The organism is Spirosoma fluviale, assembly GCF_900230225.1.
Lineage (GTDB): Bacteria > Bacteroidota > Bacteroidia > Cytophagales > Spirosomataceae > Spirosoma > Spirosoma fluviale.
In genome coordinates this window covers 922744-1038086 of sequence record NZ_OCNH01000001.1, presented here as the reverse complement: position 1 = coordinate 1038086, position 115343 = coordinate 922744, and the positions used below count along the sequence as shown (strand labels likewise).

At 50.2% G+C, this 115343-nt stretch carries 98 protein-coding genes and 1 tRNA gene (1 of these 99 running past the window's edge); 46 read left to right on the top strand and 53 right to left on the bottom strand.

Going from position 1 to position 115343, the window contains the following annotated elements:
• The 8 genes from mtgA to CRO74_RS04310 form a co-directional block, all read right to left on the bottom strand.
• Nucleotides 1-3, bottom strand: partial view of a monofunctional biosynthetic peptidoglycan transglycosylase gene (mtgA, locus tag CRO74_RS04345; RefSeq protein ID WP_097124775.1) — the 5' end (the start) only. Its footprint begins 864 nt before the window's first position; 3 of the gene's 867 nt are visible here — the first part of the coding sequence; the start codon lies at nucleotides 1-3; its stop codon lies off the left edge, out of view.
• A 91-nt stretch (nucleotides 4-94) separates the two neighbouring features.
• Nucleotides 95-1219 carry a radical SAM family heme chaperone HemW gene (hemW, locus tag CRO74_RS04340; RefSeq protein WP_097124774.1) on the bottom strand — a complete coding sequence of 375 codons (1125 nt, stop codon included), beginning with the start codon at nucleotides 1217-1219 and terminating at the stop codon, nucleotides 95-97.
• A 38-nt stretch (nucleotides 1220-1257) separates the two neighbouring features.
• On the bottom strand, nucleotides 1258-1710 hold the full coding sequence (locus tag CRO74_RS04335) for a GNAT family N-acetyltransferase (RefSeq protein ID WP_097124773.1): 453 nt from the start codon (nucleotides 1708-1710) through the stop codon (nucleotides 1258-1260).
• 377 nt (nucleotides 1711-2087) lie between these two features.
• Entirely contained in the window at nucleotides 2088-2909 is an 822-nt protein-coding gene (locus CRO74_RS04330; RefSeq protein WP_097124772.1) for a PhzF family protein, read from the bottom strand.
• Between the two features lie 46 nt (nucleotides 2910-2955).
• Nucleotides 2956-3636: a hexitol phosphatase HxpB gene (gene hxpB / locus CRO74_RS04325; RefSeq protein WP_097124771.1), complete on the bottom strand. Its 681-nt coding sequence runs from the start codon at nucleotides 3634-3636 to the stop codon at nucleotides 2956-2958.
• Nucleotides 3637-3895: 259 nt separating this feature from the next.
• On the bottom strand, nucleotides 3896-4183 hold the full coding sequence (locus CRO74_RS04320; protein WP_097124770.1) for a YciI family protein: 288 nt from the start codon (nucleotides 4181-4183) through the stop codon (nucleotides 3896-3898).
• Nucleotides 4184-4238: 55 nt separating this feature from the next.
• The gene (locus CRO74_RS04315; RefSeq protein WP_245877754.1) at nucleotides 4239-4601 is read right to left on the bottom strand and encodes a HEPN domain-containing protein; all 363 of its coding nucleotides are present in this window, start codon (nucleotides 4599-4601) and stop codon (nucleotides 4239-4241) included.
• A 27-nt stretch (nucleotides 4602-4628) separates the two neighbouring features.
• The gene (locus CRO74_RS04310; protein ID WP_097124769.1) at nucleotides 4629-4964 is read right to left on the bottom strand and encodes a nucleotidyltransferase domain-containing protein; all 336 of its coding nucleotides are present in this window, start codon (nucleotides 4962-4964) and stop codon (nucleotides 4629-4631) included.
• A gap of 72 nt (nucleotides 4965-5036) precedes the next feature.
• Here CRO74_RS04310 and CRO74_RS04305 point away from each other — a divergent pair, with 72 nt between their 5' ends.
• Nucleotides 5037-7448: a prolyl oligopeptidase family serine peptidase gene (locus CRO74_RS04305; protein ID WP_097124768.1), complete on the top strand. Its 2412-nt coding sequence runs from the start codon at nucleotides 5037-5039 to the stop codon at nucleotides 7446-7448.
• A 106-nt stretch (nucleotides 7449-7554) separates the two neighbouring features.
• Here the strand turns inward: CRO74_RS04305 and CRO74_RS04300 are convergent, their stop codons facing one another.
• Both CRO74_RS04300 and CRO74_RS04295 read right to left on the bottom strand, forming a co-directional pair.
• Nucleotides 7555-9834 carry a T9SS type A sorting domain-containing protein gene (locus CRO74_RS04300; RefSeq protein ID WP_097124767.1) on the bottom strand — a complete coding sequence of 760 codons (2280 nt, stop codon included), beginning with the start codon at nucleotides 9832-9834 and terminating at the stop codon, nucleotides 7555-7557.
• Nucleotides 9835-9990: 156 nt separating this feature from the next.
• Entirely contained in the window at nucleotides 9991-10485 is a 495-nt protein-coding gene (locus CRO74_RS04295; protein ID WP_097124765.1) for a hypothetical protein, read from the bottom strand.
• Between the two features lie 420 nt (nucleotides 10486-10905).
• Here CRO74_RS04295 and CRO74_RS04290 point away from each other — a divergent pair, with 420 nt between their 5' ends.
• From CRO74_RS04290 to glmM, 3 genes are all read left to right on the top strand, one after another.
• Nucleotides 10906-11646, top strand: coding sequence for a proteasome-type protease (locus CRO74_RS04290; RefSeq protein WP_097124764.1), 741 nt, complete (start codon nucleotides 10906-10908; stop codon nucleotides 11644-11646).
• Between the two features lie 113 nt (nucleotides 11647-11759).
• On the top strand, nucleotides 11760-12590 hold the full coding sequence (locus CRO74_RS04285; RefSeq protein ID WP_097124763.1) for a transglutaminase family protein: 831 nt from the start codon (nucleotides 11760-11762) through the stop codon (nucleotides 12588-12590).
• Nucleotides 12591-12701: 111 nt separating this feature from the next.
• Nucleotides 12702-14108: a phosphoglucosamine mutase gene (glmM, locus tag CRO74_RS04280; protein ID WP_097124761.1), complete on the top strand. Its 1407-nt coding sequence runs from the start codon at nucleotides 12702-12704 to the stop codon at nucleotides 14106-14108.
• Between the two features lie 70 nt (nucleotides 14109-14178).
• Here glmM and CRO74_RS04275 read toward each other — a convergent pair whose 3' ends face one another.
• Together CRO74_RS04275 and CRO74_RS04270 are read right to left on the bottom strand one after the other, a co-directional pair.
• The gene (locus CRO74_RS04275; RefSeq protein ID WP_097124759.1) at nucleotides 14179-15135 is read right to left on the bottom strand and encodes a YsnF/AvaK domain-containing protein; all 957 of its coding nucleotides are present in this window, start codon (nucleotides 15133-15135) and stop codon (nucleotides 14179-14181) included.
• Between the two features lie 65 nt (nucleotides 15136-15200).
• Nucleotides 15201-15662 carry a YsnF/AvaK domain-containing protein gene (locus CRO74_RS04270; RefSeq protein WP_097124757.1) on the bottom strand — a complete coding sequence of 154 codons (462 nt, stop codon included), beginning with the start codon at nucleotides 15660-15662 and terminating at the stop codon, nucleotides 15201-15203.
• A gap of 369 nt (nucleotides 15663-16031) precedes the next feature.
• On the opposite strand from CRO74_RS04270, the gene CRO74_RS04265 reads away from it, so the two are divergent.
• The gene (locus tag CRO74_RS04265; RefSeq protein WP_097124756.1) at nucleotides 16032-16388 is read left to right on the top strand and encodes a YtxH domain-containing protein; all 357 of its coding nucleotides are present in this window, start codon (nucleotides 16032-16034) and stop codon (nucleotides 16386-16388) included.
• Between the two features lie 73 nt (nucleotides 16389-16461).
• Here CRO74_RS04265 and CRO74_RS04260 read toward each other — a convergent pair whose 3' ends face one another.
• The 3 genes from CRO74_RS04260 to CRO74_RS04250 all read right to left on the bottom strand — a co-directional run bounded on the left by CRO74_RS04260 (nucleotide 16462) and on the right by CRO74_RS04250 (nucleotide 20859).
• Nucleotides 16462-16995: a DUF2911 domain-containing protein gene (locus tag CRO74_RS04260; RefSeq protein WP_179830116.1), complete on the bottom strand. Its 534-nt coding sequence runs from the start codon at nucleotides 16993-16995 to the stop codon at nucleotides 16462-16464.
• A 247-nt stretch (nucleotides 16996-17242) separates the two neighbouring features.
• Nucleotides 17243-18775, bottom strand: a complete 1533-nt coding sequence (gene guaA / locus CRO74_RS04255; RefSeq protein ID WP_097124754.1) for a glutamine-hydrolyzing GMP synthase — start codon at nucleotides 18773-18775, stop codon at nucleotides 17243-17245.
• A gap of 71 nt (nucleotides 18776-18846) precedes the next feature.
• Nucleotides 18847-20859 (bottom strand): sialate O-acetylesterase, encoded by a 2013-nt coding sequence (locus CRO74_RS04250; protein ID WP_097124753.1) that lies wholly within the window; start codon nucleotides 20857-20859, stop codon nucleotides 18847-18849.
• A gap of 335 nt (nucleotides 20860-21194) precedes the next feature.
• Here CRO74_RS04250 and CRO74_RS04245 point away from each other — a divergent pair, with 335 nt between their 5' ends.
• Nucleotides 21195-22421: an ABC transporter permease gene (locus CRO74_RS04245; protein WP_097124751.1), complete on the top strand. Its 1227-nt coding sequence runs from the start codon at nucleotides 21195-21197 to the stop codon at nucleotides 22419-22421.
• A gap of 125 nt (nucleotides 22422-22546) precedes the next feature.
• On the opposite strand, the gene CRO74_RS04240 is transcribed toward CRO74_RS04245, so the two are convergent.
• Nucleotides 22547-23380, bottom strand: coding sequence for an SdiA-regulated domain-containing protein (locus CRO74_RS04240; protein ID WP_097124750.1), 834 nt, complete (start codon nucleotides 23378-23380; stop codon nucleotides 22547-22549).
• Between the two features lie 191 nt (nucleotides 23381-23571).
• Here CRO74_RS04240 and CRO74_RS04235 point away from each other — a divergent pair, with 191 nt between their 5' ends.
• The 3 genes from CRO74_RS04235 to CRO74_RS04225 all read left to right on the top strand — a co-directional run bounded on the left by CRO74_RS04235 (nucleotide 23572) and on the right by CRO74_RS04225 (nucleotide 26675).
• Nucleotides 23572-24771 (top strand): sensor histidine kinase, encoded by a 1200-nt coding sequence (locus CRO74_RS04235; protein WP_097124749.1) that lies wholly within the window; start codon nucleotides 23572-23574, stop codon nucleotides 24769-24771.
• A 57-nt stretch (nucleotides 24772-24828) separates the two neighbouring features.
• Nucleotides 24829-25608, top strand: coding sequence for a LytR/AlgR family response regulator transcription factor (locus tag CRO74_RS04230; RefSeq protein ID WP_097124747.1), 780 nt, complete (start codon nucleotides 24829-24831; stop codon nucleotides 25606-25608).
• Between the two features lie 140 nt (nucleotides 25609-25748).
• A complete protein-coding gene (locus CRO74_RS04225; RefSeq protein ID WP_097124746.1) occupies nucleotides 25749-26675 on the top strand; it encodes an RluA family pseudouridine synthase in 927 nt (308 codons plus the stop codon).
• Nucleotides 26676-26743: 68 nt separating this feature from the next.
• Here the strand turns inward: CRO74_RS04225 and CRO74_RS04220 are convergent, their stop codons facing one another.
• Nucleotides 26744-27427, bottom strand: a complete 684-nt coding sequence (locus CRO74_RS04220; RefSeq protein WP_097124744.1) for a glycosyltransferase family 2 protein — start codon at nucleotides 27425-27427, stop codon at nucleotides 26744-26746.
• Nucleotides 27428-27466: 39 nt separating this feature from the next.
• Complete coding sequence (locus CRO74_RS04215) at nucleotides 27467-28930, bottom strand: glycosyltransferase family 39 protein (RefSeq protein ID WP_097124743.1); 1464 nt, start codon at nucleotides 28928-28930, stop codon at nucleotides 27467-27469.
• Between the two features lie 270 nt (nucleotides 28931-29200).
• Here CRO74_RS04215 and CRO74_RS04210 point away from each other — a divergent pair, with 270 nt between their 5' ends.
• The 4 genes from CRO74_RS04210 (at nucleotide 29201) to CRO74_RS04195 (ending at nucleotide 36139) form a co-directional block, all read left to right on the top strand.
• Complete coding sequence (locus CRO74_RS04210) at nucleotides 29201-32008, top strand: TonB-dependent receptor (protein ID WP_097124741.1); 2808 nt, start codon at nucleotides 29201-29203, stop codon at nucleotides 32006-32008.
• A gap of 152 nt (nucleotides 32009-32160) precedes the next feature.
• A complete protein-coding gene (locus CRO74_RS04205) occupies nucleotides 32161-32877 on the top strand; it encodes a DUF4405 domain-containing protein (protein ID WP_097124740.1) in 717 nt (238 codons plus the stop codon).
• Between the two features lie 81 nt (nucleotides 32878-32958).
• On the top strand, nucleotides 32959-33375 hold the full coding sequence (locus CRO74_RS04200) for a DUF3024 domain-containing protein (RefSeq protein ID WP_245877753.1): 417 nt from the start codon (nucleotides 32959-32961) through the stop codon (nucleotides 33373-33375).
• Between the two features lie 232 nt (nucleotides 33376-33607).
• Complete coding sequence (locus CRO74_RS04195) at nucleotides 33608-36139, top strand: DUF5686 family protein (protein ID WP_097124738.1); 2532 nt, start codon at nucleotides 33608-33610, stop codon at nucleotides 36137-36139.
• A 14-nt stretch (nucleotides 36140-36153) separates the two neighbouring features.
• Here the strand turns inward: CRO74_RS04195 and CRO74_RS04190 are convergent, their stop codons facing one another.
• The 9 genes from CRO74_RS04190 to CRO74_RS04150 all read right to left on the bottom strand — a co-directional run bounded on the left by CRO74_RS04190 (nucleotide 36154) and on the right by CRO74_RS04150 (nucleotide 46524).
• On the bottom strand, nucleotides 36154-36792 hold the full coding sequence (locus CRO74_RS04190; protein ID WP_097124737.1) for a carbonic anhydrase: 639 nt from the start codon (nucleotides 36790-36792) through the stop codon (nucleotides 36154-36156).
• Nucleotides 36779-38371 carry a SulP family inorganic anion transporter gene (locus tag CRO74_RS04185; protein WP_097124736.1) on the bottom strand — a complete coding sequence of 531 codons (1593 nt, stop codon included), beginning with the start codon at nucleotides 38369-38371 and terminating at the stop codon, nucleotides 36779-36781. The genes CRO74_RS04190 and CRO74_RS04185 overlap by 14 nt, the downstream gene beginning before the upstream one ends.
• An 89-nt stretch (nucleotides 38372-38460) precedes the next feature.
• The gene (gene pgmB, locus CRO74_RS04180) at nucleotides 38461-39117 is read right to left on the bottom strand and encodes a beta-phosphoglucomutase (protein WP_097124735.1); all 657 of its coding nucleotides are present in this window, start codon (nucleotides 39115-39117) and stop codon (nucleotides 38461-38463) included.
• A 42-nt stretch (nucleotides 39118-39159) separates the two neighbouring features.
• Complete coding sequence (locus CRO74_RS04175; RefSeq protein WP_097124734.1) at nucleotides 39160-39891, bottom strand: DUF4386 domain-containing protein; 732 nt, start codon at nucleotides 39889-39891, stop codon at nucleotides 39160-39162.
• A 27-nt stretch (nucleotides 39892-39918) separates the two neighbouring features.
• Nucleotides 39919-40368: a hypothetical protein gene (locus CRO74_RS04170; RefSeq protein WP_097124732.1), complete on the bottom strand. Its 450-nt coding sequence runs from the start codon at nucleotides 40366-40368 to the stop codon at nucleotides 39919-39921.
• 100 nt (nucleotides 40369-40468) lie between these two features.
• Nucleotides 40469-42085, bottom strand: a complete 1617-nt coding sequence (locus CRO74_RS04165; protein ID WP_097124731.1) for a glycoside hydrolase — start codon at nucleotides 42083-42085, stop codon at nucleotides 40469-40471.
• Between the two features lie 146 nt (nucleotides 42086-42231).
• Nucleotides 42232-42795, bottom strand: a complete 564-nt coding sequence (locus CRO74_RS04160) for a Crp/Fnr family transcriptional regulator (protein ID WP_097124730.1) — start codon at nucleotides 42793-42795, stop codon at nucleotides 42232-42234.
• A 73-nt stretch (nucleotides 42796-42868) separates the two neighbouring features.
• Entirely contained in the window at nucleotides 42869-44482 is a 1614-nt protein-coding gene (locus CRO74_RS04155; protein ID WP_245877752.1) for a sensor histidine kinase, read from the bottom strand.
• A 149-nt stretch (nucleotides 44483-44631) separates the two neighbouring features.
• On the bottom strand, nucleotides 44632-46524 hold the full coding sequence (locus CRO74_RS04150; protein ID WP_097124728.1) for a glycoside hydrolase family 13 protein: 1893 nt from the start codon (nucleotides 46522-46524) through the stop codon (nucleotides 44632-44634).
• Between the two features lie 136 nt (nucleotides 46525-46660).
• Here CRO74_RS04150 and CRO74_RS04145 point away from each other — a divergent pair, with 136 nt between their 5' ends.
• From CRO74_RS04145 to CRO74_RS04135, 3 genes are all read left to right on the top strand, one after another.
• A complete protein-coding gene (locus CRO74_RS04145; protein ID WP_179830115.1) occupies nucleotides 46661-48385 on the top strand; it encodes an alpha-amylase family glycosyl hydrolase in 1725 nt (574 codons plus the stop codon).
• A gap of 63 nt (nucleotides 48386-48448) precedes the next feature.
• The gene (locus CRO74_RS04140) at nucleotides 48449-49321 is read left to right on the top strand and encodes an N-acetylmuramoyl-L-alanine amidase-like domain-containing protein (protein WP_097124726.1); all 873 of its coding nucleotides are present in this window, start codon (nucleotides 48449-48451) and stop codon (nucleotides 49319-49321) included.
• A 44-nt stretch (nucleotides 49322-49365) separates the two neighbouring features.
• On the top strand, nucleotides 49366-50346 hold the full coding sequence (locus CRO74_RS04135; RefSeq protein ID WP_097124724.1) for a hypothetical protein: 981 nt from the start codon (nucleotides 49366-49368) through the stop codon (nucleotides 50344-50346).
• A gap of 940 nt (nucleotides 50347-51286) precedes the next feature.
• Here CRO74_RS04135 and CRO74_RS04125 read toward each other — a convergent pair.
• The 3 genes from CRO74_RS04125 to CRO74_RS04115 all read right to left on the bottom strand — a co-directional run bounded on the left by CRO74_RS04125 (nucleotide 51287) and on the right by CRO74_RS04115 (nucleotide 54538).
• The gene (locus tag CRO74_RS04125) at nucleotides 51287-51940 is read right to left on the bottom strand and encodes a hypothetical protein (protein ID WP_097124721.1); all 654 of its coding nucleotides are present in this window, start codon (nucleotides 51938-51940) and stop codon (nucleotides 51287-51289) included.
• Nucleotides 51941-51992: 52 nt separating this feature from the next.
• Nucleotides 51993-52076, bottom strand: a tRNA-Thr gene (locus tag CRO74_RS04120).
• Between the two features lie 188 nt (nucleotides 52077-52264).
• Nucleotides 52265-54538 (bottom strand): DUF349 domain-containing protein, encoded by a 2274-nt coding sequence (locus CRO74_RS04115; protein ID WP_097124720.1) that lies wholly within the window; start codon nucleotides 54536-54538, stop codon nucleotides 52265-52267.
• Between the two features lie 94 nt (nucleotides 54539-54632).
• On the opposite strand from CRO74_RS04115, the gene pdxH reads away from it, so the two are divergent.
• From pdxH to CRO74_RS04100, 3 genes are all read left to right on the top strand, one after another.
• Nucleotides 54633-55274, top strand: a complete 642-nt coding sequence (gene pdxH / locus CRO74_RS04110) for a pyridoxamine 5'-phosphate oxidase (protein ID WP_097124718.1) — start codon at nucleotides 54633-54635, stop codon at nucleotides 55272-55274.
• Nucleotides 55275-55458: 184 nt separating this feature from the next.
• Nucleotides 55459-57354, top strand: coding sequence for an acetate--CoA ligase (gene acs / locus CRO74_RS04105; RefSeq protein ID WP_097124717.1), 1896 nt, complete (start codon nucleotides 55459-55461; stop codon nucleotides 57352-57354).
• Nucleotides 57355-57523: 169 nt separating this feature from the next.
• Nucleotides 57524-58924 carry a PQQ-dependent sugar dehydrogenase gene (locus tag CRO74_RS04100; RefSeq protein ID WP_097124716.1) on the top strand — a complete coding sequence of 467 codons (1401 nt, stop codon included), beginning with the start codon at nucleotides 57524-57526 and terminating at the stop codon, nucleotides 58922-58924.
• An 85-nt stretch (nucleotides 58925-59009) separates the two neighbouring features.
• Here the strand turns inward: CRO74_RS04100 and CRO74_RS04095 are convergent, their stop codons facing one another.
• From CRO74_RS04095 to CRO74_RS04080, 4 genes are all read right to left on the bottom strand, one after another.
• Nucleotides 59010-59591 (bottom strand): Uma2 family endonuclease, encoded by a 582-nt coding sequence (locus tag CRO74_RS04095; protein WP_097124715.1) that lies wholly within the window; start codon nucleotides 59589-59591, stop codon nucleotides 59010-59012.
• A gap of 73 nt (nucleotides 59592-59664) precedes the next feature.
• The gene (locus CRO74_RS04090; RefSeq protein WP_097124714.1) at nucleotides 59665-60837 is read right to left on the bottom strand and encodes an acetyltransferase domain-containing protein; all 1173 of its coding nucleotides are present in this window, start codon (nucleotides 60835-60837) and stop codon (nucleotides 59665-59667) included.
• Entirely contained in the window at nucleotides 60834-61733 is a 900-nt protein-coding gene (locus CRO74_RS04085) for a 3-keto-disaccharide hydrolase (RefSeq protein WP_097124712.1), read from the bottom strand. Before CRO74_RS04085 ends, CRO74_RS04090 begins: the two co-directional genes overlap by 4 nt.
• Nucleotides 61734-61854: 121 nt before the next feature.
• Nucleotides 61855-62820, bottom strand: coding sequence for a Kelch repeat-containing protein (locus CRO74_RS04080; RefSeq protein WP_097124711.1), 966 nt, complete (start codon nucleotides 62818-62820; stop codon nucleotides 61855-61857).
• Between the two features lie 139 nt (nucleotides 62821-62959).
• Here CRO74_RS04080 and CRO74_RS04075 point away from each other — a divergent pair, with 139 nt between their 5' ends.
• Nucleotides 62960-64633, top strand: coding sequence for a catalase (locus CRO74_RS04075; protein ID WP_097124709.1), 1674 nt, complete (start codon nucleotides 62960-62962; stop codon nucleotides 64631-64633).
• Between the two features lie 278 nt (nucleotides 64634-64911).
• Here the strand turns inward: CRO74_RS04075 and CRO74_RS04070 are convergent, their stop codons facing one another.
• The gene (locus tag CRO74_RS04070) at nucleotides 64912-65376 is read right to left on the bottom strand and encodes an Lrp/AsnC family transcriptional regulator (protein WP_097124708.1); all 465 of its coding nucleotides are present in this window, start codon (nucleotides 65374-65376) and stop codon (nucleotides 64912-64914) included.
• Between the two features lie 176 nt (nucleotides 65377-65552).
• Here CRO74_RS04070 and ald point away from each other — a divergent pair, with 176 nt between their 5' ends.
• Entirely contained in the window at nucleotides 65553-66683 is a 1131-nt protein-coding gene (gene ald, locus CRO74_RS04065; protein ID WP_097124707.1) for an alanine dehydrogenase, read from the top strand.
• A gap of 94 nt (nucleotides 66684-66777) precedes the next feature.
• Complete coding sequence (locus CRO74_RS04060) at nucleotides 66778-67263, top strand: group II truncated hemoglobin (protein WP_097124706.1); 486 nt, start codon at nucleotides 66778-66780, stop codon at nucleotides 67261-67263.
• Here CRO74_RS04060 and CRO74_RS04055 read toward each other — a convergent pair.
• From CRO74_RS04055 to CRO74_RS04035, 5 genes are all read right to left on the bottom strand, one after another.
• Nucleotides 67260-67556, bottom strand: coding sequence for a hypothetical protein (locus CRO74_RS04055; protein ID WP_097124705.1), 297 nt, complete (start codon nucleotides 67554-67556; stop codon nucleotides 67260-67262). The genes CRO74_RS04060 and CRO74_RS04055 overlap by 4 nt on opposite strands.
• An 11-nt stretch (nucleotides 67557-67567) precedes the next feature.
• Entirely contained in the window at nucleotides 67568-68365 is a 798-nt protein-coding gene (locus tag CRO74_RS04050; RefSeq protein ID WP_097124704.1) for an RsiV family protein, read from the bottom strand.
• A gap of 68 nt (nucleotides 68366-68433) precedes the next feature.
• Nucleotides 68434-69171 (bottom strand): LytR/AlgR family response regulator transcription factor, encoded by a 738-nt coding sequence (locus tag CRO74_RS04045; RefSeq protein WP_097124703.1) that lies wholly within the window; start codon nucleotides 69169-69171, stop codon nucleotides 68434-68436.
• A gap of 65 nt (nucleotides 69172-69236) precedes the next feature.
• The gene (locus CRO74_RS04040) at nucleotides 69237-70325 is read right to left on the bottom strand and encodes a sensor histidine kinase (protein ID WP_097124702.1); all 1089 of its coding nucleotides are present in this window, start codon (nucleotides 70323-70325) and stop codon (nucleotides 69237-69239) included.
• 165 nt (nucleotides 70326-70490) lie between these two features.
• On the bottom strand, nucleotides 70491-71126 hold the full coding sequence (locus tag CRO74_RS04035; RefSeq protein WP_097126005.1) for a histidine phosphatase family protein: 636 nt from the start codon (nucleotides 71124-71126) through the stop codon (nucleotides 70491-70493).
• A 68-nt stretch (nucleotides 71127-71194) separates the two neighbouring features.
• On the opposite strand from CRO74_RS04035, the gene CRO74_RS04030 reads away from it, so the two are divergent.
• The 8 genes from CRO74_RS04030 to CRO74_RS03995 all read left to right on the top strand — a co-directional run bounded on the left by CRO74_RS04030 (nucleotide 71195) and on the right by CRO74_RS03995 (nucleotide 80224).
• Entirely contained in the window at nucleotides 71195-71611 is a 417-nt protein-coding gene (locus CRO74_RS04030) for a hotdog fold thioesterase (protein WP_097124701.1), read from the top strand.
• Nucleotides 71612-71637: 26 nt separating this feature from the next.
• Nucleotides 71638-72666: a hypothetical protein gene (locus tag CRO74_RS04025; protein ID WP_097124700.1), complete on the top strand. Its 1029-nt coding sequence runs from the start codon at nucleotides 71638-71640 to the stop codon at nucleotides 72664-72666.
• Between the two features lie 73 nt (nucleotides 72667-72739).
• Entirely contained in the window at nucleotides 72740-75007 is a 2268-nt protein-coding gene (locus tag CRO74_RS04020; protein WP_097124699.1) for an NADP-dependent malic enzyme, read from the top strand.
• A gap of 171 nt (nucleotides 75008-75178) precedes the next feature.
• On the top strand, nucleotides 75179-76156 hold the full coding sequence (gene trpS / locus CRO74_RS04015) for a tryptophan--tRNA ligase (protein WP_097124698.1): 978 nt from the start codon (nucleotides 75179-75181) through the stop codon (nucleotides 76154-76156).
• Between the two features lie 114 nt (nucleotides 76157-76270).
• Entirely contained in the window at nucleotides 76271-76504 is a 234-nt protein-coding gene (locus CRO74_RS04010; protein WP_097124697.1) for a response regulator transcription factor, read from the top strand.
• 289 nt (nucleotides 76505-76793) lie between these two features.
• Nucleotides 76794-78482 (top strand): TonB-dependent receptor, encoded by a 1689-nt coding sequence (locus CRO74_RS04005; protein ID WP_097124695.1) that lies wholly within the window; start codon nucleotides 76794-76796, stop codon nucleotides 78480-78482.
• Nucleotides 78483-79196: a TonB-dependent receptor gene (locus CRO74_RS04000; protein ID WP_097124694.1), complete on the top strand. Its 714-nt coding sequence runs from the start codon at nucleotides 78483-78485 to the stop codon at nucleotides 79194-79196.
• A complete protein-coding gene (locus tag CRO74_RS03995) occupies nucleotides 79193-80224 on the top strand; it encodes a DUF4249 domain-containing protein (protein WP_097124693.1) in 1032 nt (343 codons plus the stop codon). The genes CRO74_RS04000 and CRO74_RS03995 overlap by 4 nt, the downstream gene beginning before the upstream one ends.
• A gap of 40 nt (nucleotides 80225-80264) precedes the next feature.
• Here the strand turns inward: CRO74_RS03995 and CRO74_RS03990 are convergent, their stop codons facing one another.
• The gene (locus tag CRO74_RS03990; RefSeq protein WP_097124691.1) at nucleotides 80265-81311 is read right to left on the bottom strand and encodes a hypothetical protein; all 1047 of its coding nucleotides are present in this window, start codon (nucleotides 81309-81311) and stop codon (nucleotides 80265-80267) included.
• Between the two features lie 198 nt (nucleotides 81312-81509).
• Between CRO74_RS03990 and CRO74_RS03985 the strand changes: the two genes are divergently transcribed.
• From CRO74_RS03985 to CRO74_RS03975, 3 genes are all read left to right on the top strand, one after another.
• Nucleotides 81510-82424 carry a sugar phosphate isomerase/epimerase family protein gene (locus CRO74_RS03985; protein WP_097124690.1) on the top strand — a complete coding sequence of 305 codons (915 nt, stop codon included), beginning with the start codon at nucleotides 81510-81512 and terminating at the stop codon, nucleotides 82422-82424.
• A 3-nt stretch (nucleotides 82425-82427) separates the two neighbouring features.
• A complete protein-coding gene (locus CRO74_RS03980; protein ID WP_097124689.1) occupies nucleotides 82428-83003 on the top strand; it encodes a phosphatase PAP2 family protein in 576 nt (191 codons plus the stop codon).
• 112 nt (nucleotides 83004-83115) lie between these two features.
• Nucleotides 83116-84270, top strand: coding sequence for a glycosyltransferase family 2 protein (locus CRO74_RS03975; protein WP_097124688.1), 1155 nt, complete (start codon nucleotides 83116-83118; stop codon nucleotides 84268-84270).
• A 111-nt stretch (nucleotides 84271-84381) separates the two neighbouring features.
• On the opposite strand, the gene CRO74_RS03970 is transcribed toward CRO74_RS03975, so the two are convergent.
• From CRO74_RS03970 to CRO74_RS03960, 3 genes are read right to left on the bottom strand one after another with little or no spacing between them, the layout of a single operon-like run.
• A complete protein-coding gene (locus tag CRO74_RS03970; protein ID WP_097124687.1) occupies nucleotides 84382-84969 on the bottom strand; it encodes a class I SAM-dependent DNA methyltransferase in 588 nt (195 codons plus the stop codon).
• Nucleotides 84866-85726 (bottom strand): PIG-L deacetylase family protein, encoded by an 861-nt coding sequence (locus tag CRO74_RS03965; RefSeq protein WP_097124685.1) that lies wholly within the window; start codon nucleotides 85724-85726, stop codon nucleotides 84866-84868. Before CRO74_RS03965 ends, CRO74_RS03970 begins: the two co-directional genes overlap by 104 nt.
• Nucleotides 85710-86885, bottom strand: coding sequence for an acyl-CoA dehydrogenase family protein (locus CRO74_RS03960; RefSeq protein WP_097124683.1), 1176 nt, complete (start codon nucleotides 86883-86885; stop codon nucleotides 85710-85712). Before CRO74_RS03960 ends, CRO74_RS03965 begins: the two co-directional genes overlap by 17 nt.
• 181 nt (nucleotides 86886-87066) lie before the next feature.
• On the opposite strand from CRO74_RS03960, the gene CRO74_RS03955 reads away from it, so the two are divergent.
• Both CRO74_RS03955 and CRO74_RS03950 read left to right on the top strand, forming a co-directional pair.
• Entirely contained in the window at nucleotides 87067-88008 is a 942-nt protein-coding gene (locus CRO74_RS03955; protein ID WP_097126004.1) for a ribose-phosphate pyrophosphokinase, read from the top strand.
• A gap of 84 nt (nucleotides 88009-88092) precedes the next feature.
• On the top strand, nucleotides 88093-88659 hold the full coding sequence (locus CRO74_RS03950) for a 50S ribosomal protein L25/general stress protein Ctc (protein WP_097124682.1): 567 nt from the start codon (nucleotides 88093-88095) through the stop codon (nucleotides 88657-88659).
• 119 nt (nucleotides 88660-88778) lie between these two features.
• Here the strand turns inward: CRO74_RS03950 and CRO74_RS03945 are convergent, their stop codons facing one another.
• The 3 genes from CRO74_RS03945 to CRO74_RS03935 form a co-directional block, all read right to left on the bottom strand.
• The gene (locus CRO74_RS03945) at nucleotides 88779-91082 is read right to left on the bottom strand and encodes a heavy metal translocating P-type ATPase (RefSeq protein WP_097124681.1); all 2304 of its coding nucleotides are present in this window, start codon (nucleotides 91080-91082) and stop codon (nucleotides 88779-88781) included.
• 6 nt (nucleotides 91083-91088) lie between these two features.
• Nucleotides 91089-91295, bottom strand: a complete 207-nt coding sequence (locus CRO74_RS03940; RefSeq protein ID WP_097124680.1) for a heavy-metal-associated domain-containing protein — start codon at nucleotides 91293-91295, stop codon at nucleotides 91089-91091.
• A gap of 124 nt (nucleotides 91296-91419) precedes the next feature.
• The gene (locus tag CRO74_RS03935) at nucleotides 91420-93279 is read right to left on the bottom strand and encodes a glycoside hydrolase family 2 protein (protein ID WP_097124678.1); all 1860 of its coding nucleotides are present in this window, start codon (nucleotides 93277-93279) and stop codon (nucleotides 91420-91422) included.
• 358 nt (nucleotides 93280-93637) lie between these two features.
• Here CRO74_RS03935 and CRO74_RS03930 point away from each other — a divergent pair, with 358 nt between their 5' ends.
• The 3 genes from CRO74_RS03930 to CRO74_RS03920 all read left to right on the top strand — a co-directional run bounded on the left by CRO74_RS03930 (nucleotide 93638) and on the right by CRO74_RS03920 (nucleotide 99389).
• A complete protein-coding gene (locus CRO74_RS03930; protein ID WP_097124677.1) occupies nucleotides 93638-96736 on the top strand; it encodes an efflux RND transporter permease subunit in 3099 nt (1032 codons plus the stop codon).
• 474 nt (nucleotides 96737-97210) lie between these two features.
• Nucleotides 97211-97888 (top strand): response regulator, encoded by a 678-nt coding sequence (locus CRO74_RS03925; protein WP_179830170.1) that lies wholly within the window; start codon nucleotides 97211-97213, stop codon nucleotides 97886-97888.
• Nucleotides 97889-97991: 103 nt separating this feature from the next.
• The gene (locus CRO74_RS03920) at nucleotides 97992-99389 is read left to right on the top strand and encodes a sensor histidine kinase (protein ID WP_097124675.1); all 1398 of its coding nucleotides are present in this window, start codon (nucleotides 97992-97994) and stop codon (nucleotides 99387-99389) included.
• Between the two features lie 73 nt (nucleotides 99390-99462).
• Here the strand turns inward: CRO74_RS03920 and CRO74_RS03915 are convergent, their stop codons facing one another.
• Nucleotides 99463-100743 (bottom strand): 3-phosphoshikimate 1-carboxyvinyltransferase, encoded by a 1281-nt coding sequence (locus CRO74_RS03915; RefSeq protein ID WP_394341878.1) that lies wholly within the window; start codon nucleotides 100741-100743, stop codon nucleotides 99463-99465.
• A 107-nt stretch (nucleotides 100744-100850) separates the two neighbouring features.
• On the opposite strand from CRO74_RS03915, the gene nagA reads away from it, so the two are divergent.
• Nucleotides 100851-102023 carry an N-acetylglucosamine-6-phosphate deacetylase gene (gene nagA, locus CRO74_RS03910; protein WP_097124674.1) on the top strand — a complete coding sequence of 391 codons (1173 nt, stop codon included), beginning with the start codon at nucleotides 100851-100853 and terminating at the stop codon, nucleotides 102021-102023.
• Nucleotides 102024-102034: 11 nt separating this feature from the next.
• Here nagA and CRO74_RS03905 read toward each other — a convergent pair whose 3' ends face one another.
• Nucleotides 102035-103462: a tetratricopeptide repeat protein gene (locus CRO74_RS03905; RefSeq protein ID WP_097124673.1), complete on the bottom strand. Its 1428-nt coding sequence runs from the start codon at nucleotides 103460-103462 to the stop codon at nucleotides 102035-102037.
• Between the two features lie 610 nt (nucleotides 103463-104072).
• On the opposite strand from CRO74_RS03905, the gene CRO74_RS03900 reads away from it, so the two are divergent.
• Both CRO74_RS03900 and CRO74_RS03895 read left to right on the top strand, forming a co-directional pair.
• Nucleotides 104073-107027, top strand: coding sequence for a TonB-dependent receptor (locus CRO74_RS03900; protein WP_245877751.1), 2955 nt, complete (start codon nucleotides 104073-104075; stop codon nucleotides 107025-107027).
• A gap of 14 nt (nucleotides 107028-107041) precedes the next feature.
• On the top strand, nucleotides 107042-107551 hold the full coding sequence (locus tag CRO74_RS03895; RefSeq protein WP_097124671.1) for a hypothetical protein: 510 nt from the start codon (nucleotides 107042-107044) through the stop codon (nucleotides 107549-107551).
• Nucleotides 107552-107703: 152 nt separating this feature from the next.
• Here the strand turns inward: CRO74_RS03895 and ribD are convergent, their stop codons facing one another.
• Nucleotides 107704-108747, bottom strand: a complete 1044-nt coding sequence (gene ribD / locus CRO74_RS03890; protein WP_097126002.1) for a bifunctional diaminohydroxyphosphoribosylaminopyrimidine deaminase/5-amino-6-(5-phosphoribosylamino)uracil reductase RibD — start codon at nucleotides 108745-108747, stop codon at nucleotides 107704-107706.
• Nucleotides 108748-108827: 80 nt separating this feature from the next.
• Here ribD and prmC point away from each other — a divergent pair, with 80 nt between their 5' ends.
• The 3 genes from prmC (at nucleotide 108828) to msrB (ending at nucleotide 111261) form a co-directional block, all read left to right on the top strand.
• Complete coding sequence (prmC, locus tag CRO74_RS03885; RefSeq protein WP_097124670.1) at nucleotides 108828-109676, top strand: peptide chain release factor N(5)-glutamine methyltransferase; 849 nt, start codon at nucleotides 108828-108830, stop codon at nucleotides 109674-109676.
• Between the two features lie 32 nt (nucleotides 109677-109708).
• Nucleotides 109709-110686 (top strand): AAA family ATPase, encoded by a 978-nt coding sequence (locus CRO74_RS03880; protein WP_097124669.1) that lies wholly within the window; start codon nucleotides 109709-109711, stop codon nucleotides 110684-110686.
• 62 nt (nucleotides 110687-110748) lie between these two features.
• Nucleotides 110749-111261, top strand: a complete 513-nt coding sequence (gene msrB / locus CRO74_RS03875; protein ID WP_097124668.1) for a peptide-methionine (R)-S-oxide reductase MsrB — start codon at nucleotides 110749-110751, stop codon at nucleotides 111259-111261.
• Between the two features lie 20 nt (nucleotides 111262-111281).
• Here msrB and CRO74_RS03870 read toward each other — a convergent pair whose 3' ends face one another.
• The 3 genes from CRO74_RS03870 to CRO74_RS03860 form a co-directional block, all read right to left on the bottom strand.
• The gene (locus CRO74_RS03870; RefSeq protein WP_097124667.1) at nucleotides 111282-111548 is read right to left on the bottom strand and encodes a hypothetical protein; all 267 of its coding nucleotides are present in this window, start codon (nucleotides 111546-111548) and stop codon (nucleotides 111282-111284) included.
• Nucleotides 111549-111766: 218 nt separating this feature from the next.
• Nucleotides 111767-112396, bottom strand: a complete 630-nt coding sequence (locus tag CRO74_RS03865) for an MCP four helix bundle domain-containing protein (protein ID WP_097124666.1) — start codon at nucleotides 112394-112396, stop codon at nucleotides 111767-111769.
• Between the two features lie 17 nt (nucleotides 112397-112413).
• On the bottom strand, nucleotides 112414-112806 hold the full coding sequence (locus tag CRO74_RS03860) for a hypothetical protein (protein ID WP_097124665.1): 393 nt from the start codon (nucleotides 112804-112806) through the stop codon (nucleotides 112414-112416).
• 210 nt (nucleotides 112807-113016) lie between these two features.
• Here CRO74_RS03860 and CRO74_RS03855 point away from each other — a divergent pair, with 210 nt between their 5' ends.
• Together CRO74_RS03855 and CRO74_RS03850 are read left to right on the top strand one after the other, a co-directional pair.
• Complete coding sequence (locus tag CRO74_RS03855; RefSeq protein ID WP_097124664.1) at nucleotides 113017-113688, top strand: response regulator transcription factor; 672 nt, start codon at nucleotides 113017-113019, stop codon at nucleotides 113686-113688.
• A gap of 85 nt (nucleotides 113689-113773) precedes the next feature.
• Complete coding sequence (locus CRO74_RS03850) at nucleotides 113774-115129, top strand: sensor histidine kinase (RefSeq protein ID WP_097124663.1); 1356 nt, start codon at nucleotides 113774-113776, stop codon at nucleotides 115127-115129.
• Nucleotides 115130-115343 lie beyond the last annotated feature (214 nt).

Here is a 115343-nt window from a genome sequence, read left to right as displayed (position 1 = left end):
CATACGTGTGAGGGCATACCGCGAAAATAATAGTAAGGCGGCTGTAATCCCGCGCTTTCCGGAGAATAAACGTCAATTTTGACGAAAAAGCGATTTACGCGTCCACGAATAGGGAAGCGGCTACCCGGTCGGCAAAGAGTTTACCGGCCGGAGTCAGCAACAGTGTATCATTTTGACGAACAAGCCAACCAGTTTTGTACATGGCGTCCAGATCACGGGCCTGAATAGCAGAGAAATCACCCGACAGCAAGGTATCAAGTTCTGTTATAGAGCACCCCCACTGCGTTCTCAAACCGGTAAGCAGGTACTCATTGACCTGATCCGCTACGGTCAGTTCCTCCAGAGTTGCAGCTAACTCTCCTTGTTTTATGGCAGCTATGTAACGGGCGTTATTAGCCAGATTGTACTGCCGCGAAGGGCCATTGTAAGAATGAGCACTCGGCCCGATGCCCAGATAAGGCCGCCGTTGCCAGTAAGCCGTGTTATGCCGGGCGTAGTGACCATCCCGCGCAAAGTTCGAGATTTCATAATGTGCGTAGCCCGCCGTTGTCAGGGCACTTGTTAGCTCTTCAAACTGCCCGGCGGCAATTTCCTCATCGGCAGGTGGCAGTTTCCCTTTTTTCTGCCAGCGTCCAAAAGCGGTATCGGGTTCAATGGTCAGGGCATAGGCTGAGAGGTGAGGGACGTTGAGAGCCAGCATCTTTTGCAGATCAAGCCGCCATGCCTGGTCATCTCTGTTTGGAATTCCGTAAATCAGGTCAACACTCATGTTCTCAAACCCCGCTTGCCGGGCCAGTCCAACGCAGGTTTCCGCTTCCGTTGCGGTATGCGCACGATTCATCCAGCGGAGCGTGGTTTCGTCGAACGTTTGAATGCCGATACTGAGCCGGTTGACGTATCGGCGCAGCATCTGAAGCTTCGCCAACGTAAGATCATCGGGGTTCGCTTCGAGGGTAATTTCGGCGGTTGGCGAAACCGGAAAATGAGTATGAATGGCCGAAAAAATCTGCGCTAACTCAGCTTCTGTTAATAAAGAAGGCGTACCTCCACCAAAATAAATCGTTTCCAACGGCTGATTAGGCAGGTAGCTTTTTTGCAGGGCAATTTCCGTACAAAGTGCATCGACCAGGGCTGACTTCTGCCCCAGACTGGTACTAAAATGAAAGTCGCAGTAATGGCAGGCCTGTTTGCAGAACGGTATGTGAAGATAAAGATGCATCTGGCCTTATGACAACAAAGCCGGGGCTTGGGTTCCGCTTACAGCCGCTTCTCCAGAACAATAGTAAGACCATGTTTACCCTGCAAGGTACCGGTAATATCGAAGCCGTGCCGGAGGTTAAGGATGAGCATCGATCGCCACTGGTTATAGGTTTGCGTGCGTATGGTTTGGTAACCCTGTTGCTGGCACCAGCCGTGTTGCCAACGCATCAGTTCGGTGGCGATGCCGTGGCTCCGGAAGTCGGGATGAACACCGCCGAGCCAACTGTAGTTGTGGCCGGGCTTACGTTCATAACCTAATTTGCAACCAATCACCTGACCATCAGCCAAGGCGAGTATGGCTTGCAAACCGGTTCGGGAATATTGGTAAGTTAATTCTGACTGTACTTCACTAGAAGATTGATAGGAAAACAGACCGGCGAGCAACGCAAGTAATGACGTCAGATGGGGTTCTGACGGTAACTCCTGATAATGTACATAACTCAGTTCCATCCGACGAGGATGGCGAAAAAGGGTTGCCAGAGCAAAAAGTAAATCCCTATCAATCCGGGCACTTCTTACAGCGTTTGCCTTTTTTATATTTCTTGCAACATTTCTTCAGGACACACTCCTGACCCAGAAACGGATTCGTCTGAATGAGCGTCTTTGCGTTGGCAGACAATTCAGTATACTCAGCTAAATTTAATTCGGCAGTCATTCGTACACGTTGATTAACTCAACAAAAGTACGCTTGTTTAGATTTATTACAAATTAAAATAGTGTATAAATTTCAATTTGACTGGAACACGGATTGAACGGATACTGCGGATTAGAACGGATCTTATCGTTATCAATCCGTTGTATCCGTTCAATTCGTGTTCCAGTCAAATTTACAGATGAATTTCCCCGGTCAGATACAGTTGAACCTGCCCGGCAATGTCCACTCGGGCTGGTGTTTCGCCGTTGTCATTCAGTTTGCAGCGCAGATAGCCGCCCCGTTTGGAAAGCTGCCGGGCGGTGAGTTCGGTTTTGCCGAGTCTTTCGGCCCAATAAGGCACCAGCGTTGTGTGGGCTGAACCAGTTACCGGATCTTCATCGATACCAGATTGCGGCCCGAAGAACCGGGATACAAAATCAACGGCATCGCCTTCCGCATTACCCGGAGCCGTCACGATGACTCCCCGTGCAGGGACACTGCTCATTTCCCGAAAATCGGGCGTCAAGGCTTCAATCTGCGCCTGAGTCTCGTAAACAAGCATGTAATCGGTTTTACCCTTGAAGATAGCCACCGGTTTCTCGCCCATGCTAGTAATTAAAGCGGGAGGTTGCACATTCGCTTTTTGCACCACATCGGCCGGGAAATCGAGCGTTAGCCAGGCATTTTCACCCCGACAGACTTTCAGCTGACCACTCCGGGAATTAAAATAGATCTGGTCTGTTTCCAGCCCTTTATTTTCCAGAAAAAACACAACATAGCCGGTGGCCAGCGTCGCATGGCCGCACAAGTCAACTTCCACAGTGGGCGTAAACCACCGGATATGATAGGTATCTTCCTGATCTGTTTTCACATAAAAAGCCGTCTCGGCAAGGTTATTCTCGGCGGCAATGTGTTGCATTTGTTCATCGGATAGCCATTCATTAAGCGGAACGACAGCCGCCGGATTACCGGCAAACAGCCTATCGGTAAAGGCATCGAGTTGATAAATTTTCATACAGTTTATAGGGTGCATCAAGCACGGTTTAGGAAACTTGGAAAGCTTATTCGTTGACCAGGAATGTCTCAAACAGATCGGCAGAAAACGCCGTCAGGGAAGGTATGATCCGGTCGGCAATGGCAAATTTCGGATCATCGTACTCGAATGCTGCGGGTACGGCCACGGTACGCATACCGGCCGCATAGGCTGACTTCAGGCCGTTTCCGGAATCTTCAAACGTAATACAAGTAGCAGGCAACACATCCAACTTTCGGGCGGTGCCCAGGTATACGTCTGGTGCTGGCTTGTTCCGGGCCTCCAGCGTAGCCGAGTGCCATAACGTCAATAAATGTCGAATTCCCAGCCGATTAACCACAACTTCAATCAAACTCATAGGCGACGCGGAGGCAATGGCGGTTGGGATTCCCCGATCGGCAAAAAACTGGAGTGCTTCAATAGCGCCGGGCATGGGTTCGGCCAGGGTGGCAATTCGTTCGTGAACACCATCGGTAATGGCGTCGGCCAGATCCTGGTGCGTCCGTCCGGCTGCGGCCTCTTCGGTCCAGGGGGCACGGGCGAACCAGTAGTGTATAACGTCCGGAATGGGCAGACCCGTCGTTTGTTTGCATTCGTCGTCGGTCAGATATAAGCCCACTGTGGCAAAAACGACCCGTTCCATAGCACGCCAGTGGGGCTCAGAGTCCACCAGCAGCCCATCCATATCAAATATTGCTGCGTTTATCAAAATTCGTACTGTATTATCTAAGGTTTCCTCTTATTATAATCAACGGGCACGCTCTGTTTGTTTTGAACGAGCCGTATCATTGACTTCGAGGGTATCATCATCAACAATGGTTGTATCGACGGGAACCGTCGCTGTATTAGTGTCTGTGTTGTGCCCACAGGCCAACAAAGTCCCCAGGAACATAAGGAGAACAGCACCAACGAAAAAACTGGATCGCGGTTCGGATGCGCTTATTTTTATAGAAAAAAATGGCTTCGGGTCACACATCTGCCTGACGGAAAGGTTTCACATCCACTTTCTCCCAAACCCCCTGCACGATATAAGGATCGGTTTTGAGGTACTCCTGAAGTTGGGCATCGGCATCGAAGTCCAGGACGAGCATCGACCCGATCATTGTTTCTTCAGGATTAAGGAGTGCCCCACCCAGTATAAACTGGCCTTTTTCTTTTAGTTGACGGACGTAGGCAAAGTGGTCGGGGCGGGCAACCATCCGGCGGGCGAGGGCGTCGGGATCGGTATGGTCGTAAGCGTGTATAACGTACTTCATTTAGTGGATTGCTGGTTCATTAAGCAAGATACCACCTTTCAGAGTCCAGCCAATACTAACTAACCGGATTTTGAGCAAAATAAGCGATGGTTTGTTCATAGAAAGCCCGGGAATCCTCAAGCAGCAATTCTGCCTCTGCTTCACTCAGAAAAGCCTCCATATCATAGTCTGCAGATTGACAAGCGGCAAAACTATTACCAACAATCTTACTGGCCTGTACATCGAATCGACCCGTTTTAACAAAGAATTCGCTGAATTTGGCTCTGGCAGCCTGATGTTTTTTTGTCGCTATCCCTTCCGTAGCCAGCAAGGCACATATGCAGTAAAATATCGCATAATAAGCTCTGTTCGCCAACGCTGAAATGCGTCCGTCCGTCCTGATGTAAATAATTAGCATCGTCAAGGGCATCTTTAGCATGTTCGAGAAACCGGCCTACCTGTTCTTTCATAGTAATAATCCTTCTTTACGAGCCTCCCGGTAAACGCCCCCCCGTGAGGTCTTGTATTTTTGATAGGAAACGGGTAAAGGTGATATAGCCAACCCGTAGCGCAATAGAAGTTGGACTTCAATATCTATGATTTTACGTATCTCGGCATAGGTGTTCACCTGCTCGTCGTTAAGCAGGATCATCAGGTCAATGTCCGATTCGTCGTCGTAGTCGCCACGGGCATATGAGCCGTAGAGAACCACATCGCCCAGACGGTCGCCGTAAAGTGCCTGCAAAGCCGCTTTGAACTCCCGAACAATGGGTTCGATGGACGGATTAATGCGCGTTTTCATAGCGAAAAGTAAGTCTTTCGGCGTTTTCTTCCTAATTTCCGGCTTTTGCTCATTCTCTCACTTCATTCATAAATGCATCGTCTCTCCGCTTTGCTCGCACTGTTATTCAGTGCATCTGTTATTGCCCAGTCTGTTCCGCAAAAACCTGCACCCCTCACCGTCGAAACCATCATGCAGGACCCAAAAAACTGGGTCGGCACATCACCTTCTAACCCCTTCTGGTCTGACGATTCGAAAACCCTTTATTTCAACTGGAATCCCGACCGTGCCCTGGGTGACTCGCTTTACAAAGTAACCTTTACGAGCACAACTCCCCGGTCCGGACGCGCCAAATCGCTGGCGGCATCGCAGCCGGTGAAAGTGAGCCCAACGGAACGCCGGGCGCTGCCTACGCCCCCGGTGTCGGCCTTTAACCTGGCCTATTCACAACGGGTGTTTGACCGACAGGGCGATTTGTTTTTGCTCGATTTAAAATCCGGCTCAGTACGGCAGTTGACCAACACCGTCGAAACCGAAACGGACCCGGTTTTCTCGGGCGATCAGAAGCAGGTGATTTTCAGAAGAAGTGGTTCGAATTTGTTCAGCATGTACCTAAAAACTGGTGAACTCACTCAACTTACCGATTTCAAAGCAGGCACAAAAAAGGCGGAAGCCAAGCTTACGGATGAAGAGAAAGTCCTTAAACAGGACCAGCTTCGCCTGTCGTCCGTATTGAAAGAGCGTAAGAAGAAGAAAGACGAAGCCGAGCGAATCAGCAAGGCCGACCAGCCCAAACGCCCTAAAGAAATCTATCTGGACGATAAAACCCTTGTCAACCCAACCCTCAGCCCCGACGGTCGTTTCATTACCTACCGACTTATAAAGCGGCCCACCAATGCCAAAACGGCACAGGTACCCAACTACATAACCGAATCCGGTTATACCGAAGAAATTTCAGCCCGAACCAAAGTGGGTGCGCCCGTAGCCAGTCAGGAGTTTATGGTGTATGACATTGCTAAAGACACCGTTCGGACAGTTTCAGTGAAGGATATTCCGGGCATTACGGATAAGCCCGCTTACCTGCAATCGGCGAAAACGACAAAGGCCGATACTGCCAAAAAAGTACGTCCGGTAGCCATCAGCAGCCCCATATGGTCGGAAGATGGTAAATTCTGTGTGGTCGTCGTTCGATCGCTCGATAACAAAGACCGTTGGATTATGCGGCTCCAGCCCGAAACCTTGAAGCTTTCCCTGCTCGACCGCCAGCATGAAGATACCTGGATTGGCGGGCCGGGAATTGGTTCGCAAAACGCGCCGGGCAGCATGGGCTTTCTGGGCGATAACCAAACGCTCTGGTTTCAGTCGGAGGCCGATGGCTACTCGCACCTGTATACCGTCAATGTGCTGACCGGCGAGAAAAAACAACTCACCTCCGGCAAATTCGAGGTGCAGCAGGTACAGTTGTCGAGAGATAAAAAATACTTTTACCTGCAAACGAATGAAGTCCATCCCGGCGAGCAGCATTTCTATCGAATGTCAATAACCGGTGGAGAACGTACCCGCCTGACGAACATGACCGGGGCTAACGATGTGACGCTCTCCCCCGATGAAACCCGGATGGCGATTCGGTACTCGTCCAGCAATCAGCCCTGGGAGTTGTATGTAATGGAGATCAATCAGCCCGCTGCCACGGCTATTAAACTGACGAACTCTCCGACCGAAGCCTTCAAAGCCTACCCCTGGCGGGAGCCCTCTCTGGTAACCATCCCCGCCCGCGACGGGCAGTCGATTTACGCCCGCTTGTACAAACCCACTACCCCTAATGGCAAGTCGGTGGTTTTTGTGCACGGTGCCGGGTATTTGCAGAACGCCCACAAATGGTGGAGTCAGTATTTTCGGGAGTACATGTTCCATAACCTGCTGGTCGACAAAGGGTACACTGTCCTCGACATCGACTACCGGGCCAGTGCGGGTTACGGCCGCGACTGGCGCACGGGTATTTACCGGTTTATGGGCGGCAAGGATTTGGAAGATCATGTCGACGCGGCTAAATGGCTGGTTCAGACTCAGGGCGTTGATGCGAAACGGATTGGCATTTATGGGGGCTCTTATGGTGGCTTCATCACCCTGATGGCCATGTTTACCACGCCCGATGTGTTCAAAGCCGGGGCCGCACTTCGGCCCGTAACCGACTGGGCAGCCTATAACCATCCTTACACCGCCAACATCCTGAACGAACCCCAAACCGATTCATTGGCCTACCGGCGCTCCTCGCCCATCAACTTTGCCGAAGGCTTAAAGGGCCATTTGCTCATCTGTCATGGCATGGTCGATGTAAACGTTCATTTTCAGGACGCCGTCCGGTTGGCGCAGCGGCTCATTGAACTAAAAAAGGAGAACTGGGAACTGGCTCCCTACCCGGTCGAAGACCACGGCTTTGTGGAACCCACCAGTTGGATGGATGAATACAAGCGGATAATGAAGCTATTTGACGAGCGGCTGTGAGTTAAAGTGGCTAGGTTATTACACAGAGATGCACGGAGGTAAAGGAGGTACACAGAGATTTTTTATATCTCCCTTACCTCCGTGCATCTCTGTGTAATAACCTACTTTACTCCACGACAACCCGCAACACCGATTGGCGTTTATCCGCGTTTACTTTCAGCAGGTAGTTACCGCTCATGACACCTGTCAGCGGCCATTCGGCCTGTTTCTTACCCGTAAACGCTGGTAGCTGCCCCATCATGACAGCCCGACCCGAAGCATCCAGTAGTTGAATCGTTACGGCCGAACGTTCAAGCTGTTCGATTTCCAACCGTAACCGATCTACAACAGGGTTTGGCAGCACCCGAACGGCCAGCGAAGAAACGGGTTCGGATAAGGCCGTCAGGATAAAGTTTATAGGATCGGATGGGGCTGATGAACAGCCATTTGTGGTCACAATTGCATAATACTGTCCACTTTGGAAGGGTATCAAGGTTGAACCGGTTGCGTCGGGAACGGGTTTTGCCGGATCATTTCCCAACCGTATGAACCACTGTACACCGGCCGACTGATCGGCCACCAGTGTACTGCTGCCGGTCATGGAAATGGTGGGTTTAACGGGTATGGTAAACTGAGCTTTCAGTGGCACAAAAAGGGTCGTTGATGAGCATCGGTTGCTGTCAACCACACTCACCGTGTAGGTTCCGGCAACCAGTCCCGTTTGAGTAGCCACAAAAGGCCTGAGCGTATCCCGCCGTTCCGTTGCCCAGTAATACGTGAATGGTTTGGTGCCGCCCGCCACCTGAACGGCAGCTTCTCCATCGTTACCTCCGGCACAGGTTACATCTTTGAGTCGGCCAACAGACAGCGTGAGCGCATTGCCATTAGTCACAACGGCCGCAGTTGTGTCTGTACAACCAGCTTCATCGACTACCCTAAGCCGATATGTATTCGGCCGTAAGCCCGTAAGGGTGCTGGCCGACTGATAAGGCTGGCCAATGATCTGGTACTGCCGGGCCGTACCGATGCCGCCCGCCGTGCTCAATCGAAAACCACCCGTTGCGCACACACAGCAGGTTGCGGCAATAGGCACCACCTGGATTTTCAGGGGATCCGCTTTGCCCACCGTAACAGAAGCAAGGCTGGTACAACCGTTTGCATCCACACCAACAATCGTGTAGTCGCCCACGCCAATACCCGTAAAGACCGGGCTACTCTGAAGCGCACTTCCTGTGCTAATCTGATACTTTACCGCCCCGGTACCGCCCGTCGGCGTAATTCGAATGGCCCCGCTGTTTGGCCCCTGACAGCTCACCGGAACGGCCGTAAGGGTCAACTGCAAAGGAGTGGGTTGCCCGACAATTACCGTTTGTTTACCTTCACAACTAAACCCGTCCACCACTGTAACTTCGTACGAACTGGCGGCCAGACCCGTAAACTGAGAGCCTGTCTGCAACGGCCCGGTGCCAATTCGATACTGGTAATTTCCCGCCCCGCCTGTAGCCGAAACCAGTACAATCCCATCGGCAGAACCAGGGCAGCGGGTTGACGTCGATGTCAGTTTTATCGTAAACGATGCTGGTGGACTAATCACCACATCCCGGAAGAGCACACAGTTGTTCTTATCGGCAACGATAAGTGAGTAGGTTGTGTCGGCCCTGAGGTTAATAAACGTACCGCTCACCTGGGGCGCACTTCCGTTGAGCAAAAATCGGTAATCACCTACTCCACCCGATGCAAAAGCGGTAAAACTGCCATCCGCTCTGCCCAGACAACTCGGCGAAATAGTGCTCGTTGTAGCGGACAAAGCCGGGGGCTGTTTCACCTCTACCGTTCCCTGCACCTGGCAGCCCAGCGCATCTTTTACGGCAACGGTATAGATACCTGCTGCCAGATTCCCGAACGTACTGTTTACCGACTGGAAGGGCTGGCCATTAAACTGATATTGCAGTACCCCCGTGCCGCCACTGGCATTAATGGCTACCTGGCCATCCTTGCCGCCATTACAAAGGACAGATAAAGAAGCAACCGGACTTATTTTGATTGGCGGATAAACCTGAACGGTGGCGGTAGCGGTCGTTGTCGTTGCTGCCGGGCTGGTTTCTGCACAAATGGCTGTGTAAGAAGCCGTTTGGACAGGTGCTACAACAATGCTACTTCCTGTAGCGGTAGTTGACCATTGCACAACCCCACCCGTTGGGCAACCGGCCGCGGTAAGTGTTGTACTGGCTCCCGAGCAAACCGTTGCCGAACTCACCGATATAGTTAGTACCGTTGGTGCCTGAGTAGGCGTTGTTTCAGTAGCCCATGCTGATAGGGTCAGCTCGCTGAACAAACCCAGGCAGATCAGGCCGGTTAGTAAAAAGCGAAAGTAGTACTGGCAACGTATCCGTAAACGAACATCCATAGGGTCTAATTTTAGCGAAACCAATATACGGGTTGAACGTCAAATACTCATTCTACAAAGATGGTCAGATGAAGGTATTATTTTTTATACGTATAGATGGATGTAAAAAGCCGCTCAGCTTAAACCGAGCGGCTCTAAAACTCAATACCTGTTTGCTTAGTAAAAAAGGCCCCAGTCATCGGGGGCGTCGTTATCTTTATCGAATCCATTCACCCACTCAACAAACAACAGCCGGAACTGCTCGATCTCATCACGCAGTACATTCAGATAAGCGGTTTGAGCCAGTTTTTCGGCTTTGCAGTAAGACGTCTGGGCCAGAAGTTCACGAGCGTGCATTTTAATGATTACGGCATTTTCCATCCGTAACGTGTACAAGTCGCCCCCTTCTGCACCAACGATTTTTGGCGCCAGCATCATGGCATTCGCCAGCATCTGCTCATGCATCATCAATACATCTTCTTCCTTATTGATGGTCTCAACAATGGCTTGCGTCAACTCCATCAATTCATTTGCCTTTCGCAGAATAGGCAAATTTTTGATACGCCGGTTCTCGGCTTCCATCTCGGCGCGAGTTTCTTCGGGGTCGTAGTCCTCATCGAAGCCATCCCAGTCCATGAAGCTATCGTCGTCGTCTTCGTCGTCAAAGTTCATTGCAAAATGGGCAGAGGGAATAAAAACCTTCTGGTTTTCAAAGTAACACAATCGTTTACCAAAATCAAACCGTTCCCGGCCAAAACCTATCGGTTATCTACGATAATAATTAAATGACTGGATTCTGAATAACTGGTTAATACTTTCGCCAAAAAGTAAATTTCTAAATTATAACCAGATGACTATCAGAACGATACACATCTGTCAGAAATGTCTCCTAAAGCAGTTGGAGATGATCCGGCCAGCAGCTCATGGAAGAAGAATCTATGCGTTTACGTATGCATAAATGATATTTTAATTGTATCGAATGCTAGCATTTTCGATAAATCAGACGGGTAAGCCAAACAAAAACGTGGGCATCCTGTATATTTGTTGGGTTTATGTTCCGGAGCAAATGCTCCTGTTTTCCCACTGTATCGAATGACATATTGTTTAGGAATTAAAGTGGCCTCGGGTCTGGTTGCCATCGCCGACAGACGATTGACCTCGGGTTCTGAAGTATCATCGAATCGAAAAATTTCGGTCCATGAAGTCGAGAACCACTCGCTGTTTATTATGACATCGGGCCTGCGTTCTGTGCGCGACAAAGCGATTACGTATTTTAAAGAAGTACTTTCCGAACAGGACCGCTCCTTTAATAAATTATACAAAGCCGTCAACGCATTTGGGGAGCAGGTGAAACGGGTTGCCCTGGAGGATAAAACATCCATTGTCGCCAGTGGGTTGAACTTTAACCTAAATGCCATTGTGGGCGGCCAACTGGAAGACGATGAAGAGCATAAGCTTTTTATGCTGTATCCCGAAGGCAACTGGGTAGAGGTTGATCAGGGATCGCCATTTAAAATAATTGGCAATTCAGGATATGGCAAACCGCTGCTTTTCAGAAACTTATCTTACGAGTCGTCCATGGCCGATGCGCTGAAGATTGGTTTTCTGGCCTTCGATGCCACCCGTGTTAGTGCCAACGACGTTGACTATCCGCTCGATGTGGTGATTTACCCGAAGAACAGCTTTCACATGACCGAATATCGGCTTGAGAAAGAAGATATGGACGAAATCTCGCACCAGTGGAGCGCACTTTTAGGCAACTCGGTCCGTAAAGTACCAACCTACTGGATGGACCCTATTTTTGAGAAGGTGCGTTCCAGTAAAAATGTATGATGTACAGTGTATGATATAGTTGGCAGAGATAGCGAGCTGGCCGAAGCTGTTCATCACTGACTCTACATCCTATATCATACTTCATACATTGTACAAATTATACCTCTCAACGCATGAATCTTCACGTTCGGCATACATCCGAATACACCTACGATATTCCCGTTGCACTTAGTCCGCAAACGCTCTACCTATATCCGCGAACTTACCCTTACCAGCGACTGCTACAATACGAACTGTCAATTGACCCCCAGCCATCCCGAATCGTTCGAAATGTCGATGTGGAGGGAAATGTACAGCAGGTGGTTTATTTCAACCATCCAACTTCCCATTTGCGCGTAACGGCAGAAATGGAGTTGCAGTCAGACGAATTCAATTCGTTCGATTTTGTGCTGTTCCCATTCGAAACCCAGCGGGTTCCTTTTCAGTACCCGAAAGCGGTGGACGATTTGCTGCAACCCTATTTAAAACGGGTGGGTGTATCCGAAAAAGTAGAGAGCTGGGCGAGGCAACTGGCCGCCGATGCAGACGGACAAACAACGGCTTTCCTGATTCTGCTGAATCAGACAATCCGGCAGTTTACCTACGAGATTCGTGAGTTGGGAGCCCCTTTACCGCCCGAGCAAACCCTGACCCTGCGGAAAGGATCGTGCCGGGATTATACAACGCTGTTCATGGCCGCCTGCCGGAGTATGGGCCTGGCGGCACGCTTTGTAAGTGGCTATTTATTTGGTAATCCCCAACAGGAACACCAGCTTCATGCCTGGGTTGAGGTATATTTGCCCGGAGCTGGCTGGCGTGGTTTTGACCCCACGCAGGGTTCTCTGGTCGTTAACCGGCATATATTCCTGACGTCGACGGCCAAGCCGGAACTAGCCGCTCCGATAAGTGGTACGTTTCAGGGACATGCGAACTCCAAACTCCGCGCTGAGTTACTATTTATATAGATTGACTAATATTGATAGAACTTCCGGTACGCTTGTTAACTATTTCGTGACAACTATCGGCTATCGACTATCTTTGCATACTTATCCAAAAATTACTTACAAACCCAACACGTGACATTAATTAAGTCTATTTCCGGGATTAGAGGAACGATTGGGGGGCGCAGCGGAAACGGACTGACGCCCCTGGATGTAGTCAAGTTTACGGCTGCATTTGGCCAATGGCTTCGGCAACGTAATCCAGACCGGCTAACGGTAGTTATTGGCCGGGATGGCCGGTTGTCGGGTGAGATGGTATCAAAACTGGTAGCAGCCACGTTGCAGGGACTCGGGCTGAACGTCATTGACCTTGGGCTATCTACCACCCCAACGGTTGAAATGGCCGTACCGGGCGAAAACGCATCGGGTGGGATTATTTTGACCGCCAGCCACAACCCTATTCAGTGGAACGCGCTTAAACTCCTCAACGAAGCGGGTGAGTTTATTTCGGCACAGGACGGCGCTGAGGTGCTCGATATTGCAGAAAGCGAATCATTCGACTTTGCCGAAGTTCGAAAATTAGGCAAATACCATGCCGATGACACCTGGCTTCAAAAACACATCGACCAGATTCTGGCGCTGCCGCTGGTTAATCGGGACGCCATTGCAGCCCGAAACTTCCGGCTTGTGGTAGATGCCGTCAACTCTACCGGCGGGATAGCGGTACCCAGGCTGCTGGAAGCACTCGGCGTTGAACAGATTACAAAAATACACTGCGAACCAACCGGAAATTTTGCCCATAATCCAGAACCTCTACCCGAAAATCTACGCGACATTATTAAAGAGATGGAAAAGGGCAACGCCGATCTTGGCATTGTCGTTGATCCTGACGTTGACCGGCTGGCGCTCATTTGCGAAGACGGCTCAGCCTTTGGCGAAGAGTACACCCTGGTAGCTGTTGCCGATTACGTGCTCAAAAACAGACCTGAGGGTAGTTCCGGTAACACCGTTTCCAACATGTCGAGTACCGTTGCGCTACGTGACGTAACGCGTAAATATGGCGGAGAGCATTTTGCCTCAGCCGTGGGCGAAGTGAACGTAGTGGAAATGATGCGGGATAAAGGAGCACTTATTGGTGGTGAAGGGAACGGAGGTATCATTTACCCCGAACTACACCACGGGCGCGATGCCTTGGTCGGTATTGCCCTTTTCCTGACCCATTTGGCCAAATCCGGGAAATCAGCGTCTATGCTTCGCCGGACATACCCCAACTATTACATCTCCAAAAATAAAATAGAACTAACTCCCGACATTGATGTAGACGCGGTTTTGGAACGGATTCAAACCAAATACGCCCGGAACCCAATCAACACCATCGATGGCGTTAAAATTGAGTTCGATAAGGAGTGGGTTCATCTGCGTAAGTCAAATACCGAACCGATCATCCGAATTTATTCTGAATCAGATACGCTGGCCACAGCCGACCATCTGGCGGGAAAAATCATCAGTGACATCCGGGAAGTACTGGCCGAAAAACGTTAACTCAGTCATGATTCATCAAAAAGGGCTGACGCAGTTTGCGTCAGCCCTTTTTGATGTATTAACCGGCTACCTATCGATTCAACGATGTGGTGTTCAGGTCGTCATCATAATCCGTGTCTGTCCGGTTTGTTGTAACCACCTGATCTGTCGTTCTTGGTGCGTCGATGTTTTCAACTTCGACATCCGTACTACGAACAGTGTCCCGAATGGTTTCTACCCGTTCGTTGACTTCTTTCCCAATCGTAATTTCTTCAACGACGTTGGCCGTCTTCGACACCACCGGGATTTCGCTATGTTCGGTCATTTCAATCTGCCCTTCCTGGAACGCGTTCAGATCGGCCTCCGTTGCCGGACGGTTGACGGGTGTCCGCTGAACCCGTACACGCTCTTCGCGTAAACGCAGGCTCTCTTCAACCGGGCGTTCGATGATACGGCTCCGTACCCGAACACCACCACGCTCCACTTCACGCTTGCCCACTTCCAGATTTTCCTGAATAACCTTGATCGTCTGATCATTATCGGTGGTCAGGTCGCGATCAGTTGTCAGGCCACGGCCTGTGGTGTCGCCATAGTTCACCCCGGTAACATCAGTGTCGAGACTAGTAGTACCCAGGGTGGTATCCGTTGTGCCAAAGCTAGTGCCGGTAGCACCCAGCGTTGTTTGAGCATCCGTGTTACCATAGCCGTACTGCGATGCGCGCTCATCTACGTCTACAGCTCCGTTGTCGTCAAGAATATCAGCAGCCTGCTCTGCTTCGTCGTCTGATTGAGCATGCACCGTCACGACTGACCCACGAGTAGCAACCCGCGTATGACGGCGGGCATTGTCGTCATCGCTACCGAATAGTGAACTAAAGAATCCGCCAACGCTCGAATCGTCGTCATCATCCAGATCGGTATTGGAATAATCTCCTGTCTGCGCCGACAGATCGATGCTGCTTCGCGAAAATCCTTTGTCTACCAACTCATCTACTGCCTTCTGGGCTTCTGTGGCGTTGTCGAATACACCAATCACTGTGTGTGCCATGTTCTTTTAGGGTTTGTTTAAACGTTGAGACTTACTCTTTAACCTATCTATAACGAAGGCTTTCTTTACAAAGCCGAACGTCCGAGTTCACTGGAAATCCGTTCTACACTGACTTCCTCCTTTCTGACCAACACCCGCTGTGGCTCGCTGGCCGTTACCAACCGTTTTGTTATGCGCACTTCTTCAACGAGCACCAGCTTTTTTTCAATGACCAACACTTCTTTCAATACAGGATACACGGTTGTGTCACCTTCGTATCGAACGGCTGGTGGCGTGTCTACGTATTCATTGACAGCAACATGTTCAACGTCAAACTCTTCGTGAGATAAGGGTAAATCAATTACTTGCTCCTCTTGCTGAACCGTTTTGATGATACGTAATTTACCCGTTTCAACAAGTTGCTTATCAATATGTACGCTCTCCTCAATGACCGGAATAACCACCATATCCTCACGATTGGCAGGCGCTTCCGGCTGTTGAGATCCCTGTCTATACGATTGACTGTTATTCGCGGTATCGTTACTCATTGTGTTCGGGTTGCAGGTAAGTTGTTCAGGCAATAACCTGTCGTTCTCACCCAGGATAATAGTATAATAGGCTCTATTGTCTATTTGTTCTATATTTTATATATTATTTATTTTATGCCTCATTCACAACTTTTTCACAGATAGTTCATATTCACGAATCAACAACTAGTATAGACGCACATTTTGCCCAGCCAAAACCCCTATCCTGTGGAATTAACTACTCATAAATTTTAGCCACAGTAACTTTCAATCTTAGGCTTAAACCGAGTAATCTCCTGATAGCCAAGGAGCTGTTAATTATAAAAATGATGTGGCACAATTTTTAGTAAGTGTGAATCATCCGACAACGATATTCAAACAAACACAATTATGAGCTTTTTGAGAGGAGTACTAACAGGACTGGCTATTGGCTATTTGACAGCGCCACGTAGCGGTAAAGAAACCCGTGACAAGCTGACCAAAAATGTCAACGATTTACAGAGCCAGTGGGAAGATGGTGTTGCCCAGGTGAAATCGCAGGTCGATAAACTGGTAGGTAACGCTGAAGTGAAAGCCAATCAATTTGCCAACAAGGCGGAGAATAAGTTCGATCAGTATAAGAACGAAGCTCAGTCGAGCTACAATAAGGAGCAGGCGAAATCCGATTATAATAATACGGTTGATGATGCGGCCGATTCGGCGAAGGCGGGCATCAACAACGTAGAAGATTCATTGAAACTATATTAAGCGACTCGCTTAGGAAAAGGCCAGATTGAAAACAGGTGGGAAGATGCTTCAGAAGCTATCTTCCCACCTGTTTTTATTTTATTGCAACGGGCAGTTCAACGTGTTCCCATTTCAGAACAATGCTTTTACCCGTTACGTCATAAACGAGTCGCTCGTTCATTTGAGCAGACTTGATGGGTTTGGCTTTTACCCGGAGCACATCCTGCGCCTGGTCGTATTTGAACGCCCCCCACTGATTGGCTACCTTATTGAAAATAACGGTCCATTCGTTTTCGCCCGGAATGGTAAAGAAGCCGTACTTGCCCGCAGGCAGGGCTTTTCCCTCTACCATAATATCTTTATCCGTTTCAAACGTTGTTGCCTCATTAGCCCCTGACCGCCAAACTTTTCCATAAGGAGCCAGTGTACTGCCAGCCTCCCAAACGGGACGGCCTTTTACAGATGGGCTCCCGTAGCTGATTGTAATGGAAGCACCGTTTATTTTGCCGCTAGCCATAGCAGGTGGGCTGGGGCGGTTGGCTTTGTCACCTTGTGCCCAGGTTACTACGCTTAGTAGTACGCCAATCAAGGTCAAGGCCACCGTCCGGTTCATGCTTGTCATTTTCATTGTTTTCGATTGATTGGTTATTAGTTAATGGTTTTCAAATAAGCTACTTGCTAGCAGTGATTAATAACGATTAACCATTCACGATTAACCAATAACCAATCACCGGCAACTAAAGTAAAGAAGAATAAGATAATAGCCAACCGGTCTTGTTAGTTACAAAGCCCCCAGTGTCTCTTTTGCTATTGTACATAAAAAATGCCCGATACAGACAGCAGTACCGGGCATTTTTAATAAATCAAATTTGCGTTTATTCCCACTCAATCGTGGCAGGGGGTTTGGAGGAAATGTCATACACGACACGATTTACCCCTTTTACCCGATTGATGATTTCGTTAGATACGTCGGCCAGGAACTCATAAGGAAGATGCGCCCAGTCGGCGGTCATGCCATCAACGCTCGTAACCGCCCGCAGTGCGACGACCCGCTCGTACGTTCGCTCATCGCCCATTACGCCTACCGATTGTACTGGCAGCAGCATGGCGCCCGCCTGCCATACTTTATCGTACAGGCCTTCACGTTTTAATCCGTCAATAAACAACGCGTCAACCTGCTGAAGAATGTCCACTTTTTCGGGTGTAATATCGCCCAGTATCCGAATCGCCAGGCCGGGACCGGGGAACGGGTGACGCCCCAGAATGGCATCGGGTAAGCCGAGCGTCCGGCCTACGGCACGCACTTCATCTTTAAACAGAGTATTGAGTGGCTCAACGACTTTCAGTTTCATGAAGTCGGGAAGGCCGCCTACGTTATGGTGTGACTTGATGGTTGCCGATGGACCTTTTACCGAAACGGATTCGATAACGTCAGGATAAATTGTACCTTGTCCGAGCCACGATACCCCTTCAATTAAGTGAGCTTCATGATCGAAGACATCTATAAATGTCCTTCCAATCGCTTTGCGTTTTTCTTCCGGATCGGTCAGTCCCAGAAGAGCGGTATAAAACTGCTCTTTTGCATCGACGCCTTTCACATTGAGGCCCAGTGTTTTATAGGAATCCAGCACACCCTGAAACTCATCTTTCCGAAGCAGACCGTTATCGACAAAAATGCAGTACAGATTTTTGCCGATCGCCTGGTGAATGAGCGTAGCCGCTACCGACGAATCGACACCGCCCGATAGCCCCAGTACGACTTTATCGTCGCCTAGTTTCTCTTTTAGCTGCGCGATTGTGGTTTCAGCAAACGACTCGGCGGTCCAATTTTGCGAACAGCCACAAATGTCGACCACAAAATTATGTAGCAGCGTTTTACCCTGGAGTGAGTGCGTCACCTCAGGGTGAAACTGTATGCCATACGTAGGCTCATCGTCGACCTGGAAAGCCGCCACATGAACGGTGTCCGTTGAGGCAATGATGCTGAAGTTTTCGGGAACGCTCGTAATGGTATCGGCATGTGACATCCATACCTGAGAGTGCTGGTCGATTCCCTTCATCAGTGGGCTTTCGCCATTGACGGTACCCAGTTTGGCCCGTCCATACTCACGAATGGAGGATGCTTTTACCTCACCACCATTGGTATGGGCCAGTAGCTGAGCGCCGTAACAAACACCAAGCAATGGCATTTTGTGCCGAAAAGCGGCCAGGTGAACCTCGGGGGCGTCGGCATCGCGAACGGATGATGGACTGCCAGAGAGGATGATACCCTTTATATCGGGCGTAATCGTTGGGAGGTGATTGTAAGGATGGATTTCGCAGTAAACATTCAGTTCGCGCACCCGGCGGGCAATGAGTTGAGTATACTGCGAACCGAAATCCAGGATCAGAATCTGTTCGGTGGCCATGAATAGGTCTCTAAAATGCAAAGTTAGGGCATTTTTGTGAAAACGCCCTACTTGCTTTTATAACCAACCATTTAATGAGCCACTACCAACCGGCATCGAATACCCCCTTTACCATAGCCCAATGAGACAATATAAACTCCGGAAGGAAGGGCAGCGACCGAAAATATCAGCGACGTTGCTCCTAATGACATCTGGTGATTACGCTGTAAAATTACCTTACCAGCCGGATCCGTTAACGTAAGTTGGATCACATCACCACTCCATTCCAGAGGGAGTCGGACAGATACCTCATCATCAGCCGGATTAGGATATAACAGTGTCCCCAACGCAATTCCAACCAATGTACTTTCTACTTCCAGTTGGGGCAGCAGCTTAGCATCCAGCACTACTTTTAGCGAGGCAGTAACAATGGGCGAGTAATCCGATGCAGACTGAGGGGACACCGACCGGATACGGTATTGGTAGATTTCTCCTATCTTAAGCGAACTTTTTGTATCACTGCTTCGCAGGTCCTGATACGTTTGGCTAGTGCCCGACAATACCGCTATTTGCTTGAAAATGCCGTTTGTATCGGCCCGCTCAATCGACCACCTAGCCAGACTATCTATCTTATTATCCCAGCTAAGTTCTATAGCACTTGTATCTACAGGAACAGCCAAAAAATTCGTTGCAGCAGGTAATGCCGGGGCAATCGGAACCTGGTAAAAGCTAAGCGCCCGCATCCCCAGTTTATTCCGAATAACAGGCCCCACATAAAAACCAACCTGATTGTCCTGGTAAGATGAGGGCAAATAGGTCAGGTGTTTCGCCGTGATGCGTTTTGTCAACTTTATGACCAGAGAATTTCCCCGTTCGGCAACTGACTTAACCAGACCACTTTCGCCCGTTGGGTAGTCAGTATAGATAAAATCGGATAAACTTTTTGCGTAGCGATACCCTTTACTGCTGATGATCGTATCGGCTGGCCAGCTCATTTTATGAACGGGTTCGAATTCAAGGGTAATTTCGTCCTGTTCGGGCTTGCTATAATATAGCTTTTGCAGATTAGGCGACCCAATGCCAGCGGTATCAACAACCCCATAAAGATCACGAGCGATGAGCCGATACAGTTCCAACCCGAACTGATAATGGCCTGCTTCATCATAATGTACACCCTCGTACCCTGGCAAACCAACGGTAGCAATGGGCTCATTATCGGCAAAAATAGACTTAGACCGACGTTGGAAGTCCCGTAAAACACCCGCATTGATTACGTTGTCGGTTAATATATTGATCTGCGAATGATAGATTTTTCTCAGGCCGGGGTAGTCTAGTTTCCAATAGTTGTAGAGTTGTGGGAAGGTACGAACATAAACGTCCGGATTATTGGCCGCTTCGGCTTCGCCCTGCCGCCAGATCATGGCTTTTGCCTGACTGGCTACACCGGCCTTACTTGCTCTGTACAGCAAGCGCCCATAAAGTGTACTTAACGACATCGGCTGACTGGCATCCCGATTGGCATGACTGGTAATCGTAGTCCCGCCAACGGCACCGTTTATAATAGCTGTTGGAATGCCCTGTTTCTCCTTGATCATTCGTTGCAACTCCATGCCCCACAGGCAGGTAAGATCCTCTTTTGTGTTGGTCAGACACCAGGCCGTATCTGCCGGATTGTAGCTATTATTGAAGTTGTGTACACCAAACGTGCGGCAGAATGTGCTGCGAATTGTGTAATCCTCATATTGTCCAACTGCATTCGACTGCCCCATAATCAGGAAAACATCGCCACAAACAATGCTATCGCGAAAAGCTACCCGTACCGAGTCTGCCTGTAAGACTCGGTGTATAAACAGCTGAAAACTGTACTGATTCAGTTCGGCTTTGATAACCGGGGCAAAGGCAAAGTGCCCGGTCAGCGAGTCAGGAATTATTTTACGATACTGGTACGGCTTATTATCTCTGGCAACCACCAGAGAAATGGCTTTTACATCGTCATCGGGAGCTTGCCCGGAAATCGCGACGGAACACTGACTTAATTGATTACGGGGATAAAGTTGCAGTCTGGCAGGCCATTGATCGAGCCTGACAGCCTTTTGTGCCCGCATAGTGGTACAATCAACCAGGATAAATACCAGGGCTATTACTATTAATCTCACGGAGTTACGGTATAAAACAACTACAAACATACCAATTAGCAGGCAAACCCTATCAGATCCACGACCGGATCAACAGCCAGTCAAGGGAAATTGCTTACCAATAATCCAGCAACAACAAAGCCATTCGTGAAACTACATTCTTTAAAACTCTTACTTTTACAGGCAATAATAAAACAGTTATTGTCCGGAGGTCGTTAGTTGTCAGTCTGTAGTCAGTCACTTACCTGAGCTTTCGCTTTACTCTTCAGGCCAATAGCTATTGACCGATAATCAACGACTTCATTTTGAACGTTCCTGTTTTTCTGGCCCGAAAAGTTCGTCACGCTCCGAAAGGAAGCTTTTCGGCTACCGTTACGCGCGTTGGCATCGCCAGTATTGCGCTTGGACTGGCGATTTTGATTATCGCCTTTGCTGTTTTGTTCGGCTACAAACGCACCATTGAGCAGAAGATTTTTCTGTTTGGTGCCCACTTACAGGTCAGCAAATTCACCAATAACGCATCTTACGAAGAAACCGCTCTCTCTCTTAAAACCACGCTTTACCGCGATAGTACCCGTGTTCCCGGCGTACGCCACATTCAGGCCGTTGCTCTGAAAGCGGGGATTTTAAAAACACCGGAAGAGTTAACGGGCGTCATCCTGAAGGGAGTTGGTAAAGACTACGACTGGAATCTGTTCAAAGAGTCACTGGTGGCCGGTACAGTACCTGTGGTGGGTGCCGATACGGGCTCCGGCTCTACCCAGCTACTTCTCAGCCAGCTGATGGCCAATCAGTTGAACGTGAAAGTTGGCGATGCCGTACCGCTTTACTTTCTGGGGAACCCGCCCCGTGCCCGAAAAATGACCGTAGTGGGTATTTACGAAACCGGCCTTGAGGAAGTCGATAAGACCATTGCCCTCGGCGATATTCGGCTGGTGCAGAAACTCAACCGCTGGGGACCCGACTCAGTAGGAAGCTACGAGATCTACGTGAACGATTTCAATCAGCTAACCCTCGCTGCCAATAATGTATTTCAGGCCATGGCACCCGACATGCGCTTAACGCGGGTAACGGATCAGTACCGACCCTTATTCGACTGGATGCTGCTGCTCGACCGGAACATGATTATTCTGTTGACACTGATTACGTTCGTAGCCTCGTTCAACATGGTGTCCGTACTGCTTGTGTTAATGATGGAGCGTACACCCATGATTGGGCTACTCAAGGCATTAGGAGGAAACAATGCCCTCATTCGACGAATGTTTGTCTTTGTCGGGCTCAACATGGTCGGCTGGGGATTACTCATCGGTAATCTGGTTGGGATTGGCCTGTGCTTCGCGCAGGAACGCTTCAAACTCATTCCGCTGGACCCAAAAAATTACTTCGTCAGCTACGTGCCCATCGCCTGGGACTGGGAAACGATTCTGGCCCTCAATGGCGCCACAATTATCCTGATTGGTCTTGTTCTTTGGTTATCAACAATCCTCATCAACCGCATTCAACCCGTGAAAGCGCTGGCGTTTAAAAAATAGTTTAAACCGGGATTTAGCTGATTTACCTGACTGGCATTGATTTCAGTAGATGACATTTGTTGACTTGAAATCATGCTAATCACAAAAATCCATTAAATCCTACGGGGTAGCCCGTGCGGTTCAGATTACTTCCGGTACGTGAACTTCTGAATATATCCCTTTTCCCCATTACCCTCACTGGCAATGTACAGGTCGCCGTTTGGGGCAAAACAGATGCCTTCGGGCTGGCGAAAGGCCTTCGGGTCAAGCGGTTCAGAATAGATAATTTTAGCTTTACGGCTCGTGATCAGGAGTCGTTTGCCGACAGACGTGAGCATGTACCACTCCCCCGTTTTCGGATGCACGGCAATCCCCGACGGCTTGTAGGTTTTGGGGTCAATTCCCGCTCCTTTCAGTTGGTCGTCATTTAAGCTCATGTCTTTAAACACCGCCCGGTTTAGCAGATCGAACGAATACACAGCCTTATCACTCGATCCCTCTCCGTTTTTTACCGCAATGAGCAAACGCTTGGTTTTAGGATCGTACCCTAACCCTTCAACTTCCGTTTTTTTGGGTAGATCTGTTTTGGTCTTACCAATTTGGGTTGATTCAGGCTCGAAACGGGAAAGTGTACCATTGCTCTCAAGTACATAAACCTGCCCGTTCACGTATTCAATGCCCTCGAAATCGCCGTATCCGCCAAAACCGAAATCCTTGACGACTTTGCCTTTTTTCGTATCAAATACGTAAACAACGGCCTCTTCGTCCTGCACGCACAGAAGCTGATCGTCTTTATAATAAGTCAGGCCCGATATTTCCTTCAATTCTTTCGGGAGGGCATACGTCTGGTCGGGGGCGCTGAGCTGATACGGCAATTTAAACTCAGTGGCCAGGGTTCCGGCTTCGGGTTGCTCATTTGTTTTTGACGAGGTGCCGCAACCCGCCAGCAGGATTATAAAACCAATAAAAAGACGATTCATAACAGACTGATTTTGGGCAAATGTATGGATTTGACATTAACCTACTTTCAGAATGTAGACCCAGTCCCTAAAATTCCTCCTTCCTTCAAAATCAGAATGGCGTCATTCAGATTCCTGAAACGGGCATTCCGCCGGTTTCTTTTTTGCTATTTACCAGATCTAATTAGTTTTGTTTATAAACCTGATGTACCATGTCTAACCGTCTGACGACTTCGCAAAAGTGGCAACTTGCCCTGAGCGTATTCGTTATCTACTTTCCAATTCGGCTGTACGTCAATGTGTCAACGCTGACCTGGTTGCTGATGGCACGTAATGTGCCCTTCTGGATAGTGGAAACGATCCTGACGGTTCTGTTTTTTTATGCCTGGCTCACCGTTGCCGAATGGCTTCAGCAGGTACTTTTCAAGCGTTTTGGCGAAGGTTTTCTCATCGAGTTCAAAATCCCGGCCCAACTGGCTACTTTGGTCATTGCCAGCGCATTGGCACTGGTGTTTAACTTCGCCTTTTTTATGACCTGGCGTGGATTGGACACCGCGCTTGAACGAAATTTCGGGGTTTACCACGATCAGGAAATTCGGCCACAGCGCCCGGTTCCAACACCGGCCATATTGGAAGAGCGACGAAAACGGAGTGAACAACGCCGACGCGTCAACAACGGCTTAACGGTGATGGCCATGCTGTCCGCTTTTTACCTGGCTGCCAATCGACGGGCTTATCGTGAGTTGGAGGTTGTTCAGGTACGCGCCGAACGGCTGGAAAAAGAGAATGTGCAGGCGCAGTTTGCGGCCCTGAAAAGCCAGGTAAATCCGCACTTTCTGTTCAACAGCCTGAGTATATTGTCGTCTTTGGTCCATGCCGACGCCGAACTGTCGGAGAAGTTCATCGACCAGCTATCGCGGGCCTACCGTTACATTCTGGAGCAGAAAGATAACGAACGGGTCTTGCTGAAAACCGAACTGGAGTTTATTCAGGCCTACCGCTTTCTGCTGAATATCCGCTTCGAGAAAAAATTCGATGTTATCATCAACGTTCCTGAGGCAGACCAGACCCGCTATAGCATTGCCCCGCTAACGCTTCAGTTATTGGTCGAAAACGCCGTTAAGCACAATCGCATGTCGGCGAAAGAGCCCTTGAATGTCCATATTCTGCTGGAAGGCGACTGTCTGGTTGTGAAAAATAACTTACAACCCCGCCCCCAGTCCGAAACATCGACCGGTATGGGTCTGCAAAACATCATCACCCGTTACGCGCTCCTGACCGAGCGGCCCGTTCGGGTTAGTGACAGCGAAGGCAGCTTCATCATAAAAATACCCTTGTTATTCAACGAACGAATGAATGAACCGGCGAGTGAGCGTAATGGTATATCTGCCGGCACGCGTACACTCGCCTGAACGAGACCTTCTTTTTATGAATAGATTTCCTTATTCAGCCATTCGTTCTATACGCCTATGAACGTTACTATTATTGAAGACGAAAACCTGACAGCCAAACGGCTCGAAAGTTTACTTCACAAATATGACCCTACTATAAAAGTACTGGCTCGCATTCCATCAGTAGCCGAAGCCGTGGCGTGGTTCGACGAATCGCCCGTGCCCGTCGATCTGGTATTTATGGATATACATCTGGAGGATGATCTGGGCTTTCGGATTTTCGAACAAACGCAGTTAACAACGCCCGTCATTTTTACGACCGCCTACGATGAATACATGATTCAGGCGTTTAAGGTCAACAGCATCGACTACCTGCTTAAACCTATCAATTACGACGAACTGGTAGCCGCTATTGAAAAATACAAATCCCTGAAAAAACAGTTTGGACAAACAGCCTCAACGTCGGCTCATGACATTGAAACGCTATTGAATCTGATTGGCAAATCGAAGCAAACCGATTATAAAGAGCGGTTTATGATAACCGTCGGCACAAAAATAAGGAGCATCGAAACCGGCGACATTGCCTATTTCTATCTGGAAGAAAAAGTTGTTTTCCTGGTTACGAAAGACGGCCTGACGCTTCCTGTCGATTATAGTTTAGACAAGTTAACGCAGATATTGAACCCACGTCAGTTTTTCCGGATCAGTCGTCAGTTTCTGGTTTCGTTACCTGCCATTCAGACCATTCATACCTTTTCGGCGGGAAAACTCAAGCTGGATATGATTCCCAAATCCCGTCAGGAGGTTTTCGTAAGTGGCGACCGCATGACGGAATTCAAAGAGTGGCTGGGAAAATGAACTAAGCTATTACACGTCTGCCTGTTTTTACCTGATTACTACTCCTAAACCTTCCCTTTGGCCTGCGGCAACGCAGGCCTTTTTTGTACCAGTCAAAACGAATACAAGCAAGATCGGTGACGAAGCCGTACCTTTGCACTATGGAGAATACCGACGACAAGCCCCGCAAACAACGCGGCCAACGTACCGATGTAAAACTGACCGTTTCGGAGCCCGCCGAACTCATGGCCTTTTTGATTGCCAATTTGCCCCATAAAAATCGCAACAACATCAAGTCCCTGCTCGGCAATAAGCAGATTCTGATTGATGGGAAGGTGTTTACCCAGTTCAATCACCCGTTAAAGCCCGGTCAGATTGTTACGGTGGCGGCCAACCGGGCACCCCAAACATCGCAGTATCGTGGTCTCACCATTTTGTACGAAGATCAGTCCCTGATTGTCATTAACAAACAGGCTGGGTTGCTCTCGATGGCGACGAATAAAGAACGCGACCGGACGGCGTACGGCATTTTGAGCGAATACACGAAAAAAGAAAACCCCAAAAACAAGATATTTATCATTCACCGTCTCGACCGCGAAACCTCGGGTGTAATGATGTTCGCCAAAAGCGAAAAAGTGCAGCGGTTGATGCAGGAATCATGGAACGCAACGACTAAAGAGCGCACTTACGTAGCGTTGGTAGAAGGTGTTCCGGAGCCCCCTCAAGGTACCATTACCTCCTACCTGCGCGAGAGCAAGGCCCTGATTGTGTACTCCAGCCAGAACCCCGATACCGGCCAGCTTTCCATCACCAACTATACAGTCATGAAAGCCGGAAATGGCTATGCCTTATTGGAACTGGAGTTGGAAACGGGGCGAAAAAACCAGATTCGGGTACACATGCAGGATATTGGCCATCCAGTAGCAGGTGATGAAAAATACGGTGCTGAAACAGATCCCATTGGCCGACTGGGTTTGCACGCCGAGGTGCTGGCGTTTGAGCACCCGATAACGGGCGCACCCATGCGCTTTGAAGCACCCGTACCCAAATCGTTTTTGGCTTTGGTGAAAGTAAGCGAGCAGGAGTAATAGATTTCCTGACTGGATTAACAGGATTTATCAATCTGCTTAAATCCTGTTGATCCTGTCTGAATTCATCACTTAACAAGCCGGTATTTAAGCAATACCCAGATAGCTTCGACCCCATCCAGCCAGGAAATCTTTTTGCCCTCAGCAATTGAACGGGGATAATAACTAATCGGCAACTCCTTAATGCGGATTCCCCGCTTAGCAACTTTAGCCGTTACTTCCGGGCAAAACTCAAAGCGGGTACAATCGAGGGGAATAGAACGCAACAAGTTGGCATCGAACACCTTATAGCACGTTGGCTCATCGGTAAGGCGCTGATTGAACAGAATATTTGTCAGCAGCGTAACAACCTGGCCCCCCACGTAGAAGCTGAAGTACGAATGTCGGTTTTCGGGATTGAGAAACCGGGAGCCATAAATCACCTTCTCTTTTCCATCGACAATGGGTTTTACGAGCGCCAGGTAGTCTTGCGGTTCGTATTCCAGATCGGCGTCCTGTACAATGGCAATATCGCCGGTCATGTGTTGAATGGCGGTTCGGATTGCCGCGCCTTTCCCCTGATTCTTTTCGTGGAGGACTACCCGGATGTTAGGAATAGCCTTAAGCGTTAACAGGTGCTCGCGGGTACCATCCGTAGAGCCATCGTCGACAATAATAATCTCTTTATTTATTGGGACAGCCTGAATCTTTTCGAGGAGGGTATCAATAGATGTAATCTCGTTGTAAGCAGGGATAAGAACTGATAGCAGCATAAAACAAAAGTAATCGAAAACAGGCGAACAATGGTGAGGTCACTTTCGAACCCAGTAAAGCAACGGGAAGCGGGGATTTTTCACTTGCACAAAGTTTTTTTGTAATCCCGCCCGCAATTGTCGGATGGCGTAGGCATTGGCCGGGTCATTCAGGGCGGTACTATCATCGATCACGCTCGACCGATTGCCAAACACCACCATCTTTAAACTCGTATCCGCTAAAGCCTTTTTGTAGGTGTCCGGATGCGACTTTATATAATGCGTTGTCTGCATCTCGGTAAAAAAGAACGGTACGTTTGGTTCTCGATCCGACAGATAGTACAGGCTCAGCGCATTATCGAACAGAAGCACTTTGCCGGTAGGCCCGGCCTGTTCACGGATAAATTCACCGGCGTCTTTTTCTCCCGAATAATCGGCAATCGTTACAAATCGTTTGATAGCATCGGGTCGGTACAAGAATGCACTGATCAACACCAGTACACCCACGACCCCAACGCCCATAACTATTGACCGGTACGGTATGCTGGTATGCCGACGTTCGTACTGTTCTAACCATTTATCGACTATAAAACCCAGGTGTACAGAGAAGAAAACAGCGGCTGGGAAGAAGTAGTGGCTTGCCTGCGTTTTCAGCATGGCAACACACGAGAAACCCGCCAGCAGCAACGCCAGCCAAAGCACCGGTGTTCGCTGGTACGCGGCCCGGTAGGGTTGTCGCAGCATCAAAACCACCGACAGCGCTAATAAGAGCAGGAACCAGCTTAGTTTGATCAGAAACTTAACCAGAAAAATTGTGTGAGACGGGTATCCGCCAAAGGGATAAATATACGTCCATTCCAGGTGAGCATCCAGCCGGTTCGTCGCGTAAAAATACAAGGCAGAGAGTACCAGTGGCAGTAAAAAACCCAGCAATACCAGCATCCCTCTTGCCACCATCGGCCAGAACGTAAGCCGCCCGGTAAGCCACAAGAGCAGGATAAAAGCACCAAACCCTACGACGTAAAAAGCCACCACACTCTTAAAACACATGGCAATACCAAGCAGAATACCGGCTCCCAGCCATCGCCAGCCCGACTGTTCTTTTCCATCAGTGGCCAGTACGAACGCATTGAGACCGAAAATGGCGATCCAGCTCTCAGGCTCCAGGAAATTCATTTCCATGAAAAAACAACAAGCGGCCGTTAGCGCAGCCGTAATTAGAGACGCCCGCTCCCCAAATTGGCGGGCAGCCCGCCAGGCAGACGCTACGCAGCCCATTGCCAGCAACGTAATCAAGGCGGTAACACTGACATGGTTATAGCCTCCCAACAGACTCAGCAACACATTGGTCGACGAGTAGATCAGGTACGATTTGGACGGAATAAAATCATACAGGGAGTATCCTTCGTTGAGCGAGCGCCCAATTACCAGATATTCCAGCGCGTCGTAGCCATACGTTGAATTGTAGGTAAACAGAAAGAAAATAGGGCCAAATAAGATAAGTAATATAAAAAGTCGTGTCATGGTACTCAAATATTGCTCCCGGCGAGTCTTCAATAAACCGACAAATGTACTGGATTACCAATAAGTCACCAGATTAAACAAATGTTTTTGTTTACCGTTTGCTCCGTAGTACTACGTTGCAACGATCCCACGCCCCTTGAAATAGCCAATATTCGTTTTTTCTTCGCCACGATATTTTTTGCCTTCGGCATCCAAAAAACGGCATTCAGCCAAATTGTTTTTATTCTCTAAATAGAACGTCTCACTTTTGAGCCGTTAATCGACAACCTCATGAAAGCCCTGTTACTATCTTTACTCATCGTTAGCGCAACCGTCTCTCTTGCCCAAACAACGGGGACGCCTGCCACCGGAACGCCGACAACACCTTCAGCCGATACCACAATCGCCCCGGCGCCAGCTCCAGACCCGTTTGGCACAACACCAGCTACTACTCGTCCGGATAATTTCACCGCACCGGCGGGCTCCCGGCCCTCCCGTATTGGCAGTCCGGCAGGTGTGCCACCTCAGGTAGGTGCTACACCGTCAGAAGCGGAGCCAATCGTTCGTGGAACGGGTAAAATAACGGGTGTTCTGATGGATTCAACAACGAACAAACCCGTAGAATTTGCGACAATCGCTTTACTCAACACGACTACCAACAAACCCATTGACGGCACCACTGCCGATGCTAAAGGTAAATTTACCCTCGGCAAGGTAGCACCCGGCCGGTACCGGCTCCAATATTCCTTTATCGGCTACAAGGATAAACGAAGCAGCGTACTTACTATTGACAAGAATAGCGACATTAATCTGGGCACCATAAAGCTGGGTGCCGACGTTCGGACACTGAGTGAAGTGAACGTGGTAGGACAAGCCGCCATGATCGAAGAGAAAGTGGACCGGCTGGTGTATAATGCCGATAAAGATATTGCCGCCAAAGGGGGCGACGCGGGCGACATTCTCCGCAAAGTCCCAATGCTATCGGTCGATCTGGACGGTAACGTTAGCTTACGGGGCAGTGCCAATGTTACGGTACTTATCAACAATAAACCCTCTACTATTGTCGCCAGCAGTGTGGCCGATGCCTTGAAGCAGATTCCGGCCGACATGATCAAGACCGTTGAAGTCATTACCTCACCCTCGGCCAAGTATGACGCCGAAGGATCAGCGGGTATCATCAACATCGTGACCAAGAAAACAACCTTGCAAGGCGCGACGCTCGATGTGAACGGAGGTGTGGGGAACCGGGGCAGTAACCTGGGGCTGAGCGGCAACTACCGCACGGGCAAAATGGGTTTCTCGCTCAGCGGGTTTGGCCGGGCTGAATACAATGTAAAAGGGGCTTTTACCAACGACCAGACAACCCGCAGTTATGACGCAGCAACGAATACCTTCTCGGGCAGCACCCGTACCCTTCAGACAGCCACTACCCTGAGCCAGCGTTTGTTTGGTAACTACCAGCTGGGTTGGGATTACGACATCGACAAACGCACTTCGATTACCGCCAGCCTACGCTACGGTGCCCGGAATGGTACGGCAAATCAATATAACCTGCTCACACAAACAACCGGTCCTAACAGCTTTTTCCCAACCGTGAATGACCGGAATGTACAAACTAAGGACTTGTCTGGAACGGTCGATGCGAACGTGACTTACACCAAGATTTACAAACCGCAGCAGGAATTCAGTATTCTGGCCTTGTTCAGCCGCAACAACCGGACAAATAACTTCGTAGCGGACATTTTGAGCGGTGCTGATTTCCAGACGATTACAGCGCGCCAAAAGAATGACAACCTTAGTTACAATCAGGAGTCAACGCTCCAGATCGATTATCAGACGCCCATCAAAACCAACCAGCTACTCGAATTCGGAGCGAAAGGCATTTTCCGGAAAGTAAACAGCGATTACACCTACTACCTCGCTACCGGCGATAACTTCAACTATATCGTTGACCAAAACCGTCCTTCCAATACGCTCTTTTACGACCAGAACATTGCGGCCTCATATCTGTCATACACCCTGACAACGAAAAATAAATACACCGTTAAGGCCGGTGCCCGTTACGAGTATACTTTTATTAATGCCCGATTTAGCAAAGAAGTAAGCGGCCAGTCGACAGCTATACCCGACTACGGTACGCTGGTTCCCAGCATCAATATCTCGAAAAGCCTGAAAGACGGCAAGATTATCAAACTGGCGTATAACCGCCGTATTCAACGTCCGGGTATCCAGTTCCTTAATCCTAACGTGAACTCCGCAAACCCAACGAACATTACCCAGGGTAACCCCCTGCTATCGCCGGAGTTTACGGACAACATCGAATTTAGCACCAGTGCCAACATTAAAGGATTATACCTGAACGCTTCGCTCTTTGCCCGGCGCACGGCCAATGAAATCACCGCCGTTCGTGATGTATCGCAGCAATCGTTCGGTGATGTGACCAGCCAGGTTTTTCAGCAGGTAATCCGGACAACCTACCAGAACGTCGGTCGTCAGGATGCCGCCGGGATAAACCTGTTCGGCAACGGGACACTCTTCCGGAAACTACAATTGGGTGGCGGCCTCGATCTTTACCATGTGAGCCTGACAAATAACAACGCCAACCCAATTTATTCGGCGTCGAACTCCGGCTGGGTAATTGGTGGTCGGATTCAAAGCAGCGTTTCACTCAGCAATGGCTGGGCGTTCCAATTGTTCGGCGGTGGCCGTGGTAAGCAGGTACAATTGCAGGGTTACCAAACCCCAATGTACTTCTACAGCATTGGTATGCGGAAGGAATTCAACAATAAGAAAGCCAGTCTGGGTCTGGCCGGAGAGAATATCTTCAACCACCCATTTACGCAGCGGTCTGAGTTATCCTCACCCATCCTGACGCAAAACTCGCAGACCAGCTTTTACAACGCAGGCGTTCGGTTGACGTTCAGCTACAAACTGGGTAAAATGAGCTTTGATGCTCCCCAGAAACGCCGGAAGTCGGTTAATAACGACGACGTGAAAGAAGGCGAAGGTGGTGGCGGTGGTGATAACCAGCAACAGGCAGCTCCAGCGGCCCCAGCTGGTGGCGGTGGCCGAACGGGTGGCGGTGGCCGTCCACGATAATAGCAGACTCATTACCCTCCGGCATACTTTTTGGCGGGGCTCAAGATAATTAGATTAGGTTGGTGATCAATCCCTCTTGCTCTGCGAGAGGGGTTTCTTGTTTATTACATGTTCATTTTCGATTTTGCCAGTACATTCCCTATACATAGATCATGAAGTCAAAAAATTTGGTTAGCCTTTCCGTTTCAGCGGTATTTTTCGTTCTTTCCATTACGGGCCTGTTAATTTATTTTGGGCAGGGCGGCTATGTTGTCGATCATACCCACGCCTGGTTTGGTGTACTGTTCTTTATCGCTGCGGTCTTTCACATTGTCAATAACTGGTCTTCGATTGTTGGGTATTCCAAAAGTCGCCGAACGGGCAGCATTCAAAAAGAACTGATCATACCCGTTGTCATTGTCGCCATTTTTGCTGCGGGTATTGGGTTCGATGTACCCGTTTTCAAGAAACTGGGTAATGCTGGTAAAGACCTGGTGCGGGGTAGTCGGCCGCGCGGTGGACCGTTGTCACAAGCTGCTGTCGATTCGATTGCCAGCGCCGTTGAAACAGCCTACGCAACAGCCTATACCAAAGGCGACACGGGCGCATTGGCCGCCGTAATGCCCGTTAAAACAGCACTTTTGACCGAAGCCGGAACAATTCTGAATGGGTCAGATATTCAGAAGAACCTGTTAGCCCGTACAGCTCCGGAAACGCTGAAAACGAAGGTAGACCGCGCCGAAGCCCTCGACGACCACACAATTCTGGTGTATGGTACATCAACCAACTCAACGGCCACATCCCCTTCTGTGTATTCGCACGTCCTGAAAGAACAGGACAAGAAGTGGAAAATCATTGCGGCCCAACGGGCATTTCCATCCGTGCAATAAGATTGCAACTTTAGACCAGGCCCGTAGTAGCTGACAGCATCCAGAATCCATTTAATAAAATCCAGAACTGGTTTTAATTAAATGGATTCTGTCGTTCAACGGCGTAAAATCCTTTCCGATCAACCTTTCTCTAAACCGTATTCAATCGCCATGAGTCTGGATCTTCTTTTAACACTGGATACAATCGAGGTGCTGGAAAATTACATTGATAAAATCCGACCCAGTGAAGAGCTAAGGGATCAGATAGACATAGGGTACAAACTAGACAATCAGAGTATCATTATCTTTGAGAGCCGCCCCTACTTTCACCAGCCAGACGAACGGTTCGAGTCGGCGGTGGCAAAGGCTACATTTGTAAAAGCGCAGGACCACTGGAAGGTTTTCTGGCAGCGCTCAAATTTAAAGTGGCAGATTTACGCACCACAACCTTTTGTGAAAACAATAGACCAGTTTGTTGCTCTGGTTGAACAGGACGAATATTATTGTTTCTGGGGATAATTGGTCCGCCCGTAATCGCTGTCTGCCTGCAACGTAACAGAAAGATAACGCGTACAGATCATGTTGGTCTGCGTTTATGTATTAGTTTAGGTCAATTTCTGACTTCTTACCGACCTTATTATTAATCGCTTGCCAAAATATGAGCCTCCTTTAGTCATTTTTTCACCATATAGTAAACTCTATTGACTACTATCCGGTTAATTGAAGGAATACCTGTTTGCCTGACCATTGAATGAAGCAATTCTTACTGTTCGTTATAACGTATAGCCTGGTTATATTCGGCTTGTCGCTGTCGGCGTTTGCCCAGACCGCTTATGTGGTATCGGGGCGAGTGACGGACGCGGCTACCGGCGAAGGCATTCCGTTTGCCAGTATTGCGCTGAAGGGCAAAACGTCCGGTACCACCTCCGACGTAGACGGTCGTTATTCGCTTCGGCTCACCCAAATCTCCGATTCGCTCATCATTTTAAGTTTGGGCTATCGAACCACCGCTTACCCTCTTTTGCAGCAGGCATCCCAGACGATAAACGCGCAACTTACGGCAACTGCCACGAAGCTAAAGGAGGTTAAAGTGTACGCCAAAGGAGGTGACCCGGCTTATCGGATCATGCGCGAAGCCCTTAGAAGGCGCGATGAATACAACCCGGCAAAAATGGTAGCTTATCAGTACGATAGTTACACAAAAGTTGAAGGATACATCAATAATTTTGCCCAAAAGCGTAAAAACAACCGGAAACCGGGGCCTATCGGGCGGCTGTTGGGCAAACTGCCCGCCATTGTGGATGAAAACGGGCAACCAGCCGTACCCGTATTTATTTCGGAAACGGTCTCTAACTTTTACGCCCGCTCCCAACCCGAAAAAATAAAAGAGCGCGTACTGAAATCGCACGTTACAGGGGTTGGTGTTAGCGATGGTGGCCTTATTTCCCAGCTAACCGGTGCCTCGTTTCAGCAGTACAACTTCTACCGGAACTCCGTTAACATCCTTCAGAAAGACATCCCCTCCCCGATTGGCAGTCAGTGGGAAACGATTTACCGATTTCGTCTCAGGGACACAATTGTTCTGAACAACGCCGTTTGCTTTGCCATTGAGTTCACCCCAAAACGAGCCAGCGACCTGGCCTTTACGGGAACGCTACTTATTGATACGCTTCATTTTTCGCTGGCCCAGATGGACGCCCGGGTCGGCAAGCGGGCGAATATCAACTTTGTCGATGAGCTACACATCGAGCAGGATTGGGAAACCACTCCTTCGGGTCTTCGCTTTCCAACCCAGACGCAGGTGATGATTGATACCGACGAGCCAACCCCACGCGCACCGGGCGCTTTGGTTCGTTTTTTTACATCGGCCACGAACATTGTTGAAAACCAGCCGAAAGAGGTCGGATTTTATGACCCATCCATCGAACTTTCGGATGATTACAAGGATACCGATGCCGCTTTCTGGCAGCGCGCCCGACCGGCATCCCTCTCCCCGCGTGAGTACAGAGCTATGGAAGTTGTCGACTCTGTTCGTAACGTTCCGTTTATGAGAGTGGCCGGTGAGATTATCAAGTTGGGTGTGATTGGGTACAAGCCGCTGGGGAAATTAAACGTTGAACTTGGCCCGCTTCTTTATTCGTATGCCAGTAACACCATTGAAGGGCAGCGGTTTCGGCTTGGGTTACGAACCAATACCGGTTTCAGCCGAAAGTGGCTGCTGAGCGGCTACGTGGCCTATGGTACGCAGGATAAAAAGCTGAAGTACAGCGCCAACATCGAGTATATCCTTAGTCGTAAGCCCTGGACAGTCATTGGCGTTCGGCAGAGTTATGATCTGGAACGGATCGGCGTATCGGCCGACAACATCGGCAATAACTCCCTGTTTGGGGCTTATTCGCGTTTCGGCACCATTCGGCGACCCTATTTTCAGGAAGAGAAACTGGCCTACTTCCGGCGCGAGATGGGCCGTGGTTTCACCCAGACAGTTGCCCTGCGCAACCGCAATTTTGAGCCGCTGTTTCCGTTTGCTTTCCGCCCCCAGCTGAACGATCAGGACCAGACAATTCGGAGCAGCTACCGGATCACGGAATTGATTTCGGAAACGCGCTTTGCCCCCGACGAAGTCATCCTGCAAAACGACAATGTGCGCGTGAGCACCGGGGCCATCCGCAAGCCCATTTTTACCCTGCGGTACACGCTTGCCCTACGGGATGTAATGGGCAGCGATTTTACGTACCAGCGCATTGCCCTCACCATGAAGCACTCCTTTCGCATGGGCGTGCTGGGCAGGTCCTATTATACCATCGGCGCCGGTATTATTCCCTCAACGGTTCCGTATCCGCTGCTGTACACTCCGCTGGGCAACGAATCGTCGTTTTATGTTGGGAATGCGTACAATCTAATGAACTACTTCGAGTTTATCTGCGACCGCTGGGCGACGGTACAATACGAACACAACTTTGGTGGTCTGCTGTTTAACCGGCTCCCGTTGCTTCGGCAGCTTAAATGGCGTGAACTTGTTACCGCAAAAGTGCTCATTGGTGGGGTATCGACCAGCAATTTAGCGGTTATTCCAGCGGTTAATGAGACTGGGCAGGCCGTTGAAGGATTCAGCTCGTTGACCCGAACGCCTTATGTTGAAGTGGGCTACGGCATCGACAACATCTTTAAAGTACTCCGTGTCGATGCGATTCATCGACTTACCTACCGCGACAATATTGGCCGTACGGGCATTCCCGTCACGCCTTTTGCCATCAAAGTATCGGGCTGGCTGGCGTTTTAAGCAACCTTACCTTTTTATCTGACAACCAGCTTTAGCTGCTCGTCCGGTAAGGCCACGGCCGATGGTTCCAGGTTGATGACTTCGTTCAACAGACCGGTTCGAAGGTTGAACACCCAACCGTGTAAACTCGGGATCTGATGACTCGCCCACATCCTCTGCACACTATCGGTTTCGGCCAGGCGGTAAATCTGCTCCTGTACGTTTAGCTCGACAAGCCGGTCAAAACGAGTGTGGGCATCGGCAATCTGGTCCAGTTCGGCCTGGTATTTCTCCTGCACCCGCTTGATGTTGACAAGCCACTGGTCGATAAGGCCTAATTTCTTACCTGCCATAGCAGCTTTTACGCCCCCGCATTCGTAGTGCCCGCACACGATAACATGCTTTACCTGCAGCACTTCAACAGCATACTGAACAACGCTCAGGATATTCAGATCGCCGGGAACGACCAGGTTGGCAATGTTTCGATGCACGAACATTTCGCCGGGATCGGTTCCCGTAATCTCGTTGGCCGGAACGCGGCTATCGGAACAGCCAATCCACAAAAACTCGGGCTTTTGATCAGACGCCAGCGTAGCAAAATAGTTATCGTCGAGTTCGAGTTTATCCTGAACCCAGGCTTTGTTATAGAGCAATAACTTCTCAGATGGCTGCATGGGTTGGTAGGTTTCGTTTGTGTTGAGTCACCTCGCGGAGTTCGTAGTCAATTCCCAGCGTTCGGGCCGTCAGGGCGTAATCAACGAGCAGGGCGTAAATATCGCGGTCGATGAAATTCGCATACCGGCAATCGACCAATATTGAATCGCCGGGTTTGAACGACCGAAGCGTTTCCTTTAACCTGGGTTTGCTCAGAAAATAAACGTCTCTCTGGAATTTGATCAGCACATTTTTGCCATCCCGGATAACGCGGTATGAAGCCTGTGAGTTTGTATAAAGCACAAACAGGTAGCCAACCGCCAGCCCCACCAGAATGCCAATGAGCAGATTGGTAAAAAGGATGCCGAGCACAGTAACGATAAAGGGAATAAACTGGCTCATACCTTCCCGATACATAGCCGCGAAAAGAGCCGGTCGAGCCAAACGGTAGCCGATAACAATGAGCAGTGCGGCCAGACTGGCCAGTGGAATATGGTTGATAACGGAGCCCGCTGCCAGTACCGACACCATCAGCAGTATGCCCTGAATGATGGTTGACAACCGAGTTTTACCGGCGCTATACACATTAGTAGACGTCCGGATGACAACCGATGTCATGGGCAGACCACCCATAAATCCGGACAGAATGTTACCAATGCCCTGGGCCATCAGTTCCCGACTACCCGAGGATACCCGACGGAGCGGGTCGATTCGGTCGATGGCTTCGAGATTGATGAGTGTTTCAAGGCTGGCGACGAGTGCAATCGTAACCGCAATACCATAAATGTGGGTATCGCCCAGGATGCTGAAGTCGGGAAAATCGAGAATAGAAGACAGCCCGTTTCCCGCTGCGAGAACCGGTATCCGAACCATATGCTCGTTGGAATCGCCCAGATACCAGCTTGTCAGATAATGACCGAAAAACTGATTCAACCCCACGCCAACAAGCACCACCACCAGCGCGGCAGGTACGACCTGAAAAAACCGGATGCCTTTTCTGGACAATTGATCCCAGCCAATAAGAATGAGTAAGGCGATCAGACTGATGGCTACCGCACCGGGGCTAGCCGTCGCAACGGCCCGATAGATTTCGGAGAGCGTATTTTCCTGATCGGCCAATTGGCTGAACTCGTACTCACCTTCGTAGTCGTTATCCCGGCCGAGGGCGTGCGGAATTTGCTTTAGGATAATGACCAGACCGATACCCACCAGCATGCCCTTGATGACCGAATCTGGAAAAAAGCTGCTAAGTCTGCCCGCTTTCAACAGCCCCATAATCAACTGGATGATACCCGCCAGAATGACCGCTACCAGAAACGCTTCGAAGGTGCCGACGGCCGTAATAGACTCGGCCACAATGACGGCCAGACCAGCAGCAGGACCGCTCACACTAACCTCGGAGTCGGAAAGCAGACCAACCACAATGCCGCCGATGATGCCTGCCACAAGGCCGGCAAACAGAGGGGCACCGGAAGCCAGCGCAATCCCCAGGCACAACGGCAAGCCTGCCAGAAATACTGACAGGCCCGCCGTTAGATCATTCGGAAGATAGGTCGTCCGATAGTGTTGAAATGTGCGAAGGGAATTAGTAAGTGGCATTGTTTTAGTTAACCTCAGTATCAATCGAAGCTGAATTTAGCAAAAAGCCACCAATAGATTAAAGAAGGATTAAAAAAACATACATAAACTTATTCAGCCTTCGATAAAACCTCCTGTACAGTGAGATTCTCCAGAGAGAGAGCGACGAGATCGGCTTGTATCAGCACGTGGGCAGCACCCAGTCCAACCACAAACATGCCTGCCCGTTTACCGGCTTCAACACCCGCTACGGCGTCTTCAAATACGACGCACTCGTTAGGATTTACCTCAAGTTCTTCGGCTCCTTTCGTGAATACTTCCGGATCTGGTTTACCCTTGCTGATCTTCGTCCCGTCTATAATGGCGTCGAAGGCCTCCGTCATGCCAATGCGTTCCAGAATAAGGGGGGCATTCTTACTGACTGAGCCGAGAGCCGTTTGTAAACCGGCTTTTCGAACCTGCGAGAAAAAGGTGGCTACACCGGGCAGTATATCGTCGGAGTTCATGCGGCTGACGAGTTCGAGGTACCATTCATTTTTCTGAGCGGCTAATTCATTTTTTTTCTCACCAGACAGTGTCAGCCCCCCGTGGGCCAGTATAAGGTCCAGCGATTCCATGCGGCTGACTCCCTTGAGTCCCTCGTTAAACTCTACAGAAATATCGAAACCAAGTTCATTGGCCAACCGTTTCCAGGCCTGATAGTGGTAAATAGCGGTATCAACGATGACCCCGTCGAGGTCGAAAAGAAAGGCTTTTATCTGACTCATTTTGGGCTTTATCTGCTTAATAAGGCGCAAAGGTAGACAGATTTAAGCAAGTGCGGCTATCCCTTTTGGCTGGCTCAACCGCATAAATTGAACGCCAGTAATCAAAAGCCAGATGAGCCAGAAAGTACTCCCCAGCAAGCCAGCCAAATCCCAAACCGGAAAACCCGGAATAACCGTTGCGGCTAAATCCCCCTGCGCCAGCAAATACACCGCCGACGCCATATAACCGAACCAGCTCACCCATTTTGGAAAAAAGCCAAGTCGTTCGAAAGCCCGTGAAAGCATAATCGTCCAGACAATTGTAAGCAACTGACCCAGGTGCTCGCCCAGTACCACGCCCCCGAACTGGTGAATGGTCTGAAACGCAACCACGCTGGCGGCCCGGATGGCGGGGTCGGTGGTATGAACGTAGGTAGACGCCAGCACCGGCACAACAAACGTCCAGCGTAGTAGACCAATAATTTGAACCAATCCCGACACAACACCAACCAGGGTTACCCACCGAACGAAGTAAACTTTTGTTTCCAGCCGCTGGCCAATTAGTACGTAAGCGATCAGGAGCGGAAAGCCAGTGATGGCAAATGCCCACCAGGTGGCAATAAGTGCGGGGCCGCCCGCCTGAAAACGTATCAACACAACACCGGGGTCTTGGCGCAGAATATCGGGATAGTCGAAGATGATTGTCAGGATGGTGTAAGGAATTAAGACCAGAACGGCCCCAATGATTAATAGGTGGCCAATGAGCCGGTAAGACGGCAATTCAGTTCTTTCCATGATGAATAGCTTTTTTGCGTTGACGGCTTACCAGGCAAAGGAGTAGCTAATGCCCGGTGTCGGGTTGACTTTCAGGTCCTGTCCGGGTGCCTTCAGGACCGCAATGCCCAGCCGCAGATTAAGACCCTGCCAAACCATCCAGCGAAAACCTGCTTCGCCCATGACCCCGTTTTTCCCTTCGTAATCCCGATCCAGTCCCCGAACGTAAGACCCGGATGCGTAAAAAGAGGATGGATTTGATCGTTGCCCAACGGGCAGGAACCAGTAGGTCAACCCGGTACGGACAAACGACGTTGTAACGCCCGAGGTGAAGTTGGTGGGGTAATAGCCCGCATGAACGGAAACGTGGCTCCGGCGGTATTCCAACCCGATAGACGGGTTACGGAATCCATTTATACTAACTTCATTGCGGGAAAACCGCTGAGCAAATAAGGGGCCGGACATGACCAGAAGAGCCCCAAAAACCAGTAATTTCATATCATCTATTTGGTTAAATCTGATGATACAAAATTGACTGGCCGCCCGGCGAATCTACTGGACAAATGTCTAATTCGTACGCTACCCGCTTTTTAAGCGGTTATTTGTAGCTTCCCACCAGGGTGACAACCGACCTGGGCTCCAGTTGGATAACACCGGATGAAACGACCGACTTTGCCAGCGTTTTTGTTTCGCTGGTGGTGTAACAGGTAAAGCGGCTGTTCCGAATGGCCGGCCCTTTGAGGGGTAAAGTTTTAGCCGTAGGGGTCATGTTGATGCAAACCAGTACAAGCTGCTTACGACGTTCGTCTTTGTAAGCCGACACCATGCATTGACCGGCTTCTTTGACGGGGTTACTATCGGCCAAACGAACGGCGATGCGCTTCATTCCGGGCCGCACGAAGCGGGCATAATTACCAAACGCCCATAGTTGTTTAGAGTCGACCACTTGCCCATCATTTCGGGCGTTATCATGATTTTTATAAGCCCCGTCGGGACCGTTTATGTAGACCAGACCATCGCTGTAATTATAGGGATTAATCGCCAGCCACCACTGCCAGGACGTTACGTTGGCAACTGTCAGGTCGTTATGAATAACCTTGGCAACGTACAGGCCGTAGTTCATATCGGTATGTCGGGGGCCACCATTGTATTGACCGCAAATATCGCCCAGCACGCCAAACTCACTCTGCCACAACATTGGGCTTCCAACCGCTTTGGCTCGCTGGGCCGCTTTTTGGCGAACATCGACCAGCGTCGAATCCCGGCAGGTTGTGAAGTAGCTATGATATGCCCAAACCGGCTCAACATGGGGTAACTTCATCACAACCGGGGCTTCGCTGGGGGCGAAAAAATAATCCAGCTGGCGCCCCCGGCCACTTTCTGCTTTTGCGTATAAGTAATCGAGCTGAGCCGTCTCACCCGTTACGATACTGGTTTTAGTATTCCGCTGGGAAAGTTTTGCCGACAGGGTCTGTGTAACAGCGGCAATATCGGCGTTTTCGGCGGGAGATCCTTCCTGCTTGGCTCGACCGTTTTTTTCGGCCTTCCAGTCCCACTGCGGTTCGTTGATAGGGCTCAGGTAATCGAGTTTGAAATGATCGGCAACCGTCGTCAGGAAATCGGCGAAGGGCTCCATGGCGGCAGGTTTGAGATTGAACGAGCGCCCACCCGGCGAAAATGCCTTCCCGTTCCGGGTCATCTGAACGGGCGCGGAGTTGGTAAAGCCCAGCATGTAACGCACTCCCCGCCGACGGGCGGCCTGTAAAAACCACTGACTTCCGGCCTGTTTGGTCCAGTCGTACTGACCATCCGGCGTCAAAAAGCATTCCTCCCGACGCCAGCTGTCCGTAATGGCACTACTATCACCCTGTTCGTAGCTTCCGGCTCCGATATTGATCCGCCACAGAGACAATCCTATTCCTTTGGGTTGCCCGTTAGACAGGGTATCCAGGCTGAATAACAGATCGGCAATTTGATTTTTTTTTGCTTCATCCCGCCATTTGCCGATGTACTTTGCCGACCAGCAGTCCGACGCGCCAAAACTATGAATGGTCTGAAATTCCTCCTGTAGATTAACGATTACGGGTTCATCAGCAGGCACGCCAAACCTCCACCCCGACCTATCGTTCAGTTGAAGCACTGGCTCTAGCATGGATACACTACTGCTTAAGCCAGTGAGCAGGATTAGTAGGGTTAGAGCGAGGGTTGGTCTCATCGATACGAGTCGTTTGTGTAAAATCTACTATCTAAATTTACCAACGGCTCTTATTCTACTGAGTGACCACCCCTTTTTCGAAAAAAATAGATCTCCTTCTACCAATGTTGACTTACGGCAGACTGGCAATATACGGGTAACCCGGTTCACCGAACCTGGCCCCGGATACGGCTTAGATGCCGTGGTGTTACTCCCAGAATAGATGCCAAATGCTGGAGTGGTACGTCCTGTAACAGGTTTGGTTCTTCGGCCATTAATCGTTGATAACGCTCTTCGGCTGTTAGGGTCAACAGGTTGAATCGACTCTGATCGATGCAGTTAATCTGTTCCTCCAGAATACCAACATAAAAACTTTCGAAAGAGGTGACCTCCCGCCGAAGTTGATCGAAAGATGGTTTTTGAATGACCCAGATAATGCTATCAGTTAAGGCCCGGATGGATTCACGGGCGGGCCGTTGTTTTAGGAAACTGCTCAGCGAAACTAAAAAACCACCCGAACCAGTCGTGTAGGTGGTTATTTCCTCCCCGTCCCGTGTGCAGAAATACTGAAACAACCCATGTTCAACAAACCCTAACTGCTGGCTAATCTGGCCTTCGCGCAAATAGAAACTGCCCTTCGTCAACTCCTGCCGTGAGAACGATTGGGCAATGGTTGTCTGCTGGTCCTCATCGAAACCATTCTCGCCGAAAAACAAGCGTAACTTTTCCATCGATATTGAGAATGTATAAAACGAGCGTACTGAGCCATTACTACGACCGACCGCCAGCACAACGCCCTAACAATCAGTCCATATAAGCGGGCAGATAGATTGTAAAGATAGTTCCTTTACCAAGCTTACTCTGCACCCGAATGGCACCATCGTGCTGCTCAACAACTTTTTTGACCACCGCCAGGCCTACTCCGGTTCCCTCAAACTTCTGCCGACTATGTAAGCGTTTGAAGACTTCAAACACAAGATCGGCGTGTTTTTGGTCGAAGCCAATACCGTTGTCGGCCACACGAATTACCCAGAATGACTCATTTCTAGGTAAGTCCTGCTGCACATCGACGGGTAAATCAGCGCGTTGTTTCTGCTGCGCCGAAACGGTTATAACCGGTGGTATTGGAAGGCCCTCTTCGTTGGTTTTATAAAATTTAAGGGCGTTGGACAGCAAATTCTGAAACAGTTGCCGCAACTGAAATCGGTCGCCAACAAGATCAGGTAACGGGTAGTCCTTACCGGAACCCAGTTCGATTCGGGCATTGGTATGTTCAATCGGATGCCAAAGGTCTTCGATGATATCTTCGAGCAATTTAGTCAGCGAAAAAGGCCGAAACATATCCCGCTGGGACGTTATCTGCGAATAGTCGAGCAAGTCCCGAATAAGGGATGACATCCGCTCGGCAGCCAATTGCATCCGCTCAATCATGTACTGGCCCTCGTTATCCAGCAAAGGCGAATACTGCTCTTTCAGGATGTCGCCAAACGCCTGAATTTTGCGGAGCGGCTCCTGCAGATCATGCGAAGCAATGTAGGCAAAGGATTGCAGGTTCTCGTTCGACCGCTTGAGTTCGGTATTGGCGGCTTCGAGTTGCTGCCGGTAATGCCGGTTTTCGGAGATATTCATGTTTAGAATGACTACCCCATCCCCCGATTTCGCGGCTCTTCGGAGCCACCACTGTTCGCCAATATTAAACTCGGTCAAGTCTGGCTCCCCCGTTTCGACCACCCGAATGTATTTATCGAAATCCTGTTCCAGCTGATCCGGTGTGGCCACCTGAAGAAACGTTTGCGTCATGATCGGCTCCTCCAGATCACCCCACATCTGTTTTGCGCGCCGGTTGGCCATCAACGTCCGGAAGTCGACAATCTGGTTATTCGCATTCCGAATGGCTGCATGGAGCGATATAGCCGCCTGCACATTATCGAGCACCGCCTGAAACAAGTCGGTTTGTTGCTTCAAGGCCAGTTCAGCCTGCTTACTATCGGTCACATTCATAAACGTAACCACAACGGTCTCTGGTTCCTGCAGTACGGCCGATACGGTGAACCAGGCTTCCAGACCCTTATCGTCTTTGTAGTACTGCGTTGTTTGGTCGGGCTTTCCGGTCGTAACAACCCGCACGTAGACGTCGAATAGGCCCGAATCGAGATTGCCGGGAAACGTATCCAGCAACCGGGTGCCAATAATCTGATCGGGCGTCATGGCCAAACTCTGCTCAACTGACTTGTTGGCGGTTTGCATCTGAAAATCCACGATCTGGCCATTGGCATCCCGGATAGCGGTCATAGAAATTATACTATTCAGCGACGCATCGAAGGCAGCCAACGCCAGCCGGACCGCTTCGGGCGATCGAGCCGATATACCCTGAGAAGGCCATTGATCTTGCAACTCAGGGACAGATGATGGACCCATTCTTTTACTAGTTATGTATTTGAAGAATAACTGCCGGATTAGATTGCCAGGAGCTCGAATAGTGAAACTTATTCTTCAAAAAGAATCTCTACATCCCTGGATATCAGTTAGATTACCCAGGAACGTGGAGATTAAAGATAACATTTTCCTTACTTCATCAACTCTAATACCAGTGCGGATTTTGCCGGCAGCCTAATCATATCCAGAGTAGTTAACTGAGTATCCGTCTGTATGTTTCTCGCAGATGCAAATCCTTTCATACGTTCAGCAAATCGGGACGTATCGAGCGTTATTTCTTTATCGCTGGTGTTGGACGCCACCATAACGGTCTTGGTGGCGTCATGCCGAAAATACACGTACGTTCCTTCCTGCGGTACAAACTGCGTAAGTTTCCCGGATTGAAGAACCGGATTGTTACGTCGGTAAGTAGCCAGTTTACGCACAAACTGAACGGCTTCGTTTTCCCGGTTATTTCGTCCGGCAGCCTCGAATTTGTTCTCTTTATCGCCCGGAAAACCGCCCGGAAAGTCCTTTCTGACTTCGGCATCACTTGGGTTTTTGGTGCCTTTCATCAAAATTTCCGTCCCGTAATACCAGTGTGGGATACCCCGCGTAGTAAGCAGCCAGGTAACGCCCAGCTTGTACTTATCAAAATCATCCCCAATCACCGACAGGTAGCGGTCGGTATCGTGGTTTTCCAGAAACGTAACCAGTTTATTAGGATCGGCGTAGACATCATCCTGGGCGAGTACCTGATGAATGCGGTTCACGCCCGAGTCCCAATCGAATCGCTGGTTCAGGGCGTCGTTAAAGGCATTGTACAGCACGAAGTCCAGTGCGCCCGGCTGGTTACTTTTGAACGGAAAACCAACGGTATTCTTCACAAAAAATGCCTGACCAACCGGATTATTGACGACCGACTCGCCGAAAAGGTGAATGGTTGGATACTCGTCCATGAGTGCTTTGTTACAGCGATTCAGGAAAGCAAGGTCATTGTACTTGTAGGTATCAATGCGCCAGGCATCGAGACTAAACATCTCCGTAGACCAGATGGCGTGCTGAATCAGGAAGTTCGCTACGTACGGATTTCGTTGATTCAAATCGGGCAGAAAAGGCGTAAACCAGCCATCGAGCAGTGTTTTTTTGTCCGCCGTGGCACCATGTGGATCATAAAGGGATTGTTCTTTATGGGTAGAACCAGTGTAGGTCGGCCATACATTGACCCAGTCCTGCATGGGTTTGTCCTTAAAAAACCAGTGGTCGTCGCTAATGTGGTTATAGACCGCATCCTGTACCAGCTTCATTCCCCGCTTGTGCAGGGCCGATGCCAGTTCAACATAGCCCGCAATGCCGCCAAACCGCTTGTCGATCTGATAATGATCGGTAAAATGGTAGCCATGATACCCGGCCTGGTTACGGTCCGGCCCTTCTTTCTTTAAGGTTTCGTCGTTGTCGATGACGGGGGTAAGCCAGAGCGCCGTAACCCCAAGGTCTTTTAAATAATCGAGGTGGTTGATAATTCCCTTAAAATCGCCCCCATGCCGCAGATACGGGTTTTTAGTATCGGCCTGGGTGTCGAGCATATCCGGGAACTTGTCGTTGGACGGGTCGCCGTTGGCAAATCGGTCGGGCATGATGAGGTAGATAAAATCGGCCGCCGTTACCCCCTGCCCTTTCGGCGATTTATCGCGGGCTTTCAATTCAAACGGCTGGGTAATGGTCTGGCTTCCGCGCTTCCCGACAATTGCCAGCGTACCGGCTTTGGCCGTCGGCGCAATCGTCAAATCCAGAAACGCATAGTTTGGATTCTCAACCTTATGTGCTTTCACCAGCTTCACCCCGGCATAGTTGATGCTGTAGGTCAGGCTGCCCGCATTGGGTCCGTAGATCAGCAATTGCAGATTGGGGTTCTTCATCCCAACCCACCAGTTGGTTGGGTTTACGCGCTGAATTCGGGGGGCCTGTGCCCTTGCTGGTGACAAGCTTGCAAGAAGCGTAACCACCAGTAAAAAATATAGTCGTATAGTGAGTTGATTATGCATGAACGTAATGATTTCTAATTCTGACTAAAAATAATGCAACAATAACGCAAAAATAACCCAGGATTTTCGTCAAAAAAGGGCCTAGTTTTGCGTCTGCATCCTGAAAGGTGGTTGTACCCTGCTTAACGCTGAACCTATGCATACCCTCTCTGTTGTCCCGGTAATGGATAAACTGATTATCTATCAGATTTTTACCCGTCTGTTTGGCAATCAAAAAACCACCAACATACACAATGGCACGTATGCAGAAAACGGTGCCGGAAAATTCAACGATATTAACGAAGCAGCGCTACAGTCGATCCGGCAGTTTGGCGTTTCGCACGTCTGGTTTACCGGAATCGTGGAACATGCCACCCAAACCGACTACTCCGCGTTCGGCATCAAGCCCGACGACCCAGCCGTTGTAAAAGGTAAGGCAGGATCTCCTTATGCCGTTAAAGATTATTACGACGTAGACCCCGATCTGGCCGTTGATGTACCCAACCGGATGGCCGAATTCGAGGCCCTTGTCCATCGTACCCATGCCCACGGCCTGAAGGTGATCATCGACTTTGTCCCGAACCACGTAGCCCGGCAGTATGGGTCAGATGCCAGACCCACCGGTGTTGTCGATTTAGGGGAGAAAGACGATACCTCGGTCCACTTTTCGCCGAATAACAATTTTTATTACCTGCCGGGCGAAACCTTCGTTTCTCCGGAAGCGGGACGCAGTTCGCCGAATAGGACGCCCATTCATGAATACCCGGCCAAAGTGACCGGTAGCGGCTCCATTACGGCCCAGCCCGACATCAACGACTGGTACGAAACGGTAAAGCTCAATTATGGCTTCAATGTATTCGACGGGAGCCGTCAGTTCGACCCAATTCCGGATACCTGGCATAAAATGCTCGATATTCTGCTCTTCTGGTCTGCTAAAGGGATCGACGGTTTTCGATGCGACATGGCGCATATGGTGCCGGTTGCGTTCTGGCACTGGGCTATTGGGCGGGTGAAGCGGCAATATCCCCGTCTGATATTTATTGCCGAAATCTACGATCCGAGCCTGTACCGTTCCTTTATTTTTGAAGGAGGGTTCGATTACCTGTACGACAAGGTAGGGTTGTACGATTCGCTCCGGCGGCTCATGGAGGGGCATGGCTCCTGCTACGAACTTACCCGTGTGTGGCAGCAGGAATCCGGCGATTTTGCCCAACATATGCTCCGGTTTCTGGAAACCCACGACGAACAGCGCATTGCGTCACGGTTTTTCGCCAACGACCCCTGGGCCGCTGTACCCGCTATGACCCTCGCAGCCACCATGCACACCGGCCCAACGCTGCTTTACTTTGGGCAGGAAGTTGGGGTTCGGGCCGAAGGGTCAGAAGGCTTTAGTGGCGACGATGGCCGAACCACCATATTCGATTACTGGGGACTACCCGAGTGGCAGGGTTGGCTCAACGGAGGTCGTTATGATGGCGCTGGTCTCACCGACGACCAACGTAATCTGCGTGCTTTTTACCAACGGCTAAACCACCTCGTCAACGGGTCCGATGCCATTCAGAATGGCTATTTCTACGACCTGCAATACGTAAATGACAATGGGCAAAGCGCTGGCTACGATGCGCATCAGATATATAGTTATTTACGGTTTACAGACCGACAGAAACTGCTGATCGTCTGTAATTTCTCCCAGCACCAAACCTACGAAACAACCATTGCTATTCCAGAAGCAGCCTTCGATGCTATGGGTTTAAACTCCTCCAGGACATTGCGGCTGAGCGATATCTTCCTGACGGATATACAGTTTGAAGCTATTGGACGCCGGGGTATTCCTTTAGAACTCCCACCACGCAGTGTTCGGGTGCTGGAAATTAAATTGTAAATTTGCGGTACTTTTCGGCTGTGTCTACGTCCACAGGCTACAGCCGAAAATAGCTGCTCTTCTATGATAAAACTGTTTACTACACTTTTCCTGTTAGTTCTTTCACTGGTTGTTCAGGCGCAGGATACAACATCCAGCGATTTCCGCTCGCTAACCCTCACAACGGGCAAAACATCTGCCGAAACCGCCATACTCATCGGAAAGCAATTCATGGGAAAGCCCTACGTTCCCTACACGCTCGACCAGACGCCCACCGAGCAGTTGGTTATCAACTTCCGCGAGTTTGATTGTACGACCTACCTGGAGAGCGTTCTGGCGCTAACGCTCGCCCTGCATGATGTTGGCCATAAGCCGGGTACCAGCCTTTTAGAACAGGCCTTCCGGAATTACCTGACCCGGTTTCGGTACCGAAACGGCCGCATTGACGGATACGCAAGTCGATTGCATTATTTCTCCGACTGGCTGCGTGATAACGAACGCAAAGGACTGATTACCGACGTAAGCAACGAGCTACCCGGTAAAATCACGGTTGCCAAACCCGTTTCGTTCATGACTTCGGCTATGTACAAATACCCTCAACTGCGTGATCCAAACACGTTCAAACAGGTAGCACTTACCGAAGCCTCATTGAGCCAGCAGTCTTTCTCCTTCATTCCGGTTAAGAATATCCGGCAGGCAGAGGCACAGTTACAGGACGGCGATATTGTTATGTTACTGGCGGCACGACCGGGTCTTGATATGCGCCATGTTGGGCTCGCCGTTCGCCAGCCTAATGGGCGCATGCACCTTATGCATGCTTCCTCCGACCAGAGTGCAGTCGTTATTTCGCCTTATCCGATAAGCGATTACGTTCTACTGCATAAACGGCTATCCGGAATACGGGTAGCCCGTCTGCGTTCCAATACGGTACCTGCCGTAGCGGTAGGCGGAAAGTAATTCATCCGATCAACAGCCAGTATCAGGCGTCTCAGATCATACGAATGAAATTAACTCATTTATGGCCTTTTGGGGTTGTAGGGCTCATTATCGCCTATACTCAGATCAGCCACAACGCACTTTTCACGACGCTGGGTTCATTAACAAATTCACGACCTGTGTCGCCTGAAGATTCCGCTGTTCGCTACACCGTTGCTGACTTAAAAGTCGACACTACGCTTTTTACACAACCAAGGCCTGTCGCCACACTGACTGATGCATCACTGGTCGAAGCTTCCGGACTAGCGCCGAGCCCTACGAGTCCGGGTTACCTCTGGACACAGGAAGACTCCGGGAATGCCAATCAAATTCAATTACTGACAAAAACGGGTGATGTAAGTGCCCGCTATATCCTCGATGGGTTGATCAATCGTGATTGGGAAGATATAGCCACTGGGCCAGGCCCTGTAGCAGGTAAAAGCTATGTGTACGTGGCTGAAATTGGCGATAACGATTTTAAGTACGCTCAGAAAATCATTTACCGCTTTATAGAGCCCACCATAACCGGAAAGAAATTACCCGTAACAGAACACATTACCTCGGTCGATGCGCTTCGATTCAAGCTGCCGGACGGCCCGCAAAATGCCGAAGCTTTCCTACTGGACCCACTCACAAAAGATTTGTTTATTTTTTCGAAAGGTAATTATTCAACAGTCTATCGGGCCTCCTACCCGCAACCTGTTAACCAGCCTACAATGATGACTCGTGTGCTAACCCTGCCTTTCGAGAAGGTCACGGCAGCCTCTGTATCCAGCGATGGCAGCGAGATTCTGCTACGTACGTATAAAAAACTTGTTTATTACAAACGCCATTCGCGCGAATCCGTTGTTGATGCCCTCAAACGTGAGCCTCTGTTGATACCACTAGCCGACGAGCCCCAGGGAGAGGCCGTTTGTTGGGCAGGCGATGGGTCGGGCTATTACACGACATCTGAAAGAACCTTTTTCACCACGCAGAAGCTGTATTTCTATCAGCGTAAAAAGTGATTCGGAGCGTAACAATTTCATAACACGTCCCTTTTCAGGCAATCGCTTACTTTTGTAACAAACAAGCGATAACTAACTGAATGGCAAGGAATTGGATAAATGAACTAATGAATATGGTAGCCGGAAATAGTCGCTATGTCCATTACTCACGTTTTTGGCAACTTGTCTTTATGCTGCTGTTACTCGTATTGTTGTTGATTCCGGTTTTACTCCATCACCTGAATTGATCCTCGTCGCTGGCATGCTACCGGAATAAATTACAGTCGGCTTAAGCAATGGGTACATTGGTTAGAACACCGGCGAGTTTCTTCCCATCGGCCTCACCAAGTCCCGTATACGCATATCAAACCGCAGTAGCCGAATAGCCTTTGTTCCCCGTTGTTTTTGTATGGTTATTCCCTTGGGTAATACCTCTAAAAGCTGCCCACTGGCGTAACTGATTGGCAGTTGAGGTATACCGTTACCCTTGTAACGGTACTACCATTAACTAGATAAACGGGCGTTTAGCTGTGACTAGAACGCTTTTTTCAGGGTCTAAACAGTATCTACCAACCTATCGATAAATGCCTGGCCTGCCCTTTGTAGGTTAGGCATTTTTATGATGTGTAAGGACGCGTTATGACTCTGTTTTCGCGCTGGCTTCCAACTTCTCCCTAATACGCAGCAACGTGTCTCTACTGGCACTATCCCCTGCCCGAAGGCCTATAACAGCCAGATCAACGGTATTCTTCAAGTTGAATGTTGATTCCCAGGCGGATATTTGAAAGTAGCCTTTTGGTGGTAATTTTCGACCTTTGAAGAAGGTAATTAATTTTTCATCAGCACTGCTCATACCACAAAAATACGAGTCAGGTAGCTCCCATATTGTCCAAAAAAATCTATTTAATTCAGTGGAATCATCTTACACAGCGCTTACGAAGCTAAGCCACTAAGGATCAGTCTATAATTTTTCAGGCGTGTTTTTTATTTTTCCAGATTCTTGAGTGGGTCCCGATTGTGTTTCCTGTCGGCGCAGTTCGTTTAGTATCTCGTCAATGAATTGATCCGTGTTTCTCAACTCGCAGTCAGATGCCAGTGCCTGCAATCGCTGACTGGCGATATCCAGCCGTCGCTTGTTTTCGGGCTCACACGTAGCCGTATACCCGGTTGATTGATTGAACAACGCCAGTATATCATCCTGTTGCCACAGAGTGATCTTAAGAACTAATGGCTTCTCTTTCTCTTTGGTGCAAAGTGAGAGACGACGGGTTGGCTGTGACGTTCCCAGACCATATTTTTTCGTAAAAACCCGTTCAAGATTATCACTGTAATCGCAGGACAGCTTAAATAGGCTGTTGTCATAGAAGTATAGGTTGACATTTGTTATGACCACTCCCTCAACTACTGCCCTCTTGGATTTAAACGAACGGATATGTGTGCAGGGTAGGGCTATTGTTCCTTTCACATAAGATTGGTCATCTTCTGTAAATTCGTTTTTGTTGAGTGAGTCCGGGGTTGTACTCGTCATTCGTAATGTACCCAGCCCTACGAGCGTGGCTTGGGCAACCAACTGATTGACTTGGAAAAGCAGGAGAAGAATGAGCCAGTGTTTCATACAAACGTAAAAAAGCCACTTAACATTTCTGCTAAGTGGCTGATTTCTAGTGAGCCAGTGGAGGGATTCGAACCCCCGACGCGCTTGCGCATCCTGATTACAAATCAGGCGGAATCGACCGCTATCCGACACTGGCGACTCCCTTTTTAATTCGTTTCCGAATCGTGATGCAAAAGTAGGCTTTTTCGCTTCTTTATGCAAACTGAGGCAGAAAAAGTAAAAAGTTTTTTTTAACAGAATCAAAGCCGGGCCAACGTTTGAATTGATTGCCAATCTCTTAGCTCTCTGATCCAAATGTTGGCCCGGCTGTGGTTCTGTTAAAATTTATGCCTGTGCTACTCGTAACTGATGACGCAGATCGTCCAGTTGTTTTTCTGCATCAGCAATTTTCTTATCGATTTCTGCACGCAGTTTATCGGCGTTTTTCGAGCGGGCAAAAAACTCGATGTTGTTGCGATAGGTAGCAATATCGTTCTCGATGGACGTAATACGCCGACGGATGTCTCCTTCCCGCTTATTTTCGCCACCACCGTCGCGGTTTCCACGACCGAAGTCGCGATCCCGATCACGGCCACCCGAACGGGTTGCTTCTGCTTCGCTTTGCAGCATGATCCGCTCTTTGTCTTTCGCCGGTATTTTACCGGTTGAGCCCACCAAGGCATTTACCGCGTTTATGTACCGCTTCTGAATGGACTGCATGTCTTTCTTCGGTACGAAACCGATGCTGTTCCACTCCTTCTTGAACTCATTCAATTCGGAAAGATCAGCATTAGCGCTTGCGGCCGCTTCGATGCGTTCAATCAGGGCAATCTTCTGCGTCAGATTATTCTCGAACTCACGCTCAGTTTCCTGATTTTTCGAGCGTTTCTTATTGAAGAACGCATCACAGGCTGCTTTGAACCGATCGAAGATGGTGTTCTTCTGCTTCTCCGGTACCTGACCAATGTTTTTCCACTGGCGCTGTAATTCGATAACCGTCTGCGTAATTTCGGGCGACTCCTCCCCCGCTGCCAGGATGGCTTCAACCTGCTCACAGAGTTCGGTTTTGGCCCGCAGGTTTTCTTCCCGCTTGCTTTCGAGCTGGCGGAAGAATTCGCCTTTGTTGTGGAAGAATGTTTTTAAGGCAGCCCAGAATTTCTTACTCAGCTCTTTACCTTCCTCGCGGGGCATTGGGCCTTTGATGGCGTTCCAACGATCCTGCAAGGCCATTACCGCCTTCGTTTTGTCGTTCCAGTCGTTAATGCTGTTCGACGTAAATGAGGTAATGGGCACTAATTCTTCGTAAATAGCCGACTTTTCTTCGTACAACTGTGCCGACTCTTTCCGCTGTTCGTTAGTTTGGCCGCGACGTTTGTCGTACAGTACATCCAACGCAGCTTTCATCCGGCCCCACAGTACTTCCTGCTCTGCTTTAGGCGCCGGACCGATGTGCTTATATTCTTCGAACAATGCGTTGGCTTCATCAATGGTTTGACGCGTTACGGGCGTCTCTTCCGCTGCTTTCGCCATCGCTTCAACCTTCTCAATCACCTCCGTTTTCAGGCTGGTGTTTCGCTTACGGTCGAGTTCTTTTAATTCAAAATAGATGTTGCGGTTGCTGTAATAGCGATCAACCAGCGCGTGGTACGTTGCCCAGAGCGTAGCATTGTGCGGGGAGTTCATATTCCCGGCCGCTTTCCATTCGTCCTGGATTTTCTTGAATTCGTTCCAGCTAACTTTTGGGTCGCCGGCGTTATTCTCGTCTGTTTCGACAAGCTCACGCAGACGAGTCAGCAACTCCGTTTTAGAAGCGAAGTTTGTATCCTTCGCTTTATCCAGATTCTGGAAGTACGTGTTTTTCTGACTCTTGATCTGTTTATACAACTCATCGAACCGCTGTACCGAATCGTCATACTTATATTCGAAACCCTCTTCGGCACCCGTTTCTGCAACGTATGCCTGCAAAGCAGCTTCGCGCTCAGCCCGCTTCATCTGATCGAAAAGGGGCTTCACTTCCTTCAGTATCTGATCTGCTTTTTTGAAATCGCCCGGCGAAACCGACGCAATGCTGATAGCCGCCATCTGTGTTTCGAGGAGATTCACAAAATCCTGCTTGGTGAAGTGGCTATAATCAACAGCGGCCTGTGCAGCGGTCTCATCTTCAGCGTCCTCCAACTCAGCGTATTGTGCCGTAATCTCTTCGCTGACAGAGGCCTCATCTCCAGCTACCGGCGCAGATTCAGTCACCTGAACCTCATCGGATACTGCCGTTACGGGCGTATCAACTGTGAGCTCGGCTGCCGTTTCGGCAACCGGCGATGCGTCTTCTACCGGTGTTTCGGCCGATAGATCATCTGTTGGGTCGGCACTAGCGGCTGTTAGCTGTGTCTCTTCAGATTCAGCAGAAGGCGTTTCTGTTTGTTCGGATACAGCTGTGCTGTCCTCGACTACAGATTCTGGAGCCGGGGCTTCATCCGAAACAACCGAAGTGGTATTTTCCGAAACGGAACTATCTGCCGATGCGGGTGTGGTCTCTTCGGGCGTATTGACTGCCAGCACGTCGGTTGCCTGAATTGGGGTTTCCGGCTGCTGGTTAATTTCCTGTTCTTCGTTTGCCATGTTGGGAACGTACCGATTACTTTTGCAAAAGTACGACAATATGCGGATTTTCTTGTAGTACAGTCATTGAAAAGCCACTAACGAACATAATAAGATGCCTTCAGCTATCAGCAAGTTACGGAACGAATACACCTTAAACGGGTTGGACGCGGCCGATGTTTCACCAGATCCGATTGCCCAGTTTAAAGAGTGGTTTGACGCTGCCCTTGGTGCGGCCGTTCCTGAACCAAACGCAATGCACGTAAGCACCGTTTCGAAGGATGGTCGTCCGGATGGGCGGATTGTACTACTAAAAGATGTGTCAGATGCCGGTTTTGTTTTCTATACAAACTATGAAAGCCGTAAAGGCCGTGAACTTACCGAACATCCGTTCGCTACGCTTACTTTTTTTTATCCCGAACTAGAACGACAGATCCGGATTGAAGGGCGGGTAGAGAAAGTAGCTCCCTCAGAATCAGACGATTACTTCAATAGTCGCCCCCGAGGAAGCCAGATTGGTGCCTGGGTATCGCACCAGAGTGCCGTTATCGACAGTCGGGACGTATTGGAAACCCGGCAGCGTGAACTCATAGAACAGTTTGATGGTCAGCCTATTCCGCGTCCGCCACACTGGGGTGGTTTCCGGGTTGTTCCCGATGTACTTGAGTTCTGGCAGGGACGCCCCAGCCGACTGCATGATCGGATCCGGTATCGGAAAGAAGGCGAAAACTGGCTTATCGAACGGTTGTCGCCGTAGCCGGTTGCTTTCTATTCCGTTCGGTCGACAAAATTAATCTGGCTGGCTCAGTAGCCGATTGGCCACTATGCGCCCGGCAACGCGTTTAATTCTGAAGAGTGCATTAGCGATTCATTGACCAAGTGAATAGTTTTGCCCCCTACTTTTATTCTTACTTACTTAATCGCTCAATCACTCTTTGATTATGCGTATCCGAACCTTTGACGAGTACCAGGAAGCCTACAAACACAGTGTAGAAGACCCTGAATCTTTCTGGGCCGAAATTGCTCAGGAGTTTCAGTGGCGTAAACCCTGGACCAAAACCCTGCAATGGAACTTCGATGAACCGAATGTAAAATGGTTCACCGGGGGCAAACTCAACATTACGGAAAACTGTCTCGATCGTCACCTGCTTACTCAGGGCGATCAACCCGCTATTATCTGGGAACCCAACGACCCTCACGAAGCGAGTGTCACCTTAACGTACCGGATGCTCCACGACCAGGTGTGCCGGTTCGCCAATGTGCTGAAACGCAATGGCGTAGTCAAAGGCGACCGGGTTTGTATCTACATGCCTATGGTGCCGGAACTGGCCATTGCCGTGCTGGCCTGCGCACGAATCGGGGCAGTGCATTCGGTGGTTTTTGGTGGTTTTTCGGCCCAGAGCATCGCCGACCGCATCAATGACGCCCAGTGCAAGGTGGTCGTTACAGCCGATGGAGCTTACCGGGGTAACAAGGAAATTCCGCTCAAAAGCACCGTCGACGATGCTCTGATCGGTTGCCCGAGCGTCCGGAAAGTGATTGTTTTAACCCGAACCCGTACGCCAGTCTCCATGCTGAAAGGGCGCGACATCTGGTGGGAGCAGGAACTCAAGCAAGTCACCGCCGATTGCCCCGCCGAGGAAATGTACGCCGAAGATATGCTGTTCATCCTCTACACGTCCGGCTCGACGGGCAAGCCCAAAGGCGTTGTGCATACCTGTGGTGGGTACATGGTCTATGCGGCCTATACCTTCCAGAATGTGTTCCAGTATGAGCCCGGCGATATTCATTTCTGTACGGCCGATATTGGCTGGATTACCGGACACAGCTACATCGTATACGGCCCGCTGGCCTGCGGTGCTACGTCCGTTATTTTTGAAGGAACGCCCACCTATCCGGACTACGGCCGATTCTGGGATATAACTGATAAGCACAAAGTCAACATCCTGTATACGGCCCCAACGGCCATTCGGTCGCTGATGGGCTTTGGCCTGGATAAAGTGGAGAACCACGACCTGAGCAGCTTACGGGTGCTCGGCTCCGTAGGCGAACCCATCAACGAAGAGGCATGGCACTGGTACGACGATCATATCGGAAAGAACCGCTGCCCTATTGTGGATACCTGGTGGCAGACCGAAACGGGTGGCGTCCTGATTTCACCGTTGGCCGGTATCACCAAAACAAAACCGACTTACGCGACCCTTCCGCTGCCGGGTGTTCAGCCAATTTTGGTCGACGAGAACGGCAAGGAGATCGAAGGCAACGGCGTGAGTGGTAATCTGTGCATGAAGTTCCCGTGGCCGGGCATTTTACGGACTACTTACGGTGACCACGAACGATGCCGCCAAACCTACTTTGCCACCTATCCAGGCTTGTATTTTACGGGCGATGGCTGTTTGCGTGACGAAGAAGGCTATTACCGGATTACGGGTCGCGTGGATGATGTGTTGAACGTATCCGGGCACCGCATCGGTACGGCCGAAGTCGAAAACGCTATCAACATGCACACGGGCGTGGTCGAAAGTGCGGTCGTTGGTTACCCGCACGACATTAAAGGGCAGGGCATCTACGCCTACGTCATCACCGATCAGCAACCGTCCGACCACGATGAGGACCTGACCAAACGCGATATTCTGGCAACGGTAACTCGGGTTATTGGACCCATCGCCAAACCCGACAAAATTCAGTTTGTCAATGGTTTACCCAAAACGCGCTCCGGCAAAATCATGCGCCGTATCCTCCGCAAAATTGCCGAAGGCGACATTAGTAACCTGGGTGATACCTCAACGCTACTCGACCCGGCGGTGGTTGACGAGATTAAGGCCGGAGCCTTATAACTGAACCGTATTATTACGATTTTCACCAGCGCCGGGCAGAAACGTTCGGCGCTGGTGTATTCTGGCGAACGGGTTCGGAAAAAGACCATAGGTCTATTCCACTCAAAATCAGTAGAAAAGCCAGAAGCCTAACATTTTACGAGGAGATACATTCCCTACACAGAGAACCATGCTGAAATTTACCATTAGTGCGGCCTTTGCCGCTGTCTTTTTGCTCAGTAGCTTTCTTATTGACCGAAAGCCCGTTGCCAAGACAGCCCGCGAAAACTACACCACTTATTGCTCCTCCTGCCACGGCGAAAAAGTCGAAGCGTTTGTCGACCGGAAATGGAAACACGGCAACGCAAAGAGCGACCTCACCAAAAGTATTTCGGAAGGTTACCCCGATCTGGGCATGCCAACCTGGAAAGCCACGCTGAGCGCATCCGAGATCGACGCCCTGGCCGACCTGATTACCGAAAGCCTGAAAACCGTCGATCAGTACAAGTTTACCAGCAAACCCACTTCCAATCTTTTCCCGTCGGAGGGTCAAACGGTTAAACTCGACACCATTGCAACGGGCCTGAGTTCGCCCTGGGGACTGGCGTTCCTGCCTAATGACGAACTGCTGATTACCGACCGTTCCGGCGATATTTACCGGGTCGACAAAAGCCATCAGAAGGTAAAAGTAACGGGTGGCCCAACAGTATTGGCCGAAGGGCAGGGTGGTTTGCTGGATGTCGTGTTGCACCCGGACTTCGCCAAAAACCAACTCGTTTACTTTTCCTATTCGGCCGTTAAGACCGAAGGCGACCAGAAACTGTCGACCACCGCCGTTATGTGTGCGAAGTTAACGGGCACTACCCTAACCGACCAGAAGGTTATTTTCGAGGCTCTCCCCTACTCGAAAACCCGGCACCATTACGGCTCCCGGATGACGTTCGACAACAAAGGCTATCTGTTTGTTTCAGTGGGAGAGCGGGGCAATGAAAAAGAAAACCCACAGACCATTACCAACGATCTGGGTAAAGTACACCGCCTGCACGACGACGGGCGCATACCGGCCGACAACCCTTTCGTGAACGACAAAACCGCCCGCGCGTCCATCTATTCGTATGGGCACCGGAATCCGCAGGGGATGATGAAGCACCCCGTAACGGGCGACATCTGGACGAACGAGCACGGTCCACGCGGGGGTGACGAGTTGAATATCGTTAAGAAAGGCAGTAATTACGGCTGGCCCGTTATCTCGTACGGTATCAATTACGATGGTAAACCCATTACGGCTTTGTCGGCCAAAGAGGGTATGGAACAGCCCCTCACCTACTGGCTTCCGTCCATTGCCCCTTCGGGCATGGTGTTTGTGAATAGTGCAAAGTATCCCGGCTGGAAAAATAATATTCTTATTGGTTCATTGCGGTTCCAGTACCTGAACCGCTGCGTGATGAACGGCAACAAAGTGGTTAAGCAGGAGAAGCTGCTGCCAAACATCGGCCGCGTTCGGAACATCAAACAGGGGCCCGATGGATATTTGTATGTGTCGGTTGAAGATCCCGGCTATGCATTTCGGTTAATGCCGGTGTCGATGTAAGAAATTGATACAGAAAGGCATAAAAACAGGGAAAGCCGGATACTTTTATCCGGCTTTCCCTGTTTTTAGATGTAAATTCTCGCGTTTATTCTTCTAAAATATCGGCCAATACGGTTTCAAAGCCAACCAGTACGTTCTCACCGGAAAGCACTTCGGAAAACGCTTTTGTGCCTACGGGATGCTCATGCCGATAGATGTATGTCAACTTTTCATCTGGAGAAACCAGCCAGGCCAACCGTACGCCGTTGTCGATCCATTTTACCATTTTCTCTTTCAGCACCTCGATGTTGTCTGAATCGCTGGCTAACTCCAGGACAAAATCGGGTGCCAGATGCGGGAACGAATGTTTTTCTTTCTTACTGAGAGCGTCCCACTGCTCGCGCCGAATCCAGGCGACATCAGGAGCCTTCATTGATTTATCATTTAGAAAAAAACCACCGTTTGAGTCGATGACTTTGCCCCCTTTTTTCTTACGGTTCCATATACCGATTTCAGTATTTAATTCACTGTTGTTCGAGCTTGTCAGAAGGTGGGTAGGAGACATATTAATATACAGAATACCATTCTCATCACGCTCAATACGGAGTTCAGGGTTGGCCAGACAAAATCGAACTAATTCATCATCCGTAAAAACGTCGAGTTGTGGTATGTGCAGCGGCAGTTGCATAAGAAATCGGGTTTCAACTTTAACAAATCTACCAAATCGAACGAAGCAATCAAAGCCAGTACGGTAACCAGTCTCACACGTACCGCAACCAGCCAATCTCACTATGAGCAGCTTTATACGTTCCGTACCACTTACAAAGTGGGTATAACAGGACAACCAACCCGAGCCAAACGACGTATACAAGCTCCAGCGAAACACCCGCGCCCGGCGGACGACCGAAATTCAGGGGGCCGGAGGGAAAATCGGACCAGGAATACCCTTGCAGCAGGCTCATGCCAATCATGGACAAATGCACCAGATACCAGTGAAGGATATAATAGAACATCGGCACCTTTCCATACACGGTAAGCCAGCGGGTAAATCCGTTGCTAACGCCATCCATTGCCGATAAAAATACCAGCATCAGGCCAAGCATGAGCAAGGCATACAAGAGCGAAGGCGGGTATTTCGTAACATTGATGAACGACATGAACGTAAAGAATCCGCTTTTCTGCGGTGCCCAGGGTGCCGGGTCGCCGTAAAGGTTCAGGAAACGAAGTAGTAAAAACAACGCAAGCGACCCCAGGCCGATTTGAAACAAGAGCGATTTTCGCTGTTCCATTGGGCGCTCCATCAACTGACCGCAGGCATACCCGACCAGCATAATGCCCAGCCAGGGAATGAGCGGATAGGCGACCAGCAACGCGAAGTGGGGGCTTACTGAAAAGAACTCCGTTCGAAAAAATAACGCCCACAGGAGTTTAGCCACCGGGTCCGTAAACGTTGGGACGAGTTGGAGAATGTTATGCCCGAACACGATTACCAAACCAATCAGGCCAACCTGTTTCGCAGGCAACTTCGATAACAGAGAAAGAATAACCAGCCCACCCCCAATGGCGTAAATGACCTGCAACATCAGCGACTGAAAATGAATGTCGAACCAAAAGGCGAAGTTGATAACCGTCAGTTCGAGCAGGATCAACACCAACCCTCGTTTCAGCAGGAAACGACGCGCCGACTCGTTTGACGCAGCAGTCGCGCCTTGCTTCCTCAACGACAGATAGGCCGACGTTCCCGACAAAAAAACGAAGGTTGGGGCACACAAATGAGTAATCCACCGAGTCATAAAAATAGCCGGTGTTGTTGTTGCCAGATCCGTTGGATTTTGGGTGAGCGCGGGCGTATGGAGCAGATCGCGGACATGATCGAGCGCCATAATTACCATCACCAGCCCACGGGTTATGTCAATAGCCGTTACCCGTTTCATTTTTTGTACCGGCACTTTGTATTGTCAGCTTTCACGTAATACGACTTATAATTCAACGCTTTCGGATTCATACAGCCCTTAAGCTCAAGCACTTCTATGTTTTTAAAATCAATGGGGTGGCTTTCTGCCTGTAACGCCAGGTACCCACTGCCGAGCGGGGTGTTGGCCTGACTGACCCAGTGCTTCCCGGCATTGGCACTAAATCGTCCGGCATCCCAATCATGGTCTTTACTGACGAAACCACCGCCAACCTGTGGTCGCTGGTAGGTCAACACGGTTTCTCCGTTGATGAGATGATGCACAATAGAATCACCCATCACAATGGCTTCGGCGGTAACCCACTGGTCGCCATCATACGTTTTTGAATCAGAGTCCGTACAGTGTTCGGGACGGAGGCTATTCCCAATAAACACCTGTGTACCAGGTGTGCATAGGTTACCGGTGTGACGCTCTCCTTTACCCAGACCACCCAGCAACTGCATCTCCAGCGAGACAGGGAACGTTTGATTAAGCGACAAACTTTCTGCCGACTGGGAATGCAGCATAATACCACTATTCCGTACATTCCAGGAATCGCCACCGGGGGTTTGATTACCTAGAAACCGGTACTGAAATCGTACCCGATAATAAGAATAAGGCTTCTTGTAATAGATATGTCCGTATTTAAAATCGAAGGTTTTGTACTGATCATAGGCCACACGCAGGATACCCTTCTCGACCCGAAAGGTGTTCTGATAATTGTCGTTAAGTGGCCGTCCGGCAATTTTTATATCCCAGCCATCCAGATTTTTTCCATTAAAAATTGAGACCCACTCCTCTTTGTCAGCCGCCTTCTGGGCAAAGGACATAGATAGAGTAAACAGGTAAATCAGGAGCAGAGGTAATACGTTTTTCATGTTCAGGAGAAAGATAATGGAAGAGATAGGAACGCGGATTGAACGGATCAGACGGATGTAAAACGGATAAAGCTAATCTCTGAAATCCGTTTGATCCGTTCAATCCGCGTTCCTGTACAACTTATTTTAATACTTCAACGGTGTTCAACTCCGGGCCACCACCATGATTGGCCGATCCCGCTACGATGTAGATTTTATCCTTGTAAACAACCGCCTGCGTACCATGACGCCCCTGTTTTAAGGTTGGACCAGCAGTCCACTTATTTGTTTTGGGGTCGAGTGCTTCGGCTTCGTTGTGGGCGAGCAATTGAACGGTTTCACCCCCAATAATCCAGACTTTACCACCCAGCGTTACGGCGGTAGCACCCGCCCGCTGGGTTGGAATACTGGCAGTAGCGGGTAAGGTTTCCCAGCGTCCCGTTTTGAAATCGTACACATCGACCTCAGCAATGGTCGTTTCCAGCACTTTATTGATCCGCGCCGTCGAATTACGTCCACCTGCCAGATATAGTTTATCCCCAACAACAGCCGCTGTGATGTGGTCGCGGGTGCGGGGCGCATCGGGCAGCCGTTTCCAGGTATTTGTTTTCGGGTCATACTCATCCAGCCAGGCTACGTGTCCATCGTAGTGCCCGTCGATGATTCCACAGGACACATAAATTTTGTTTTTGTACACCACAACACCCGCCGACCCCCGAAGCCGCTCCTTCGGAATTTCGGGGCCGATGCGCCATTTTCCCGTTTTAGGGCTGTAGATATAAATATTGGGAATCGGTGTTTCGTGGGGGTATTTACCTTGAAAAGCGCCGATAACGTACAATTCCCCCCCGTAGGTAATCGCCTGAAAATGGTTCATTTCAACGGGTGGCGTAGGAAGCGTTTGCCAGACAAGCGTTTTCAGGTTGAGCGCTTCGAGTGGTTTCATCCCCCGGCCACCCACGGCATACAGACTATCACCAATCAGTGTAGCTGCGTTCTCATGGCGGACAGAGCAGGTATTCTGTGTTGTAACCGGTTGCCAGCTTTGCGCGTGAACACCCATACTGATGCTGGCAAAGCCCAAAATATACTGAAAATAGCCCTTCATAAAGATTCGTAATAGAGCGAGACGTGTGATTGATCAATAAATCATATTTGAAGCCGATACTACTCTAATTTACGGGCCATTCGGCAAACCATTTACTTCACATACTGTTAAACCATAGAGTTAATATATATATGTTGTTATGGAAACGAACCAAAACGGGAACCTGTCTTCCGAACAGGCAGGCGGTCAAAACGGGCACACGTCCGGACCAGAATTCGGTGCTACCGGACTTCAATCACAAGACCAGCCCACAGACCAGACCTTAACGACCAGGCAGGGTCATCCGCTCACCAACAACCAGAATGTCCGCACGGTGGGAAGCCGGGGGCCAACCACGCTGGAAAATTACCCTTTCCTCGAAAAAATCAGTCATTTTGACCGGGAACGCATTCCGGAGCGCGTTGTCCACGCCCGTGGCGCTGGTGCGCATGGTGTTTTTGAAGCTTACGGTACCGTTGGCGACGAGTCCGTTTCGAAATATACCCGCGCCAAATTATTCCAGGAGAAAGGAAAGCAAACGCCGGTCTTTGTCCGTTTTTCGTCAGTTATTCACGGTGGTCACTCGCCCGAAACCCTTCGCGATCCTCGTGGTTTTGCCGTGAAGTTTTATACGGAAGAAGGTAACTGGGACTTGGTGGGCAACAACCTCAAAGTGTTCTTTATCCGTGATGCGATGAAGTTCCCGGACATGGTTCACTCCCTCAAGCCGGACCCCATAACAAACCGGCAGGATGGCGGACGTATTTTTGATTTTATGAGCAATACGCCCGAATCGGTCCACATGATTACGTTCCTGTTTTCACCCTGGGGTATTCCGGCCAATTACCGGCAAATGCAGGGATCGGGCGTAAATACCTATAAATGGGTAAACGAGCAGGGTGAGGGCGTGCTGGTCAAATACCATTGGGAGCCAAAACAGGGAATTAAAAACCTGACCCAACCCGAAGCCGAACAGATTCAGGCCAAAAACTTTAACCACGCCACGCAGGATCTGTACGACGCCATCGAAGCCGGAAACTTCCCCCAGTGGGAGCTTTTGGTACAGATCATGAGCGACGACGAGCATCCTGAACTTGATTTCGATCCGCTTGACGATACGAAGTTATGGCCTCAGGATCAGTTCCCGTGGCTACCGGTAGGCATGATGACGCTCAATAAAAACCCGGAAAATTATTTCCACGAGGTTGAACAAGTTGCCTTTGGAACGGGCGTGCTGGTGGATGGATTGGACTTCTCTGACGACAAAATGCTTCAGGGCCGTACGTTCTCCTACTCCGATACGCAGCGTTACCGCGTTGGTACCAATTACCTGCAGCTGCCCATTAACGCGCCCAAAAAGCATGTAGCAACAAACCAGCGCGACGGCCAGATGCAATATCGGGTTGATACCGCACCGGGTCAGAATAAGCATGTCAATTATGAGCCGTCGTCGATGAACGGCCTGAAAGAAGCGCCCCGGACGTATCCGGACCACAAGCCTTTCATTTCGGGAAATCTGATGCGTCAGCCAATCGACCGGACCAATAACTTCAAACAGGCTGGCGAACGCTACCGGACGTTTGAAGACTGGGAACGCGATGACCTGATCAATAACTTAGTGGACGCACTTTCGGGCGCACAGAAAAATGTTCAGGACAAAATGATTGAACTGTTCAGTCAATGCGACGAAGACTACGGTCGGCGGGTAAAAGATGGTTTGCAAAAGATGGCAAACGGTACGGGCGAGCAACCGCACGGTCAGGCAAACATACAGGCTGGCCAGGAAGCCGTACAGCAGGCCGAAGAACTGGCCCATGAAGCCAAGCCTTATTGATTTGTTTCATAACAAACGTGAATTCAGGATTAGCAATGGCCCGTTAGGGCCTACCCAGCGTAGCGTCGGTAGAAAAATTCATTTTAAGCAAGAGCAATGTACTGTCAGGCACATAACAGTTGTGTACCTGACGGCACACCTATGCTACGCAGAAGGGCTCCTTTCTACCGACGCTGCGCTGGGTAGGCCCTAATGGGCCAAAATACATAAAGTCTAATTTCGAATTAACGTTAACAACGAATATGAAAGGCTCTCAGGCAACGGAGAGCCTTTCATATTCACTCTAACGGAACAATGGTTGAACTTTTAACGTCGGCCATCACAAAGAAGCTGCTGATGTGCAGCGTGCCGGGAATAACGGATAGCTGCTCCTGATAAAAATAATTGTACGTCTCCATGTCGCGACTCACGATCTTGAGCAGATAATCGAATGTGCCCGAGACCCGGTTGCATTCCAGTACATCGGGCAAGAGACGAATAGCCCCTTCAAAATCGGCGAAAGCATCACGGGTTTGCCGGTCGAGTGTGACCTGACAGTACACCATCAGTAAATTCCCCAATTTCTTCTTATTGAGTATCGTAACGTACCGCTCAATGATACCCTCCCGTTCGAGCCGTTTGATACGCTCATGAACAGGCGTTTTTGACAGATTGATTTGCTGCCCTATCTCCTGTATCGTTAATCGGGCATTTTGCTGAAGCAAAGTAAGGATTCTACGATCGGTTTTATCTAAGTTCTCCATACCGGCATTTTTACGGCTTACATTCGTAAATTAAGTTGATTATAGATTTATTTCCTGACAAGTAGCCACTTTACAGCACATTTTTCTAAAGATACAGTTTCTGTTAGAAAAGTAGTGTATCACCCTTTACCTTTGTAATACGCAATTGAATAACTTTTCCAACGCGCATACACGTTATGGTTATTGGTGTCCCAAAAGAAATTAAAAACAACGAAAACCGCGTTGCACTGACTCCTGCCGGTGTAACAGAACTCCGCAAAGCTGGGCATACAGTCTATATTCAGGTAAATGCGGGTGAAGGGAGTGGTTTTGAGGACGAAGAATACATTGCTGCCGGAGCTATCATGTTGCCTACTATTGAAGAGGTGTATGGTATTGCCGAGATGATTATGAAGGTTAAGGAGCCAATTGCGTCTGAGTACGATCTTATCAAGCAGGACCAGTTGCTGTTTACCTATTTCCACTTTGCTTCTTCGGAAGAACTGACACAGGCTATGCTCGCCAAAGGCGCGGTTTGCCTGGCGTACGAAACCGTTGAGCGTCCTGACCGTAGCCTGCCGTTGCTGATTCCTATGTCGGAAGTAGCGGGGCGCATGGCGATTCAGGAAGGGGCTAAATATCTTGAAAAACCATTGAAAGGTCGGGGTATCCTGCTTGGGGGCGTTCCGGGGGTAAAACCGGCTAACGTACTTATCCTGGGTGGTGGTATCGTAGGTACACAGGCGGCTAAAATGGCAGCCGGATTGGGCGCACATGTTACGATCATGGATGTTAGCCTGGCACGTTTGCGTTACCTGTCCGACATTATGCCGCCAAACGTGCAGACCATGATGTCGAACGAATACAACATTCGGGAAATGATTAAAGTCTGTGACCTGATTGTTGGTGCCGTTCTCATTCCCGGTGCCAAAGCTCCTCACCTCATTACCCGTGAGATGCTGAAGCAAATGCGCTCCGGTACGGTATTGGTTGACGTAGCCGTTGACCAGGGCGGTTGCATCGAAACCTGCCACCCAACCACTCACGAAAATCCAACCTTTATTATTGACGGTGTTGTGCATTACTGCGTCGCCAATATGCCGGGTGCGGTTCCCTATACCAGTACACTTGCCTTAACAAATGCCACCCTGCCCTATGCCCTGCAACTTGCCAACAAAGGCTGGCAGAAAGCTTGCCGCGACAACGCCGATCTTAAAATGGGCTTGAATGTGGTTGACGGGAAAGTGGTTTACAAAGGAGTTGCCGAAGCATTTAATCTGCCCCTAACCGAAGTGAGCACCATGCTGACGGAGGAGGAAATGGCTTAATAAAATATTACCTATTCATCGACAGACGCAGGTCGCATTCGCAAGAGTGCGGCCTTTTTTTTGTAATTTGTCGTTACACTTTCAACGTACCGTTATGAATCCGCAAGCAACAACACCGGTTATCCCCACCTTATACGAATGGGCGGGTGGAATGGAAAAATTCGAGGCTTGGACCGACTTGTTTTATCAGCGGGTTCACGAAGACACGGTGCTGGAACCAGTTTTCCACGGTATGTCGGCCGATCATGCCCGGCACGTGGCTCATTTTATTGCCGAAGTGTTTCGAGGTCCGGCTACTTATAGTCGGGAGGGGGGGAGCCACTATGACATGATTCACCATCATTTGGGGAAACACCTGACCGAAGCCCAGCGTCGGCGCTGGATTGACCTGATTCTGGATACCGCCGATGTTGTTGGCTTACCCGATGACCCTGAGTTTCGCTCAGCGGTGGTGGGTTATCTGGAATGGGGTTCCCGTTTGGCAGTCATTAACTCAAGCATAGACGTTGTGATCCAGCCACAGGATGCGCCTATGCCAACCTGGGGCTGGGGTGAAACGGGCGGGCCTTACGTTCCTTAACGTTCTTCCAGAGATTGCCGGACTAAAACGCGCCACTCTTCTTCCAGCGACCCGTCGAAGAACGACGTTTTTGCCCGCCGATACCAGTAGTTGGCATTAAAGCGATCGCCTTCTTTACGGTGTAGATACGCATGTAGCCGGTCGTACGGAAGCTCTCCCTCCCGGCTTTGTGCAATATTATGAGCCTCTTCCCATTGCTCTTTGGCATCAAACCAAAGACCTTTCAAGATGGGATTAAGCCCGGTTGGGGGCTCGGGTTGGGTTAGGGTCGCGGTAAATTGATCGAGTGTCATGTGAGTGCAGATTAAAGCCAGTCTTCACGCAGTATTCCATTGAGCTGCTCGTAGGGAATGGTCACCTGAATGGGGCCAACGGCGTAGGCAGCAATTTCGTAGGGATTGTAATAAAAGAGCATACCTGTGCTGCTCATGCCTACGTTAGCGGGGAGAAAAAAATGACCATCGCGTAAAAAATAGCCCTGCTCTTCGAGGTTATTTTGAGGTGACAACGCCTGCTGTTTTCGAAAAGCCTTTTCAACGACAGACAATAGAGCCGTTGTGTCAGCCACCAGATCGGACAGCATCAGCAGCCGCCCCGTTTTGCGGTCAAAATTATACAGAGACAGGTTTGTATTTGGGTGAGCACCGCCCGTATACGCAAAGGTTTCGAACTTGACCGTCAGCGCTTTTACGCCAACATGCAGGGTATCGGCAGCGGTTTTCACTTCCCAGCATCCGCCTAAACTGCCCATGTCTTTCCGAACGGTTTCGTAATCGGCGGCAAAGAGAGCGGCCGCTTTCGCCAGATCTGTCTGCGCCTGGGGATTACTGGCAATCGTAGCACTATCGAGCCAGCCGGTCAGGCTACTGACGGCCAATTGCCGCAGACTGTCGTTGATATTCCGGGCACCGTCTGAGTCATCTTTCAGGAGAACGTACGAAACAGCTACGTCGACACCACTGTTTTTGACTGTGTCGCATCGGTTCTCTCCGGCGTATGTAAATTGTTGTTTATCGAAAACGGGCAGCTCCGAATTCCTGGAATTACAAGCGCAGAGTAGTGTAATTGAGCCGCCGAAAAACAGGGCCAGAAAGTACTTCATGAGAACGTTGTAGTAGAACTACACGTAAGTTGCTGATTTATTGATTCCAGCAACCTACGTGCCATAGACTACAAACTTAGCAAATCTTTAAATCGAATAGCCTGACGACGGCTAATTTCAATTTTATCACCACCTCTCAAGGTGACTAGCAACCCACCACTAAACCAGGGTTCTATTTTTTCAATCCATTGAAGATTGATAATGTGTTTACGGTTAGCCCGGAAAAAAGTGGCCGGGTTCAGCCGGTCTTCGAGCGCATTCAACGACTTGAGGACGAGCGGCTTTTGATCGTCGAAATATAACCGGACATAGTTGCCCATTGATTCAAACAGGCGAACTTTACCTAGTTTAACGAACCAGCATTTCTCGCCATCCTTCACAAAAACCTGGTCGTTCTCACCCAATATTTTTGTTGAAATCCCGATTGAACCAGCGCCGGACGATTCCGGAATGTGTTGTTCCTCCTCCACGCGATGAATGGCTTCCGACAGCCGGGCCAGTTCAACAGGCTTGAGCAGGTAGTCGAGCGCGTTGTATTCAAACGCTTTGATAGCGTATTCATCGAAGGCCGTCGTGAAAATCACTTCGGGGGTTTTGCCTTCAATAGACTGTAACAACTCGAACCCATTTTTGCCGGGCATCTGAATATCCAGAAACAAAAGTTCCGGTTCCAGCTCTTCGATCATGGGCAGTGCTTCGTCCGCGTTTGCAGCTTCGCCGATAATCTGAACTTTAGGGAAATTTTCGAGCAGCCGACGCAGTTCGTTACGGGCCAGGCGTTCGTCGTCAATAATAAGCGTCTTCATTCGTTTTTAGCTTTTGATTCAGGAGCAACAACAGGTCGAAAGGGGGTAGATTTACAAATACCGTTTTAATCCAGGCTCTTTACAGCAGCCTCTTTCCGGCGAAATATACTTTCAGACTGGGCCGGGATAGTTATTTCGGCACAGACAATCGGGCCGTTTTCGGAGGATTCTTCTTCCTGGAAAATTTGAAACTGTGCCTCGGGACCGTACAGTAATTCCAGCCGTTGAGCGGTATTGGCCAGCCCAAATCCGCCCGACGCCTTCTTGTCTCCCAGCACACCCGTATTGCGAATGATGATGTGGAGTTTATCCGCAACCAGACTGGAGCGAACCTCAATAAATCCGCCCCGAATGGCCGTTGATACTCCGTGTTTAATGGCATTTTCAACCAATGTTTGCAGCATCATGGGCGGCACCTGCCAGAACAGCGTCCGCCCGTCAAGTTCAATATTCGACGTTAACCGATCTTCATAACGAACCTTTTCGAGGGCCAGGTAATCCTCAACGGTTTTGATTTCTTCGCGCAGCTCAACGGTTTTTCGCCGGTCGGCCAGGAGCGAGTTACGGAGCAGGTTCGAGAGTTGGGTGATACTCTGCTGCGCTTTAGCCGGATTTTCGAAGACCAGCGCCCGAATACTGTTCAGGGCATTGAATACGAAATGGGGATTTAACTGCGACCGCAATACTTTGGCTTCGGTTTCGCGAATACTGGTTTTTAACAGAATCTTTTCGATTTCGGCATTACGATTCTCTTCCACATAATGATAGGCCGTATAGCTCAATACCCAGGCAAGCATCGTTTTTCCGAAGGTCATGATGTACCCAAATACTGGCCAGGGCTCATCGATCAGATGCTGCGGCACAATGATCCGATCCATGGGCAGGTTGACCATGGTCATAATCAGCGCCAGCACAAAAACGGATAACAGCACACGTGGTGCCAGTCGAAAGAAGGGTAACCGTACCCAGTTCCACCGCCGAATCATAAGCCGGTAGAGGTGCGTAAGGGTGATACCCAGAAATATATTGGCAATGGCTAAATAGAGCGTATCCGGGTCAAAGCCATCTTCCAGCAAGTAGGCAATGTACTCCACCAGGATGAGGAGCGACCACCCAAATAACTGACAAAACCAATATATTTTCTGTTTAGACATCCCTGTTTCCTACGGCACTGCCGATCAAAAAGCGAATATACTGCATAAGGGGCCGGATGGTCGGTACATACTACACCAGTGGAGTAAAAGGAGGAAGGCCGGGCCATCTGGCGGAGAAGCGAAAAAGCGGGACTTTCGTCACCGCTTTTCTACGATTTTATGGAATCACGCTAATGCCAGCGATAATAAATGAGCTGTATCGTTCGCCAGTTCGATGGTAAACGTGGCTTTGTCGTAATCGTACTGGAGTTTATACAGACACAGATTGCTGTGCTCAAACTGGTCCATTGTCGAAAGCGGCTGGTTGGTTAGCCAACAAAGCAGAATACGCATCGCCCGACCGTGCATAGTCACGAGAATAATCGACTCATCGGGATGAGAAAGGATGGTATCAATGGCCACTTTCTGCCGGGTCGCCACCTGATCCGGACTTTCTCCGCCATCGGTCGTCTGGCTGGTTTTACCCGACTCCCAGGCTTCGATCAGATTCCGGTAATATTCGTTATCCAGGTTCCCAGGGGCTTTTCCCTCCATAACGCCCCAACTAATCTCGTTGAGGCCCGTCAATTTCTCGTACGGTAACCCCAGCTCAATAAAAGGCTCAGCGGTTTGGAAGGTTCGCTTCAGACCAGAGATATAAATCTTGCTGAAGGGTACATGCTGGTAGGCCTGAAAAAATGCCTGCGCCTGGGCCCGTCCCATATCGTTGAGGTCTGAGTCTACACCACTTCCCTGTACAACACCCCGCCGGTTGTAGTCAGTTTCGCCGTGGCGAATCAGATAAATAGTTTTTTGTATCAAGCCTGTATCCTTGCCTATTGGCAAATTTTCCCAAATTTGAGTGCAAAATTACACAAAACGCGCTCTTTATGAAAACTGGGGTTGACTTAAGTACACTTGAATTTATTCATACTGACTCTATCGGTACGCACCTGGGCATTGAGTTTACCGAAGCTGGCGAAGGGTATCTGATCGCCCGTATGCCGGTGGATAAGCGCACACATCAGCCCTTTGGCATTTTACACGGGGGAGCCTCCGTCGTACTGGCAGAAACGCTGGGCAGCGTGGCCTCGTACATGATGTTGGATGACCCCACCAAACAACGGGCGGTGGGCCTTGAAATAAATGCCAACCACATCCGCTCGGTTCGAAGTGGCTGGGTGTACGGGCGCTGTACCCCTATTCATGTTGGCCGTACGACCCATGTCTGGGATATTCGCATCACGGACGAACAGGAAAAGCTTGTGTGCGTAAGCCGGTTAACTATTGCCGTAATCGGGAGTTAAGTTGTTACCACGTCAGCATTTGTTTTATGGTAGCTCAACGGGAAGAAACGTTTCGGATAAGTCAGCGGATTGTTTACTGGCTCGTATTTGGCCTCTTCATGATACTGCTGGCAACGGTTGTATTACCCGTAACCATTGCGCTGGCCGGGCAACCCTATGCCGATCTTAGTTTTGCGCCCCTATATGGTGCAGCGGCTGCGTTTATATGGATACCTTATCTGGCCGAATGCTGGCGTTTAACAAAAACGGTAACCCTATCAGAACAGGGATTCAGCATCCGGAAACTGGCCCGAAAAACAAGACAATTCCGGTACAGCGATATTGTTGCGCACAATGAGCGGAAAGAAGTTGGCCGGGGAGACTCTTTTATGGTATTGACAGTTTATCTGAAAAATGATTTTTTCATCATCAAATCGAACACATTTCCGGAGTATGACCGCCTAAAAGCTCATTTCTGCCAATTTGGTGAGTCGATCCCCTACCGGAAAGTCGTGACCCTTCCCGAACGCAATCGCCTTCGGTGGCTTTTAGCCGGACTGGCTTTGTTCATTATCGCCAACATACTCTTTGGATACCTTGCCCATAATCAGGCTGACCACACCAAAGCCAGGCTGACTGCCGTGACGGATGTAGTTGACCGGATTACAGAAAACCGTCCCAAAGGGAGTTTTAAGGGTGTTTATGTTCGGTTGCGCCAATGGCCGGAACTCAACTTTTACGCCAGCAGGAGAGCTTATACTCAATCCCTGCAACCGCTTAAAGAAGTTATTCGTGTCAATCAGCCAATTACGTTATTGATTCCGGAAAGCGAGTTTCGTAAAAAGATTGCCCATACCGAGCCGCTCACCATCGGCGACAAATACATCAAGTACGGACTGATTTCAGTCTATGGCATTTACCAGGATCATGCCGTCCGTCTTCAGTCGGCAGAGCCCGTTTTTGAACCAACCCGGACAAACCCCTTATTTCGCACCATTCTGCTCGTTTTTTTACTGCTGATTTGCTGGACAGGCTGGGTCTATGTGGATCGGCACAGCGTTATCCGGACAGATTGATACGCCACCCGGCCTACTTTTTCCGTACCTTCACGCTCCAATCAGCGGGACAATACCCCTCGTCATCAACAGTATGAATCAAAAAATACGGCGCGAAGATGCCCTCGACTACCACGCTAAAGGACGTCCGGGAAAACTTGAAGTCGTGCCAACTAAAGAATACAGCACCCAGCGCGACCTTTCACTTGCTTACTCTCCCGGCGTTGCTGAGCCTTGTCTGGCCATTGAAGCCAACCCCGACGATGCCTTCAAATACACCGCCAAAGGAAATCTGGTGGCTGTAATCAGCAATGGTACAGCCGTTTTAGGACTGGGCAATATTGGCCCGGACGCCAGCAAACCCGTTATGGAAGGAAAAGGGCTGCTGTTCAAAATCTATTCCGACATCGACGTTTTCGACCTGGAACTGAACACGACCAATATCGACGAGTTTGTGCGAACGGTCAAGATTCTGGAACCGACGTTTGGTGGTGTGAACCTGGAAGACATCAAAGCGCCGGAATGTTTCGAGATTGAAGAACGGCTCAAACGGGAGATGAACATCCCCGTCATGCACGATGATCAGCACGGTACGGCCATCGTAAGCGGGGCAGCTTTGCTCAACGCGCTTGAGCTGGTTCACAAGCCCATCGAAACCGCAAAATTCGTTATTCTGGGCGCGGGAGCAGCCGCTATTTCGTGCGCCCGCCAATACATTGCCCTGGGGGCCAAACACGAAAACATGGTGATGTTCGATGTGAACGGTCCGCTTCGCACTGACCGCACCGACCTGAGCGAACTTATGCAACCGTTTGCCACCAGCCGCGACATCAAAACGCTGGAAGACGCCTTTGCCGGAGCCGATGTATTTGTAGGGTTATCCAAAGGAAATATCGTTAATCAGGACATGATTCGCCTGATGGCCAAAGATGCCGTTGTGTTTGCCATGGCCAATCCAAATCCGGAAATCAGTTACGACGACGCCATGGCCGCCCGACCCGACATTATTATGGCCACGGGTCGATCCGATTACCCCAATCAGGTCAATAACGTTCTCGGTTTCCCGTACATTTTCCGGGGGGCGCTCGACGTTCGGGCTACCGAAATCAACGAAGCCATGAAGCTGGCGGCTACCTACGCGCTGGCCGATTTAGCCAAAAAGCCCGTACCGGATCTGGTCAATCTGGCCTATGGAGAGTCGAACATGATTTTTGGCCGGACGTATATTTTGCCCAAACCCGTTGACCCGCGTCTGTTATCTACAGTAGCTCCGGCGGTGGCGAAAGCGGCCATCGAGTCGGGGGTGGCGCGGTCGCCCATTACGGATTGGGAGGCCTACGAACACCAGCTTGCCCGCCGACTGGGACAAGACAACCAGATTTCGCGGGTTATTCTGACAAAAGCCAAAGCGAACCCCAAACGGGTTGTTTTTGCCGATGCCGAAAACCTGAAAGTACTAAAAGCGGCCCAGCAGGTACGGGACGAAGGCATTGCCCACCCGATCCTGCTCGGCGAGCGTGCCAAGATTGAGCGGCTCATCCAGGAAAACAGCCTTGACCTAGGGCATATTCCGATTCTCGATCCCCGCGCACCCGAGCAAACGGGGTTGATCGAGAAGTTTGCGAGTGTGTATTTCGACAAGCGGAAACGCAAGGGTGTCAACCCGACCGAAGCGCGCAAGATGATGTACTACCGCAATTATTTCGGGGCCATGATGGTCGAAACCGGTGAGGCCGACGCCCTGATTTCGGGCTTGACGGGTTCGTATCCCGAAACCATCCGGCCCGCTCTTCAGATCATCGGCAAAGAACCGGGGGTGAAGCGCGTGGCAGGGATGTACATTTTGCTTACCAAGCGCGGGCCGCTGTTCTTCTCCGATACCACCGTCAACTTTAATCCAACGGCGGAGGAAATCGTTGAAATTACCGAACTCACGGCTCAAACCGTGGAGCGATTCAACATAAAGCCCCGCATTGCCCTGGTCACTTATTCGAACTTTGGCAGTGCCCAGGGGGAAGATGCAGAAAAGATGAATCGGGCCGTCGACATCCTGCAACGCAAACACCCCGACCTGGTGGTGGATGGGGAAATTCAGGCGCACTTAGCGTTCAATACCGAGTTGCTTCAGCAAAACCACCCATTCAGCAAGCTGGTTGGTGAAGGGGCCAATACACTCATTTTTCCGAACCTGTCGGCGGCCAACATCGCCTACAACTTAATGAGTGAAGCGGCCGGTTTCGATGCCATCGGGCCTATCCTGCTCGGCATCCGCAAGCCGGTGTATGTCTTGCAGCTAGGTTCATCGGAGCGTGAAATTGTCAATATGGTCGCCATTGCCGTAGTAGAAGCACAAGGGAAGTAAGTAGTTAGTAGTAAGTATTAGGAGCGAGGAGCATTTTTTAAGGAGTTAGGAGTTAGGAGCGAGGAGTTAGGAGGGCTGACGCACCAGCAAAAAAACACGCCGGTCCGCCGGTGCGGTCAGCCCTCCTGACTCCTAACTCCTAACTCCTAACTCCTAACAACTAAAAAACCCATGTCACGCATTTTAACAGGTATTCAGAGCAGCGGGCGACCGCATTTGGGGAACATTCTGGGGGCAATTAAGCCTGCCATCGACTTATCCAAACAGCCCGACAATGAGTCGTTTTTATTCATTGCGGATCTTCATTCGCTCACGACCATCAAAGACGGCCCTACGCGTCGGGAGTTTACCCGAGCCGTAGCGGCTACCTGGCTGGCCTTTGGCCTGGATACCGCCAAGAACACATTCTGGCGGCAGTCGCGGGTGGCCGAGCATACCGAACTGGCGTGGCACCTCAGTTGCTTCACGCCCATTCCAATGCTGAACAACGCTACGTCGTTTAAGGAAAAATCGGATCGGGCCACGGGTCCGGTCAATACGGGTTTGTTCGTGTACCCGGTCTTGCAGGCCGCCGATATTCTGCTGTATGATGCCGAAATCATCCCCGTTGGAAAAGACCAGCGGCAACACATCGAAATGACCCGTGACATTGCCAGTGCATTCAACAGACAGTATGACGAAGATGTGTTTGTGCTGCCCGAAGCGCGTATCGACGACCGGCTCATGACGATTCCGGGTATCGACGGGGCCAAAATGAGTAAGTCGTATAACAACTACATCGACATTTTCCTGCCTGAAAACGAGCTATGGAAAGTGATCAAGAAGATAAAATCAGATTCGACACCGCTCGAAGAGCCCAAAGACCCGGCTACGGATATTACGTTCCAGTTGTATTCGTTACTGGCATCGGACGAAAAAATTGCCGAAATGCGTAGCCTTTACGAAGGCGGGAATTACGGCTATGGCATGGCGAAAAAAGCATTCTACGAACTCATTCTGGAGCAGTTTGCCGAAGAGCGTGAACGATTCAATTTTTACATGACCAACAACGATGCCCTCGAAGCCGAACTTCAGGCGGGTGAAGCCAAAGCGCGGGTTGTAGCAGGCCAAACCATTGCACGGGTGCGCGAAAAATTAGGTTTTAACTAACTGAGAAACAGAAAACAACCGTTAACACAGATGATTTGGGAAAAAGCGTAGGCTCTGTTTATTTTCACCGTTATCTACCGAAGTGAACATTCCAACTCTCCATATCCTGAAATCATGACTAACCAACGCCCTCCCTACAACCTTAATTCAGTCAAGTTGAATCCGCGCGAACGTCACTTTTTACAACTGGCCTGCTCCGAATTAACGTACGTTCAAATTGCCGACCGTATGTGCGTCAGCCCCCGTACGGTGGACGGGTATCGTGAAACGCTTTTCGAACGATTCAGTGTAAAAAGTAGGGTTGGTCTGGCGCTCTGGGCCGTACGAACCGGTTTGGTAACGCCCTGATTTTATGAGAGGTAATGCACCGATCCTCTTCAAAAAAATAGTTCATTCTGAATAGAAACGATTGCCCCGGCACCATCAAATCAGTCCAGATGGTGCCGGGGCAATCTACTGTACTGGCATAAAGTTGCCATCAAGCAGTAATTTCACTTAATTGCCGATACGTCCTAAAACCTTTTTGCCCTGCATACGGACTTGCCAGCGTCCTTTCTGGTACTTTCTCTAGTTCATGTCAATAGCTCTTCGTTAAAAATCTGAACAATGAAAGTCTATTTTACGCAGTATACGGCAAATGAAGGTTTTCTACCTTTTCCTGTTAACAACATTTCTTTCGATCAACGGTTGGGCTCAGTCTACGTTTTTGCTAACCGGTTATGTGCGCGATGCTGCCGAGCAACCCTTGTCAGGCTCATCGCTGCTGGTATTGGATACGGGCTTTGGAACGACCACTGACTCGTTGGGTTATTATCGGCTTCCGATTCCCAAGGGCCTGCAAACGATTCAGTTCTCCCACCAGGGCTATGAAACCCAGCAGCGTAGCCTGACCATTCGGGCAAATACGGCCTTGACTGTTTCTTTGGTTGAACGAATCTCACTTCTGCGGGAGGCTACGGTGACGGGTACGCAACCCGGTCAGGCCGTACGTAGTAGCTCCGTTGGCTTGACCACCCTGTCGGTACGAACCCTGCGCACATTACCGGTGCTGCTGGGTGAATTGGACGTTATGCGCTCGGTGCAATTACTACCAGGGGTAAGTAATGTCGGAGAGGCTTCCAGCGGCTTTAACGTACGAGGGGGCAGTGCCGACCAGAACTTAATGCTGCTCGATGAAGTCCCTTTGTTTAATGCCCAACATCTTTTAGGCTTTCTGTCGGTGTTTAATCCCGATGTGGTACAGGACATGTCGTTCTATCGGGGAACAGCCCCGGCCGGTTATGGTGGCCGGGCGGCCTCCGTACTTCAGGTTAGGCTCCGCGATGCCAATGCCACAAAACCCGAGCTGGTTATTGGGGTAGGCCTGCTAAGTAGCCGACTGAAGCTGGAAATGCCCCTTATTCGCCAAAAGTTGACAGCTTATATAGCCGGTCGGCTCTCTACGGTTAACCCATTACTGGCCCTGTTCCCGGTTCGGGCATTGACTGGCGTACGAGGTGGTTTTCACGACTTGACAGCCCGCTTCGATTACCGGCCTGACGCCCGCAATAAAATTTCACTGACCGCATTCAGTAGCGCCGACCGCTTTACACTGCCCGGTGACTCGCTACGCCAGGTTGAACTCAGCGGCTCATCGTCTACTTTCGGTTGGCAGACCCGTTCGCTAACGCTACAGTGGTCGCGCTACCTGTCGGCTCGCTGGCAGGCTCAAAGCAGCCTTGTCTGGAGCCGCTACCAGGCAACGGTCAGCACACCCGATTCGTCCAGTGCCTACCAGTTAACCTCAGGACTGGATTATTCACACCTAAAAACCAACTTCACCTACACGCCCAACGACCGCTGGCATACCGATGTGGGTGCTATTGGCATACGCTACGGGGTGACTGCCGGCCAGTTGGAGGCTTTGGGAGGAGCCTCCCAGATCAATCCGGTTACGCTCCCTAACGAACAGGCGCTGGAGGGAGCCCTCTACAGCCATACCGACCTGACGTTGAACAAGCGATGGTCGATGCAGGCGGGTTTGCGCGTGTCGGGGCTGGCCCGGCTGGGGCCCGACGTAACCTACCGCTACCGTCCGGGGCAAACCCCTTCTTCCGAAACGCTTATGGACTCGGTCGTAACGCCCGGCGGTCGGTTCTCAACGACATTCGGTAATGTAGAGCCCCGGATGTCGGTCCGTTGGGCACCGGGCGAACGCGTATCGGTCAAGTTGGGCATCGGCCGCATGGTTCAGTACGTACAACTGCTTTCCAATACGACGGCCGCCCTGCCAGCCGATCGCTGGAAAGTAGCGGATACCCATTTACGTCCACAAATCGCGGACTAGGTGTCTCTGGGTTATTTCCACCACCTGCCCGGTGCAGCCCTTGAGGTATCCGTAGAGGGGTTTTACAAATGGCTGACCGGTGTTAATGACTTTCGCGGCAACGTGCCATTATTGCTGAATCCGTATCCTGAAACAGCCGTCTTGCAGGGAGATGGTTTTGCCCGTGGGCTGGAAGTATTCATCCGGCGAAGCAGCGGTCTTCTGACGGGCTGGCTGAGTTATACGTTTTCCCAAACCCGCTATCGCATCGCCGGGTCCGGCCCGGCCGAAACGGTTAACAATGGTCAGTATTACCCCGCCGGTCATGACCGGCCGCACGTCTTTAACGCCGTGCTGAATTATAAGCTAAACTCCCGAATCAGCCTGTCGTTTAACGGGGTCTACAACTCAGGGCGACCCGTAACCTATCCAGTTGCCAAACTTTATATCGGCAACCGCATTGTCCCCTATTATACGGATCGTAACCAAAGCCGCCTTCCCGATTATCTGCGTGCCGATATCGGCCTGACCATCAGCAATCCGCGTGGAAGCGGGCGACGTTTTGAGAGCGACTGGAACTTCTCGCTCTACAACATGCTGGGCCGTCGCAACGCCTATTCCATTTATGTGCAGACTACCCCCCGATACGCTGACTACTACAACATCGTGACCGCTTATAAATTCTCCGTGTTAGGCGCCGTCATTCCCTCCATAAGTTATACTATTCGTTTATGACAGTTCGTTTCTGGTTGCTGATCTTATCCCTACTTGCCGTATCCTGCGTAGAACCGTATGACCCGCAATTGAAAGGTGGGTCGAAATATCCGGTGTTTGAAGGAACCCTCACCGACGCTCCCGGCCCATACCGGTTCGCGCTGACGCTCTCGGCGGGTTATAATAATCAGGAGAGCGTCTTTGATGAGCGGGTCAAAGGAGCCACTATGACATTATCTGACGATCGGAACCGGCGTACGATTTTCCTGGACGATGGACGGGGAAACTTCAGTTCGCCAACGGATTTTCGGGGCGAGCCAGGCCGAACTTACACATTGACAATTACTTACCAGGAATTAACCTACCGTTCTGATCCTGAACTATTGCGTCCAGTTGCGCCCATTGATACCGTCTATACCCGGTTTCAATCTATTCCCGGCAGTAACATCAACGGCGAGTTCAGGGTATTTGTCGACGTAAATGATCCGGCTGCGGAAGAGAACTACTACCAGTGGGATTGGATTCATTACGAAAAAGCCGATAACTGTTTACTGTTCCGGCCCAGCGGTACGAACGTGACCTATGCCCAGCGGTGCTGCTCTGACTGCTGGGACATCAGCCGCAGCGCGGGTCAGATTTTGCTAGCCTCAGACCGACTCGTCAATGGACGTCGACTAAGCGGTCAGCGTGTAGCTGCGGCACCGAATGACGACATTTCACCCTTTTATCTGCGTATCGGCCAACAGTCGCTGAGTCGGGAGGCTTATCAATATTGGCTGGCGATTCAGAATCTGACGGGTAACGTGGGCAGTGTTTTCGATGTACCACCGGCGACACTGGCGGGGAATTTACGAAATACCAATACAACCGGGCCACCCCTACTCGGCTATTTTCAGGTATCGGCCCGGCGGGAAAAGATTGTTTACATTAACCGGCTCCGCGCTCCCGTATTGCCCTTCGCCATCACTCAGTTTCCTTTCTGGAATACCTGCGCGGCCTGTACAGAAAGTTCATACCGCACCGGGCAACGACCCGACGGCTGGCGCTAAAGCATCGTGAAACACCCCTAAATATAAGCTAGTCCTAAAATCAATTACTCGAACCGGTGTTACCGGACGGACGACGGGCCGTATTCCGGATATTGACCAGTTTGAGTAACAGATCGAACCAGAAAGGAGCACCAAACGAGAGCGCGGCAGCGGTGAGCAGCCAGCCTAAAAAAGCGACGCCATGATCCTGCCCCGGTAACCAGGGGCCTTGTTTACCCGTCAGCACCCAGCCAATTGGTAATTTAAGATCGGCTACCCGGCCTTTCACAAAATCGACATAGACCGCCTGCACCACAAGGCTATCGGCCCCCGTCAACGCTGGTTTAATCTGAATCTTACTGCTGTTAAGCGAGTCTTTCTTAACGAGACTGGAGTCATACCGGGCAAGCTGGCTTACGAAAGCCGTATCTTTTTTGAAGGAGGCTCCCCCATCTGCCGTCGTTTTTACGGCGGCATCGACCAGTCGATCGCGCAGGCCATTGTCGTTGAAAAGCTGATTGGTGAGGTGAATGGTATCTACGTTGAGCAGCAGTGTTACCACCAGCGCAACCAGCCTCAGCACGCCCTGCACATACCGCTTAAACCAGCCCGAAACCTGCTCCATGTAGCCGTTATACCACTTTTCCAGCTCCGTTTGAAAGGTGTTAAAATTGTCTGATTTAGCCAGGATGGGCTGGATTAATTTTATGACTGTTTCGTATTTCCCGGCATCAGATTGGTTACTGAGTTGTTTAATCTTCTCAAAAGTCTGTTCAGTAGGCTTCAGGTCCGACGGCAGCTGACCACCGGCCGACCGGGTTAATAAATCAATCAGCACCGTTGAAAACGACTCAGCCGAGAGATAGCTGATGGGCTTTCGGAAACCGGCAAAGTGCTCTTGCTTAATTTCGGTAAGTTGATGCTCAAAAAATTCCTTAGACAGTGCCTTCCCCAGCAATTTACCCAGCGCAAGGCGAAGCAGCTTGGCCCGTTGCTCGATCAGGCTGTTGATCAACTCGACAATTCCCGAAACAAAAATGCTGAAAACAAAAAAGATGAAAATGAGGCCAATGGCCACATCGAGCAGTGTGGATATATTAATGTGCATGGCAGTAGCCAGTTTAGGTGGGATTTCAAAGATATAACCATTTAGCTAATTCTTTCTTAATCAACCAATTAAATGGTATTCAGAACTACAGTCAACGCTGTTATTTGCGGCATTTTATAGCCTGTCCCATAACAATCGCTTAACTTAGCCCACCATTTCCTGACGAATTGACTATTGACCTAAATCGTACCTCTTTTCATGCTTAACCTCGGCTTTGTTTCGGCTATTCTGGCCGATTATGATCTCAACAGCGTATTGAAATTTGCTTCGGAACATCAGTTTAAATGCGTTGAACTGATGTGCTGGCCGTCGGAAAATGCCGATGCACGTCGGTATGCCGGGGTAACGCACATCGATGTCGACAACCTGCATGTCGATCAGATCCATAACCTGACCCGGCTTTACAAGGTGTCAATTTCAGGGCTGGGGTATTACCCAAATCCGCTCGACCCCAACCCGGAGCAGGCTGAATTTTATCGCGAACACATCAAGAAGATCATTCGGGCGGCTGCCCGGCTCGGCGTTCCGGTAGTGAACACATTCATCGGCCGAAACCCATCGCTGAGCATTACCGACAACCTGAAGCTGTATGCCGAACACTGGCCAGCCATTGTCAAGGTCGCCGAGGAGTGTAATGTTAAAATCGGCATTGAAAACTGCCCCATGTGGTTTACGGACGATGAGTGGCCGGGCGGCAAAAACCTCGCCACCACACCCGCCATCTGGGACCGGATGTTCGAGATTATCCCCTCGCGGGCACTGGGCCTCAACTACGACCCAAGCCACCTGATCTGGCAGATGATGGACGAAGTCAAACCCATTTACGACTACCGCGACCGGCTGCACCACATCCACTTGAAAGACGTAAAACTGTACCGCGACAAATTGAACCGGGTGGGCATTATGGCCAATCCGCTGGAATACCATTCGCCCAAACTTCCCGGCCTGGGCGATGTTCGCTGGCGTGACTTTTTTGCCGCCCTGACCGACGTTCGCTACCGGGGACCAGTCTGTATTGAAGTGGAAGATAAGGCCTACGAAAGTCAGCCGCAAGATGTCAAAACCGCCATCCTGACCGCCCGAAATTACCTAAGTCAGTTTCTGGTTCTGTAATTCATGATTGACGCACTTAATCAACTGGACATCCGGTTTTTTCTCTGGCTTAACGGTCGTTATCTGCCCTGGCTGGACCCGATCATGATCTGGATCACGGAGCGTAACAGCTGGATTCCATTTTATGCGATCCTGATCGGCTGGCTGATTTACCGGTATCGCCAACAGGCCGTTTGGCTCATTTTAACCATTATCGTTTCGGTTGCGCTGGCCGATCAGGTGGCGTCTTCGATCATCAAGCCCCTCACCCAACGGCTGCGGCCCTGCCACGAACTATCTCTTCAAAAACTCATTCACCCGGTGCTCGAATGTGGCGGGCAGTACGGGTTCTGCTCCTCGCACGCATCGACTACGTTTGCTCTGGCAACCAGCCTTTGGCTGATGCTGGGAAACGAACACCGCTGGCTGCGATGGGGATTTTTGTGGGCTGCCGTGGTTTCTTACAGCCGAATCTACGTGGCCGCTCACTATCCGCTCGATGTACTCGCTGGCACCGGGGTTGGTGTATTGGCAGCGGCCATTAGTGTAACCGGTTTCAGGAAATGGCAGCGGCACTCCAATAGCCGTAAAATAGCCTGATCTGTTTCTGCCAATAACTTCGTGTACGGCCGCCAACAATCCGGCGTACAGATGGTTAAAAACTACGACGTGTCCGCACTAAATTTTCGCATACGGACCCACAAGTAGTTCTATGCAGCCTTCTATCACAGAGATTAATGACGCACCCGGCAACCGGCTTTTGTTTAACCAAACGTTGCCTTCATCAACCCTGCAACTGACTGTAATTGTTCCGGTACGAAACGAAGCACATCACTTGACCGACACGCTGGATGCGCTACGCAAACAGCTTGCTGGCAATGATTTACCCCTCGATTCAAGCTGTTACGAAGTCCTTTTACTGGCCAATAACTGTACCGATCATTCCTATGAGGTAGCCCGTCGGTACCAGCGTCAATATCCAGCGTTTGCCCTTCACATCGCCCAGATTCAGTTACCACCCAACAAAGCAAATATCGGTACCGTAAGGCGGTTGCTCATGGACGAAGCCTACCGGCGGCTAACGGATAGTGGTAATCCGAACGGCATCATTGCATCGACCGATGGCGATACTATTGTCGACCAGCACTGGATTCATAGTATTATGCTTGAGATTTCGAACGGTAACGATGCTGTTGGTGGTCGAATTTTAACCCACCCCGATCAGAGTCAGGTGCGCTTATACCACCTGCGCGACGTCATGTACCGGACATTGGTTGCCAAAGCTGAAGCTCAGTTCGACCCCTGTTTACATGACCCCTGGCCCCGGCATTTCCAGCATTTTGGCGCCAGCATTGCGGTTACCTGCCGAATGTACGACCGGGTGGGCCGACTGCCGGAAAAACCTTTTCTGGAGGATGAGGCCTTTTACCGGGCGCTAATCCGAATGGACGCCAAGGTTCGGAAAAGCCCCCTCGTTAAAGTCTACACCTCTACCCGAACGCAGGGCCGGGTGGCCGTTGGTTTTTCGGAACAGCTTCGCTACTGGTCAGCCATGACAGAAACCAATCAATGTCAGCTGGCCCAACCGGCAGAAGCGGTCATTACGCAACTTCGTAACCGCCAGCAACTGCGGTTGTGCTGGCAGCAACGAAAGCAACCGGTTCAAATCCACTTACTCCAACGTATTGCCAATGAGCTGCTGATCGACTTCGACTGGCTGGCTGCGGAGATTCGACAAAACAGTTTCTTTGGCTCCCTGTGGGAAAAGGTTGAGGAAAAGATGACCACGGGGGCCTGGGCAACCCACTGGCAACCCGTTCCGATCACGGTTGCCATTCAAAATTTACGGTCCTACCTGGCTTCCTGATGACTTACTGTCATATCGAGCGTCAGCCCGGCGACCGTCCCGGTCGGATGTATATCAAGTCGTTTCCCGCCCGATCGGGACGGTCGCCGGGCCGACGCTCGGTACGACACCTCAACTCTTTTGAAACAAATCCAGCCGATACGTTTCTCCGCGCTGGCCCAGCAGGTGTTTTAGCGGCTTGTCAGGACCAGCCATTTTCATGAACTCATCGTGGACCTGATCACCCGTCAGCGGATAATCATGGACCACTGGTGTCCAGTGAACCAGTAACAAATGGCCGTCTCGGGTCAACTGGTCGAGCATCTGCTGACGCGCCCGTTGCAAATCCTCCATCGCCAGATAATACCCCACTTCCGACAGCAGAATCAAATCAAACTCCCCTTCAGGAAACTCACCGGGAATACTCATTTGCCGCACAGTTACCTGTTTGTAGGGGGCAAGCCGGGCACGAGCCGTTTTTAGTGGTAGTTCACTGGCATCGACTGACAAAAGGGCACCACAACGGCTTGCCAGCATTTGGCTGAGTACCCCAATCGAGCATCCAATTTCGAAAGCATTTGCATAGTGTTCGCGCGGTAGTGCAGCGAGGGTAGCCTCATATTTTGCCCGTTCGTATGGACTGGTTTCGAAGGCCCATGGGTCGTTGCTGGCCCGATAAACACCATCGAAATAAGTGGTATTCAGGCTGGACGCTGGCATGATGAGGTTCTCGGTTAGGTTGTTCCAGAAATAATTCTCTTGGCTCTTTAAAATGCTCCAGTAATTCCGGCGACAGGTAGAAAGCCGTGGGGTCATCGTCGATCATTCGGCTCACCTGCGAGCGATGCGCGGCAATAGCCCTATTGCGCAGTTCCATGACCGACTCGATCGGAACCCGCCAGGCCAGCATTTCATTTTCTACCGGCATATCCTCCTCCGTACCCAGCTCCCACAACCAGATTAGGTATTCGAGCACGCGGGGCTTGTTCTTAAGCTTATCGACGGCAGCGGTCAGTTGATGCCAGCTCGCCCGATGATCGCGGTGGGGGTCGCGTCGCCAGGGGACGAGTACCGTTGTCGGCTTGTAGATCATCAAAAGGTCATGGATACAGTCGACCGCATTACTAAAACAGAGACTATGCGGCATAGCTACCCGCGTATCTTTCTGCCGCATGAAAATGACATTCTCACGCGGCACCCCCAAAATAGTCAGCGCGTCCAGCGCTTCCTGTTCGCGCACTTGCCGGAGCCGATCGGCCGGGTAGCTCGCCGAGTTGGGATGCGACATGGTGCCGTCACTGATAAACAGCACATGTACGGCATAACCCCGTTGGCATAACTGGGCTATAGTTCCTCCGCAGCCCAGTGATTCATCATCCGGATGAGGAGCGACTACAAAGGTATCACCGAGGGTGTCGAGATCAGCAATACGAGCTAACTCGTCAAGGACATTTGCTTTATCATTTCCAGAGTTCATTTGCTTTCTGTTGAATATCAAGAACAAATCGACCAATATCGAGCAGGGTAGCATCCGGTGCCGGTTGCCGGAGGTAAAATGTCAGGTCGCGGTGAATCCGCTCAAATGGCAGCGGGCGCATCAACCCACGGGCACCCACCGAGCGTTCGGCGAGGGGCATCATGCGTAGGCAGATCTCTTCGATAGTTGTCCGGGTCATATTCGCGTAGGCAACAATTTTCTCGGCGTCGGTCCTACTGGCCTGCCATTCGTCGGTTTTCAGCCCGGCGCTGTTGATCCACTGATTCCCCGATTCAATCAGACAGGCCATTTCGGCTAGACGCATCCGTTGAAATGCGTCGTCGGTACGACCCATCGAGGAAAGGAACGATCTTGTTGCATCGAACAAAGCCTCCGCCCCACCCAGCTGAACGGCCGCAAAGCGAATAGCTCCTCCACTAAAATACGGTTGTCGGTAATAGTCGTCGGGTTGCCCCAGCAGATCATCTTCATCCAGTTCGACCCCGGTGAAGTCCAGTTTATAGCTAACGGAGGCCCGCATACCCAGCGGTTGCCAGAACCGGTCATCCTGCGGAATTTCCTTCACGCGCTCAGTCGGAATGATGCACATCTGCCAGCCCGCTGTCGGTCCGCCCACGAGTTGCCCCGTTACAAGTGGCCTCTGAATGTAACCGGCCCCGGAGCAAAAGGTTTTTGACCCTTCCAGCCGGTAACGACCATTCCCGATAAAATGAATTTTTACGCCATCGCCAGCCTGGGTGTTCCACACGCTGAACAAGCGATTATGCTGGCTTACATCGGCAAACCAGGTCTTTTTCTGTTTTGGTGTAGCGTAATGCCGGATTAAACTCAAGGCATTGATGTGCCCTTCATACACTCGTCCCACCGCCAGATTAGCCGCGCCCACTCGCTTTAATATCTGCAACAGTCCGGCCGTTCGGGGCTGTTGGCCATCGAGTTGGTGGTTCGGTAATGTAACGGCTAATAGGCCCGCTTTAGCCAGTCCGTCGAACGCTTCTTCCGGAAACGCCTTTTCATCATCGGTCTCAGCGGCAAGCGTATAAATCCGGCTGAGCAATTCCGTTAACTGACTTGAATCAATGCTCACTGGCAAGTTGGGTACTGAGTCAATTAGCCGAGTGGTAGTGGGAATTTCCATACGTATCTAAGTTATTGTATGGCTAATTGTTTGAGCTTTTCAACCCTTTTTCCGGTCCTTTTTAGCGACTGGTTTATCGCCCGTAAACCGGCGATGGTCCCCTATTCGTAAAGAAACTTAAAAACAAACCGATAACGGGGCCATTTTTTCCGTACCTTTGCGGGAAATTTGTCTGGCACTCATGGCTTCGTTTAACCCCGTCAAGATTTTTTCTGGTAGTCAATCCACATATCTGGCAGAAAAGATTGCTCATTATTACGGTAAGGACTTAGGTGGTTATACCTGTCGGCGGTTCAGTGATGGCGAAATGTCACCCAGTTTTGAAGAATCCGTTCGGGGCTGCGATGTGTTTCTCATTCAGTCGACGCCCCCTCCCGGCGATAACTTACTGGAACTGATGCTCATGGTCGATGCCGCCCGGCGTGCATCGGCGCACTATGTAACCGTGGTGATTCCGTATTTCGGGTACGCCCGGCAGGATCGGAAAGACAAGCCCAGGGTATCGATTGCGGCCAAACTGGTTGCTAATATGCTGGCCGCATCGGGTGTTGATCGATTAATGACCATTGATCTTCATGCCGGACAGATTCAGGGCTTTTTCGACTTCCCGGTCGACCATCTGGAAGGAACGTCGGTGTTTGTACCGTATATCCGAAGCCTGAATCTGGAAAACCTGGTCGTTGCGTCGCCGGATGTGGGGGGAGCCAACCGTGCCCGTACATTCGCGAAACACTTCAACGCCGACATTGTGCTGTGCGACAAACACCGTAAACGGGCCAATGAAATTGCGTCCATGCAGGTTATTGGCGATGTAGAAGGCGCCAATGTGGTACTGGTGGATGACCTGATCGACACAGGCGGCACTATGGCGAAAGCGGCCCAGATTATTCTGGACAAAGGAGCTCTGTCCGTACGGGCGGTATGTACCCACCCAATTATGTCGGGTAAAGCTCATGAGAACATTGCTAACTCGGTATTGCAGGAGTTAGTCGTTGCGGATACGTTACCGTTGAAGCAGACCAATGAAAAAATAAGAGTGTTGTCGGTGGCCGAGTTATTTGCCAAAGCCATCGGGCGCATTCGTGATCACGAATCTATTAGTTCACTGTTTATAAAGTACTGAAAAACGAACGGGTTAACGAGCGACTAAGCTCCGCTTTTTCTACTCATTCGTTCTTTCACTCATTAATTTTTAAATTTTTAAGTCATGAAAAAAATCGAGATTGTAGGGTATCAACGAGCGAATCTCGGCCGCACGGAATCACAGGCGATTCGGGCCGAGGGCAATGTTCCATGCGTGTTATATGGTGGAGACGAGCAGGTGCATTTTTATGCCCCGGCTATTCTGTTCCGTGATTTGATTTATACACCCAATATTTTTGAAGTAGCTCTCAACATCGAGGGCGCTGAATACCGGGCTGTTCTTCAGGAAGCACAATTCCACCCAGTAAGTGACGTGCTGCTGCACGCCGACTTCCTGTTGATAACGGATAAAAAACCAATCAAAATTGCTGTTCCAGTTCGGTTAGTTGGCACGGCCCCAGGGGTACAAAAAGGTGGTAAACTGGTAACCCGCGTTCGTAAACTGCGCGTGAAAGGTACCGTTGAAAACATCCCTGATTTTATTGATGTAGACGTATCTGGTCTTGACCTGGGCAAATCTGTCCGTGTTGGTCAAATTCCGGTAACGAACATCGAGATGCTAGAAGAGGGGTCAAACCCAGTAGCCAGCATCGAAATCCCACGTGCGCTGCGTGGTACCGTTGGTAAATAATACCGCGAATTCGCTAATAGATCATGAAAAAGCCCCACCAGTTTGCTGGTGGGGCTTTTTTGTTTACGCGTTGATGGAAGTACCCCACCCTTTGAGAAAGTAGCGGGGGGCTAGTCGCGTTACAACCGGATGCCTCGCAGGCGCAGGCTGTTACTCACTACCGATACTGAACTTAACGCCATGGCGGCCCCGGCAATCATCGGGTTCAGCAGAAAGCCAAAGGCCGGATAAAGAACCCCGGCAGCAATGGGTATACCGATCAGATTATAAATAAACGCCCAGAACAGGTTTTGACGAACAACCCGAACGGTTTGCTTCGACAACTGAAGTGCCTTGGGTACACTGGTCAGATCGGACGTGATCAACGTCATTCGGGCTACGTCCATGGCAATGTCGGACCCTTTCCCCATCGCAATACTCACGTTGGCCTGAGCCAGTGCCTCCGAATCGTTGATGCCATCGCCAACCATCGCCACAATTTTCCCGGCAACCTGTAACTCCCGCACAAAAGCCGCTTTATCGGAAGGCATTACCTCGGCTTTGAACTGGCTGATACCAACCTGTTTGGCTACAGCGGCCGCAGTCTGGGCATTATCGCCGGTTAGCATATAGACAGCGATACCCTGACTCGTCAGCCGGTCAATGGCCTGCTTCGAACTGGCTTTAACCGGGTCGGTAATGGCCAGAATAGCCAGCACTTGCCCGTTCGCAGCATCTTGCGTCTGACGGGCGAAATACACCACGGTTTTCGCCTGATTTTGCAACTCCAGCGCCTGCCGGGCCAGTTCAGCCGGTAACTCAATCTGATTTTCGCGTAATAAGGACTGACTGCCGATGAGATACAGGTCGTTATTATATCGGGCACTTACCCCCCGTCCGGTCATACTGGTAAATCCATCCAGCTGCACAGATGCTGACTTCGACAGATGGGTAACGACGGCTTCGGCCAGCGGATGCTCGGACTGTTTTTCCAGCGTGTATAGTACGGCCTCAAGCTGCGGCTGTTGGTCGGCATCAGCAAACCAGAGTAAGTCGGTCACGACGGGTTTTCCCTGAGTAATCGTTCCGGTTTTGTCGAGGACGATTGCGTTCACGGTATGGCCAATTTCCAGACTTTCGGCATCTTTTATCAGGATGTTGTTTTCGGCTCCTTTGCCAACACCCACCATAATGGCCGTTGGGGTAGCCAGGCCAAGCGCACAAGGGCAGGCAATGACCAGCACCGTTACCGATGTCAGGAGAGCCGTGGTTAACGAATCCGTTCCCGGCATGAAATATTGACCAAAGACCGCCCAGACAACGAAGGTCAAGACGGCAATGCCAAGCACGACCGGTACGAAAACACCGGCAATTCGGTCGACGGTGCGCTGCACCGGGGCTTTACTCCCCTGCGCATCCTGAACCAGCCGGATAATTTGAGCCAGCAGCGTATCGGCCCCCACTTTCTCGGCATGAAACCGAAAACTACCTTTCTGATTTATCGTCCCGGCGAAGACCGGAGCACCGGCCAGCTTTTCGACCGGTACGGGCTCCCCGCTGATCATGCTTTCATCGACATACGACTGCCCCGACGCCACCCGGCCATCGACCGGAATTTTCTCGCCCGGCCGGACGAGCAGCAGATTTCCGACCTGAACAGAAGCGATCGGGATTTCCTGTTCGGTATCGCCCACAACCAGATGAACCGTTTTGGGTTGTAGGCCCATCAGCTTTTTAATTGCCGATGATGTATTTGATTTGGCTCCTTCTTCGAGCAGTTTACCCAGCATGATGAACGTAATCACGACTGATGCGGCCTCGAAATAAACGTGCGGATGAACGCCCCGGCTGTGCCAGAAATCCGGGTTGAGCGTTGTGAAAGCACTGAACAGAAACGCGATACCCGTACTCAGGGCCACCAGCGTATCCATGTTGGCACTGCCATGTCGGGCCTGTTTCCAGGCATTGACAAAAAACGACCGACCCAGCCCAAACACAATGGGCGCCGAGAGTGCCATCATGATGTAGTTGCCATAGGGGATCTGGTCCATAAAGAACATACCGATCACCACTACGGGCAACGATAGAATCAATGCCCAGATCGTTCGCTGTTTCAGGCGCTGTACCCGCTGTTGCTGTGCCTCTTCCTGAACCTGCCGGGCATCGACACCCGTCTCTTCCGTCTCAATAATAATATCGTACCCCATTTCCCGAACGGCCGTCTGCAGTTCGGTGGGTGTAACGATAGTTGGATTGAATTGAACCCAGGCCGTTTGCGTGGCGTAATTTACCCCGGCGGCACGCACACCGGGTGTGTGTTGCAGGATGGATTCGACACTAACGGCACAGGCCGCGCAGGACATTTCCAACACGGGATACGTTTTCCTGATTTCCCCGGCCGAAAGTCCTGAATCGAATTTCCGGTCTGTATCGGCGACAGTCATGGCTTTTTAGTTTAGTGGCTCGGCTTTGTAGCCAGCCTTTTCAATGGCCTGACGCACTGTAGCGGCATCAACGGCCGAAACCGTCAGCACTTTTTTAGGATCTTTCACATCCACTTCCCAGTTTCCCTCTCCAACGGCTTCGTTCAGGAATGGTGTTACCGTGGCAATGCAGTTGCCGCACTTTATGTTGGTTTTGAACTTTATGGTTTCCATGATTTTTGTGTCTTTAGTGGTATAACACAAAGGTCAGCCCGAAGCATCCATTTTACCGTATATAATTGCAGATGGCTTTTATAGAATTAAGGTTGGCAGCAGGCCAACCTTAATTCTGACCTACTTATAAAGCTATGCTGGGTATAGTTTCGTAACCACCGCTGGCCAGTAACCCGGCCGGTACGCTAAGTTCGCCGGTTTGCGGGTCAATGAGTCCGTTGCGCTCATCTTCAATGTTGGTAGCCTGCGTGTACACGTCGCCTGCAATGGAGCGTTTCCGCATTTCCTGCTTAAACAACCGGATACGCTCGGCGCGATCTTCCGCATCCTGCGGCCCGCCATAATTGGCAAATCCAAACCCACCCCATTCACTCACGATCAGGGGCACCTGACGACGGTAGAAGAAGGGATCGCCAACCACCAGCGGAAACGCAGCGACTGTTTCCATATCCCCGTCAACCAGCCTGTCGAGGAGGTTCTGCCAGTGGGTCAGGTCGGGGGTGTACAAGTGGGCCGTCAGCAAATCGGACTTGAGCCGCCCTTCAAACGAGATATGCTGCCAGCCGTCGTTATCGACAACCAGAAACTGCGGAAAAGCCAGCTGCATGAAATGGTACATATTCATAATGTACTCGCGGGTTTCGGGATTGGTCGCAATATCCTGCGCCCCCCAGTCTTCGTTGTACAGGCTCCAGATTACGACCGAGGGATGGGTTCCAATGAGAGCCAGCATCCGCATTAACTCCGCCCGGTGATTCTGCCGACTTCGGGCAGTGGAACTGTGCGGACTGGGCACTTCCACCCAAAGCAGCAGACCCAGTTTATCGGCCAGGTTATAAATTCGGGGATCAATACCGGCAATGTGTACCCGAACCAGGTTGCAGCCCAGTTCTTTCATGGCCTTCATATGCCGCTTCATCTCTTCGTAGGTAGCAGTACCGGGTTGATACAGAATTCCGTCGAGGTAGATTGGCTTGTTGTTCAGGTAAACGTACCGGCCACGGGCTTCTATTTTCCGAAGGCCGAACTGCGTTTCGATCTGGGCAATGTACCCGTCAGAATCGATCAACTGAGCCACAAGCTTATAGCGAACGGGGGTTTCTGTCGACCAGAGTTCCGCTCCGGGTACCTCCATCGACACCCGTTGCTGTTTCTGCCCGGCTTCCAGCCGCAAGGGGAAATCGGACGTTGCCAGCGGGGTTGCCGTTTCGGGTGCTTTTCGCTCAAAGACCTGAAGCCGTAACACGTAGTTGCCCGGATCATGAATACGAATGGTCAGGGTAAACCGAACCAGGTGATCTTCAATAGTGCTTACCACCCCTACCCTTGACCGCAGTCGGTTTCGCTCAACGGTTTCGAGCCATACCGATCGCACAGCGCCCGTATACGTCTGGTACCAGATTCCCCCTCGTTTATAGACGTGGGATTCCTGTTTTCCGCGTGGCGTTTCTGCATCCATGGTATCCGCAATACGCACGGTCAGTCGGTTTACGGGCCGCAGGTATTCATCGGCCAGTTCGTAGGAAAAGGACGTATACTCACCATAATGGACCTCGTCTCCCTCGATGGTGCTGAGCGGATGCCCGTTAAGCCACACCCGCGTTTCGTAGCCACAGGCACCAAAGGTTAACTGAATAATGGAGCAGGCCGTGGGGGCACTGCGTTCCGGCAACGAAAACTCCCGTTCATACCAGGCAATTACTTTATCGTGCCAGATCACCGGGCTATCCTGCCCTCTTGCGTAGGCCATGTGCGCTTCTATCGAACCCGGCCACTGGGCAACTCCATCGTAGGAATGGCCCAGGTACCATCTGTCGCGTAGTCCGGTGTCTTTGGGGTCCAAAGCAAACTGCCACTCACCATCGAGTAACCAGTGGGTATTGGGACGCAAAACAGCTCTGGGTAAAGGGTTTATCGGATCGTCAATAAGTGATGTTTCTTCTTTACTGGAAGCAAGACCAAAATTTGATTGAATGTCAGACATACTTGTTGAGTTAATTAAACACGGTAGAACACTTGAGTACCTAGTAAACGCAGCAAACGGCCGATTGGCATAAAAAATTAGTCTGTATCCAGTCCTAAATGGCCGGTATAGCCCGCTGAATTACACACTTTGTTACAACCCATTTTTTAAGGACGCTAAAGAATTCTACTCCTTTTTTGTTGCGTTTAAAGTTGAAAACCGAAAGTCAACATAATGACATACAGCAGCTTCCAGAAAAAACCCAGAACTAACTACGAAAGATCACTACTTATTTAACTCACTTTTAACAGCAGGTTAAGCCCAATTTAAGTTCGGCCCGGCACTTTTGCACACAACAAAGCAGTACACCATAGCCGGTATGAACAAATTCATCAAAAGCATACTTTCCTTCTCGCTGAAGAATAAGTTTTTCATCTTTTTTCTGACGGCGCTGGCCGTTGTGGCCGGCATTATCAGCTATCAGAATACGCCTATCGAGGCTTTTCCGGATGTAACGAATACCCAGATAACCCTCATCACCCAATGGCCGGGCCGGTCGGCGGAGGAGGTTGAAAAGTTCGTTACCATCCCGATAGAAATTGGACTGAACTCTGTACAAAAACGAACCGATATACGCTCTACGTCCTTATTCGGATTATCTGTCGTTAAAATCCTGTTCGATGATGGAGCCGATGATGCCTTTGCCCGCCAGCAGGTAAACAACCTGCTCAGTGGCATTGAATTACCCGAAGGTATCCGGCCGGATGTGCAACCGCCTTACGGCCCAACGGGTGAGATTTTTCGCTACACCCTTCAGTCGTCAACCCGCACCGCCCGCGAACTGAAAACAATACAGGACTGGGTCATCGATCGGCAGCTAAAGAGTGTGCCGGGCGTGGCCGATGTGGTTAGCTTTGGTGGAGAGGTGAAGACCTACGAAATTTCGGTTGATCCGCGCCGGTTGATCGACTACAACATTACGCCCCTCCAGCTCTACCAGGCCGTAGCCAATGCAAACGTAAATGTGGGTGGCGATGTGATTGAGAAAAACTCGGAAGCCTATGTGGTACGGGGTATCGGCCTGCTGAAAAACCAACAGGACATTCAGAACATCATCGTTAAGAACATCAAGGGAACGCCTATTACGGTTCATAATGTAGCGCAGGTCTCGGAATCGGCGCTCCCCAGACTCGGACAAGCCGGACGAGATAAGAAAGACGACGAAGTGGAGTGCATCATTGTCATGCGCAAAGGCGAAAATCCGAGCGAAGTCATTGAACGGGTGAAGGCCAAAATCAATGAGCTGAATACCAGTATCCTGCCCGGCGATGTACAGATCAACACCTTCTACAACCGGGAAACGCTCATCAATTTCGCCACCCACACCGTAACGCATAACCTGATCGAGGGCATCATATTCGTAACGGTTATCGTGTTTATTTTCATGGCCGACTGGCGCACTACGATCACCGTTTCGATCGTGATTCCCCTGGCGCTGTTATTTGCATTCATCTGTTTACGGCTAAAGGGCATGTCGGCCAACTTACTGTCGATGGGGGCCATTGATTTTGGGATCATCGTCGATGGCGCAGTCGTAATGGTGGAGGGCATTTTCGTAACGCTCGATGAACTGGCTCACCAGCAGGGCATGGCTAAATTTAACCGACTGGCCAAACTGGGTATTCTCCGCCGAACGGGCACTGAGATGGGGAAAGCCATTTTCTTTTCAAAGGCCATTATTATTACCTGTCTGATTCCAATTTTCTCTTTCCAGAAAGTTGAAGGCAAAATGTTCTCTCCCTTAGCCTGGACACTGGGTTTTGCGCTATTGGGTGCCCTTATTTTCACCCTGACGCTGGTTCCGGTTCTGGCGAGTATTCTGCTGAAAAAGAACGTTCGGGAGAAGCACAATCCGTTCGTCAATTTTGTAACTAACTACTCGACCCGGCTCTTCGGCTTTACGTTCGCCCACAAGAAAACAAGCATATTGCTTACGGGTCTGCTTGTTTTGATTGGGTTGTCGGGTTTTACCTTACTGGGTACCGAGTTTTTGCCCGAATTGAATGAGGGCTCCATTTACGTCAGGGCCACCATGCCGATGAGTATTTCTTTGCCCGAATCGGTAAAGCAGAGTGTACAGATGCGCCATATTTTTGAGCAGTTCTCGGAGGTAAAAGGCGTCATTTCCCAGACGGGCAGACCTAATGACGGAACCGACCCAACAGGTTTTTATAACATTGAATTTCTGGTCGACATTTACCCGCAGGACGACTGGAAGAGCGGCTTAACCAAAGAAGAATTAGTGGAAAAAATGCAGGAAAAACTCAGTGTTTTTCCCGGCGTAAATTTTGGGTTCTCGCAGCCCATTATGGACAATGTAGAGGAAGCTGTTTCGGGCGTTAAAGGCTCCATCGCCGTTAAAATTTACGGCCCGGACCAGACCATTCTGGAAGCCAAAGCGGGCGAAATCAGGAACCAGCTTGCCACCGTTCAGGGAATCGAAGACCTGGGGGTGATTCGCACCACGGGCCAGCCCGAAATGCGCATTGAGCTCGACGAACAGAAACTGGCCTTGTACGGCGTCAATAAGGCCGATGCCGAAGCAGTCATTGAAATGGCCATTGGTGGTAAAGCTGCCACGCAGATCTACGAAGGCGAGCGAAAATTTGACCTGCGTATTCGGTACGACCGGCCTTTCCGTTCCAGCGAGCAACAGATTAGCCAGTTAATGGTTCCTACCGAAAACGGCAGCATGATTCCCATCAAGGAAATTGCCCGAGTTTATACCCAGACCGGCCCGGTATTGATTTTTCGGGAAGGGGGTCAGCGCTACGGAGCGGTGAAATTCTCGGTCCGGGGGCGCGACATGGGTAGTGCGGTGGCCGAAGCCCAGCAAAAAGTACAGGCCAATGTAAAACTTCCGGCAGGGTACACCGCTAAATGGGCCGGCGATTTTGAAAACCAGCAACGAGCTACCGCCCGACTGGCTCAGGTTGTGCCCATCAGCTTACTGGCCATTTTCTTTATTTTATTCATTCTTTTCGGCAATGTAAAAGACGCTGGTTTGGTCTTGTTCAACGTCCCATTTGCCATTATTGGAGGCATTGCCGCGTTGCTGCTTACACATGTTAACTTCAGCATATCGGCAGGGATTGGTTTCATCGCCCTCTTTGGCATTTGTATTCAAAATGGGGTGATCCTTATATCGGTATTCAAGAAAAACTTACGGAATGGATTGCCTTTGAATGACGCCATTCGGGAAGGCGTTGTTTCCCGTATACGTCCGGTAGTTATGACTGCCATGATGGCCGGTATCGGCCTGATTCCGGCAGCTATTTCGCACGGAATCGGCTCCGAAACGGCTAAACCGCTGGCTATTGTTGTAATTGGCGGGCTAATTACGGCCACCTTACTGACCCTTTTTATATTTCCGCTCATTTTCTACGCTTTTTATCGGCAGAAATTCAGCAACATTTGATCTGTCCTGCTTTTTTTACGTGCGGTCGATAATTTTTAACCTGATTTTCACGTTTTATTGAAAAGATGTTGCAACATTTGTAATGTCCTATACACAGAAAAAGACCTACTTTTCTGTCGTATATAAAGAAATTGCTTACTTTAGCATAACAATCCTTTACAAAGGGAAGGTTGAACATCAAGATTTGACGACCGCTCGGTCGTGAATCTTGAAATGGTGTGGATAGAAGCGGAAAGCCGCCCCGACATTCGGAGCGGCTTTTTTGTGTTTCACGCGTTTTTTGCCCAGGGTAATTTAACAGTCTTTTAATTCTGTTTTCAACTCCTTTTAAGACGCGTCAACGAGTTTTGAGTGCTCGATTGAGCGAAGCATTCGCCGGCCTTAACAGGGCTATTTTTGCCAGGCAGTGTCTCATAAAGTAAATAATTTATTCTGCCGTTTTTAAATCAGCCGATAGCTATGTATGTTGCCGATATGAAGATTCTGGTAGTAGAAGACGAGCCTAAACTGGCTTCGTTTGTCAAGAAAGGGCTGGAGGAACAATCTTGTGAAGTAGATGTAGCGTATGACGGCCAGGTAGGACGCAATATGGCTCTCAATAATCTTTACGACGTTATTGTGCTGGATATTAACTTGCCTAAAATGAATGGCTTCGATGTTGTTCAGTCAATCAGGCAGGAAAAAAATCGCACACCCGTACTGATGCTGACGGCAATGGGATCTGTAGATGATAAGCTCACAGGTTTTGAAGCCGGCGCTGACGACTATCTGGTCAAACCATTTGAATTCCGGGAGTTAATGGCACGGCTGCGGGCGCTGACCAAGCGAAGCAGCGATGCCGGGATGCAGTCTAATGTACTGAAGGTAGCTGATCTTGAGCTGGATCTGAATGAAAAGATTGCCCGCCGGGGTGACAAACGAATTGAGCTTACCGCCAAAGAGTTTGGTTTGCTCGACTACCTGATGCGCAACCGGGGCCGGGTAGTCTCTCGCGTTGATATCGCCGAAAAAGTTTGGGATATTCATTTCGATACCGGTACGAACGTCATTGATGTGTATGTCAATTTTTTGCGCAAAAAAATTGATAAAGATTTCCCAACCAAACTTATCCATACAGTAATTGGTATGGGGTATATGTTGAAGGAAGAGTAGGAGTTAGGAGTTAGAAGCGAGGAGTTAGGAGTTGCTGACGCCCGCAGTGTTGACGCGTCAGCAACTCCTAACTCCTCGCTTCTAACTCCTAACTCCTTAAAAGATGAATATCCGCACTCGCCTGACATTACTGTTTGTGCTGCTGGTCGCTTCGATTGTGCTGCTCTTTACGGTTTCGGTTTACTACCTCTATGACCAGTTCAGGGAGCAGGAGTTTCAGCAACGTCTTCAGGAGAAAGCCTTCACCACCATACGTCTTCGCGAAGATGTGGGCGAAGTGCCGCAAGACGATTTACCCGTTATCACCAATGAACAGGTAACGGTTTACAACAAGCAGGGAAGGGTTCTGTTTAATCAGGGAAACCAACGGCCCCGCTTCCCGGTAACGCCCGACTTTCTGCGTAAGATAACCCTCCGGCAATTTCAATATGTTCGGATAGGCGATCTGGAAGCCGTTGGCGTACTTTACCTTAATGTACGGGGTGAAAAAGTACTGATCGTTGCCTCGGGCAATGACCGATACGGACTCACAAAACTCGTCCGGCTACGGGAGATTTTATTCTCGGGCTGGCTACTGAGCTTAATTATTGTTGGTATTTCCGGGTACTTATTTGCTACCGATGCCCTCAGGCCGGTGGCAGAACTGATTACCCAGGTCAACGCCATCTCGGCAACCAACATTCACAAGCGATTGAGCGTGGGTCGCCCGCGCGATGAGCTGGCGGACCTGGCCCGTACCTTCAACGATCTGCTTACGCGACTCGAAGAAGCGTTTGTTTTGCAGAAGAGCTTCGTTTCACATGCGTCGCACGAGTTGCGAACGCCTTTGACGGTGATGATGGGCCAGATTGAAGTGACCCGGTTACAGGCGCGTACAACCGAGGAATATGAAGTGGCATTTGACGCCCTGCTCGACGAAGTTAAAAGTATGATCCGACTGGTAAATGGCCTCCTCGAACTGGCCAGAGCTAATTCTGACATCATCACCCTGAATTACCAGCCCGTCCGCATTGACGAGTTGCTATGGCAGGCCCAAAGCCTGATCGTCAGCAAGAAACCCGACTATCAGATCGACATTGACTTCGACAACCTTCCCGTTCAGGAAGAGGAGCTGGTTATTTTGGGCGAAGAGTCCCTCCTGCAAACAGCGTTTCAAAATTTAATGGAAAACGGCTGTAAATACTCGCCCGATAATCGAATGTCGGTAAGGATTTTATTCAAGCCCGGAAAGATAATACTTACCTTCAGTGACCATGGGTATGGTATATCATCCAGCGACATTGTGCATATTTTCGAGCCCTTTTACCGCTCGGAATCTACCATGACCATCAATGGCCATGGCATTGGTCTCGCGCTGACACAACGCATTATTGAGTTGCACAACGGTACTATCGACGTAGAATCTACAGTTGGTGAAGGCACCACATTTCGCATTTCCCTACCTACTTCCAGCCCGTTAAAAAAACCCGCCTTACAATCAGGCGAAGGTGAGGTTGTTTAAGAGCAACGCTCAACGTTCCTGTTAAACCGATGGTTTGACAGGAACGTTGAGCGTTGCATTCGGGGCCAGTAACCTATTCGGTTATAAATTCAACCGTTGCAACCCGCGCCATATCCTCCCAGAAAGAAGGGTATGATTTGGCTACTACGCCCGGCTCTTCAATGATGATTTCCTGCTGCATGGCCACCGGGGCAAAAGCCATGGCCATTCGATGGTCGTCGTAGGTGGCGATGGTTGCGGGGCCGGGAGGAGCAATGGCGAGCTGATGAACTTCATACAGATGATTGGTTTCTAGCTCTACCAGTTCCGCACCAATTTTCTGCAACTCGGCCTGTAGCGCAGCCACCCGATCGGTTTCTTTGATTTTCAGACTTTCGATACCCGTCATCCGCAGAACAACACCTTTTACGGCGGCACAAACGGCAACGGTCTGGGCCAGGTCAGGGCAATCGGTAAAGTCCCAGACCATGGTTTGATGCGTTGGTATCTTCGTTAGCCGAACGCCCGTATCCGTAAATGTGCTCTCTACGCCCAGAAGACGCATGATCGACACAATGGCACTATCGCCCTGCAGGGATTTGGCTTTAAGACCCAGCAAATTGATCTCAGCCGTTTCATCCGTTGCCAGGGCGGCTACACTGTACCAGTAACTGGCGCCTGACCAGTCCGACTCGATGGCGTACGGTTTCGGTACGTAGGGCCGGGGAGCAACCGTTATCGTTTTTGCCTCCCAATCTGCCCGAACATCGGCCCCGAAGTACCGCATCTGCTCCAGGGTCATCTCTATATACGGCCGGGAGCCGATGGCGCCGGTCAATTCCAGCGTCAGGCCATTGGGCAGCAGCGGAGCAATCATGACGAGGGCCGAAATGTATTGACTGCTCACATCGCCCCGAATGCTGAGCCGGTTGGTCGATTCAGCGGAAGCCGCAAACCCGTTGATCTGAAGCGGGGGATATCCTTCGTTTTTCAGGTACGTAATATCAGCCCCCAGCGCCCGTAGTGCATCAACCAGAATACCAATCGGGCGCTCACACATCCGGGGCGTGCCCGTCATTATTTTGTGTTGACCCGTTACGCTGAAATACGCGGTCAAAAACCGCATGGTAGTTCCGGCATCCAGCACATCGGCCGTGGTGTCCTCTGACTTCAGCAGCCGAATCATTGTCTGGGTATCGCGGGCGGTTGACAGGTTTTGCAGATCACAGCGAAAACCGGTAAGCGCGTCGATAATCAAAGCGCGATTACTTTCACTCTTCGATGAGGCCAGTGGAATCGTAGCCCGGACTTGATGGTCCTGAACAATTCCAGGCTTTGTCAGCGTGGCGGGGGGATTTAAACGAACGGCGTTCAAAAGAAAAACAGGTTGGTACTCACATGAAATAGTTCGCAAAAAAACGAAAAATCGACTACATTCCAGCCATCATTTAACGTACCAACCCGAATTCAGGCACCACCCAAATGTCATATAAATTCATAAACGCCCATGTTTTTACCGGAACCGACTGGTTACCCGGCAGTTCAGTAAAAATCAGCAATGACCGTATTGCCGAAATTAGCCAGGCATCACCGGCTTCTGATGCTACCGATGACCAGACCACGGTCGTTGATTTTGGGGGTGATTATCTGATTCCGGGCCTGATTGATCTACAGCTTTACGGTGGATCGGACCTGTTTCTGAACGACCAGCCAACCCCCGAAACAGTCCGGCACATCTATAACGCCCACGCCCGGAATGGCACCACTACCTTACTCCCTACCATTCATTCGACCTCGCTCGACATTATGCGGGAGTCCATGGCGGCTGTTCAGGCTGTACGGACGGAGAACCCATTTGGCGTACCGGGAATCCACATTGAGGGACCTTATTTTAATCCGATCAAACGGGGAGCCCACAGTATGGCTTATGTCCGCACCCCGGCAGACGGTGAACTGGAGGCCCTGTTCAGTACCGATGCCGATGTTATTCGTATTCTTACCCTGGCTCCAGAGATACTTACCCCCGTCCAATTCGCGACTATCAAGCAGTTAAAGCATTCGAACACCCTGCTGTCTCTTGGTCACAGCAATGCAACGTATCAACAGGCTACTGCGGCTTTCAACGATGGAATCCCCCTGGCAACGCACCTGTATAATGCCATGCGCGGGTACGAAAGCCGCGAACCGGGTGTGGTGGGAGCGGTTTTCGACCACCCTGCCGTTTATGCCAGCATCATTGCTGACAGTTACCACTGCAACCCAACCACCATCCGGATTGCCTACCGACTGCTGGGCGAACGGCTCTTCCTCATTTCCGACGCGCTATTTGCCAACCCTCCCCGGCCAACGTTTGAACTCGGCCAATTTGTGGTACACTACGAACCCGATACCAACGGACCCGGCCGCTACGTCAACAACGAGGGCAATCTGGCCGGATCGGCCATTACGTTGATTGACTGCGTCAAGATTGCCGTTGAACAGGCCGGTATCCCCCTCACCAGCGCCTTACGTATGGCATCGACCGTTCCGGCCGAAATCATCAGCATGGGCGACCAGCTCGGCAAAATCCAATCGGGTTATCTGGCGAATCTGGTTCGGCTGGATAAAGACCTGTGCGTGAAAAGTGTCTGGACATCAGGCCAGCAACTAGCCTGACGCCCAAACCGCTAGCGGGCACTCTTGACCACAGCCTGTTCGTAGTTTTGATTGAGGGTTTCCAGAAACTTGCCTGCTACCCAGCTAATGTCCGAATCCCGAATAAACACGAATCGTTTGGGTACAGAAGTATTGGCGTAGGCCCGAAATACCGATTCCAGTAACAAAGCCCCCGCAATCAATTGCTTCTCGTTAAATTGATTCTGGACATTATTGATGTCTGCTTCGGCTTTCCGGCGCACAACCGGGTCTGCTAAATCGGTCAAGTCGGGCTGAATCAGGCTCTGGTAATCGGTCATGACCAGGCGGGCAAATCGCTGGGCATCGCTCAAAGTAAGCGGTACGGCGGTAGTACCGGCTTTTTCGGGATGCAGGTAAACGGTCATGGCCCAGGCGATTCCCCCGCCGATGGCTACCGTTTTGCGCTGGTGTAAGCCTGGGCTGGCGGTGTTGAATTCAACATTTACGGCGGTATCGGCAATCATTTTAATGACCCGCCTGGCCTCCTCTTTATAAGCGTCTATGGGCAATGACCGATTGCCGTCAATTAAATTAGCCAGCGTTTTTGTTCCATACGGTAAGCTCACCGCATGAAACCTTCGCCCATTATCATAATAGCCTCCCTTAGTATTACCACTGCCAATATCGATGCAGGAAGTAGCGACCCACAACCGGCGGGGAACGGAGCCGATTAAAAACAGTTCAGCTTCGCGGGCAGCCGTCAATGTAGTATCTATGCGAAGGCTGTCAGCTCCGGATGGATTGCCACTCATCAGCGACGAGAACAACTCATAGAGTTTCTTCTTTCTGGCCGGTGTTTTCCCCAACGTTTCATTGATTCCACTGCTAAACGCGATGTAGGTATGATCGGCGGGAATTTTATACCGTCTGATGGAGTCCATGTAGGCCTTCATAACGTCCTGACCATCTTTAAAGGACTGCGCGGTACCAGACACCAGGGTTACGTTTGGCGCAACGGGCTTGACCTTAATGTCTTTGTTATAAAACCCGTTCTCATAGACTGATCTAAAAATGGCCAGTTTAACCCCCGACGCACCAATATCGATGCCTGCATACAGGTCCTTGCCCGACATTTCGCCAATCAGTTGACGCATGGCGGCTGCACTGGCTCCGTAATTCAGTTTTTGATAAAGGTTATGGGCCTTGTAAAAGTAGCTTAGGGCAGTCTGGCTATTTTCCAGATCCGTGTAGGCAAACCCAAGGTTCTCGTAAGCAACGGCCTCCAGATACACATCTTTCGATTGAACAGCCGGTAGCGCCCGGAGAACCAGATCAATGGCCTGTTGCGGTCTGTCGACCATCCTGAGGGTGTTGCCTAATTTAATAAAGTGCAGCGCTTCGACCGAATTGGTTGCATTCTGTGCGTTGACAGATAGTTTACAAAAAATGATTAGACAGGTAAGTAAATAGTAGTTCATGGAATGTGGAGGAATAAATAACCGTTTTTTCGTTACACAAAAGTAGACAAAACCAAGAGTCTAAGTTTATTAAAGTCTACTGACAACCAGTATATTGTTACCAAAATCTTAGGCAAAGGCCCGGTTGATGAACCCGCTAGTGACAGCCATCGAGCCCCTATTCAACAGCAATTCAGGGGTGAATTTCCGCATCAGCTGTACTACCTCCGCTTGACCTTTCCTCAAAAATATTCGACTATCAACTTTATATTGTATTAATCAAATAAAACAGTATTAAATTCTATCTAATTATTTGAAGTCATAATTTTAGTAGGCATATTTGACAAAGTACAACAAAAAACCACCTCTCATTTCGTGCGCGCGAATAAGTAACCAGAGAGTCATCTTTTAAGTGAGCGTGTAGTTAGACGATCATTATTGATCGAACTGATTACCGTCGGCATTTACGCATTCAGTTTACTAGCATACATCGGTCGAAAAAATCGGCTTGTGGTAGTCTATTGCCCAAACTTTATCAACACTAACTAGCTACTTACGGCTAAAAAAAACTACTCAGAAATAATATAGTGACCTAACAATCAGTGTGTTCAACTTTATCTAAATGCTAAACATGGAAATAAAATTACGTAAGCATGACATTCTACCTGTGTTGGTTGCCATGTTCATGATGGTCGCTCTCTGTCCAATGTCTGCCCTGGCACAAAGCAAGCGAATAACCGGTAAAGTGGTCTCCAGTGTTAACTCCGAAATCGTACAGGGGGTCAACGTATTAGTAAAAGGCAACAGCCGACGGGGTGCCGTGACGGATGGTGAAGGTAAATTCTCGCTGGAAGCCACCCCTACTGACGTGCTTGTATTCAGTTTCATTGGCTTTAAAACAAAGGAAGTCAAAGTAGGTAGTGAGTCCACGTTCAACATTTCGCTGGATGAAGACGCCACTCAGCTGACGGAATTGATTGTAACGGGCTCGCGCAATACCGGGCGTACTATTCTGGAAACGCCCGTTCCGGTCGATGTCATTTCGATCAAGGACATAATGGGCGAGTTGCCACAAATCGATCTGGCGCAAATGCTGGCTTTTGTGGCACCCAGTTTCAATGCCGTTCGGTCGCAGGGGGGTGATTTGAACTCCCACGTTGATCCCGTTCAGCTACGGAACATGGCTCCAAACCAGATTCTTGTGCTGGTAAACGGAAAGAGACGCCACACATCGGCACTTCTCATCACTGAAACCGCCGTGGGCAGCCCCTCAACGACGGTCGATCTGATGACGATTCCCGTTTCGGCCATCGACCGGGTCGAAATCCTGCGCGATGGTGCCGCTGCTCAGTATGGTTCCGACGCCGTTGCAGGGGTGGTTAACATCATCCTCAAAAAAGGCACGAACAAGCTAACGGCCAGCCTGACCGGTGGTGGGTACGCCAACACCGGTGGTCAGGCCGGTGCGCTGACAAAATCGGGCAAACCCGACGGCTTCAACTACCAGTTCGACGCCAACTATGGCTTCAAGATTGGCGATAAAGGCTATTTTAACATGTCGGGACAGATCACCCAACGACGGCCAACGCTGCGCCCATTCGTGAATGACTGGGGCTTTTTCGATAAAACGTATCTTAACAACCTCAGAACCGACAAAGCGGGCAATCCAGTTATTACCAACCCCGAACTCATCAATGCACAGGCGGCAGGTAACACTTCACAGATTGCCGCACTGACCACAGAAACAGGACTGATGACCGCCCGGGGGCTAACCAAAGCCGATTTTGCGGTGTATGCCGGTATGCCTGCTATTACGCTTGGCAGCACCTTTTACAATGCCGGGTATGAGATAAACCCCACCACCACCATCTACAGTTTTGGTGGCGCATCGTATAAGTATCTGGAAGGATTCTCCTGCTATTTCCGTCGACCCGCCCAAACCGACCGATTCAACTACCTGCTCTATCCAAACGGTTTCCGGCCTCAGATGACCTCCAACACCTCGGATGTGTCGAACACCATTGGTCTCAAGAGCAAGATCGGCGAGTTTAGTGTTGACTTCAGCAACACCTTCGGCCGGAATACGATGCGGCTTGGCATGGTAAACACCATGAATGCGTCTTTGGGCTCCAATACGCCGGTGAACATGAATCTGGGAACGCACCAGTTCTCCCAGAACTCGACGAACCTCGACATGTCCCGCTACTTTAAAGGCGTTATGAACGGGCTGAACATTGCCTTTGGTGCCGAGATGCGCATCGAGAATTACAAAATCATTAAAGGACAGGAAGAAAGCTATGCTTACGGAACGGCAGGCATTGTTACCGTTAGCAGAGACGGGCTCCTGGTTGGTCCGGATGGCAAACCACTGGAAAATGCCAGCAGTGTTCCCATCGTTGACGCCAACGGAAACCCACTTGCCGTAGAAGCAGGCCAGCAGGTAACGGTTAAGTCCCTCTCGTCGAACTGCCAGTGCTTTGCAGGTTTCGGCCCTAAAAATGAGCGCAACGAGTTCAGAACGACGATGGCCGCCTATCTGGACGCTGAACTGGAACTTACCCGGAAATTCCTTATAGCCGGTGCGTTCCGTCTGGAAAACTACTCTGATTTTGGTGGCGTAACGATTGGCAAACTGGCCGCTCGCTATTCGATCACCAAAACACTTTCGCTGCGTGGATCGATTGCCTCCGGTTTCCGGGCACCCTCCCTACAGGAGTTGAACTATACGCACACGGCTACAGCCTTCGTACCGGACAAGAACGGTATCCCCCAGCCGCTTGACGTAACCACCTACCCGACCAACAGCACAGCGGCCCGGGTGTTGGGCATCAAAGGCCTAAAACAGGAGCAGTCGCGTACCTATGGCATAGGACTTACCTATCAGCCCGCACCAGGGTTTGAAGTAACGCTGGACGCTTACCAGATTGACGTCGACAACCGGATCTTCAGAACCAGCTATTTCAACGCGTCGGAAGTTGGCAACAACTACGGCGAGGTAATTGGTGAAGGGGAGGCTCAGTTCTTCGTGAATGGTGCCGATGTTCGCTCGAAAGGTCTTGAGGCCGTTGGGAACTATACCCTCAACCTCCAGAAAGGCAAAAGCGTTACGTTTACGCTGGCTACCATTCTCAGCAAAAACACGGTTCTCAACCGGAAAGTCCTTGACCTGAATGTAGCCAATCTTACCTCGGAGCAAATTGTTGGCAAATACCTCAGCCGTGATATTATCGGCCAGTTTGAAACAGGCACGCCAAGAACGAAACTGATTGGTTCGGTGATGTACCGGGTCAATAAATTTAACGCTATGCTACGTGGCACCTACTTTGGCACCGTAACGGAGCGATCAGTTTCTTCGGACAACGATGGCAACTTCTACGATCAGACGTTCTCCGGCCAGGCGGTTTTTGATCTGAGCTTCGGCTATGACCTGAGTCGGAACGTAAAAGTATCGATTGGCGGCAGCAACATTTTCGATAAATACCCACAAATACTCCGTTCCGAGAATCAGGGTTTCTATCTGTACTCCAACAATCAGCAAGGGTCCAATGGTGCGTATTACTATGGCCGTTTAACCTTTAACTTCTAACCGACACTCCAGCTATGAATCGATTCGATAAGACAAGAAGCGTTATTCCAGTACTAGGTTTGTTTCTCGCCATGCTCGTTTTTCTGAGTTCGTGTGAGCAAAATAAATACGAGCCCAATACAAGCGTGGCTCCTGGCGGTGGTACCGTAACGACCTATAAATCGTACACACTAACCTCGGCAACCGGCTCAACCGTTTACGGGCGTGTGGTCTTCTACAAGTACAGTGCTTCGGTTACGATGGTGGAAATGGGCCTTTATAATACCGTTTCGGGAACCACCTATTCGTCGGCTATTTACGAAGGCAAGCTTGCCGACAATTCGACCAAGTCGCTCAAAACACTCGACGCCATTAATGGTGCCACCGGAGACTTTGGTACCAGCAAATACTACGTCATAAACGAAGCTGGTTTTTATGACAAGCTAGGCACCTACAACGCGAATGTGAAGATTATGGCGGGCTCCAAACTAATGGCCAGTGGCAACATAGGCAGTAACGCGTCGCCGGTTTCTCAATCACAATAGGTTCGAAACTCTGTTACCATGACAGGCTCCTGCTGGCGAGTGCGTTCAAATAACTGACGCACCCACCAGCAGGAGCTTTTCTGTAGCTGGTCTCACTTGCTACCCTGAAGCGTAAAGTAAAATTATTGTAAGTGTGCGGCAGAAGTTTTCCTTTATCGTTTTGTATAGCTTGTCAATTCGTCGGTCTCTATTTTCTCCCGGTTACGCAATATACCCCGCACGGTTGGGGCTTTCACACCTGCGCCAAGCATCGTTGGGCTACGGAAAACACGCATTTCGTCCCATAAGCCAGCTTCCATAAACGAAGTCAGTACAGCTGCGCCCCCTTCTACCAGCACCGACTGTATTTTACGGAGATAGAGGTCACCGATCAACTGATCCAGTGATTCGGCGAATACATAACTGACATTGGGGTAGTTGGTCGGCACGTTCGTTTGAGAAGCGTGATAGACAAGCGTCGGTTGAGAACCATCGAACAAATGCAGATTGGCGGACAGCACCAGATTCCGGTCCAGTACAACACGAATCGGGTTTTTACCTGCCCACAAGCGCGTATTCAGTCGCGGGTTATCCAGTCGGGCCGTGTTGGTACCAACCAGAATGGCATCTTCCTCACCCCGCCAGCGATGGACCAGCCGATGTGCCAGATCACCGCTTATCTTAACGGGCTTACCGCCTTCTCCGGCAATGAATCCGTCGGTGGTTTCGGCCCATTTCAAGAGTATATAGGGCCGTTTCTGCTCAAAAAACGTAAAGAATCGAGCATTCAGCAAGCGTCCCTCTTCCGCCAGAATACCCGTCTCAACCTGTATCCCGGCCGCCCGTAGTTTCGCAAATCCCTGACCAGACACCAGTGGGTTAGGATCATCGTTACAGCAAACAACCCGTTTCACCCGGTGTTCAATCAACAGATCGGCGCATGGGGGCGTTTTCCCCCAGTGTGAGCAGGGTTCCAGGGTTACGTACACGGTTGCTTCGGCCAGTAAGTGTTTATTTTCGGGATGTACGGCGTTGACCGCGTTGACTTCGGCATGCCAGTCGCCATACTGCTTATGCCAGCCTTCGCCAAGGATGCGCTCCTGACTCCCGGAACCATGCGTGATTACACAGCCAACCATTGGATTTGGGCTTACGTGGCCCCGGCCAAGCGTAGCCAGTTCGAGCGCACGGCGCATAAAACGATCACCAACAGACATATCCATTTCTCAAAGTTAGACAAAGCCAGGTTTCAGGGAAAACTTCCCTATTTTTGGCAAAATTACTAGTCCCGAATCAAATGGCTACTGCCAAACCCTTATACGAACGACTCAGCAAGAATATCATCGCCTATCCGCCCGAAGAAGCGCGGGAAATGGCCTTCATGCTGCTCGACCATTATTTCGGTCTGCGTAAAACCGACGTATTAACCGATAAACCCCTCCCCCCCAACCGTACCGAACCCGACTGGTTTAAAATTCTTGAACGGCTTAACCGGCAGGAGCCCATCCAGCATGTTATTGGTACGACAATTTTCTGCGGACTGGAGTTCGAGGTATCGCCCGATGTGCTGATACCCCGCCCCGAAACCGAGGACCTTGTTCGACTAATCATGCATGATTTTGCCGACCGGGTCGACGATGTTCCCATTCTGGATATTGGTACCGGCAGCGGCTGCATTGCCATTACGATGGCACGCTTCCTGCCTCAGTCGGTAGTGACGGGCTGGGATGTTTCCGAAAAAGCCCTTATGCTGGCCCGCCAAAATGCGGAGCATCTGAAAGCCGATGTCCAGTTTTCGATTCAGGATATTTTAAATGTTCCGGCTGATTTTAGTGAGCGTTTCGACTGTGTGGTGAGCAATCCTCCTTATGTAACCCGTTCTGAGGCTGCCGATATGGACCGAAACGTGCTGAATTACGAACCCGATCTGGCGCTGTTCGTAGAGGATAACGACCCGCTGGTTTTTTACAAGGCGGTGGCTGATTTCTGTGTTCGTCACCTCACCAAAGAGGGAGCCTGCTACGTAGAAATCAACGAACGCTTTGGTGAAGCGACGCGTCAGGTATTCGCCGATCGGGGCTTTACGAAGATTCAGGTATACAAAGATATTCACGGTAAAGACCGCAGCATACGGGCAACATTTTAAACGTAGTCGGTACGTCATGCGACTTTTAGCTTATGCAACCAACCCCTTCATTCACCTACCACACTAAAATCCGCGAAGTATTCAGCGAAATGAGCCAGGTTGTTGTCGGCCAGGACCGGCTCCTCAACCGATTGCTCATTGGGCTGTTTACGGGGGGGCATATTTTGCTCGAAGGGGTGCCGGGTCTGGCCAAAACGCTCACCATAAATACACTGGCTAAAGTACTTGAACTGGATTTCCAACGAATTCAGTTCACGCCCGATCTGCTCCCCGCCGACTTGATTGGCACCATGATCTTCAACCAGAAAACGGCTGAGTTCGAGGTGAAGCAGGGGCCTATTTTTGCGAATCTGATCCTGGCTGATGAAGTTAACCGATCGCCGGCCAAAGTACAGGCGGCCCTGCTCGAAGCCATGCAGGAAAAACAGGTGACGATTGGGGAAGAAACCTTTATTCTCGACCGGCCCTTTCTGGTATTGGCCACCCAAAACCCGGTAGAGCAGGAAGGAACCTACCCCCTTCCCGAAGCCCAGGTGGATCGGTTTATGATGAAAGTCTTTGTGGATTATCTGAGCCGGGAAGACGAAATGGAAGTCATGCGCCGAATGTCGAACATGAATTTCGCCTATGAAGTAAAACCCGTATTGGGAAAAGAAGATCTGGTAGCCATTCGCAATGAAATAAATGCCATTACCATTTCCGAAACCCTTGAGCGGTACATTATAGAACTGGTCTTCGCCACTCGCCGACCGCTGGAGTACAGTCTTCGGGATGAAGCCCGCTACATTCAGTTTGGGGTGTCGCCCCGCGCCAGTATCAACTTAAATCTGGCAGCCAAAGCCCTTGCCTATTTCGACCGGCGCGATTACGTCCTGCCCGAAGACATTAAAGAAGTAGCGCCGGATGTATTCAATCACCGCATCATGCTCAATTACGAAGCGGAGGCTGACGGGGTTACGACTTTGCAAGTCATTGACTCCATCCTGCGTAAAGTAGCCATTGGGCGCTAGGCGTTTGTGAACGTCATACCACCTGTTTTGTGTTTCATACTAAACCCTTTGGGACTTAATTTATGCGGCAAAACAGGTTTTTCTTTTTGATAACCCTTCTTCTGGCGGGTGGTTTATGGACGTATGGAACCTACTTTGCCCCACCCCGTCCACCGCATAAACGCCCACCGGGTACTACCTCGCCCGGTAATCGGCGGGTGGAGAAAACGGACGCCGACTGGAAAGCGATCTTAACACGTTCGGAATACAACGTAACCCGAAAAAGCGGCACCGAATGGCCCAACAGCAGTGACTTGACGCATGAAACGCATGCGGGCGTATACCACTGTGTGTGCTGTAAAAATCCGCTCTTTTCGTCCGGCACCAAATTCGACTCCCACACAGGCTGGCCCAGTTTCTACGCCCCTGTTGTTGCCAACGCCGTTTATAACGAACCGGACGGCAATCGGACGGAAGTGCGCTGCTCGGTTTGCGATGCCCATTTAGGGCACGTTTTCACTGATGGACCAGCGCCAACCGGTTTGCGGTATTGTATGAACGGCGTAGCACTGGCTTTTTCTGCGCAGGCTAAATAACGCGGGGGTAACCAGCGCCTTCAGGAACGGGCAGGCCGGGTTAAGGCTTTCTTCTCCACGGCCCAGACGCTCGAAATAGCTCCCCCCTGCAGCAATGCACCGCCCGTTACATACCAGACTCCGTTTATGTCCTGGTTGATCAGGCTGGTTAGGCCCCAGGTCAGACTGCTCATGGACATAAAAAACAGCACGCCAGCCACGATAATTACCATCCACGCCCGCAGGCTGTGAACGTATTTTGTCTGCTGCGGCAGACCAACTCCAAGTGTAGGAACAGACTTATTCACCTATGTAAAAGTTGAGTGGTTGGTTCGTTGTTTGAGCATACCCTGCAAATCCGTTAACACGGAACATGCCTCCGGAGAGGGCATCAGTAGTACGCCATAAATTACCCCAACTCTAACATAGGTCTACGTTTAGGTGTTGCCAAGTAAAGGTTGCGGAAGGTCTTTTTCAGGCTGCCGAATGCCCTGAATTCGATCTTGAAAAGTTCTTCCGCACAGCCTTAGAAACGATGCCAGTATAGACTTAGGCCAACAAACAGGACCAGCCCTATTTGTAAAGCGGTTAAGATGTAGATATCATTTGTCTGCCCTCTCGACTCTTCAAGTAGTTCCTCGCCTACCGTGAGCTGTAAGCTCGCTAACTCGTTGAGTGTCTGTACCGTCTGACCGAAAGCCGTGCTGGCCCTACGAGCGATCTGAAGTTGCTGGTCTTTGGATAACGAAGTAAACTTTGTAGCCAGGTCAACTTCCAGCCGGTCATACACGCTTAACTGACGCTTGAACAACCGGAGCTGGTCAGCTTCTTTAACCGTTAATTTCGTTCGGCCAAACTCCGTTAGCAGCGAGTCCGTCCGACGGTTGAACTGATCCATATTTGATCCGCCCAGACCGACATCGGGCTTACCCTTGGTTAGAAGCTGCGTTTCGAGCAGCATCCGCTTTCCATAGACCGTTGACATCAGATTAACGAGAATCGCCGTTGGTACCAGCCGATCTTTATAGATGGATACCGAGTCTTCCTGAATCTTATAGGTGTTACGTCGGCTCAGGAAAATGCTCGTCAGAATTAAGCCAAGCAAGCTGATGACCAACAGGCCGGAACGTAAGGGATTATAATGAGTCTGCGACATAGTCTTAAACCTCGTTCTTATTGATTGCCTCCAGACACCGGCTGAACGGGTAACCGCTCAACGGCAACAGAGGCCGACTGGGTGGTGGATCGGATTACATTAGTCTGTTGGGCTTTGTAATTCCGCACGGCCACATCCATTTCCGGCGTGTGGGGTAACGTTACCCCACCGGCGGGTACATTGCCCGGTACTGGCTGTTTGTAATTGGCAATTGGCCCCTGACTGAAGCCGGGCGCACGAACCACAATTCCCGATTCACTCTTCCAGAACTCAGCAGTTTTTGCTTTGTTCGGATGTTTATAATTATGTGTTGAATAAGTAGGGTCGTTGCGTAGTTTTCGATCGTCCTGAGCCGAAGCCGTTGAGATTAAAAAGCTGCTAAAAGCGAAGATAATTAGGTACGTTTTCATGATTTCTCTTGTTTTTACGTCAACCAGGCTGAATTGATACTTTATAAAACCATCTCCTGGTTGACATGACAAAGGTGATGCACCCGAGTTAGGCAGGAGTTAGAACCAGATTAGAACAGCATTAGAAAATTAACACGCCAACTAAACGGGGGAAGTTCGAGTTGACTATACGTTACGCGTACACCATACTACTCAACCAGAAACGTTAACATGAAAATCCTTTTAGTTGAAGACGAAGAGCGATTAGCCTCTTTTATCCGAAAAGGTATATCGGCCGAAGGCTATGAAGTTGAAGTGGCTCATGATGGCAATACGGGCCTGTCGTTATTTCGCCGGGAAATTTATGATATTATTATTCTGGATGTCAATCTGCCGCAAATGAATGGCTTCGACCTGTGTCGACACATCCGGTCGGAGAATGAGGCCGTCCCCGTACTGATGCTGACGGCGCTGGATAGCATGGCCGATAAGTCGGATGGCTTCAACGCCGGGGCCGACGACTACCTGGCTAAGCCCTTTGAGTTTCAGGAATTACTGCTACGACTCAGGGCATTAACACGCCGGATCGGCTCCCGGCCAAAGCCCATCCTCAGACTGGCCGATCTGGAATTGAATCTGGATACGAAAGCCGTAACACGGGCGGGCAAACGCATCGACCTGACCACCCGCGAGTACGCCCTGGTCGAATACATGATGCTTAACAAAGGAAAAATCATTTCGCGGGTAGACATTGGCGAACGGGTCTGGAGTCTCAACTTCGATAATAACAGCAACGTTATCGACGTGTATATCAGCTACCTGCGTAAAAAGATTGACAAAGGTTATTCGCCCAAATTACTGCATACCATTGTCGGCATGGGATACGTTCTCCGGGAAGATTAGTGATTGGTGATTGGTTAGTCGTTAATAACTAATGACCAATCACTATTAACCACTAACCAATAACCCCTAACCAGCCACCAAGTCTGTGCTTATTCGAAACCGCCTGACCATTATTTTTACGTTACTGGCTACAGCCATCCAGCTTACGCTGTCGCTGCTGGTATTGTATTTTTATTCGTTGTACCGTCAGGAGGAGTTTTACAGTCGGCTGGAGTCAAAAGCCCGCGTGGCTGGCCGGGTACTGATTTCCCGTCGGCATTTACACGACGACTTCTTCAAGAACATGGTGCGTACCGACCTCCTCACGATTGTAGAGGAGCAGATCAGCATTTACGATAGCCGCCACAATCTGGTCTTCACTAATCGGACTCTGAAAGAATCGGATTATTACAAAGAGAAAATACCCCTGCTGGCTGCTGACCCGCTGTCGGAATTTAGAAGCGGCCATATCGAATCCATCGCAATACCCTACCAGGATCGTGGACAATTGTTTTACATTTTTGCCTCTGGCTATGACCGGATCGGTCTGGCAAAACTGGGTACACTACAAAAAATTATGCTGTTGGCCAACTTGCTGGGCTTTACGTTGATTGTACTGGCTGGCTGGTATTTCTCCGGGCGGGTGCTGAATCCCATTTCTCAGATTGTAGATGAAGTGGAGCAGATTACCGCCACCCAGTTGTACAAGCGGGTAAACGAAGGAAATCGGCAGGATGAAATCGCCCAACTCGCTATGACGTTCAACCAGATGCTTTTTCGGCTGGAAGATGCCTTCGTTTCCCAGCGCAGTTTTGTGGCTCATGCTTCTCACGAACTGCGTACTCCCCTCACGAACACCCTGGGTACGCTGGAAACCTCCCTACGCTACGACCACGACCCGGCCGACTGGCGCGACAGTATGGAAGTCGCTATCCAGGAACTGAAAAAAGTAATCGCCCTGACAAATGGTTTACTCGGTTTAGCCAAAGTCACGGATGGAACCATTGCCTTAACGTCCGTTCAGGTGGACGACTGCCTGCTTACCGCCATTGGACAGGTACAAACCAAATATCCCGGTCGGAGTTTGCCACTTCAATTCATGACGGGCGACGAAGCTTCATTCACTGTAAAAGGCAGCACCACCTTGCTGACAACGGCTTTTCTGAACGTTCTTGATAATGCATGCAAGTACTCCAGCGAAGAGGTAGCCGTTGAACTTCAGGCGAAGGAAGCGCAAATCACCGTGATCGTCACCGACCAGGGGTGCGGTATTTCCGCCACGGATGCCGCTCACATTTTTGATCCGCTTTATCGGGGAGAAAATGTAGAAGGAGTGCCCGGGTATGGTATTGGTCTGGCCGTAACCCAAAAAATCATTGACTTACACCAGGGCACGCTCGATATTAACTCCGTTGTGAACCAGGGCACCATCGTTACAATCACCTTACCCGGTCAGGTATAAGTTGTATTAGCTATTCATACTATTCTAGGGTCCTTAATAAATCTATGGTGTTGGTTCTCAAACCTGAGACCACAAAACACCCACCTAAATCTATATATTAATAAATAAGTATACTTTTTAATGGTTTTTAAATTTGGCTCATTGGAATACAAAATAGTATAATTTTAATAATACATACTGACATTAATTCATATACCCTTAAAATTAATCATAT

Bases quoted from the DNA above. Each gene is read 5' to 3' on its own strand.
- CRO74_RS04215 (WP_097124743.1), bottom strand. From the start codon at position 28,930: ATGACACGACTTTTTATATTACTTATCTTATTTGGCCCTATTTTCTTT.
- CRO74_RS04185 (WP_097124736.1), bottom strand. From the start codon at position 38,371: ATGCCACTTACTAATTCCCTTCGCACATTTCAACACTATCGGACGACC.
- ald (WP_097124707.1), top strand. From the start codon at position 65,553: ATGGTTATTGGTGTCCCAAAAGAAATTAAAAACAACGAAAACCGCGTT.
- ribD (WP_097126002.1), bottom strand. From the start codon at position 108,747: ATGTCTGTTGGTGATCGTTTTATGCGCCGTGCGCTCGAACTGGCTACG.
- CRO74_RS03930 (WP_097124677.1), top strand. From the start codon at position 93,638: ATGAACAAATTCATCAAAAGCATACTTTCCTTCTCGCTGAAGAATAAG.
- CRO74_RS04095 (WP_097124715.1), bottom strand. From the start codon at position 59,591: ATGCAACTGCCGCTGCACATACCACAACTCGACGTTTTTACGGATGAT.
- CRO74_RS03980 (WP_097124689.1), top strand. From the start codon at position 82,428: ATGATTGACGCACTTAATCAACTGGACATCCGGTTTTTTCTCTGGCTT.
- CRO74_RS04020 (WP_097124699.1), top strand. From the start codon at position 72,740: ATGAATCAAAAAATACGGCGCGAAGATGCCCTCGACTACCACGCTAAA.
- CRO74_RS04220 (WP_097124744.1), bottom strand. From the start codon at position 27,427: ATGCTGCTATCAGTTCTTATCCCTGCTTACAACGAGATTACATCTATT.
- CRO74_RS04045 (WP_097124703.1), bottom strand. From the start codon at position 69,171: ATGAAGACGCTTATTATTGACGACGAACGCCTGGCCCGTAACGAACTG.
- CRO74_RS03950 (WP_097124682.1), top strand. From the start codon at position 88,093: ATGAAAAAAATCGAGATTGTAGGGTATCAACGAGCGAATCTCGGCCGC.
- CRO74_RS04235 (WP_097124749.1), top strand. From the start codon at position 23,572: ATGTCTAACCGTCTGACGACTTCGCAAAAGTGGCAACTTGCCCTGAGC.
- CRO74_RS03975 (WP_097124688.1), top strand. From the start codon at position 83,116: ATGCAGCCTTCTATCACAGAGATTAATGACGCACCCGGCAACCGGCTT.
- CRO74_RS04250 (WP_097124753.1), bottom strand. From the start codon at position 20,859: ATGCGGGCACAAAAGGCTGTCAGGCTCGATCAATGGCCTGCCAGACTG.
- CRO74_RS04050 (WP_097124704.1), bottom strand. From the start codon at position 68,365: ATGAAGTACTTTCTGGCCCTGTTTTTCGGCGGCTCAATTACACTACTC.
- CRO74_RS04115 (WP_097124720.1), bottom strand. From the start codon at position 54,538: ATGGCAAACGAAGAACAGGAAATTAACCAGCAGCCGGAAACCCCAATT.
- CRO74_RS04075 (WP_097124709.1), top strand. From the start codon at position 62,960: ATGGAAACGAACCAAAACGGGAACCTGTCTTCCGAACAGGCAGGCGGT.
- CRO74_RS04030 (WP_097124701.1), top strand. From the start codon at position 71,195: ATGAAAACTGGGGTTGACTTAAGTACACTTGAATTTATTCATACTGAC.
- CRO74_RS03860 (WP_097124665.1), bottom strand. From the start codon at position 112,806: ATGAAAACGTACCTAATTATCTTCGCTTTTAGCAGCTTTTTAATCTCA.
- CRO74_RS04240 (WP_097124750.1), bottom strand. From the start codon at position 23,380: ATGAATCGTCTTTTTATTGGTTTTATAATCCTGCTGGCGGGTTGCGGC.
- CRO74_RS03940 (WP_097124680.1), bottom strand. From the start codon at position 91,295: ATGGAAACCATAAAGTTCAAAACCAACATAAAGTGCGGCAACTGCATT.
- CRO74_RS03990 (WP_097124691.1), bottom strand. From the start codon at position 81,311: ATGCACATTAATATATCCACACTGCTCGATGTGGCCATTGGCCTCATT.
- CRO74_RS04125 (WP_097124721.1), bottom strand. From the start codon at position 51,940: ATGAAACACTGGCTCATTCTTCTCCTGCTTTTCCAAGTCAATCAGTTG.
- CRO74_RS03965 (WP_097124685.1), bottom strand. From the start codon at position 85,726: ATGAACTCTGGAAATGATAAAGCAAATGTCCTTGACGAGTTAGCTCGT.
- CRO74_RS03970 (WP_097124687.1), bottom strand. From the start codon at position 84,969: ATGCCAGCGTCCAGCCTGAATACCACTTATTTCGATGGTGTTTATCGG.
- CRO74_RS04270 (WP_097124757.1), bottom strand. From the start codon at position 15,662: ATGAGTAACGATACCGCGAATAACAGTCAATCGTATAGACAGGGATCT.
- CRO74_RS04025 (WP_097124700.1), top strand. From the start codon at position 71,638: ATGGTAGCTCAACGGGAAGAAACGTTTCGGATAAGTCAGCGGATTGTT.
- CRO74_RS04085 (WP_097124712.1), bottom strand. From the start codon at position 61,733: ATGAAAAACGTATTACCTCTGCTCCTGATTTACCTGTTTACTCTATCT.
- CRO74_RS04315 (WP_245877754.1), bottom strand. From the start codon at position 4,601: ATGCTAAAGATGCCCTTGACGATGCTAATTATTTACATCAGGACGGAC.
- CRO74_RS04200 (WP_245877753.1), top strand. From the start codon at position 32,959: ATGGATTCTGTCGTTCAACGGCGTAAAATCCTTTCCGATCAACCTTTC.
- CRO74_RS04290 (WP_097124764.1), top strand. From the start codon at position 10,906: ATGACATATTGTTTAGGAATTAAAGTGGCCTCGGGTCTGGTTGCCATC.
- CRO74_RS04140 (WP_097124726.1), top strand. From the start codon at position 48,449: ATGATAAAACTGTTTACTACACTTTTCCTGTTAGTTCTTTCACTGGTT.
- CRO74_RS04080 (WP_097124711.1), bottom strand. From the start codon at position 62,820: ATGAAGGGCTATTTTCAGTATATTTTGGGCTTTGCCAGCATCAGTATG.
- CRO74_RS04135 (WP_097124724.1), top strand. From the start codon at position 49,366: ATGAAATTAACTCATTTATGGCCTTTTGGGGTTGTAGGGCTCATTATC.
- trpS (WP_097124698.1), top strand. From the start codon at position 75,179: ATGTCACGCATTTTAACAGGTATTCAGAGCAGCGGGCGACCGCATTTG.
- nagA (WP_097124674.1), top strand. From the start codon at position 100,851: ATGTCATATAAATTCATAAACGCCCATGTTTTTACCGGAACCGACTGG.
- msrB (WP_097124668.1), top strand. From the start codon at position 110,749: ATGCGGCAAAACAGGTTTTTCTTTTTGATAACCCTTCTTCTGGCGGGT.
- CRO74_RS04335 (WP_097124773.1), bottom strand. From the start codon at position 1,710: ATGGAACTGAGTTATGTACATTATCAGGAGTTACCGTCAGAACCCCAT.
- CRO74_RS03895 (WP_097124671.1), top strand. From the start codon at position 107,042: ATGAATCGATTCGATAAGACAAGAAGCGTTATTCCAGTACTAGGTTTG.
- CRO74_RS04090 (WP_097124714.1), bottom strand. From the start codon at position 60,837: ATGAAACGGGTAACGGCTATTGACATAACCCGTGGGCTGGTGATGGTA.
- CRO74_RS04150 (WP_097124728.1), bottom strand. From the start codon at position 46,524: ATGCATAATCAACTCACTATACGACTATATTTTTTACTGGTGGTTACG.
- CRO74_RS04145 (WP_179830115.1), top strand. From the start codon at position 46,661: ATGCATACCCTCTCTGTTGTCCCGGTAATGGATAAACTGATTATCTAT.
- CRO74_RS03925 (WP_179830170.1), top strand. From the start codon at position 97,211: ATGAAGATTCTGGTAGTAGAAGACGAGCCTAAACTGGCTTCGTTTGTC.
- CRO74_RS04330 (WP_097124772.1), bottom strand. From the start codon at position 2,909: ATGAAAATTTATCAACTCGATGCCTTTACCGATAGGCTGTTTGCCGGT.
- CRO74_RS04305 (WP_097124768.1), top strand. From the start codon at position 5,037: ATGCATCGTCTCTCCGCTTTGCTCGCACTGTTATTCAGTGCATCTGTT.
- CRO74_RS03985 (WP_097124690.1), top strand. From the start codon at position 81,510: ATGCTTAACCTCGGCTTTGTTTCGGCTATTCTGGCCGATTATGATCTC.
- CRO74_RS04300 (WP_097124767.1), bottom strand. From the start codon at position 9,834: ATGGATGTTCGTTTACGGATACGTTGCCAGTACTACTTTCGCTTTTTA.
- CRO74_RS04260 (WP_179830116.1), bottom strand. From the start codon at position 16,995: ATGAAAATGACAAGCATGAACCGGACGGTGGCCTTGACCTTGATTGGC.
- CRO74_RS04295 (WP_097124765.1), bottom strand. From the start codon at position 10,485: ATGAACTTTGACGACGAAGACGACGACGATAGCTTCATGGACTGGGAT.
- CRO74_RS04210 (WP_097124741.1), top strand. From the start codon at position 29,201: ATGAAAGCCCTGTTACTATCTTTACTCATCGTTAGCGCAACCGTCTCT.
- CRO74_RS04205 (WP_097124740.1), top strand. From the start codon at position 32,161: ATGAAGTCAAAAAATTTGGTTAGCCTTTCCGTTTCAGCGGTATTTTTC.
- CRO74_RS04170 (WP_097124732.1), bottom strand. From the start codon at position 40,368: ATGAAATTACTGGTTTTTGGGGCTCTTCTGGTCATGTCCGGCCCCTTA.
- CRO74_RS04040 (WP_097124702.1), bottom strand. From the start codon at position 70,325: ATGTCTAAACAGAAAATATATTGGTTTTGTCAGTTATTTGGGTGGTCG.
- CRO74_RS04275 (WP_097124759.1), bottom strand. From the start codon at position 15,135: ATGGCACACACAGTGATTGGTGTATTCGACAACGCCACAGAAGCCCAG.
- hemW (WP_097124774.1), bottom strand. From the start codon at position 1,219: ATGCATCTTTATCTTCACATACCGTTCTGCAAACAGGCCTGCCATTAC.
- CRO74_RS03920 (WP_097124675.1), top strand. From the start codon at position 97,992: ATGAATATCCGCACTCGCCTGACATTACTGTTTGTGCTGCTGGTCGCT.
- prmC (WP_097124670.1), top strand. From the start codon at position 108,828: ATGGCTACTGCCAAACCCTTATACGAACGACTCAGCAAGAATATCATC.
- CRO74_RS04100 (WP_097124716.1), top strand. From the start codon at position 57,524: ATGCTGAAATTTACCATTAGTGCGGCCTTTGCCGCTGTCTTTTTGCTC.
- pdxH (WP_097124718.1), top strand. From the start codon at position 54,633: ATGCCTTCAGCTATCAGCAAGTTACGGAACGAATACACCTTAAACGGG.
- CRO74_RS03855 (WP_097124664.1), top strand. From the start codon at position 113,017: ATGAAAATCCTTTTAGTTGAAGACGAAGAGCGATTAGCCTCTTTTATC.
- CRO74_RS04055 (WP_097124705.1), bottom strand. From the start codon at position 67,556: ATGACACTCGATCAATTTACCGCGACCCTAACCCAACCCGAGCCCCCA.
- CRO74_RS04285 (WP_097124763.1), top strand. From the start codon at position 11,760: ATGAATCTTCACGTTCGGCATACATCCGAATACACCTACGATATTCCC.
- CRO74_RS04070 (WP_097124708.1), bottom strand. From the start codon at position 65,376: ATGGAGAACTTAGATAAAACCGATCGTAGAATCCTTACTTTGCTTCAG.
- CRO74_RS03935 (WP_097124678.1), bottom strand. From the start codon at position 93,279: ATGTCTGACATTCAATCAAATTTTGGTCTTGCTTCCAGTAAAGAAGAA.
- guaA (WP_097124754.1), bottom strand. From the start codon at position 18,775: ATGGCCACCGAACAGATTCTGATCCTGGATTTCGGTTCGCAGTATACT.
- CRO74_RS03865 (WP_097124666.1), bottom strand. From the start codon at position 112,396: ATGTCGCAGACTCATTATAATCCCTTACGTTCCGGCCTGTTGGTCATC.
- CRO74_RS04160 (WP_097124730.1), bottom strand. From the start codon at position 42,795: ATGGAAAAGTTACGCTTGTTTTTCGGCGAGAATGGTTTCGATGAGGAC.
- CRO74_RS03880 (WP_097124669.1), top strand. From the start codon at position 109,709: ATGCAACCAACCCCTTCATTCACCTACCACACTAAAATCCGCGAAGTA.
- CRO74_RS04190 (WP_097124737.1), bottom strand. From the start codon at position 36,792: ATGCAGCCATCTGAGAAGTTATTGCTCTATAACAAAGCCTGGGTTCAG.
- CRO74_RS04195 (WP_097124738.1), top strand. From the start codon at position 33,608: ATGAAGCAATTCTTACTGTTCGTTATAACGTATAGCCTGGTTATATTC.
- CRO74_RS04155 (WP_245877752.1), bottom strand. From the start codon at position 44,482: ATGGGTCCATCATCTGTCCCTGAGTTGCAAGATCAATGGCCTTCTCAG.
- CRO74_RS03900 (WP_245877751.1), top strand. From the start codon at position 104,073: ATGGAAATAAAATTACGTAAGCATGACATTCTACCTGTGTTGGTTGCC.
- CRO74_RS04265 (WP_097124756.1), top strand. From the start codon at position 16,032: ATGAGCTTTTTGAGAGGAGTACTAACAGGACTGGCTATTGGCTATTTG.
- CRO74_RS03955 (WP_097126004.1), top strand. From the start codon at position 87,067: ATGGCTTCGTTTAACCCCGTCAAGATTTTTTCTGGTAGTCAATCCACA.
- CRO74_RS04310 (WP_097124769.1), bottom strand. From the start codon at position 4,964: ATGAAAACGCGCATTAATCCGTCCATCGAACCCATTGTTCGGGAGTTC.
- CRO74_RS04225 (WP_097124746.1), top strand. From the start codon at position 25,749: ATGGAGAATACCGACGACAAGCCCCGCAAACAACGCGGCCAACGTACC.
- CRO74_RS04060 (WP_097124706.1), top strand. From the start codon at position 66,778: ATGAATCCGCAAGCAACAACACCGGTTATCCCCACCTTATACGAATGG.
- CRO74_RS04165 (WP_097124731.1), bottom strand. From the start codon at position 42,085: ATGAGACCAACCCTCGCTCTAACCCTACTAATCCTGCTCACTGGCTTA.
- pgmB (WP_097124735.1), bottom strand. From the start codon at position 39,117: ATGAGTCAGATAAAAGCCTTTCTTTTCGACCTCGACGGGGTCATCGTT.
- CRO74_RS04320 (WP_097124770.1), bottom strand. From the start codon at position 4,183: ATGAAGTACGTTATACACGCTTACGACCATACCGATCCCGACGCCCTC.
- CRO74_RS04005 (WP_097124695.1), top strand. From the start codon at position 76,794: ATGAAGGTTTTCTACCTTTTCCTGTTAACAACATTTCTTTCGATCAAC.
- CRO74_RS03945 (WP_097124681.1), bottom strand. From the start codon at position 91,082: ATGACTGTCGCCGATACAGACCGGAAATTCGATTCAGGACTTTCGGCC.
- CRO74_RS04010 (WP_097124697.1), top strand. From the start codon at position 76,271: ATGACTAACCAACGCCCTCCCTACAACCTTAATTCAGTCAAGTTGAAT.
- CRO74_RS03995 (WP_097124693.1), top strand. From the start codon at position 79,193: ATGACAGTTCGTTTCTGGTTGCTGATCTTATCCCTACTTGCCGTATCC.
- CRO74_RS04230 (WP_097124747.1), top strand. From the start codon at position 24,829: ATGAACGTTACTATTATTGAAGACGAAAACCTGACAGCCAAACGGCTC.
- CRO74_RS03960 (WP_097124683.1), bottom strand. From the start codon at position 86,885: ATGGAAATTCCCACTACCACTCGGCTAATTGACTCAGTACCCAACTTG.
- CRO74_RS03905 (WP_097124673.1), bottom strand. From the start codon at position 103,462: ATGAACTACTATTTACTTACCTGTCTAATCATTTTTTGTAAACTATCT.
- acs (WP_097124717.1), top strand. From the start codon at position 55,459: ATGCGTATCCGAACCTTTGACGAGTACCAGGAAGCCTACAAACACAGT.
- CRO74_RS04175 (WP_097124734.1), bottom strand. From the start codon at position 39,891: ATGGAAAGAACTGAATTGCCGTCTTACCGGCTCATTGGCCACCTATTA.